This window comes from Homoserinimonas aerilata, from assembly GCF_006716125.1.
Classification (GTDB): domain Bacteria; phylum Actinomycetota; class Actinomycetes; order Actinomycetales; family Microbacteriaceae; genus Homoserinimonas; species Homoserinimonas aerilata.
The window spans coordinates 1,087,390-1,202,732 of record NZ_VFOM01000001.1 but is presented as its reverse complement, the minus strand read 5'-3'; the positions used below and the strand labels follow the sequence as shown (position 1 = coordinate 1,202,732).

The following is a 115,343-nucleotide window of genomic DNA, read 5'->3' as shown; positions in this document are numbered from 1 at the left end:
CGACTCTGGCTTCATCAAGGCGTCCGACGTCGGACTGTAGCGGCTCTGCGGCCGGATCCGTCTCTCGGGCCGGATCCGGCCGCAGTCTCTTCCCCTGCATCCGACAGCAAAGGAACCACCATGGAGTCATCCAGCATTCTGGCGATGACCGGAATCACCATGACGTTCGGCCCGGTGAAGGCACTCGAAGACGTGTCCATCACGGTGCGTCGCGGCGAGGTGCACGGCATCTGCGGAGAGAACGGTGCGGGCAAGTCGACGCTCATGAAGGTACTGAGTGGCGTCTACCCCGCCGGCAGCTACGAAGGCGACATCCGATTCGACGGCAAGGATGCCGCCTACCGCTCGATCAACGACAGCGAGCGTGACGGGATCGTCATCATCCATCAGGAGCTGGCCCTCAGCCCCTACCTCTCCATCGCCGAGAACCTCTTCCTCGGCAACGAGCAGCACAGGCGCGGCGTCATCGACTGGAACGCCACCAACAGCAGAGCGGCCGAACTGCTCGACCGTGTGGGCCTTCGTGAGAACCCGGCGACGCCCGTGCTCGAACTCGGGGTCGGCAAGCAGCAACTCGTCGAGATCGCCAAGGCGCTGTCGAAGAACGTCAAGCTGCTCATCCTCGACGAGCCGACCGCTGCGCTCAATGACGAGGACTCGACCCACCTGCTCGGACTGATCGAGCAGCTGCGCGCCCAGGGCATCACCTGCATCATCATCTCGCACAAGCTCAAGGAGATTAAGCGCATCGCAGACAGCGTGACGATCATCCGCGACGGCAGGATGATCGAAAGCTTCTCGATGTCGGAACCCGACGCCACTGAGGGTCGCATCATCCGTTCGATGGTCGGGCGCGACCTCAACAACCTGTTCCCGCCCCGCGACCCAGACATCGGTGAGGAGGTGCTGCGGGTCGAGGACTGGACGGTGCACCACCCGGTCGACACCGCCCGCAAGGTAGTCGACGGGGCATCGTTCACGGTGCATGCCGGCGAGATCGTCGGCTTCGCCGGACTCATGGGGGCGGGCCGCACGGAGCTGGCGATGAGCGTCTTCGGCCGCTCCTACGGCACGAAGATCTCCGGCCGCATCTACAAGCGCGGAACCGAGATCCAGATGCGCACCGTCGGCGAAGCCATCAAGCATGGTCTCGCCTATGCGACCGAAGACCGCAAACGCTACGGCCTCAACCTCATCAGCGACATCGCCGAGAACATCTCGTCAGCCGCACTGGGCAAGCTGTCGCGCTGGAGTGTCGTCAACCGCAACCGCGAGTACAAGGTCGCCGACTCGTATCGCCAGAAGATGAACATCAAGGCGCCGTCGGTCTCCGCCATCACCGGCAAGCTCTCGGGCGGCAACCAGCAGAAGGTCGTGCTGTCGAAGTGGATCTTCACGGGGCCGGATGTGCTCATCCTCGACGAGCCCACACGAGGCATCGACGTCGGTGCGAAGTACGAGATCTACGGCATCATCAACGAACTCGCCGCCCAGGGCAAGGCCGTCATCGTCATCTCATCGGAACTCCCTGAGCTGCTCGGGCTCTCGGACCGAATCTACGCAATATCCGAAGGACGGCTGACGGGCGAGGTAGCCCGGGCCGACGCTACGCAGGAAGTGCTCATGAAGTACATGACTGCGGGAAAGGACTGAGTCTTGAGCTCGACAACAACAACACCGACGACCCCGTCAACACCGGAGAGGAAGGGGCGCAGTCGACCGGCGCTCGGCGTCAACCTGCGGCAGTACGGGATCCTCGCGGCGCTCGCCGTCATCATCATCCTGTTCCAGATCCTCACCGATGGGCGGTTGCTCTACCCGGGCAACATCAACAACCTCATCCAGCAGAACGCCTACGTCCTGATCCTCGCCATCGGCATGGTCATCGTGATCATCGGCGGGCACATCGATCTGTCGGTCGGTTCGATCGTGGCCATGGTCGGCGCCATCACGGCCATCGCGATGAACAACTGGGGCCTGCCCTGGTGGGCTGCCGTCATCGTCGCCCTGTTCGTGGGTGCGCTTGTCGGTGCCTGGCAGGGATTCTGGGTGGCATTCGTCGGAATCCCGGCGTTCATCGTCACCCTCGCGGGCATGCTGTTGTTCCGCGGGCTCACCCTCGTTCTGCTCACCGGCGGAACGATCAGCGGGCTGCCGGACAGCTTCGTCGACATCGGCGCGGGGTGGTTCCCGGCGTGGCTCGGCGAGATCGGCGGCCGCGACGTGCTCACGCTCGTCTTCGGTGTGGTCGCGGTCGTCCTCCTCGTGCTGCAGCAGGCTCGTGCTCGCGCAGCGCAGCGTCGTCTCGACCTCGCACGCGAGCCGTTGCTCTCGTTCTGGATCAAGATGGGCATCGCCGCGGTCGCGATTCTCTCGCTCTCATGGCTGCTCAGCGACTATTCGGGAACCCCGTACATCCTGATCATCCTGGCGGGGCTGATCCTCGCCTACACCTTCGTGCTTCGTAACACGATCTTCGGTCGCCACGTGTACGCCATAGGAGGCAACCGCTTCGCGGCGATGATGAGCGGCGTGAACACCCGGTGGGTCGACTTCTTCATCCTCACCAACATGGGCCTCCTTGCAGGCCTTGCCGGTGTGGTCTCGACCGCCCGCGCCGGAGGAGCGGTCGCATCGGCAGGAACGAACTATGAGCTGGATGCGATCGCGGCGGTGTTCATCGGCGGCGCGGCGGTGCAGGGTGGTGTCGGCACCGTTGTCGGCGCCGTGATCGGGGCGCTCGTCATGGGCGTGCTGAACATGGGTCTGTCGATCCTCTCCGTGGATGCCGCGTGGCAGATGGCCATCAAGGGTCTGGTCCTGCTTCTGGCAGTCGCCTTCGACATCTTCAACAAGCGGCGCGGCTCGAGGTAGTCCCAGTACCCTCGACGAAGGAAACACGCTCAAAGGTGGGAGGGGTGCGATGAGTCGTCGTGCGGATGTGACGGACGCACGCACCGCTCCCCCTTCCGCGCCGCGGACGGGAACGCGAACGAGCAATGACCAGTTGCGTCGCTTCAACCTGTCGATGCTCATGGAGTTGCTGCATCACAACGGCGGATGCTCACGCGCTGAGCTGACAAGACAGACGGGGCTCAATCGCTCCACCATTGCGGTTCTCGTCTCCGAACTCGTCGAAGCCGGGCTTGCGTACGAGGGTGAGCCGGAGACCGTCGTCGGGCAGATCGGGAGGCCAAGCCTCCGGGTCCATCCTCAGCCACGGCTGGCCGCGATCACGGTGAACCCCGAGGGCAGGAGTATCGCCATAGGGCTCGTCGGTCTCGGCGGCGAGATCATTCGCAGCGTGCGCTTCGACACCGCCCACATACCGACCCCGGCCGAGACAGTCGCTGTCGCCCGGTCGATCGTTGGGGGGATGCAGCCCGAGATTCGGGCGAACTATGACATCGTCGGTATCGGCGTGGCTGTTCCCGGGCTGGTGAATGCGAGCAACTCGCGCATCGTCAACGCGCCGCAACTCTCATGGCACGATGTCGATCTCGCGACCCCGATGGCAGACGCGTTCGCGCTGCCCGTGTATGTCGCCAACGATGCGAGTGTCGGCGCGATCGCCGAGAACATGTTTGGTGCGGCGCGCGGCGTTCGCGACCTGGTGTTCGTCAACGGTGGCACGAATGGAATCGGCGGCGGCGTCATAATCGATGGTGCGCCGCTTCGAGGTACGACGGGTTTCGCGGGTGAGCTCGGCCACATCATGGTGAACAGCAACGGCCGTCGCTGCCATTGCGGACGCATCGGATGCCTCGAGACAGAGGTGAATCTCGCATCCATTCTGGAACCGCTCAGGCTGACGAGAGCCGACGAGCACGAGCTGGACATCGAGCTCGGGGTCACACGTGATCATGCTGTTCTCGAGGAGGTGCAGCGTCAGCTCGGCTTCCTCTCGATCGCCCTGACCAACCTCGTCAACATCTTCGACCCGGAGATGGTCGTGCTCGGCGGTTACCTCGGAGCCCTTCTCACCGTCTCGGAGGAGAGGCTCGGGGGGACGCTGAACCTTCGATCGCTCTCGGGGCACTCGCGTGCCGTCACGCTCAGTCGCGCACGACTGCGTTCGCGTCGGGTCATGATCGGCGCGGCCGAGCTGGCGTTCGCACCCCTGCTGACCGACCCGTTGTCGTTCCGGCGGTCGTGAGCTGCGAACGCCCTGGGGCTAACGCCCGAGCTGGGCGGCCGCTGGGCAGTCGAAGGGGTCTCCCCCGGCTGCGAGCCCCACACGATTCAGGTACTGGATCACGATGCCGTACGACTGGGTGAGGCTCGTCTCGGTGAACGGGATGTTGTGGCTCGCGCAGTACTCCTTGGCGATCTCGTTCGCCTTGCGCAGATGGGGGCGGGGCATGTTCGGGAACAGGTGGTGCTCGATCTGGTAGTTGAGTCCGCCCATGAACGTGTCCATGAGCCAGCCGCCCTTGATGTTGCGCGAGGTCAGCACCTGACGACGCAGGAAGTCAACCTTGCTGTCATGCGGCAGGATCGGCATGCCCTTGTGGTTCGGAGCGAAGGCTGCACCCATGTAGACGCCGAACACGGCGAGCTGCACGCCGAGGAATGCGAACGCCATGCCGAGCGGAAGCACGAGGAACAGCACGGCGAGATAGGCGCCGACGCGGCTCGTGAGCATCGTGATCTCGATCCATCGTTCCTGCACCTTGCCGCGGCCGAACGCCGTCTTGAAGCCGTGTACGTGCAGGTTGAGGCCCTCGAGCATGAGAGCCGGGAAGAAGAGGTAGCCCTGGCGCTTGAGCACCCAGGCGTACAGGCCCTTCTTCTGTGCCGCATCCGTCTCCTGGAAGATGATGAAGTCGGGCTCGATGTCGGGGTCTTTGCCCACGATGTTGGGGTTCGCGTGGTGGCGGGAGTGCTTGGTCATCCACCACTGGTAGCTGATACCGACGAAGGCGTTGGCGAGTGTGCGCCCGACGACGTCGTTGAGCTTGCCCGATGCGAAGATCTGTCGGTGGGCTGCCTCATGGGCCAGGAAGGCGTACTGCGTGAGCACGATGCCGAGGGCTGCCGCCATGAGCAGCTGGAACCAGCTGTCGCCGAGCAGGATGAAGCCGGTGATGACACCGCCGAGGGCGAGTGTGATTCCGCTGAACATGAGGTAGTAGAAGGTGGTGCTCCTGCGGAGCAGGCCGGCGTCGCGCACAGTGTTGAGCAGCGCCGAGTATTCGGTCGTCGGGCTCTTGCGGTCACCGCCCGGACGCGTGCGGGTGAATGTGACGACGGGTTGTGCTTCGGCGGCGCTCATGGCTCCCTCGATTCTGGTGACTTCCCAGCCGGGGTCATATGATGTAGCGCTTGCTGCAACGGATACCTCAAGAGCCTACTTGAAGACGTACCGTTTCCACTGAGGAATCGCGAATTACAGGCCGGATCGAGCATATTCCCAGCCTCTACCCATGCCGATTCTGGAATATACCCGGCTGTTCAGCCAGCGAGGCGACCGGGATTGGACAGCCTCCACAGCGGCCCGGGATCGCTGAGTTCGACGTCGAGCACGAGCGGAATCGAGAACGAGTCGGAGCCGGCCATGACCAGCAGTTCACCGACCTCGGTTCCCGCTGCGGCAAGCGCGACGGGGTGCAGCGACACGGATGCGGTCACCGGCGTCTCGCCCCAGACGACGACGTCGCGGCGCTGCTCGGCCACCGCATCCGCGTGCTGCCCCCATGCCGTGCTGTAGCTGCCGAACGACTCTCCCTCGGCTGTGATGGGCACGCTGTGGAAGTCGTCGCGCAGCGAGTCGATCAGGGCGACCACCTCCGGATACTGGGAGGCGTGTGTCGCCCCGCCGAGGGCGACGCCCACGACCGTGATCGACTCCGTGCCGACCTCGACGTCGGTGGAGAAGAGGAGGCAGGCCCCCGCCTCGTCGAGCGTGCCCGTCTTGATCCCGTCCACACCAACGGAGCCGAGGATCTTGTTCGAGTTCTCGATCAGACCCATGACCGGCAGGGTCGCGGAGCTCATCGAGACGATCTCGGCGACGACAGGGTTCGCGAGGGCGAGCTTGCCGAGCTCGAGGAGATCGGATGCGGTACTCCGATTGGCGGGGTCGAGCCCCGTCGGTTCCATCACTGTGGTGTCGTGCAGGCCGTTGCGATCGAGCCAGTCGGCGGTGGCTGTCACGAAGCCCGCATCCGATCCGAAGGCCCACACGCCGAGCGACCGCGCATAGTTGTTCGCCGAGGAGATCAGGGATGCCTGGAGGGCCTGGTACTCGCTGAGCACGAGCCCCGCGCTCACGGGCTCGACGGATCCGAGCACCGCCCTGTAGTCCCAGTAGTAGCCGACGTCGGTCTCAGTGAATGCGATATCCGGGCCTGACTCCCCGAGGGTGAGCGGATGCGCCTCCAATATGACCAGCGCGCCGATCACCTTCGTGATGCTCGCGATCGGGAGCGGATCAGCACTCCCGCTGGAGGCGAGTACCCCGGGAAAGCCGACGGCACCGATCGCCACGGCCGAGCTGCTCGGCCAGCTCAGCTCGACGGCGGCTGTCTCCGGCGTCGTGAAGTCGATCGTGCTCGGTGTGTAGGGGCCGATGGGCGCGAGAAGCGTCAGCGGAAGATAGGCGAGCGCCGTGATGAACGCCGTGAGCCCGCCGAGCACGGCCAGACGCCGTCGACGGTAGACCCTGTTCGGAGTGTTCGGCACCCGGCAATCCTAGGATGCCCGTGCCGGGTCGCGGAGAGCCCAGATGGCGACGGCGGCAGCGGCGGCGACGTTGAGGGAGTCGACTCCCCCGAACATGGGGATCGTGACGACGGTGTCGGCTGCGGCGAGGGCTGCCCGGCTCAGTCCGTCGCCCTCCGTGCCGAGCACGAGCGCGACCTTGTCCGGTGCGTTTGCCGCAAAGTCGTCGAGCGAGACGGCGTCGTCGGAGAGGGCGAGTGATGCGATGTGGAAGCCGTGCGCTGAGAGGACCGGGCCGGCCTCATCCCACTCCGGCATGCGGGTCCACGGCACCTGCAGCACGGTCCCCATGCTCACGCGCACGCTCCTGCGGTAGAAGGGGTCGGCACATCGGGGTGAGATGAGCACGGCATCCGCCCCCAGCCCCGCCGCAGCGCGGAAGACGGCCCCGACATTGGTGTGATCGGCGAGGTCCTCGAGCACGACAACCCGGGTCGCGCCCTCGAGCAGCTCATCGAAGGGACGCAGAGGAGGCCTGTGCATCGATGCGAGTGCGCCCCGGTGCAGGCTGAAGCCGGTCAGCCCGCTGAGCAGCTCGTCTTCGCCGATGAAGACGGGAACGTCGAATCTCTCGGCCAACGGCGCCAGATCATCGAGCCACTTCTCGAGCACGAGGAATGAGCGCGGCCTGTGCCCGGCCTCGAGGGCCCGAGCGATGACCTTGACGGACTCCGCTATGTAGAGACCGCCCGCGGGCTCGGAGAGGCGACGCAGCACCACATCGGTGAGCCTCGCGTAGTCGGCGAGCCCTTCTACCTCCAGATCGGTGACGCGTTCAACACGCATGGCTGCCCCTTCCGGCGGATGCGCGGCCCGCTCGCCGCACGGCTGTGCCTCCGGAAACATATCGGATAACCGCCGCGTTCACAGTGTGAGAAGCTGAGAACCGGCATGTGGTTCGAGCCGTGTGCAGGTTCTTTCGCGCATGCGAACTGGAGGATGGATGCCCGACTCAGAGTCGCCCGTCGAGCGGATCGCCGCGCTTGTGCAGGGTCGCAGACTTGCGGTGCTGACGGGTGCAGGGGTGAGTACCGACTCCGGAATCCCCGATTACCGGGGTGAGGGCGCCCCCGTACGCAATCCGATGACCTTCTCGGAGTTCCTCGACAGCGAGTCCTATCGCAAACGCTATTGGGCGGGCAGTCATCTCGGGTGGCGTCGCTTCTCGTCTGCCGCTCCCAACAACGGGCACAGGGCTCTGGCCGCGCTCGAGGCGGCCGGTGTGACCAACGGCGTCATCACGCAGAACGTCGACGGGCTCCACCTCCGGGCCGGGTCGGAGAAGGTCGTCGATCTCCACGGTTCCATGGAGCGGGTCCGCTGTCTCTCCTGCGGGCAGTTCTTCGCTCGCGCGGCCATCGCCGAGGCGCTCACCTCCGCCAACCCCTGGTTGGAGACTCCTGACGCGCCCGAGCTGGGTCCCGATGGGGATGTCACCCCGGCGGGGATCTCCGAGTTCGTGCTGCCCCAGTGCACGGTGTGCGGCGGAGTGCTCAAGCCGGATGTCGTCTTCTTCGGCGAGTTCGTGCCGACGGAGCGCTTCGCGGAGGCGCGTGCGCTCGTGCAGTCGGCTGACGCACTGCTCATCGCAGGCTCCTCGCTCGTCGTCAACTCCGGCATCCGGCTGCTTGAGGTTGCGCTCAGGAGGCACGTGCCTGTGATCATCGTGAATCGCGGCGTCACCAAGGGCGACTCGCGCGCGACGCTCAAGGTCGACGCCGGCACATCGCAGACGCTCGCGGCCCTGGCCGAGAGGCTCATCGGATGAGCCTGCTCTATCTGGTCCGCCACGGCGAGACCGACTGGAACCGACAGCGACGCATTCAGGGCCGATCGGATGTCCCGCTCAATGACACGGGGCGGGCGCAGGCGCGAAGCACGGCGCAGGTGCTCGCTGGGCGGGAGTGGGGTGGCATCTACTCCAGCCCGCTCTCTCGCGCGCTCGAGACCGCAGAGATCATCGCGACCGAACTCGGGATGGCCTCGCCGATCGCGCTCGACTCCCTCACGGAGCGCGACTACGGCGACGCGGAGGGCAGCACCGACGCCGAACTGTCCATCCGCTACCCCGGCCAGGTTCCCGTCGAGGGGCGGGAATCACGCAGCGACGTTGCGGATCGGGTGCTTCCCGTTCTCACGGAGCTGGCCCGACGCCACGAGGGAGAAAGCCTGCTGGTCGTGAGCCACGGAGGAGTCATCCGATCGCTGCTCCTGGCGGTCGCCCCCGGCGATGGCAAGCACCACGACGAACCGATCACCAATGGCTCGGTGCACAGTTTCCGTCATGCGGAGGGTTCCCTCGAACTTGTTCAGTTCGACGACCCGCTCGAAGAGCAGACCGTCGGGGATGGTTCGGGAGACATCGAGGAGCAGAACGCCGTCGAGCGTCGCGACACGCAGGGCTGAGCGCACACGCCGAAATCAGTTGGCGTGTTTTGCGGCCGTCTCGTTCAGCGCCTCATCCTGCGTCGCGGTCTCGCCGGATTGCAGATCTTCGGCCGTTGCTCCGACAAGCGAGAGGGCCAGCTCGTACAGGGTGCGGGCTGAATGCTCCCAGCTGAACTCGGCCGCAGCCGCGACCGAGAGCAGCGAGTGACGCTCCCACTCCCCCGGCATATCGAGCCGAAGCACCGCCTCGGCGAGTGCTCTCTCATCATCCGGCGCGAAATAGTGTGCGGCCTCGCCACCGATCTCGTGGAACACAGGGATGTCGCTGACGACGACAGGGGTGCCGGCGGCCATGGACTCGACCAGCGGGATACCGAAGCCCTCCTGCCGGGAGGCGGAGACGAGAGCCGTCGCCGACGCGAGGATGCGCAGGTACTCCTCGTCGCTGACCCCGTCGTGGAACAACAGCGATCCTGAAGGGGCGATCCGTTCAAGACGGGCGCGCTCCCGCGGGAGCACCCTGCTCAGCAGCCTCAGACGGTAGCCCGGAAGCAGCCAGAGCGCCCTCGCGATCGTTTCGACATTCTTGTACGGCATGAAGGAGCCCATGTACACGAGCTCCTTGCGAGTGGGCCGGGCCCGTTCAGACGCCTCAGGTTTTGGCGCGTCTACAGCGCTGCGCACGACCGTGATCGGGCGCGAGGTCAGCCGCGCGGCGACGATCTCGTCACGGCTGGAGAAGGAACCCGTGACAACCGCATCGGCCCGAGCCAGAAGCATCCGCACCGGTAGATAGCTCAGATGGTAGACGCGCCAGCCCATACGCACCGGCCAGGAGAACTCGCGGGGAGGCCGACGGTTGCTGTAGTAAATGAGATCGTGCAGCGTGAGGATGAACCGGTACCGTCTGCCGACGGAGCCCATCGTCTGCATAGGGGTAAAGACGACATCCGGCTCGCTTCGCGCCACGATGCGCGACACCCACGGTTCACGAAGACTCGTCGGATCCGTTCCCATGATCCAGGGCAGGTCCGGAAGCATCGTGAGCTGACGCTCGTCGCTGATGAGCATCGTGACAGGGGTCAACCGTGCGAGGGCCGTGACTAACTCGGCGGTGTATCGGCTGATGCCGTCGTGCCGCTCCAGACGGGTGTAGCGGCAGTCGAAGACGATCTTCACGACCAGGGCCGCATCATGGCAGATCGAGCGATCCGAGAAACTCGCTGATCGCCTCGGCCGCCGGAACAGGGCTCTCGTAGTGGATGAGATGCCCGACTCCTGGTAGCACCACGAGCTTCGAATTGGGAATCGACGCGGCCAGAGCCCGGTTCGCTGACAGCGGCGTGATGTCATCGAGCTCGGCGGCGACGAGAAGCGTCGGCAACTCAATAGACTCCACGAAATCTCCCACGCTGTGGGCGATCGACGCTTCGAAACCTTCGATGACAGAGCGCCTGGTGGCAAAGTTGCTGAAATAGGTGTGGTGCTCGTTGTGGATCCACTTGCGTAGCCCCTTGTCGCGGGTCTTCACGAGCGCCGAGCTCATGAACTGCACGATGAGAGGCGACCGCAGCAGGCTGTTCGCCAGTCGCTCCGGCAACATGCCTGCGGTGCGGTAGAACATGACCGTCAGGAAGGTCGAGACGGGGCGCGGCCCCTTGAGTCCGGAGATGGCGATCGGATTGACCAGGATGAGCGCCTGGGCCTGCAGGCCTCGCTTGAGGGCGGCCGAGGTGATGATGGAACCGAAGGAGTGTCCGAGCGCGACCGCTCGGCCGGTCAGGCCCAGGGCCTCGACGAAGGCGATCAGCCACTGGGCGTAGCCGTCGATGTCGTGCGCGGTCTCGGTGAGCGGGGTCGACTCTCCGAAGCCCGGAAGGTCGGGGCTGATGAAGCGCACGGAGGGCAGCTGGGCGATGACGGGTTCGAGCCCGTGGTGCTCCCCTCGGTAACCGTGTGCGAGGACCACCGTGACCGGGGCATCCGGGTCGCCGTACGTCCAATATCTGGTCGTGCTGCCCAGCACGACGACCTCGTCCTTCGTGACGGGGATCTTCTCGAGCAGGGAGGCGTAGGGCGAGTGAACGTTCATCGCTCACAGTCTAGGGAACGCTCCGACTGTCGAGCCGCGCGGATGCCCTCTCTTGCGGCATTTCGCAGCGTGCGGCGATCTAGACTCGGTGGATGTGTCGTGACTGTCCCCACGGCCTTCCGCTGAGAGGAGTCTCGTGAGTTTTACCGCCCCGATCCAGCTTCCAGGGCTGACCCTCGATCCGCAGTGGTATCGCCGTTCGGTCTTCTATCAGGTCATGGTCCGCTCCTTCGTCGACAGCAACGGCGACGGAACAGGCGATATGGCTGGCCTGATCTCTCGCCTCGACTATCTCCAGTGGCTCGGCGTCGACGCCCTCTGGATCCCCCCGTTCTTCACCTCCCCGCTGCGGGACGGCGGCTACGACGTGGGCGACTACAAGTCGATCCTTCCCGAGTTCGGCACGCTCGACGAGTTCAAGGAGCTCGTCACGAAGGCTCACGAGCGCAACATGAGGGTCGTGATCGACCTGCCGCTGAACCACACATCGGATGCCCATGAGTGGTTCCAGCAGTCCCGTCTCGACCCGGAGGGCCCCTATGGGGACTTCTATGTCTGGAGTGACACCGACGAGAAGTACGAGAACATCCGCATCATCTTCACCGACACGGAGGACTCGAACTGGGCCTTCGACTCTGAGCGGCGGCAGTTCTACTTCCACCGTTTCTTCTCGCACCAGCCCGACCTCAACTACGACAATCCTGCCGTGCACGAGGCGGTCTTCGACGTGGTTCGCTTCTGGTTGGAGCTCGGCGTCGACGGCTTCCGGCTCGACGCCATCCCCTATCTGTACGAGTCGGACGAGGGCAACGGTGAGGGTGAGCCGCCCACGCACGAGTTCCTCAAGAAGCTGCGGGCGATGGTCGACCACGACTATCCCGGGCGGGTCATGATCGCTGAGGCGAACCAGTGGCCGCGCGAGGTTGCCGCTTTCTTCGGCACCGAGGAGGAGCCGGAATGCCATATGGCCTTCGATTTCCCTGTCATGCCTCGCATCTTCTATTCGCTGCGCTCGCAGCAGGCCGGCGAGCTGGTGCAGGTTCTCAGTGAGACGACGGATGTTCCGGATGGCGCCGGCTGGGGAATCTTCCTGCGCAACCACGACGAGCTGACCCTTGAGATGGTCTCGGAGGAGTACCGGCAGGCCATGTACGGCTGGTACGCCTACGACCCCCGGATGCGCGTGAATGTGGGCATCCGACGTCGCCTGGCGCCGCTGCTCGACAACTCGCGTGACGAGCTCGAGCTGGCTCACGCACTGCTGTTCTCCCTCGCGGGCAGCCCGTTCCTCTACTACGGCGACGAGATCGGCATGGGAGACAACATCTGGCTTCCCGACAGGGACGCCTCGCGCACGCCCATGCAGTGGACTCCCGACCGCAATGCCGGCTTCTCGTCTGCCGATCCCGGCAAACTGTATCTGCCGGTCGTGCAGTCGCTCGTCTACAACTACTCGCTCACCAACGTCGAGTCGCAGCTCGCCCAGTCACGTTCCCTGCTGCACTGGGTGCGCAACGTCGTGCACGTGCGCAAGGCGCATCCGGTGTTCGGGCTCGGCAGCCTCACGGTGCTGGAGGCGAACCACGAGTCGGTACTCGCCTTCGTCCGTTCCTATGAGGGCTCGGGCACCCAGTTCGGTGATGCCGCCGAGGACGTGCTCTGCGTGTTCAGCTTCGCCCACAATCCGATCTCGGTGACGATCTCGGACGAGCAGCTCGCAGGCCGTGGTCTCGTCGACCTGTTCGGCGGGGGCGACTTCCCGCGCTTCGCCGACGACGGTTCCGTGACGCTCACGATGGGCACCCAGAGCTTCTTCTGGCTGCACATCGGAGACCAGCAGCAGTAGCGAACGGCGGGCTCGGGGCTCGGCCCTGTGTCGGTGCCGCCCACTGTCGGCGGCTCGTCCTAGGGTTGCAGTGTGAACGCATCCTGGTACGAGACGCTGGCGGTATTCGACCTCGAGACGACGGGCATCGACGTCGAGACGAGTCGCATCGTCTCAGCGCATGTCGGAGTCATCGATGCGGCGGGCAACAGCGTCGAGGAGACGAGTTGGCTCGCCGACCCCGGAGTGGAGATCCCGTCGCAGGCGAGTGCGGTGCACGGCATCACGACAGAACGGGCACGCGCGGAGGGCAGGTCGGCGGCTGAGGTCGTCGCCGAGATCGTCGCTGCCCTTGCCGATCTTGTCGGCCGCGGCATCCCGATCACGGTGTTCAACGCGCCCTACGATCTGACCCTGCTCGCCCGTGAGGCCGTGCGACACGGCGTGACCCCGCTGGTCTCCCCCGGGCCGGTCATCGACCCGCTCGTGATCGACAAGGCCGTTGACCGCTACCGGCGAGGCAAGCGCACGCTTGAGGCGGCAGCACTGCACTACGGGGTCTCACTCACCGACGCGCATGACGCGGGGGCGGATGCTGTGGCGGCGGGGCGGGTGGCTCAGGCGATCGGCCAGCGCTATCAGGCGCAGCTGCCAGCGGATGCCGCAGAGCTGCACACAGCGCAGGTCGCGTGGGCGGCGGAGCAGGCGGCGAGCTTCCAGGAGTACATGAGGCGCACCAAGGATCCGTCGTTCACGGCGTCGGGAGCCTGGCCCCAGCGCTGAAGCGGCCTGAGACACCAGGCTGCTGCCGATACAAGCGGACCCGCATACAAGAAGAGCTAAGACAAGAAGAAGGGCAGCCCCACAGGGGCTGCCCTTCTTCTGTTGCTTCTGGGTCGGAGCTTACTTGGAGCTGCCGAAGTTCTTGTAGCGCGAGTTGAACTTCTCGACGCGGCCGGCCGAGTCCATGATGCGCTGCTTGCCGGTGTAGAACGGGTGGGACTCGGACGAGATCTCGACGTCGATGACCGGGTAGCTGTTGCCGTCTTCCCACTCGATCGTCTTGTCGCTGCCGACGGTCGACCGCGTCAGGAACGTGGCGCCCGATGCAAGGTCACGAAAGACGACGGGTGCGTACTCGGGGTGGATGCCAGACTTCATGGTGTTTCCTTGGAATTGGTGAATCGTGGACTCACGAATCGTGAATATGACTGATGGAAAATCTCGGCCCGTGGGCCAGCTATCTACAATACCAGACGACCGCGTCGACCGCGGCGCATCCGGTCAGTTCTGTTGCTGCGCCCGCGCGGTGAAGCGCCCGTCCTGCTTGCTGATCTCGAGCGGCAGGCCGAAGGTGTCGCTGAGGAGTTCGGATGTCAGCACATCGTCGATCTCCCCCTCGGCCTGGATCTCGCCATCGGCGAGCAGCATGGCGTGGGTGAAGCCCTCGGGGATCTCCTCGACATGGTGTGTGACCATGACGATCGCGGGGGCCTCCGGTGACGACGCATAGCCGCTGAGCAGCTGAAGCAATTCCTCGCGGGAGCCGAGGTCGAGGCTCGCGGCGGGCTCGTCGAGGAGCAGCAGCTCCGGGTCGGTCATCACCGCGCGGGCGATCTGCACCCGCTTCTGCTCGCCGTCGCTGAGATCGCCGAAGCGACGTTCGGCGAGGTTGCCGAGCTTCCATTCGGCGAGCACGCGCTCGGCGCGCCTCGTGTCGAGGTCCTCGTAACTCTCCGTCCACCGGCCCGTCACCGAGTAGGCGGCGGTCATGACGACGTCGATGACGCGTTCATTGCGCGGAAGCTTGCGCGCGAGCGCCGTCGACGCGAAGCCGATGCGCGGGCGCAGCTCGAAGACGTCGACGCTGCCCAACTGCTGGTCAAGCAGCATCGCTGTTCCCGAACTCGGGTGGAGCTGTGCCGCGGCAAGCTGCAGCATCGTGGTCTTGCCGGCGCCGTTCGGCCCGAGCACCACCCAGCGCTCATCGCTGTTGACGGTCCAGTCGACCGAATCGAGGATTGTGGTGCCGTCACGGACGACGGAGACATCGGAGAGCTGGAGGACGCTGGCCATGGTTCAACTCTATCTCCCCCACCCCGTGCAGTCGGGCGGCGCGTGGGCGCGTCAGGCGAGTCGTGCGTAGATCTCCTGCGTGCGGCGCGAGATGCGATCCCAGCCGAACTCCCGCTCCGCCCGTGCGCGGCCTGCTGCGCCCATGGCGGCCGCCGTGACGGGGTCGCCGACGACCTCGGTGAGCGTTCGGGCCAGGTCGGTGACGAAGCGCTCGGGGTTGAGCGGCGTGCCCGTGCCGTCATCCGCCTGCTCGATGGCAACCAGCCGGCCGGTCACGCCATCGTCGACGACCTCGGGGATGCCTCCTGTCGCCGTGGCGACGACCGGCGCACCGCAGGCCATCGCCTCGAGGTTGACGATCCCGAGAGGCTCATAGACGGAGGGGCAGACGAAGGTCGTTGCGGCCGTCAGCACAGCGGAGAGCTCGGCCTGCGGGAGAAGCCGCTCGATCCAGACCACACCCGTGCGCGTTCGCTGCAGTTCGGCGACGGCCGTCTGCACCTCGGCGAGGAGCGCGGGCGTGTCTGCCGCCCCCGCACACAACACGAGTTGCACCTCCGGCGGCAGAAGGACGGCGGCCTTCAGCAGCCAGGGCAGGCCCTTCTGGCGGGTGATGCGGCCGACGAAGACGACCGAGGGGCGCTCGGGATCGATACCGAGAGAACGAACCGTGTCGTGATCATCCACCGGCTTCCAACGCTGGAGATCGATGCCGTTGTAGACGACGTCGACCTTCTCCGGGTCGAGGGAGGGGTAGCTGCGCAGGATGTCCCGGCGCATCCCCTCGCTGACGGCGATGACGGCATCCGCCGCCTCGAACGCGGTCTTCTCTATCCAGCTCGACACCCTGTAGCCGCCGCCGAGCTGCTCGGCCTTCCACGGGCGCAGCGGTTCGAGGCTGTGCGCGGTGACGACATGAGGGATGCCGTGGAGCAGCGATGCCACATGCCCGGCGCCGTTCGCGTACCAGGTGTGGGAGTGCACGATGTCGGCACCCGCGCAGGCCTGAGCCATCTCAAGATCGGTTCCGAGCGTGGCGAGGGCGGGATTCGCGCCGGCCAGGCCCTGCGGTGTGCCGTACGCGGTGACGCCCTCCTCGGAGCGCTCCGCGCCGAAGCAACGGACGCGCACATCGATGTCTCGGCGCAGCTCTCGCACAAGCTCCGCCACATGCACGCCGGCGCCACCGTAGACCTCCGGCGGATACTCTCTCGTCAACACATCGACTCTCACAGCGTGAACGCTAGTACAGTCGCGACGCCTCGCATACTGTGGAGCCATGGCATCACAGAAGATATTCGGGATCGTCCTGGCCGGCGGCGAAGGTAAGCGCCTGATGCCCCTCACAGCAGACAGGGCCAAGCCGGCGGTGCCGTTCGCCGGCAACTACCGGCTCATCGACTTCGCCCTCTCCAACCTCATCAACTCGGGGATGCGCCAGATCGTCGTGCTCACCCAGTACAAGTCGCACAGCCTCGACCGGCACGTGTCGCAGACCTGGCGGCTGTCGGGCCTGACCAACTCCTATGTGGCATCCGTTCCCGCGCAGCAGCGTCTCGGCAAACGTTGGTTCGCCGGATCCGCAGACGCCATACTGCAGAGCCTCAACCTGCTGCGAGACGAGAAGCCCGACATCGTTGTCGTGGTCGGCGCCGACCACGTCTACCGCATGGATTTCAGCCAGATGATCGAGGCGCATATCGAGTCCGGCGCCGGGGTCACGGTGGCGGCGATCCGTCAGCCGATCGCGCTGGCCGACCAGTTCGGCGTCATCGAGGTCGCAGCCGACGATCCCACGCGCATCCACGCCTTCCACGAGAAGCCGCAGAATCCTGTCGGCCTGGCCGATTCGCCCGGTGAGGTGCTCGCATCGATGGGCAACTACGTCTTCGACGCCGATGTTCTGATGGATGCCGTCCTGCGCGACGGCGAGATCCCATCGTCGAACCATGACATGGGCGGCGACATCGTGCCCGACTTCGTCTCCCGGGGTGACGCCGCCGTCTACGACCTCAACCGCAACGAGGTGCCGGGGGCGACCGATCGCGACCGCTACTACTGGCGTGACGTCGGAACCATCGACTCGTACTACGACGCTCATCGAGACCTGATCTCGGCACTGCCCGTGTTCAATCTCTACAACCAGCAGTGGCCGATCTTCAATCAGCAGTTCAACGCGCCGCCGGCCAAGTTCGTGCGCGATGCGGCGGGCAATCTCGGCACCACGATCGACTCGATCGTCTCGTTGGGCTCGCTGCTCTCCGGCGCCCATGTGGAGCGGAGCGTTCTGGGCCCGTGGGCGACGATCGACTCCGCCGCCCATGTCGTCGACTCGATCGTGTTCGATGCCGTGCGCATTGGGCAGGGGGCCACCGTGCACAGGGCTATTCTGGACAAGGAAGTCGTTGTCGACGACGGTGTCTCCGTCGGAGTCGATCCGGATGCGGACAGGGCCAGAGGCTTCACCGTCACCGAATCGGGCATCACCGTCGTCGGCAAGGGTATCCACGTCATCGACTGATGGCATCCGATGCACCGATGTGACCGGGGGCGCTGCCTTCCGGCCCGACCCTCAGCGTTTGGACGGCGGACACCCCGATGACCCGATTCCTGATAGTCCTCGACGTCGATTCGACCCTCATCGAGAACGAGGTCATCGAGCTCATCGCCGAAGAGGCCGGATCGCTCGAGGAGGTCGCCGACATCACCTTTCGGGCGATGAACGGCGAGCTCGACTTCGCCCAGAGCCTGCAGCGCCGCGTCGCGACCCTCGAGGGGCTTCCCGTCGAGGCGCTGGACCGCGTCAGGAGTCGCGTCGAGGTCACCCGCGGTGTCCCGGCCATGGTCGAGGCTGCGCATGCCGCAGGCGGTCGCGTGGGCGTCGTGTCCGGCGGCTTCCACGAGATCGTCGATCCCTTCGCCGCGGGTCTGGGCCTCGATTTCTGCCGCGCTAACCGGCTCGAGGTGCGTGACGGCAGGCTCACAGGGCGCGTCGAGGGTGCCATCATCGACGCCGAGGCGAAGGCGAGCACCCTGCGGGAATGGGCCGAGGCATCCGGGGTGCCGCTGAGTCGCACCGTCGCCGTTGGCGACGGAGCGAACGATCTGCGGATGATGGAGCTGGCCGGGCTGTCCGTTGCATTCGACGCGAAGGCTCCCGTGCGGGGTGCGGCAGACGTCGTACTCGACGAACGGGATCTCAGTCAGCTGCTCCCGCTGCTGGGCCTCTTCGGCTGAGCGGGGTCAGTGCCCCATCCCGAGGCCGCCGTCGACGGGGATGACGGCACCGCTGATGTAGGCGGCATCATCGCTCGCGATCCAGCTGATGACCTTCGCGACCTCGGCCGGCGTCGCGAAACGCGCCGCCGGGATCGCCTTGCGGTACTCGGCCTGCTGCTCCTCCGGCAGCACGGCCGTCATCTCGGTCTCGATGAAGCCGGGCGCGACGACGTTCGCGGTGATGCCGCGCGCGCCGAGCTCCCGAGTGATGGAGCGGGCGAGGCCCACGAGGCCCGCCTTTGACGCCGAGTAGTTCGCCTGGCCGGCCCCGCCGTACAGCCCGACCACGCTCGAGACGAGCACGATCCGGCCGAAACGGGCCTTGAGCATCCCCTTGGATGCGCGCTTGACCACACGGAAGGCGCCCGTCAGGTTCGTATCGACGACGGAGGTGAAGTCCTCCTCGCTCATGCGCATCAGGAGCGTGTCACGCGTGATGCCCGCATTGGCGACGACGACCTCGACGGGGCCGAGCTCCGCCTCGATGGCGGTGAAGGCCTGGTCGATCGACGCGGCATCCGTGACATCCGCCCGAACGGTGAGGCTGCCCTCCGGACCGCTCCCGGAGCGCGCCGTCACAGCGACCCTGTGGCCCTCCGCCAAGAACTGCTCCGCGATGGCGTAGCCGATTCCGCGATTGCCGCCTGTGATGAGAACGGTTCTGATCGTCGACATCGTGCTCCTTCTCCGTGCGCAATCTCTGTGCGCATGCCATGCATGTGGGCGCCGGGCCGAAGGCCCGTCGAACTCCCACAATCTTAGACTTAGGCTTGATACAGGAACCCCATGGCCAAGCCCCAATCGATCACCTCTCTCCCCCGGTCCCCCGATGATGACCGGCATGCCCGCATGCTCAAATACGCGGTGACGATGGGAATCAGGCTCGTCTGCATCATCGCCTGTTTCTTCACTCCCGGATGGTGGCTGCTGCTGCCCGCCATCGGCGCCGTCGTGCTCCCCTACGTGGCTGTCGTGGTCGCCAATGTGTCGAACACGCGCGGAGGAGATGTTGACCGCCCCGGCCTCGGCACGGTTGTGCGTTACGACCCGGGTCAGGGCTCCGAGGTGCCCCCGAAGGGCGAGGCACCGAGATGAGCCTTCTCGGCTGGGGCTCGGAGCCTGCCGCTCCGCAGTGCTCGCGCGCCGGATGCCGCGAGGATGCCCGCTGGAACGTCAACTGGCGCAACCCCCGCATCCACGGTCTCGAGCGCGTGAAGGTGTGGCTCGCCTGCGACGAGCACCGCGACTACCTCGAGGGCTACCTCGCTGCACGGGACTTTCCGGTGGTCGTCACGCCGCTCGGTGAGGCCGTCGACATCGTCCCCGACAGCACAGGAGGTGCCGGATGAGCGGCTGGCGTTTCGTCCTCTCGGCCCGGTGGGCCGGGTACCTCGCCCTGGTTCTGGTGTTCGCGACCGTGAGCTGCATGTTCGGCAACTGGCAGTTCGACCGTCGCGCCGAGGCCAGGGCGGCCATCGACCTCGTCGAGGCCAATTACGACCGCGAACCGCAGGCGGTCACCGAGGTGCTTCCGACGCTCGACTCCTACAGAGGCTCTCAGAAATGGACGCCCGTGCTGTTGAACGGCGTGTACCTCTCCGACGACGAGATGCTCGTGCGCAATCGCCCGTTCCGCGGCAGCCCGGGTTTCGAGATCCTAACCCCGCTGCTCCTCGACGACGGAACAGTCTTCATCGTCGACCGCGGTTGGGTCCCCGTCGGATCACGACAGGATGCTCCGGATGAGATTCCCCCGGCACCGCAGGGCGAGGTCGAGGTCGTCGCGCGGCTCAAGGCGGGCGAGCCCGTACTCGAAGGGCGTGGGGCGCCGGCGGGGACCAACCAGATCGCCACCATCAATCTTGGGCAGGTCAGCGAAAGGCTCGAGCGGGAGATGTACACGGGAGCGTACGGCATCGTGTCCTCCCAGGAGCCGGCTCCCGCATCGGTCCCACTCACCCCTGACAAGCCAGAGGCCGACGAGGGCCCCCATCTCTCCTACGCGCTGCAGTGGTACGTCTTCGCACTCCTCGCGTTCGTGGGGCTCGGCTGGGCGCTGCGCCAGGAGTACCGCGTCGTCAACGCCGACGACCCCGAGGTGCGCCGACAGGCCGAGGAGAGGGAGCGCAAGCGCGCCCAGCGCAAACCTGACGACGCCGAGACCGAGGATGCCCTGCTCGACAGCGTGTGAGCATCCGGAACAGGCCTCTGCCGGCCTGATCGTCTATTCCAGACCGACGAGGTCCGCGTAGTCCTTGTTCCAGTGATCTTCGACCCCGTCGGGGAGAATGAGCACGCGCTCGGGGTTGAGCGCCTCGACCGCCCCCTCGTCGTGACTGACGAGGACGACGGCGCCCGCGTAGTTCGCGAGGGCATCCAGGATCTCGATACGGCTGGCAGGGTCGAGGTTGTTCGTGGGCTCGTCGAGCAGGAGAACATTGGCACCCGAGACGACGATCATCGCCAACGCGAGCCTGGTCTTCTCTCCACCCGAGAGCACCCCGGCCGGCTTGTGGGCGTCGTCACCCGTGAACAGGAAGGAACCGAGCACACGACGGGCCTCCATCTCGGTGAGGTTCGGCGAGGAGGAGACCATGTTCTCGAGCACGCTGCGCTTGACGTCGATCGTTTCGTGCTCCTGCGCGTAGTAGCCGATGCGCAGGCCATGACCCGGCTCGACCTGCCCGGTGTCTGGCTCGTCTACGCCGGCGAGCATGCGCAGCAGCGTCGTCTTTCCGGCACCGTTGAAGCCGAGGATGACGACCTTCGAACCCCTGTCGATCGCGAGGTCGACGGCGGTGAAGATCTCGAGTGAGCCATAGCTCTTGCTCAGGTTCTTGGCCATCAGCGGGGTGCGGCCGCAGGGCGCGGGCTCAGGGAACCTCAGCTTGGCGACCCTGTCGACTGCCCGGACCTCTTCGAGCCCCGAGAGCATCTTCTCCGCCCGGCGCACCATCTGGTGGGCGGAGGCGGCCTTGCTGGCCTTCGCGCCGAAGCGAGCAGCCTGCATCTGCAGCACTGCAGCCTTCTTCTCGACGTTGGAGCGCTCCTTCTTGCGGCGCTCCTCATCGGCTTCGCGCTGGCGGAGGTAATGCTTCCAGCCCATGTTGTAGACGTCGATGGACTGACGGTTCGCATCGAGATAGAAGACCTTGTTGACGGTCTCCCCCACGAGCTCGATGTCGTGGCTGATCACAATGAAGCCACCACCGTAGTTCTTGAGGAACTCGCGCAGCCACACCACCGAGTCCGCGTCGAGGTGGTTCGTCGGTTCGTCCAGGATCATCGTCTGCGCGTCGGAGAAGAGGATGCGGGCGAGTTCGATGCGTCGGCGCTGCCCGCCCGAAAGGGTTTTGAGGGGCTGGTCGAGGATGCGGTCGGGCAGCTTCAGGTTGCTGGCGATCGAGGCTGCCTCAGCCTCGGCCGCATAGCCGCCGAGGGCGTCGAAGCGGTCGGTCAGCTTCGAATAGCTCTTCATCGCGGCATCGGCGACGGCGGGATCGTCTGAGCCCATCTCCATCGTTGCCTTCTGCATGCCCAGAACGAGCTGCCCGAGCCCTCTGGCATCGAGGATGCGGGTGCGCGCGAGATCCTCTGGGTCGCCTGACCGCGGATCCTGCGGAAGATAGCCGATCTCGCCCGTGCGATCAACGGTTCCCGCATTGGGCAGGCCCTCGCCCGCCAGCACCTTCGTGAGCGTCGTCTTACCCGCTCCATTGCGCCCGACGAGGCCGATCTTGTCACCGCGGTCGACGCGGAACGTCACCCCGTCCATGAGCGTGCGGGCGCCAACCCGGATTTCGAGGTCTTGCACGCTGAGCACAGGCAGGGTCCATTTCTTGCGCCATCGATCATGGCCGGATGTTGAGGGGAAACTCCTAGTATATTTGCGATTGCGGGAGCCAGTGCCCGCGGGCGCTCGCCTGCGGACGGGCGCGACGGGGAGCGAGGGGCCGATGGACAGCATACGCAGGGTGCTTCGACGGGCAACGCTCCGTTTCGGGCCGATCACCCTGGCCGATCGTGTGTTCCAGCCAGGCCTCGTGATGGACCTCGTTCTCGTGTTCTGTGGCGCAGGCCTGATCGCCATCATCGCCCAGGTGAGTGTGCCGCTCTGGCCGGTGCCCACGACAGGGCAGATCGCCGGAATCCTGATCGTCGGCTACAGCCTCGGCATGGTCCGAGGAACGCTCGCCGCCGGAATCTACGTCGGCATGGGGGCCATCGGTCTTCCCGTGTTCAGCAACGGAGCCGGAGGCCTGGACAGGCTCCTCGGATCGACGGGCGGCTTCATCTTCGGCTTCGTGCTCGGCGCTCTCGTCGCGGGAATCTTCGCCGCGAAGCAGTGGGATCGCACCTTCGGCCGGGTCGTGTTGGCATCGACGATCTGCACGCTCGTCATCTACGCAGTCGGGCTGCCCTGGCTGGCGGTCGCCAACGACTACAGTGTGCGCCAGACGATCGAGCTGGGCCTGTATCCCCTGATCCTTGGGGCTGTTCTGAAGATCGTGGTCGTTTCGGCGCTCATGACCGGCGCATGGTCGTACATCCACCGTTTCGACCGGCGGGCCGCCTCCGCGGAGGCATGGGCGATCGGCAACGATCCCAGGCGCAGCTTCTGACCCTGACGACCGCGGATGCCTCTGGCGTCAGATCGCGAAGCCGATGGCACGCATCATGTCGCGACCATCGTCGGTGATCTTCTCGGGACCCCACGGCGGCATCCACACCCAGTTGATGCGGAACTGTTCGACGACCCCGTCGAGGGCCTGAGCTGTCTCATCCTCGATCACATCGGTGAGGGGGCATCCTGCCGATGTCAGTGTCATGCTGATGATCAGAGCGTTGTGCTCCTCGTCCCAGGTGAGGTCATAGATGAGGCCCAGATCGACGATGTTCACGCCGAGCTCGGGGTCCATGACCTCTTTCAGCGCTTCTTCGACCTGATCGAAGAGTTGCGGTTCGAGTGCTACTGCCATGGTTCTAGCCTACGTTCGTGTCGGCCAGAAAGCGATCGTAGCCCTCGTTCTCAAGCCGGTCCGCAAGCTCAGGGCCACCCTCTTCTGCGACGCGCCCGTCGACGAAGACGTGCACGAAGTCCGGCTTGATGTAGCGCAGGATGCGCGTGTAGTGGGTGATGAGCAGAAGGCCCATTCCGGTCGTGTCCTTTGCCCGGTTGACACCCTCGGACACGATCTTGAGCGCGTCGACGTCGAGCCCGGAGTCGGTCTCGTCGAGAACAGCGAAATGAGGCTTCAGAAGCTCGAGCTGCAGGATCTCGTGACGCTTCTTCTCTCCGCCGGAGAAGCCCTCGTTGACATTGCGCTCCGCAAAGGACTTGTCCATGCGAAGGTTCGCCATCGAGCCGCGCAGGTCCTTCAGCCAGGCACGGATGGGCGGGGCCTCGCCGTCGACGGCCGTCTTCGCGGTGCGCAGGAAGTTGGTGACGGTGACCCCGGGGATCTCGACCGGATACTGCATGGCGAGGAAGAGGCCGGCGCGAGCCCTCTCGTCGACCGACATCGCGAGGATGTCCTGGCCGTCGAGCGTGATGGAGCCACTCTCGACGTGGTACTTCGGGTGGCCGGCGATCGTGTAGGCCAGGGTCGACTTGCCGGAGCCGTTCGGCCCCATGATGGCATGGGTCTCGCCGGAGGCCACCGTGAGGTCCACTCCGTTGAGGATCGGCTTCGTGCCCTGCTCGGTCTCGACGCTGACGTGCAGGTCCTTGATGATGAGTGTTGACATGAGGTGAATTCTTCTTTCTTCGCTACAGCTGGGGAGGGATCCTGCAGCGGTGTCTATTAGGGGAAGGTCGGGGTCGGGTCGATGTAGACGTCGCCGTCCACGATCGACACCGCGAAGACGGGGACCGGTTCATAGGCGGGAAGCGTGATCGGCTTGCCCGTCTTCAGCGAGAACTGCGAGCCGTGAGCCCAGCACTCGAGGGTGTCGTCCTCGACGAAACCCTCCGAGAGCGAGATGTCGCCGTGGGTGCAGGTGTCACCGATCGCGTGGATGTCGCCCGCCGAATCCCTGACCACTGCGATGGGGGTGTCGCCGATGACGACGCGCACTGCGGTTCCCACGGAGATGTCATCGACCGCGCATACCTTGACCGTCATCGTGTCGCCGCCAGTTCTGCCTCGATGGCCTCGTGGAGGTGCGCCTCGATCTCGGGCACGCCGATCTTCTGGACGACCTCGCCGAGGAAGCCCCTGACGACGAGCCTGCGTGCCTCGTCTTCCCGGATTCCCCTCGCCTGCAGGTAGAAGAGCTGCTCGTCGTCGAAGCGACCGCTGGCACTGGCGTGGCCGGCACCCTTGATGTCGCCTGTCTCGATCTCGAGGTTGGGCACGGAGTCGGCGCGGGCGCCCTCCGTGAGGAGCAGGTTGCGATTCTGCTCGTAGCTGTCGGTGCCCGTGCCGTTACGCCCGATGAGGACATCGCCGATCCAGGCCGTGTGCGCCCCCTCGCCCTGCAGCGCACCCTTGTAGGTGACATGCGACACGGTGTTCGGTGCGTCGTGGTTCACGAACACCTGGTGCTCGATGTGCTGACCGGCGTCGGCGAAGTAGAGGCCGTATACCTCCGCGTCGCCCCGCTCGCCTGCGAGACGCACGGAGGGGTTGATGCGGGCGACGAGTCCGCCGAGGGTTGCGCTCACATAGCGAAGCTTGGCCCGGCGACCGACGGTGGCGAAGTGACTGGCCAGGTGCACGGCATCGTCATCCCACTCCTGCAGGGAGACGACCGTGATGGCGGCTTCGTCCTCGACGACGATCTCGAGGTTCTCGGCCAGCATGGCCTTGCCCCGATTGTCGAGCACGACGACACCGCGGCTGCCCGCGGTCGCTGTGATGACGGTGTGCGCGGCCCTGGGCTCGGAGCCCATGGCGGACCGGATGACTGTTACACGGCCATCCTGCCCGTCCAACACGATGTGTGCGGCGCGCTCGAAGCTGCTCCAGGCGTTCGCCGAGGCACGATCCTCAGGGATTCCCGCGGTGCCGATGTGGGCATCCGTGCGCTCGATCCATTCGAATCGCGCGGACCCTGTCGTGGAGACCTCGGGTTCGACCGGGCTTCCGTTGAGGCTGTCGCCTGTCAGGGGCCTGACCGCTCCGAGGGGCGTGTACTTCCACTCGGAATCCGTGGCCTGCACGGGCTGGAAATCCGCGACGTCGTACGACGAGAAGCGTTCCGACCGCGTCTGGATGGGCGCGATGCCGAGTCCTCCGACGCTGTGCTGCTTCGAGCCGAGGCGAGAGTGGTTGATCGACGGGTTAGCTGTGGGGGTATGGGCAGATGCCACCGATGTCGCCATCTATCCGACAGATCCTTCCATGCCCATCTCGATGAGCTTGTTGAGTTCCATGGCATATTCCATGGGAAGTTCGCGGGCGATCGGTTCGATGAAGCCGCGAACGATCATGGCCATGGCCTCGTCCTCCGGCATGCCCCGAGACATGAGATAGAAGAGCTGCTCCTCGCTCACGCGGGACACTGTCGCTTCATGGCCCATCTGCACGTTGTCCTCGCGGATGTCCGTGACCGGGTAGGTGTCCGAGCGGGAGATCGTATCGACCAGAAGCGCATCGCACCGCACCGTGTTGGCCGAGTGGTGCGCGCCCGCGGCGATACGGATCTCACCGCGATAGCCTGTGCGGCCACCACCTCGGGCGATCGACTTGGAGACGATCGATGACTGCGTGTGCGGAGCCATGTGGATCATCTTGGCGCCAGCATCCTGATGCTGACCGGGGCCGGCGAAGGCCACCGAGAGGGTCTCGCCCTTGGCGCGCTCCCCCACCAGATAGATCGACGGGTACTTCATCGTCACCTTGGAGCCGATGTTGCCGTCCACCCACTCCATCGTCGCGCCCTCATGGGCGATGGCCCGCTTGGTGACGAGGTTGTAGACGTTGTTCGACCAGTTCTGGATGGTCGTGTAGCGCACACGTGCATTCTTCTTGACGATGATCTCGACGACGGCGGAGTGCAGCGAATCCGACTTGTAGATCGGCGCGGTACATCCCTCGATGTAGTGCACGTAGCTGCCCTCGTCGGCGATGATCAGCGTGCGCTCGAACTGGCCCATGTTCTCCGTGTTGATGCGGAAATAGGCCTGAAGCGGGATCTCGACGTGGACGCCGGGAGGCACATAGACGAAGGAGCCGCCGGACCACACCGCAGTGTTCAGCGCAGCGAACTTGTTGTCACCCGAAGGGATTACGGTGCCGAAGTACTCCTCGAAGAACTCGGGGTGCTCGCGCAGTGCAGTGTCGGTGTCGGTGAAGATGACGCCCTGAGCCTCGAGGTCCTCGCGGATCTGGTGGTAGACGACCTCGGACTCGTACTGAGCGGTGACCCCGGCCACCAGGCGTGAGCGCTCGGCCTCGGGGATGCCCAGCTTCTCGTACGTGTTCTTGATGTCGTCGGGCAGATCCTCCCAGGTCTGGGCCTGCTTCTCGGTGGAGCGGACGAAGTACTTGATGTTGTCGAAGTCGATACCGGAGAGGTCGGCACCCCATGCGGGCATCGGCTTCTTGTAGAAGAGCGCGAGTGCTTTCAGACGATTCTTGAGCATCCACTCGGGTTCATCCTTGAGCGCCGAGATATTGGCGACGACCTCCGGGGACAGGCCACGGCGGGCGGATGCGCCGGCGGCATCAGAATCGGACCAGCCGAATTCATAGATGCCGAGGCTCGAGAGTTCCGGACGATCGATCAGAACATCTGACATGACTAACCTCTTCTTCTTCACTGGCCACAACCGCGGGAGAATGACGTGCATTCCCCGGCCGGACCGTGCTGCTGCCTTCGCAGCCTGACAGAGCACACGCCGCAATCATCCGGGAGTGACGTTCGTCTGGGTGGTCGCTTCTGCACTGACCGTCATGGGCGAGTGCCCTGGAACCAAGTTCCTGAGCGACGTCGTTCCGTGCGACATATGCGCAGTTCTGCCTGCCTAGAATGAACAAGGAAACGGGGAGTGACCCCGGTATCTGCGTTGACACCCCGGCATTGGCTGTGTTCCTGAACGGCTCAATTCTATACGGTGTCGCTGCAAAAGTAACGAAGGACGGGAAAACCGTGAGCAGTGCGTCCGATCTGGCCGTGAAGACCCCCCAGAAAGCCGCGACGGCACTGCCGAAAGCCATTCTTGTGTTCGCCTGGCTGTCGTTGATCGCAGAGGTCGTGATCATCGGCACGGGCGGCGCCGTGCGCCTGACCGGATCCGGCCTCGGCTGCCCGACCTGGCCCACGTGCACCCCCGAGTCACTCGTCCCCACCGCGGAGATGGGCATCCACGGCGTCATCGAGTTCAGCAACCGCATGATGAGCATGGTGGTGGGCCTTCTCGCGCTCGTCGTGCTCGTGCTCGTGTGGCGACTGCGTGCGACACGCCGAGACCTCTTCGTCCTGGCAGCGATCGTGCTCGGCGGCGTTGTCGCCCAGGGAATCGTCGGCGGCATCTCGGTGCTCACGGGCCTGAACCCGTTCATCGTGGGCTTCCACTACGTCGCCTCGCTCGCGCTGGTCTGCGTCACCGCCGCATTCCTCGTGCAGGCATACTCCCCCGTCGGCCCGCGCGTTCGAGTCGTACCGTCATGGTTCGCCGGCATCGCCCACGCGACGAGCCTCGTCGTCGCCGTCACGATCGGGGTCGGAGTGTTGACGACGGGATCCGGTCCGCACTCGGGCGATGCCACCGCAGGCCGCACGGGGTTCAACGTCGAGATCCTCGAGCATCTCCACGCCTGGCCCGCTTACCTCGCGTTCGCTCTCACGATCGTGCTCGTTGTCGCGGCTGCGGTGCGCCGCCTACCCGTTCTGGGTTGGGCCGCCGCTCTCCTCGCGGTCGAGCTGGTTCAGATCGCCGTGGGTCTCTTCCAGGCGCGCAACGGCCTGCCGGAGCTGGTCGTCGGCGTGCACATGATCCTCGCCAGCCTTCTCGCAGCGGTCATGACCGTTGTGCTGCTCAGGATGAAGCGAGCGGCGCCCGCCGAATAGTTCCGAGCGTGCCGGGAGGCTAGACGGCGCGCGTCAGAACGGGAGCAGCGGGTCGACGCCGACGGCCACGAAGACGAGCGTCAGATACGTGATGGACGCGTGGAAGAGACGCATCGGGCTCGGCTCCTCGTGCCGGATGGCCCTGCCGTAGAGCTTGTGCGACTCGATGATGAACCACGCGCCCGAGGCGAGAGCCACGATCGTGTAGGTCCAGCCCATCGGATGCACCGGCACCAGCAGGAGTGAGCAGACGACGGTCGCCCACGCGTAGAGGATCGTCTGCAGCCCGACCTGGGCGCGGCCGCGCACCACAGCGAGCATCGGCACATTGGCCGCCGCGTAGTCCTTGCGGAACTTCATCGAGAACGGCCAGTAGTGCGGCGGCGTCCAGAGGAAGACCACGAGGAACAGGATGATGGCGGACCAGCTGACCGACTCGGTGACGGCCGCCCAGCCGATGAGAACAGGGAAGCATCCCGCGATTCCACCCCAGATGATGTTCTGCGACGTGCGGCGCTTGAGGATCAGCGTGTAGACGACGACGTAGAAGAAGATCGCCGCCGCCGAGAGCACTGCCGCGAGCCAGTTCGTGGTGACCCACAGCAGCGCGACGGAGACGACACCGAGAACCCAGGCGAAGACGAGGGCTTCACGATCTGACACGGCTCCTGTGACGAGCGGTCGATTGGCGGTGCGCTTCATGACGCGATCCATGTCGCGGTCGATGTAGCAGTTGAACGCCCCCGCGGATCCTGCGCTGAGGGCACCCCCGATGAGCGTCCAGAGCATGAGCCACAGGTTGGGGATGCCGCCATGAGCCAGGATCATGACGGGTGCCGTCGTGACGAGGAGAAGTTCGATGACCCGCGGCTTGGTCAATGCGAGGTAAGCGCGGACTTTGGCCATTCCTCGTGCCCTCTCCGAGTGCACCGGGGCGTCGATGGTTGTGTCCATTACTCCTCTAACAGCAGTGGTTATTCCAAGAATCCAGTGTAGGCCACCCCATGGGCGGGGCCCGCGCCTCGTGAGTGGGGGCGGAGCCGCAGAACACGACGCGGGGCGACCCGTAGTCCCTATACTTGGGAATGGCCTGCCCCCGCAGGAGGTCGCTGACCATCAGCTTCGCGCTGTCGGCGATCGCTGACGGATGTGCCGATGATGTCCGGGTGGGTGCTCTTTCTATTCGCATGCCGTACTTCATAGCGGCGCCGGTAACAGCAGCAGAAGAAGGGTCATCATTCACGTGGCAGCTCTCCAATGGGATCCCATTGACAACCAGGCGGTCGACACGGCCCGTATCCTCGCAGCAGACGCCGTCGAGAAGGTCGGCAACGGCCACCCCGGCACCGCGATGTCGCTCGCGCCTGCGGCCTATCTGCTCTTCCAGAAGGTCATGCGTCGTGACCCGTCCGACAACGAATGGATCGGTCGCGACCGCTTCATCCTCTCGGTCGGGCACTCCTCGCTGACGCAGTACGTTCAGCTCTATTTCGGCGGCTACGGCCTCGAACTCGACGACCTGAAGGCACTGCGCACCTGGGGCTCGAAGACACCGGGTCACCCCGAGTACGGTCACACCGATGGCGTCGAGATCACGACCGGTCCTCTCGGCCAGGGTCTCGCGTCCGCCGTCGGCTTCGCCTACGCGTCGCGCTTCGAGCGCGGCCTGTTCGATCCCGAGGCTGCAGCAGGCACGAGCCCCTTCGACCACTTCGTCTACGTCATCGCCGGCGACGGCGACCTGCAGGAGGGCATCACGAGCGAGGCATCCTCGCTCGCCGGCCACCAGCAGCTCGGCAATCTGATCGCCATCTACGACAGCAATCAGATCTCCATCGAGGACGACACCAACATCGCCTTCACCGAAGACGTGCAGGCCCGCTACGAGGCCTACGGCTGGCAGGTCCAGACCGTCGACTGGAAGAAGACGGGCGAGTACCACGAGGACATCCAGGAGCTGAACGCGGCCATCGAGGCCGCGAAGGCAGAGTCCTCCAAGCCCTCGCTGATCATCCTGCGCACCATCATCGGATGGCCGGCACCGAACAAGCAGAACACCGGCAAGATCCATGGCTCCGCACTGGGCGCCGACGAGCTGGCAGCCACCAAGCGTGCGCTCGGTTTCGACCCGGAGAAGACCTTCGAGGTCGCCCCCGAGGTCATCGACCACACCCGCAAGGCGCTTGAGCGTGGCGCTCAGGCGCACGCGGAGTGGAACGAGTCGTTCGAAGCCTGGGCCGCAGCCAACCCGGAGCGCAAGAAGCTCCTCGACCGGGTCCTCTCAGGCGAGCTCCCCGAGGGCGTCGATGAGGCCCTCCCCGAGTTCGAAGCGGGCAAGGACATCTCGACGCGCGCAGCATCCGGCAAGGTACTCACAGAGCTCGGCGGTGTCATCCCCGAGCTCTGGGGCGGATCGGCCGACCTGGCGGAGTCGAACAACACCACGATCGGCGGCGCCGCATCCTTCGTGCCGGCCGAGCACTCCACGGCCGAGTGGAAGGGCGACCGCTACGGTCGCGTTCTGCACTTCGGCATCCGCGAGCACGCGATGGCGGCCATCCTCAACGGCATCGTGCTGCACGGCAACACCCGCCCCTTCGGCGGTACGTTCCTGATCTTCAGCGACTACATGCGTCCGGCTGTGCGCCTGGCGGCACTCATGAAGGCACCCTCGGTGTTCGTCTGGACCCACGACTCCGTCGCCCTCGGCGAGGACGGCCCGACCCACCAGCCGATCGAGCAGCTTGCGACGCTCCGCGCCATCCCCGGTCTCGATGTCGTGCGTCCCGCCGACGCCAACGAGGTGGGCTGGGCTTGGAAGAACATCCTCGCCCGCCGCGAAGGCCCGGCCGGAATCGCACTCACGCGACAGAACATCCCCGTGTTCGAGCGTGGCGACGGCGATGCGGAGGGCGAGACGTTCGCCTCGGCCAAGAACGTCGTTCGCGGTGCCTATGTTCTCGCTGAGGCTCCTGGTGGGACCCCCGACGTCATCCTGATCGCCACGGGTTCCGAGGTGCAGCTCGCCGTCGAGGCGCGCGAGCAGCTGAGGGCCGAGGGTATCAACGCCCGCGTCGTGTCGGCTCCGAGCCTCGAGTGGTTCGAGGAGCAGGACTCCGCATACCGTGAGTCGGTGCTGCCGGAGTCCGTCAAGGCGCGAGTCTCCGTCGAGGCTGGCATCGCGCTCACCTGGCGCCCCTACGTCGGCGACGCCGGCCGTAGCGTCTCGATCGAGCACTTCGGCGCATCCGCCGACTACAAGACCCTGTTCCGAGAGTTCGGCATCACGACCGAGCATGTGGTCGCAGCGGCGAAGGAATCACTCGCCGCAGCACAGCGTTAACAACGACAGAGCGCGCGACAGCGCCACCAGCTTCACAAGCACAGAGGAAGAAGACGTTATGACCAGCCCCCTCGCAGAACTCTCCGCCGCAGGCGTCAGCATCTGGCTCGACGACCTGTCCCGGGACCGCATCGTCTCAGGCGGTCTGCAGAAGCTCATCGAAGACCGCAACGTCGTCGGTGTCACAACCAACCCCACGATCTTCGCCGGAGCGCTGGCGAAGGGAGCGAGCTACGACAAGCAGGTCTCGCAGCTCGCCGCCTCCGGCGCCAGCGTCACGGATGCCGTCTTCGACATCACGACGCATGACGTGGCATCCGGATGCGACATCCTGCGGCCCGTCTACGACGCCACGGCGGGCGAAGACGGACGCGTCTCGATCGAGGTGGAGCCGGGCCTCGCGCACGACGCCGCAGGCACCATTGCGCAGGGCAAGGAGCTGTGGGCCAAGGTCGACCGCCCCAACGTCATGATCAAGGTGCCCGCGACCGTCGAGGGCCTCGAGGCCATCACGGCGCTGACCGCCGTCGGCATCAGCGTCAACGTCACGCTGATCTTCAGCCTCAGCCGCTACCGCGAGGTCATCAACGCGTACCTCACGGGCCTCGAGCAGGCCAAGGACGCCGGAGTCGACCTCGCGGGCATCCGCTCGGTCGCCTCCTTCTTCGTCTCCCGTGTCGACACCGAGATCGACAAGCGACTCGACGCCATCGGAAGCGACGAGGCGAAGGCACTCAAGAGCAAGGCCGGCGTGGCCAACGCGCGACTCGCCTACCAGGTGTTCGAGCAGGCGTTCGATACCGAGCGTGCCAAGGGCCTGCTGGCGGCCGGCGCCAATGTGCAGCGGCCGCTCTGGGCCTCCACCGGAGTCAAGGACCCCGCCGTCCCGGACACCACCTACGTCGTTGAGCTCGTCGCCCCGAACATCGTCAACACGATGCCGGAGAAGACGATGGAGGCCACCTTCGACCACGGTGAGATCCGCGGCGACACGGTGACCGGAGCGTACGCCGACGCCAACGAGGTGCTCGACGCGATCGACGCGCTCGGCGTCTCCTACGACGACGTCACTGCGCTGCTCGAGAAGGAGGGCGTTGACAAGTTCATCGTCTCCTGGAACGAACTGCTCGACACCGTCAGCGCCGCTCTTGAGGCGGCACGGTGAGTTTCGACATCACGGTCAGCGGGGCAGCCGCTGAAGCCGTGGATCGGATCGTGCCGCAGCTGGTGAGCGATCTGGTCGCCTCCCGCATCACGGCGCAGGATCCCTCGCTCTGGGGTGCGGCCGCAGAGGATGAGGCTTCGAAGCGGCTCGGCTGGACCGAGGCCGTCGTCGTGTCCGAGGGGCTCGTCGGCGACATCATCGCCCTGCGTGATCACCTTCGTTCCGTCGGCGTCAACCACATCGTGCTCGGAGGTATGGGCGGATCCTCGCTCGCCCCCGAGGTGATCACCCGGACCGCCGGTGTCCCGCTCACGGTGCTCGACGCGACCGACCCGTCCCAGGTGCTCTCGGCACTGCGCGACAGGCTCGCCACGACCGCCGTCGTCATCTCCTCGAAGTCGGGCTCGACGGTTGAGACCGACAGCCAGAAGCGTGTCTACGAGAAGGCGTTCCGCGACGCGGGAATCGACCCCACCGATCGCATCGTCATCGTGACCGACCCGGGATCCCCTCTCGATCAGGCTGCGCGTGCCGACGGCTACCGCGTGTTCAATGCGGACCCTGCTGTCGGCGGGCGCTATTCCGCGCTCACCGCGTTCGGCCTCGTCCCGTCCGGTCTTGCCGGAGTCGACATCGCCGCACTCCTCGACGAGGCCTCCTCCGTCGCGGGCAGACTCGCCGTCGACCGCCCCGACAACCCGGGCCTGATCCTCGGCGCCGCCATGGCTGGTACGCGCCCGCTGCGCGACAAGCTCGCCATCGTGCCCGACGGCACCTACATCGTCGGGTTCGCCGATTGGGCCGAGCAGCTCATCGCCGAGTCCACCGGCAAGGAGGGCCGGGGTGTGCTGCCCGTCGTTCTGGGCAAGGACTCCCCCGAGGTCTCCCTCGGACTCCCCGATGTGCAGATCGTGCGCCTCGTCGAGAGCGCCCGTGAGACCGAAGAGGTCATCGAAGGCGAGATCGAGATCAGCGGCACGCTCGGCGCGCAGCTTCTCGTGTGGGAGTACGCCGTCGTCATCGCAGGACGCCTCCTCGGAATCAACCCCTTCGATCAGCCCGACGTCGAATCGGCGAAGATCGCCACCCGTGGGCTGCTCGACGACCGCCCGGAGCCGACCGCTCCGGTCTTCAGCGAGGGCACCATCGAGGTTCGCGGAACGGCCGACGTCGTGGCAGGAGAGCAGACGCTCGATGCCGTGATCGACCGGCTGCTCGCATCAGTTCCTGAGAACGGCTACATCTCGATCCAGGCCTATCTCGACCGTCATGCCCACCCTCGCCTCGAACGGCTCCGCGATCGCATCGCGGCCCGCACGAAGCGGCCCGTCACCTTCGGGTGGGGGCCCCGCTTCCTGCACTCCACCGGCCAGTTCCACAAGGGTGGGCCCGCCGTCGGAGTCTTTCTGCAACTCGTCGGAACGGCATCCGAGGATCTTGAGATCCCCGAGCGTCCATTCACCTTCGGGCAGCTCATCCAGGCCCAGGCGGCAGGCGACGCGAGCGTGCTCGCGGAGCACGGACGCCCGGTTCTCACCCTGACCCTGGGCGAACCCGTCGCCGACGTTCCCCGACTGCTGGAGACCATCAGCCAATGACCCCGGTGGAGATCACCCCCGACTTCAACCCGCTGCGACTCCCCTCCGATCGGCGCCTGAACCGCATCGCAGGTCCGAGCGCGCTCATCATCTTCGGTGTCACGGGCGACCTGTCGCGCAAGAAGCTCATGCCCGCGGTGTATGACCTTGCAAACCGCGGCCTCCTTCCGCCCGGTTTCGCGCTCGTGGGATTCGCACGACGCGAATGGGAGGATCAGGACTTCGAGAAGGTCGTGCACGACTCGGTCAAGCAGTACGCGCGCACGCCGTTCGACGAAGACGTCTGGGCCCAGCTGGCCCAGGGCATCCGCTTCGTCCAGGGAGAATTCGACGACGATGCGGCATTCGAGAAGCTCAAGCAGACGCTTGAACAGCTCGACCGCGATCGCGGCACGATGGGCAATCACGCCTTCTACCTGTCGATCCCGCCGAAGTCGTTCCCGCAGGTCACCGAGCAGCTTCGCCGCTCCGGCCTCGCCGAGCAGAAGGACGGACAGTGGCGCCGCGTCGTCATCGAGAAGCCCTTCGGAAGCGACCTCACCACCGCCCGTGAGTTGAACTCCGTCGTCGAGTCGGTCTTCCCGCCCGACTCTGTCTTCAGGATCGACCACTACCTGGGCAAGGAGACGGTGCAGAACATCCTTGCGCTGCGTTTCGCCAACCAGCTCTTCGAGCCGCTGTGGAACGCCAACCATGTCGATCACATCCAGATCACCATGGCGGAGGACATCGGAGTGGGCGGCCGCGCCGGCTACTACGACGGAATCGGGGCGGCGCGCGACGTCATCCAGAACCACCTGCTGCAGCTCCTCGCCCTCACGGCGATGGAGGAGCCCGTCAGCTTCGATGCCGCATCTCTCCGCGCAGAGAAGGAGAAGGTGCTCTCGGCGATCACCCTGCCCGAAGACCTGAGCACCGTCACAGCACGGGGCCAGTACTCCTCGGGCTGGCAGGGCGGCGAAGAGGTCGTCGGCTTCCTCGAAGAAGACGGGATGAATCCCGAATCGCTCACGGAGACCTACGCCGCCATCAGACTCGACATCGGCACAAGACGGTGGAGTGGTGTGCCGTTCTACCTCCGCGCAGGTAAACGACTCGGCCGTCGCGTCACCGAGATCGCCGTCATGTTCAAGCGTGCCCCGCAGAGCCTGTTCGCCGACAGTCAGACCTCGGCCCTCGGCCAGAACGCGCTCGTGATCCGCGTCCAGCCCGATGAGGGTGTGACCATTCGATTCGGATCGAAGGTTCCGGGCGCAGGCATGCAGGTGCGCGACGTGACGATGGACTTCGGATACGGGCACGCCTTCACAGAGGCCAGCCCCGAAGCCTACGAGCGGCTCATCCTCGATGTTCTCCTCGGAGACCCACCCCTCTTCCCCCGGCACGAAGAGGTCGAACTGAGCTGGAAGATCCTCGACCCCATCGAGCATTACTGGGCGACGCAGGGACAACCGGAACAGTACCGACCCGGCACCTGGGGGCCGAGCTCGGCCGACGAACTACTCGCCCGCGACGGCAGGACCTGGAGACGGCCATGATCATCGACCTTCCCGACACAACGGGCAGCAAGATCTCGAAGGCGCTCGTGACCATCCGAGAGGAAGGCGGCGCCGTCGCTCTGGGCCGCGTGCTCACGCTTGTGATCGCGACGGACCTGGGCAAGGAGGAGCAGGCGATCGAGGCCGCCAACGACGCCTCCCGCGAGCACCCGATGCGGGTGATCGTCGTCTCGACTCCTGTCGACGGCGGTACAGCCGGGGGCGCCAGACTCGACGCGCAGATCCGCGTCGGCGGCGACGCCGGAGCGAGTGAGGTCATCGTGCTCAAGGCGTTCGGCGAGAACGCCGCCAACGCGGAGGGTCTCGTCATGGGGCTGCTGCTCCCTGACGCCCCCGTTGTGGCGTGGTGGCCGGGCCGGGCACCAGAGGTGGTTTCGACCTCGCCCATCGGCCGCATCGCACAGCGCCGGATCACCGACTCGGCCGCGCAGGCCGATCCGGGCGCATTCCTCGACTCCCTCGCCGAAAGCTACGCCCCGGGCGACACCGACTTCGCCTGGACCAGGCTCACCCTGTGGCGGGCGCAACTCGCGGCAGTGCTCGACCAGCCTCCTTTCGAACCCATCGTCGCGGTCAGGGTGAGCGGATCATCCGACTCACCGTCGACGCTGTTGCTCGCCGCATGGCTGCAGAAGCAGCTGCAGGTCGAGGTCGAATGCGACCTCACCGAGCCCGACGACTTCTCAGGAATTCACGGCGTCGTGCTCACCCGGTCCTCCGGCGACATCAGCCTCGACCGGGTACACCTCCCCGTCGCCACCCTTTCGCAGCCGGGCCAGCCCATGCAGGACATTTCGCTTCCCCGGCGGAGCCTGCGAGACTGTCTTGCAGAAGAGTTGCGGCGACTCGACCCGGATGACCTCTTCGGCGAGGTCATCACGAAGGGCCTCGGCGAACTCGCACAGTCCTCCTCGCGAAAGTAGTCATGAGCATTCATCGTCAGGTCATCATCCACGAGAGCAAGGATGCGCTCGTCTCCGCAGTGGCGAGCCGATTCATCCGAACTGTCGCACGCATCCAGGCAGAGAAACCTCTCGTCAACGTCGTGCTCACCGGGGGAACCGTCGGAATCGGTATCCTCGCGGGTGTGAACGCCTCGCCCGACCGCGACTCAATCGACTGGGAGCGGATCGCGCTGTGGTGGGGAGACGAGCGCTGGGTGCCGCGCGGCCATGCCGATCGCAACGAACAGCAGGCGCTCGATGCGCTGCTGAGTCACGTCGCCATCCCCGAGCAGAACATCCACACCATGCCCTCCTCCGACGAGGGGATCGAATTGGATGCCGCCGCAGCGCAGTATGCCGCGACCCTTCGTGAGAACGCCGAGGCTGGCGCGGAACTCCCCCACTTCGACGTGACCTTCCTCGGCATGGGGCCGGATGGTCACATCGCGTCCCTGTTCCCGCACCGAGGCGAGCTCGCCGAGGCGAGCTCACCGGTCATCGCCATAAGAGACTCCCCCAAGCCGCCTCCGGAGCGGATCAGTCTCGCGCTCGACACCATCAACAGTTCCGAGCGTGTGTGGCTGGCCCTTGCGGGTACTGACAAGGCCTCACCGCTCGGCTTGGCGCTGGCCGGAGTGAGCCCGAACCTGGTTCCCGCTGCGGGAGTGGAAGGACGGCGACGCACCGTCTTCTTCGTTGATGACGACGCATCCGCTGATGTTCCTCGCGACCTCATCGCCGCCGAGTACTGAGCACATACAGCGCTAAAACAGTAAGGGCCCGGCGAGATCGCCGGGCCCTTACTGCTGCGTTCCTGGGTGCCGCCTATGCGACCGTGCCACGACGTGCGCGAAGCTGGACGAGAGCCTCCTCGAGAAGGGCAACCGCCTCTTCTTCAGTGCGCCGCTCCTTCACATACGCGAGGTGCGTCTTGTACGGCTCGAGCTTCGTGACCTGAGGCGGATTGGCCTGGTCGCGACCAGCGGGAGCGCCGCAGCTGGGGCAGTCGCGCAGCTCGGGGATCTCCTCCGGCTCGATCGTCGCGAGAAAGTACGGGCTCAACTGGTGGCCATTGCCACACCAGTAGTCGACCCGAATGCGTTCGGCCTGGAAGCCGCGGTCCTGTTCGCCCATGGGGCCCGCGCCGACGCGCGAGCCACGGATGGCGCTTCCCCCTGATGCCACGAGAGACTCCTTCTAGATAGCCGAGTCGAACTTGGTGATCAGGCCCAGCACGACGATGCAAGTCAGCCAGATCAGTCCGAGGATGACGGTGAAGCGGTTGAGGTTGCGCTCCGCCACACCCGAAGCGCCAAGGTTTGAGGTGACGCCACCGCCGAACATGTCCGAGAGGCCGCCGCCCCGACCACGGTGCAGCAGGATGAGCAGGGTCAGCAGGAGACTGGTGATACCCAGCACAACCTGGAAGATTACCTGGAGAATTTCCACAACAAGCCTTTCAATGGTGCCTCGTCGCTACGGGGCAGCGCCGATCACGGCACGGGAAGCCGGTGACCAGTATAACCCGGTCGCGGCTCGGACACCCGGAGGATCAGGTTCCGACGTGACTCTGGAACCGCGAGATGCTCGAGAACTCGGCCACATCGAGGCTCGCACCGCCGACGAGCGCGCCGTCGACGTTCGGCTGGCGCATGAAGCCGGCGATGTTGCCCGACTTGACGGAACCGCCGTACAGAATGCGGGTTGCAGCAGCTGCATCCGCCCCGATCGACTCCGCGACCACGGCGCGGAGGGCAGCGGCGACCTGTTCGGCCTGCTCTGGCGTCGCGGCCTGGCCTGAACCGATGGCCCAGACGGGCTCATAGGCGACGACGATATCCGCTCCCGCCCCCACGCCCTCTAGGGCAGCGGTGAGCTGGGCCACAGGAACCGCGCTCGGGCCGTGCTCGGCGAGATCCTCTGCGGTCTCACCGACGCAGATGACGGGAGTGACATCGTACTTGAGCGCAGCCTTCACCTTGGCGGCGACTAACGCGTCATCCTCCATATGGAGCGTGCGGCGCTCGGAGTGACCGATGATCACATATTCGCAGTCGAGTGCCTTCAGGAAGGCCCCGGAGATCTCACCGGTGAATGCCCCGGCGTCATGGGCGGAGACATCCTGAGCTCCGTATTTGACGGGGAGTTTGTCTGCCGCAACGAGGGTCTGCACCGAACGCAGATCTGTGAACGGCGGGAAGACCGCGACCTCGACGCCGTCAAAGTCGAGCCGGGCGTCCTTGAGGCTCCATGCGAGTTTCTGCACGAACGCGATCGACTGCAGGTGATCGAGGTTCATCTTCCAGTTGCCGGCGATGAACGGGACGCGCCCGTTCGCCTTCGTCACTTGTGCCATCCGAGGACCTCCAGTCCGGGCAGGCTCTTGCCTTCGAGGAACTCGAGGCTCGCACCGCCGCCAGTAGAAATATGACCGAACTGCTCATCGGCGAAGCCGAGCGCCCGGACAGCGGCTGCGGAATCTCCGCCGCCGACGACGGAAAGGCCGTCGACCTCAGTGAGTGCGGCGGCCACGGTACGGGTGCCCTCCGCGAACGGCTCCAACTCGAAGACGCCCATCGGGCCGTTCCAGAAGACAGTCGACGAGGAGCGGATGACCTCGGCGAATGCCGCAGCAGTCTCCGGCCCGATGTCGAGGCCGAGACCGGAAGCTCCCCACGGGGTGTCTTCCAACGCATCCGCAGCCTTGACCGCATATTCTGCATCCGCGCCGAACTTGGAGGCGACCACAGCATCCGTCGGCACCACAATCGTGACGCCCAGCCGCTTCGCCTCGTCGAGATAGCCGCGCACGGTCTCGATCTGATCGGTCTCCAGAAGGCTTGATCCCACCTTGTGGCCGAGGGCCGCGAGGAAGGTGAACATCATGCCACCGCCGATCAGCAGAGAATCGACCCTGGGCAGCAGATGCCCGATGACGCCCAGCTTGTCGGACACCTTGGACCCGCCGAGCACGACCGTGTACGGCTTGCTCGGACGCTCCGTGAGGCGGTCGAGGACATCGAGTTCTGCTGCAATGAGCAGGCCGGCTGCGCTCGGCAGCGCCTCTGCGAGCTCGTAGACACTCGCCTGCTTGCGGTGAACGACCCCGAAGCCGTCGGAGACGAACGCATCACCGAAGGCTGCAAGCTTCGCTGCGAACGCGGCGCGTTCGCCGGCGTCCTTGGAGGTCTCTCCCGGGTTGAAGCGCAGGTTCTCGAGGAGCGCCACCCCGCCGGCGTCGAGTGAGGAGACAACGGCTGTCGCCGACTCCCCCACAGTGTCCGTCGCGAAGGCGACAGTACGGCCGAGGAGCTCGCCGAGGCGGGCAGCGACAGGAGCGAGGCTGTACTTCGGCTCCGGAGCGCCGTCAGGGCGTCCGAGGTGCGAGACGACGACGACGCGTGCGCCGGCATCCGTCAGCGCAGTGAGGGTGGCGAGGGACGCGCGGATGCGGCCGTCGTCCGTGATCTGACCGTCCTTGAGAGGAACGTTCAGATCACAGCGGACGACGACCGCCTTGCCGGCAAGATCCCCCAAGGATTCGATCGTGCGAAGAGCCATCGGGTGGGTACCGTTATCGTCTCGTGGTTACAGGCGCTCGGCGACGTACTCGGTGAGGTCGACGAGACGGTTGGAGTAGCCCCACTCGTTGTCGTACCAGCTGCTCAGCTTCACCTGGTCGCCGATGACGCGCAGGAGACCCGCATCGAAGATCGACGAGTGCGCGTCGCCGACGATGTCGCTCGAGACGATCTCGTCCTCGGTGTACTTGAGGATGCCCTTGAGGTAGCCCTCAGCGGCCTCCTTGTACGCGGCCTTGATCTCATCGACCGATACCGGGCGGCTCGCCGTCACGGTGAGGTCGGTGATGGAACCGGTGGGAACCGGGACGCGGAGAGCGAAGCCATCGAGCTTGCCGACGAGCTCAGGCATGACAAGGCCGATCGCCTTCGCCGCACCCGTCGAGGTCGGGACGATGTTGATGGCAGCGGCGCGTGCGCGACGCAGATCGCTGTGCGGGCCATCCTGCAGGTTCTGGTCGGCCGTGTAGGCGTGAACCGTCGTCATGAGACCACGCTCGATACCGAACTTGTCGTTGAAGACCTTCGCAAGGGGGGCGAGGCAGTTGGTGGTGCACGACGCGTTCGAGATGATGTGGTGGTTGGCGGGGTCGTAGTCCTCGTGGTTGACGCCCATGACGAACGTCGCATCCTCGCCTGAAGCGGGAGCCGAGATGAGAACCTTCTTCGCGCCGGCCTCGATGTGCTTGCGCGCACCCTCAGCCTTGGTGAAGAAACCGGTCGACTCGATGACGATGTCAACGCCCAGCTCGCCCCAGGGGAGGTTGGCGGGGTCGCGGTCGGCCAGAACCTTGATGGTCTTGCCGTTGACGATGATGTTGTCACCATCGACCTGGACCGTGGCGTCGAGGCGGCCTGCGACGGAGTCGTACTTGAGCAGGTGGGCAAGGGTCTTCGTGTCGGTGAGGTCGTTGACGGCAACGATCTCAAGATCGCTGCCCTGGGCCAGCGCGGCACGGAAGTAGTTACGGCCAATGCGACCGAAGCCGTTGATGCCGATCTTGACGCTCATGAAACTCCGTTTCTAGTGCACGATTCGTGCGATTTTTCGGGATGGGGATCTTCTCGAATGAGGAGGTGGCGTGCCCGGGAGCCCAGGCCCCGGGCACGATTCACGCTATGACAGTACCAGCAGGCCGTTCGTCTTCTCGTTCGCGGCCTGGAAGCGCTGCTGGACGTTCGCCCAGTCGACGATGTTCCAGAAGGCCTTCACATAGTCGGCACGCACATTGCGGTAGTCAAGGTAGTAGGCGTGCTCCCAGACGTCGAGCATCAGCAACGGAATCGTGCCCGCGGCAAAGTTGCCCTGCTGGTCGAAGAACTGCTGCACGATCAGGTTCTGGCCGATCGAATCCCAGGCAAGAACGGCCCAGCCCGACCCCTGCACGCCGAGAGCGGCAGCCGTGAAGTGCGCCTGGAACTTGTCGAAGGAGCCGAAGTTGTCATCGATCGCGGCAGCCAGCTCGCCGGTCGGCTTGTCTCCGCCGTTCGGCGAGAGGTTCGTCCAGAAAATCGAGTGGTTGACGTGACCACCCAGGTTGAACGCGAGGTCCTTCTGCAGCTTGTTGACATTGGCCAGCTCGCCCTTGTCGCGTGCCTCCGCAAGCTGTGCGAGGGCCGTGTTGGCGCCCGTCACATAGGCCTGGTGGTGCTTGCCGTGGTGAAGCTCCATGATCGCCCCACTGATGCTGGGTTCCAACGCGGCGTAATCGTACTGGAACTCGGGAAGTGTGTATTCAGCCATTTGATTCTCCTTGTGTGAAACCATGGCGCACCGAACAGAGTGCGCTCAGCGGGGATGATCCGAGTCTACGCTTCCTCGTAGTCGGGTGGCAGATTCGCGTCCGTGCCCGGGATTCCCTGCTCGTCTGCAAGCTTGTCTGCCATCGCCAACAGGCGCCTGATCCGACCGGCCACCGCATCCTTCGTCATCGGCGGGTCGGCGTGGTGTCCCAGCTCGTCGAGGCTCGCATCCCGGAACCTCAGACGCAGCTCTCCCGCATACCGGAGGTGTCCGGGGATGTCGTCGCCGAGGATCTCGAGGGCACGCTCGACGCGGGCGCACGCGGCCACCGCGGCCTGGGCCGAACGACGCAGATTGGCGTCATCGAAGTTGACGAGCCGGTTCGCGGTGGCGCGCACCTCACGACGCTGTCGCAGCTCCTCCCAGCTGAGAACCGTGGACTGCGCGCCCATGAGCACGAGCATGGCGCTGATGGCCTCGCCGTCGCGAATGACGACACGGTGCACTCCCCTGACCTCGCGCGCCTTCGCCGCGACACCGAGCCGACCTGCCGCGCCGACGAGCGCCATCGCAGCCTCATTGCCCGGGCAGGTGATCTCGAGCGCCGCCGACCGGCCGGGATCGGTCAACGAGCCGTGGGCGAGGAAGGCTCCGCGCCAGATCGCGGCAAGCTCCTCGCGTGAGCCCGTCGTCAGCTTGTTCGGGAGGCCCCGGATCGGACGCCTCCGGGCATCGAGGAGGCCCGTCTGCCGCGCGAGGGTCTCCCCCGATTCGAGCACGCGCACCAGATACTGGCTCGACTTACGAATGCCGGATGCCGAGATGACCGAGATCTCGCTGCGCACGCCGTAGAGCTCCGCGAGATCCTTGCGGACGCGGCGCGCCAGCTGCGCGGTGTCGAGTTCCGACTCAACCGCGATGCGGCCGGAGATGATGTGCAGGCCCCCGGAGAACCTCAGGATCGTCGAGAGCTCGGCTGCGCGGACCGTGGTCTTGCTCACCTGGATCTTTGCGAGCTCGTCCTTGACATCGGCGGTGAGAGCCACGGTGGGGCTCCTTTCATGGGGTCTGGCGGGGATGATGATGCGAGCGCGGTCGCTCGAAGAAAAGCGAGGGGCTATTCGCGGCCCAGATCACGATGCTTCACGTTGACGGCTATCGACGGTGAAGCCCGGAGCCTGCGTGCGAGCTCCTCAGCGACGGCGACCGAACGGTGCTTGCCGCCGGTGCAGCCGACAGCGATGGTCGCATGCCGCTTGTTCTCGCGCTGGTAGCCGGCGAACACGGGCTGCAATGCGGCGACATAGCCGGTGATGAACTCCTCGGCGCCCTCCTGCGCAAGCACGAAGGAACTCACCTCGGCATCACGCCCGTTGTGCGCCCGCAGTTCAGGGATCCAGAACGGATTGGGAAGGAAACGCATGTCGACCACCAGATCGGCGTCCGCGGGGAGGCCGTACTTGAAGCCGAAACTGACGATCGTGACGCTCAGACCCGGAGTGTTCTCAGCCGAGAACGTGTCGGCGACCGACATCGCCAACTGGTGGATGTTCAGATCCGTCGTGTCGATGACGATGTCGCTGGACTCGCGGATCTCGGCCATTCTGGCGCGCTCCTCCGCTATCCCGTCGAGGAGCGTGCCATCACCCTGCAGAGGGTGCGGGCGACGCACCTGCTCGAAGCGGCGCACGAGCGCAGCATCCGTGGCCTCGAGGAAGATCACGCGCAGATGCGAGGTCATGCGCAGCGATTCGATCATCTCGCTCAGATCGGAGAACAACCGCCCGCCGCGAACGTCGACGATCGCAGCGATGCGGGGCAGATTGCCTCCGGCGCGGTCTGCGAGTTCGGCCAGCGGCCGCAGCATCTGGGGCGGCAGATTGTCGACGACGTACCAGCCCAGATCCTCGAGCGCGTTGCCAACCGTCGTGCGCCCCGCCCCGGACATGCCTGTGACGATCAGCACCTCCTGCTGCTCGCCCGCCTCTGCCATCTGTCGCCCCTGTTCACTAGCCCTGATCTGCTGCCCCAAGCCTACCGAGCCTGCGGACCGGCTGGGTCGCGCAGCCGGCTGTGGATGGTCTCGGCGAGGGCCGGACCGACGCCCTTCACCACCATGATCTCCTCAGCGGACGCCGTGCGGAGCTTCGTCACCGAACCGAAGTGCCGAAGCAGCTCGCGAACACGCGACGGACCGACCCCCGGAATCTCGGAGAGAACAGAGGAGATGTCGCGGCGTCGACGCTGTCGTTGGTAGGTGATCGCGAAGCGATGGGCCTCATCGCGAATCCTCTGGATGAGGAAGAGAGCGTCGCTGTTGCGGGGCAGGATGACCGGATAATCCGAGTCGGGGAGCCAGATCTCTTCAAGGCGCTTGGCGATGCCACACAACTGGATGTCGGTGACGCCCTGTTCTCTCAGCGCACGTGCCGCCGCATTCACCTGTGGCTGACCGCCGTCGACGATCAGCAGATTGGGGCGGTAGGCGAAGCGACGTCGAGGCGGAGCCTGGTCGACCACGGTCTCCTGCGCATCCTGAGCAGTTTCAGAACTCTGCGCGCTGCCAGCCGTACCGGTGCCGAGCGATGGTTCCGTCTCCGCGGCCTCGGCATCATCATCGAGGTGGGAGAGCCTCCGGCTCAGCGTCTGGAAGATCGACTCGGTGTCATCGGTGGACTCGGGGATGCTGAAACGTCGGTACTGGTCTTTTCGCGGCAGGCCGTCTTCGAACACGACCATCGACGCGACGATGTTCGTACCCGACAGATGGGAGACGTCGTAACACTCGATCCGCAGCGGCGCATCGGCCATTCCGAGTGCATCCTGAATGTCGGCGAGGGCCTGGGAACGCGCCACGAAATCGCCGCTGCGACGAGTCTTGTAGAGCACGAGCGCGTTACGGGCATTCGTGTCGACCGTCTGGGCGAGTGCGGCAAGCTCGCCACGCCTCGCCACGGAGAGGGTGACCCGGCCCGTGTGGCCGGCTGACTCCCAGCGGCGAGCGGCAAGCCAGTATTCGAGCTCGGGTGCATCCTCGGGGAGAGCCGGAACGATAACCCGTCTCGGCGGCTCGACGTCATCACCGTAGGCGTTCTGCAGCACCGACTCGACCAGCTCGGGGAGCTCCACATCGAGCTCCTTGTCAACCACCCAACTGTGCACCCCACGGATGCGGCCACCACGCACCACGAACTGCTGCACCGCAGCCGCAAGCTCATCATGAGCGATGCCGATGACATCCGCATCGATGCTGTCGGAGAGAACGACCGCGTTCTTCGTGAGCACGGTCTCGAGCGCGGACCGCTGGTCGCGATACCGCGCAGCGGACTCATAGTCCTGTTCCTCGGCTGCTGTGGTCATCTTCGTAGTCAGCTCGTTGACGTAACGAGTGTCCTGACCGGCCATGAAAGACGCGAAGTCGAGGGCGATCGACTTGTGGTCCTCCTTGCTGACGCGCCCGACACACGGGGCGGCACATTTACCGATGTCACCGAGCAGACACGGGCGCCCAGATCGCTCCGCTCGCTTGTAGGTCGAATCGGTGCAGCTGCGCATCGGGAACGCCTTGAGCATGAGATCGACGGTCTCGCGCAGGGCCCACACCTTCGTGTAGGGGCCGAAATAGCGGGCACCCGTGATGTTCTTGTTACGGGTGACGATGACCCGAGGAACGCTCTCGGCGAGCGTGATCGCGAGATACGGATAAGACTTGTCGTCACGGAACTGCACATTGAACGGAGGATCGAACTCTTTGATCCAGGTGAACTCCAGCTGCAGAGCCTCGAACTCGCTCGCAACAACGGTCCACTCCACGGAGACAGCCGTCGTCACCATCCGCCTGGTGCGCTCATGCAGGCTCTGAAGCGGTGCGAAATAGTTGCTGAGCCTGGCCCGCAGGTTCTTCGCCTTGCCGACGTAGAGAATGCGCTCCGAGGCATCCCGGAATCGGTAAACACCCGGCTGGGTGGGGATCTCCCCCGCCTTCGGACGGTAGCTGACAGTGTCTGCCATGGCGGTGGGTCGCTATCCGGCGGCCCGGGCGCGCTGTGGCCGCTTGCCGCCCGCGGGCTTGGCGGCCAGAACCTCCTTGAGGAACTTGCCGGTGTGGCTCTTGCGCGAGCGCGCGACGTCTTCGGGCGTTCCGGTTGCGATGATCTGGCCACCGCCCGAGCCGCCCTCAGACCCGAGGTCGATGACCCAGTCGGCCGACTTGATGACGTCGAGATTGTGTTCGATGACGACGACGGTGTTGCCCTTGTCTACGAGCCCATTGAGCACGAGCAACAGCTTGCGAACGTCTTCGAAGTGCAGCCCGGTCGTGGGCTCATCGAGCACGTAGATGCTGCGACCGTTCGAGCGTCGTTGAAGCTCCGTGGCGAGTTTGACGCGTTGCGCCTCGCCGCCCGAGAGCGTCGTCGCGCTCTGGCCGAGGCGAACATAGCCCAGCCCGACCTCGACGAGGGTGAGCAGATATCGGTGGATGGCACCGATCGCCTCGAAGAACTCGGCAGCCTCGCTGATGGGCATGTCGAGCACTTCAGCGATGTTCTTGCCCTTGTAGTGCACCGAAAGGGTGTCGCGGTTGTACCGCGCTCCCCCGCACACCTCGCAGGTGACGTAGACGTCGGGCAGGAAGTTCATCTCGATCTTGATGGTGCCATCACCCGAGCAGTTCTCGCAGCGTCCGCCCTTGACGTTGAAGCTGAAGCGCCCGGGGAGGTAGCCCCGCGCCTTCGCCTCGGCCGTCTCGGAGAAGAGGGTGCGGATGCGATCGAAGACGCCGGTATAGGTGGCCGGATTCGAGCGCGGCGTGCGGCCGATCGGTGCCTGATCGACGTGGACCACCTTGTCGAGGCTCTCGAGCCCCCTGACGCGGGTGTGCTTGCCGGGGATCTGGCGAGCCCCGTTCAACTCGTTGGCGAGCACCTTGTAGAGGATGTCGTTGATGAGCGACGACTTGCCGGAACCGCTGACGCCGGTGACCGCGGTGAAGGTACCCAGGGGAATGCTCGCATCGACACTGCGCAGATTGTTGGCGCGCGCACCCTCGATCGTGAGCATCCGCTCGGGATCACTGGGTCGGCGCGTGCTCGGCGTGGCGATCGACTGGCGGCCGGAGAGATAGTCGCCCGTGATCGATTGCGGGTTCGTCAGCAGCGCCTCGTAGGACCCGGAGTGCACGACCTTGCCCCCGTGCTCGCCCGCGCCGGGGCCGATGTCGACGACCCAGTCGGCAGTGCGGATGGTGTCTTCGTCGTGCTCGACGACGATGAGGGTGTTGCCGAGGTTCTTGAGCTTGACCAGGGTGTCGATGAGGCGACGGTTGTCGCGCTGGTGCAGGCCGATGCTGGGCTCGTCGAGCACGTACAGAACGCCGGTGAGACCCGAGCCGATCTGGGTGGCCAGACGGATGCGCTGGGCCTCACCGCCGGAGAGGGAACCCGCCGAGCGCGCCAGGTTGAGATAGCTCAGCCCGACCTCGAGGAGGAACTCGAGACGGGCGCGGATCTCGCGGAGCACCGCGGCAGCAATACGAGCCTCACGCTCCGTGAGCTCAAGCTCGTTCATGAAGGCGAAGGTGTCGACGAGGCTCAGCTCGCAGACATCCGCAATGCTCTGCTCGTGCACCGTGACGGCAAGGACCTCGGGCTTCAGCCGTTTGCCATTACACACCGCGCACGGGATCTCGCGGAGGTAGCTCGCATAGCGTTGGCGGGCAGAATCGGTCTCGGCCTCGAGGTACTTGCGCTCGATATAGGGAATGACGCCCTCGAAGCCGGTCGTGTACTTCATCTCGCGACCGAAGCGGTTCTTCCAACGCACACTCACCTGGAAGTCATGACCGCGCAGGATCGACTCGCGAACCTCATCCGGAAGCTCGCCCCACGGGGTGTCGAGGGAGAAGTCGAGATCGCGTGCGAGGCCCTCGAGGAGCCTCTGGAAGTAGTTGTAGAGGCCCTTGCCGCCCTGAGTCCACGGCAGTACGACGCCCTCGGAGAGGCTCAGCTCGGGATCGCCGAGAAGAAGCTCAGAGTCGACCGCCATGCGGGTGCCGAGCCCGGAGCATTCGGGGCAGGCACCGAAGGGTGCGTTGAAGGAGAAGGTGCGGGGCTCGACCTCGGTGAGTTGCACGGGGTGCCCGTTCGGGCAGGACAGCTTCTCGGAGAAGTTGCGCCAGGCGCTGTCGCCGGTCTCATCGATGAAGTTGATGGAGACGAGGCCGTCGGTGAGTCGGAGAGCCGTCTCGAGGGAGTCGGTGAGGCGGGTGAGGATGTCGTCAGCAGCGACGAGGCGGTCGACGATGACCGCGATATCGTGCTTGACCTGCTTCTTGAGCGTGGGAGGGGAGCTCAGTTGGATCTGCTCACCATCGACGATCGCCCGGGAATACCCCGAGGCTGCCAACTCCTTGAAGAGGTCGACGAACTCGCCCTTCTTCTGCGAGATGACCGGGCTGACCACCTGGTAACGGGTACCGGTCTCCAGCGTCATCAACTGGTCGGCGATCTGCTGGACGGTCTGACGCTCGATCTTCTCGCCGCAGACCGGGCAGTGCGGGATGCCGATGCGCGCCCAGAGGAGGCGCATGTAGTCGTAGATCTCGGTGATCGTGCCGACCGTGGACCGGGGGTTGCGGTTGGTCGACTTCTGGTCGATCGAGACCGCCGGGCTCAAGCCCTCGATGAAGTCGACGTCGGGGCGATCCACCTGGCCGAGGAACTGGCGGGCGTAGGCCGAGAGCGACTCGACGTACCGTCGCTGGCCTTCGGCAAAGATCGTGTCGAAGGCGAGAGAGGACTTGCCTGAGCCGGAAAGACCCGTGAAGACGACGAGCGAGTCACGAGGGACTTCGAGGTCGACATTGCGGAGATTGTGCACACGAGCGCCACGAACGCTCAGCTTGGCGGGGGAATCAACCGGGGAAATGGTCACTGGGGTGAGTCTACGTTCTCTTGGTGTTCGAATGTCTGTTCTAGTCTATTACGCAGAATCTCGGATGTGGCTGAACATCAGATGTGCCCTGCGGCCTCCATCTGCCGCAGCTCCTTCTTCAGATCTGCCACCTCATCGCGCAGGCGGCCGGCGAGTTCGAACTTGAGCTCGGACGCAGCCTGCAGCATCTGCTCGTTGAGATCGCGGATGAGCGCCTCGAGGTCGTTCGCCCCGCTCGCGGCAAGCCCCTCGAAGCGGGTGCCCTCTCGGCGGAGGTTCGGCGTCGGGGTGCGCTTCTTCGCATCCTTGCCGCCGCGGGCCGCAAGGAACTCGGCCGTGTCGGCCTCCTCGCGGGCGAGCACATCGGTGATGTCGGCGATCTTCTTGCGCAGCGGGGTCGGATCGATGCCGTTCGCCAGGTTGTAGGCGACCTGCTTCTCGCGCCTGCGGTCGGTCTCCTCGATGGCGATCCGCATGGAGTCGGTGACGACATCCGCGTACATGTGTACGGCTCCTGAGACGTTTCGGGCCGCACGGCCGATCGTCTGGATGAGCGATGTCGACGAGCGGAGGAAGCCCTCCTTGTCGGCGTCGAGAATGGCGACGAGCGACACCTCGGGCAGGTCGAGGCCCTCTCGCAGCAGGTTGATGCCGACGAGCACGTCGTACACCCCCTGTCGCAGCTCCGTCAGGAGCTCCACACGTCGAAGCGTGTCGACATCGGAGTGCAGATAGCGAACCCTGACTCCGGCCTCCGTGAGGAAGTCGGTGAGCTCCTCCGCCATCTTCTTGGTGAGGGTTGTGACGAGGACCCGTTCGTTGCTGGCCGTGCGGAGGCGGATCTGCTCGAGCAGATCGTCGATCTGCCCCTTGCTCGGCTTGACGACGATCTCCGGATCGATCAGGCCGGTCGGGCGGATGATCTGCTCGACGACACTGTCGGTTATGCCCATCTCATACTTGCCCGGCGTGGCCGAGAGGTACACCTTCTGGCCGACGCGGTCGAGGAACTCGCTGAACTTGAGGGGCCGGTTGTCGAGTGCGCTCGGCAGCCGGAAGCCGTGCTCGACGAGCGTGCGCTTGCGCGAGGCGTCACCCTCGAACATCGCACCGATCTGCGGCACGGTGACATGCGATTCATCGATCACGACAAGGAAGTCGTCAGGGAAATAGTCGATGAGACAGTTCGGGGCCTCCCCCGGCGCCCGCCCGTCGATGTGGCGCGAATAGTTCTCGATGCCACTGCAGAAACCGATCTGCTCCATCATCTCCAGATCGAAGGTTGTGCGCATCCGGAGTCGCTGGGCCTCCAAGAGTTTGCCCTGGCGTTCGAGCTCGCCGAGCCGCTCCTCCAGTTCGGCACGGATGCCGACGATGGCGCGTTTCATGGTCTCGGGGCTCGCCGCGTAGTGGGTCGCAGGGAAGACCGACACGGCGTCGAGCTTCTTGATGACATCGCCCGTCAAAGGATGCAGGGAGTAGAGCGCCTCGATCTCATCCCCGAACATCTCGATGCGGATCGCGTTCTCCTCATACATCGGGATGATCTCGATCGTGTCGCCCCGAACACGGAACTTGCCACGGGAGAAGTCGATGTCGTTGCGTTGGTACTGCATCGCCACGAACTGCCGGATGATCGAATCGCGGGAGATGCGCTCGCCCACCTGCAGGGCGATCATCGCCTCCAGATACTCCTCTGCGGCGCCGAGGCCGTAGATACAGGAGACGGTGGAGACGACGATCACGTCGCGCCGACTGAGCAGCGAGTTCGTCGTGGAGTGGCGCAGGCGCTCGACCTCGGCGTTGACCGAGCTGTCCTTCTCGATGAAGGTGTCGGTCTGCGGAACGTAGGCCTCTGGCTGGTAGTAGTCGTAGTACGAGACGAAGTACTCGACCGCGTTGTTCGGCATGAGCTCACGGAACTCGTTGGCGAGCTGCGCCGCGAGCGTCTTGTTGTGCGCCATGACGAGAGTCGGGCGCTGCACCTGCTCGATCAGCCAGGCCGTCGTCGCCGACTTGCCTGTTCCTGTCGCACCGAGCAGTACGACATCCGTCTCACCCGCGTTGATGCGCGCCGCGAGCTCGGCGATCGCCGTCGGCTGATCACCGCTCGGCACATATTCACTGATTACTTCGAACGGGCGGACGGACCTGGTCGTTTCCACTGTTCAAGTCTAGGCAGGGCCACCGACATCGACTCCGGTATCGCTGACGGCGTACTCGACGACGCGTTCCCCGGCGCCCACGCCGCGGGGCGAGAGGCGGATGCGCCGATCCTCCGAGAGGACGCCGACAGCGCTGTGGGTGACGAGCACGGCAATGCGATCAGCGAGGGCCACACGCAGGTCGGCCATCAGGGCGATCGAGGCCTCCTCGTCGAGATGCGCGGTCGGCTCGTCGACGAGCACGACCTCGGAGCGGGTGAGCAGCGTGCGGGCGACGGCCAGCCTCTGGCGTTCCCCACCCGAGAGCTGGCGTCCGCCGAGCCCGACGGGTGTGTCGAGGCCGCGCGGGAGGCGGCCGAGGAGGGGCCCGAGACCGACCTTGTCGAGCACACCGACGAGCTCGGCCTCATCCGGGGCATCCGCTCGGGGGCGGGCGATCAGAAGGTTCGCCCGAAGCGTCGAATCGAAGAGGTGGCCCTCCTGCGGGCACCACGCGACATGCCTGCGCAGTTCCTCTCCAGAGATCTCCGCCGCATCGATCCCGTCCACGAGATAACGGCCGGAATCGGGCCTGAGATGTCCGAGCAGGAGGGCGAGCAGCGTCGACTTACCGGAACCAGAGGGTCCGGTGACGACGAGCCACTCCCCCGTGTCGACTCGCGCGTCGACGCCGGCGAACACCGGAGTCTCCGTTCCCGGCCAGCGGGCGGCGACGCCGTCGAGCTCAAGGCGGGTCATTCGCCCGACAGCGGCATGCTCAGGTGCCTCGGGGCGCGGCGTCGTGGGCTCCCCCGCGCTCGTGACCGTCGAGACACGATGCAGGACGGTGCGAAGCGTCGGCCACTGCTGCACGCCGGCCAGCATGTCGAGCAGAGGATCGATGAGACCCAGCGGCACGAGCGCGAGCACGGCCAGCATCGCGCCATCGATGACACCGGATGCGACGGCCGGCGCAGCGAACGGAAGCACCAGAATGGCGGTGCCGCAGCAGGCGGCGACGACCACCGCCCCGCCGAGGCCGAGAGCCCACACGCCGCGCCGCGCATGACGGCCAGCCTCGGTGTCGAGCTCTCCGAGCATCCGTCTCACCCTGGCGTCGACGCCGTTGGCGCGCAGATCCTCCGCAGCCGCGAGCATGGACGCGAAGCGGCGCAGCACGACGGAGCGCAGGCCCTGCTCGGCCCGGGTCGAGGCCCGATCGGCGGCGAGGGCTGCGGCGGGAGCGACGAGCAGCAGGCACGCCCCGAGCGCCAGGAACAGCGGGGCGATCGACGGCAGCACGGCACTGAGCGCGATGACCGCCGTCATGGTCGTGACGATACCGACGAGAACCGGTGAGACGACGCGCAACGACAGATCGCGCAACCTGTCGACATCGTTGACAAGACGGTCGAGAGCGTTCTCCCCGCTGAGCAGCGAACGACGGGTCGCACCGCGCGCGGCGAGGCCATACCAGAGGCGCACCCGAAGCCGTGTGAGTGCGGCGAAGATCGCATCGTGGCCGACGAGGCGCTCCGAATAGCGCAGCACCGCCCGACCGATGCCGAAGAAGCGCACACCGACGATGGCGACGAGCAGGTACATGATGGGTGGCTGCTCGCTCGCACGCACGATGAGCCATGCGGAGACCGCGGTCAGGCCGATCGCGAACACGGCCGCCAGAGTGCCGAGTGCGACCGCGACAACGATGCGAGCGGCCACGGGGCGAAGGAACAGCGCCAGCTCGCGCAGGGCCGGGCGGCCTGCTTCAGCGCTGCCGTCGTCGACGATCCTTGCGACGGGTGCGATCGCATCCGTCGTGTCTCCCGTGGCGTGCGCGGGCGCGAATGCCTCGCCTTCCCGAGGCTGTCCCACCGCGACGACCTGCTCGGCAAGCGAGCGCACGGCGTCATCATGGGATGCCACGATCACCGTCGCCCTGCCCCGAAGCTCCGCAATCTCCCGCACGACGACGCCGGCACTCAGCGCATCCAGATGTGCGGTCGGCTCATCGAGGAGCACGACCGTGGCGCCGTCGGCGACCCTGAGGAGCACGCGTCCGAAAGCCAGCCTGCGCAGCTCGCCGGGGCTGATGCCGGCCGGGTCCGCATCCGCCAGATGTGACAGGCCGAGGAGTTCCAAGACCGCGCCGACCTCATGGTGGGAGTCTCCCTCGGCGTAGAGCAGAAGCTCGCCCTCGACCGTCGGGGCGACGGTTCGGGGGTGCTGCGGCAGCCAGGCCCGGGACGCGGGACCGATGCCGGTGACCGAACCGGAGACCGTGGCCATCGCATCCGGGTCATCAGATGACTCGAGGATGCCAGCAAGGGCGGCGAGCACGGTCGACTTGCCCGTGCCGCTTGCGCCGTCGAGCAGGGTCACGGCACCCTGCCGGGCCTGGAATGTCAGCCCTGCAACGGTCGCATCGTCACGATCGGCGTAGTGGACGGTGAGTTCCTCGACCCGTACGGGCCCCTCGGGCTCCGTGAGCCTGCGGCTGCGCGGCGACGACAGGATCGCGCGAACCCGCGCGAGCGCATCCGTGCCGTCCTGCGACGAGTGGAATGCCGTGCCGACCTCGCGTAGTGGGGTGAAGCACTCCGGTGCGAGCAGAAGCGCCAGCAGGCCCAGCTCGAGTGGCATGTCGCCGTGCACCAGACGCACGCCGATGAACACCGCCACCACGGCGACCGAGATCGTCGCGATGAGTTCGAGCGCGAGCGATGAGAGGAACGCCGTGCGCAGCGTCTCCGTCGTTCGTTTGCGGTAGTCCTCAGAGATTCCTTCCAGCGCCCGCACCTGCTCATCGGCACGCCCCAGGCCCATGAGAACGGGAAGGCCACGTGCGAGCTCGACAAGGTGGTCGGAGAGGCGCTCGAGTGTTGCCGTCGCCTCGGCCACCCGCTCCTGGGTGTGCATGCCGATGAGCGCCATGAACACGGGGATGAGCGGCACGGTCACGACGATGACGAGGGCGCTCACCCAGTCGGCGAACAGGATGCGAACGCCGACCAGTAGGGGAAGGCTGGCCGCGGTCACCAGAGCGGGCAGGAACACCGTGAAGTACTTGTCGAGCTCGTCAAGGCCGCGCGTCGCCAGCATCGACTGGGCGCCGGGCCGGATTCCTCCCCCGCTGACCAGCCGCTCCGCCAGCTCCGCCCGCAGCCGCTCCTTGGTGCCGAGCATCGCGCGGGCGGCAACGACACGCTGGGCCCATGAGACGAGCGCGCGGAGCAGGCCGGATGCCAGACCCAGTGCGACGGCACCCCGCCAGCGGTCGGTCCCGTCGATGACCGAGACGATGCCTGTGGCGAGGGCATCCGCGATTCCGATCAGAGCGAGCGCCTTCAGCGTGCTGACGAGCCCCAGCAGATAGAGCGAGCCCCGGCCGAGTTCGCGCACTCCGGCGGCGGGCGAGGTCGCCATCACTGCCTCACCGCGGGCACCACGGGGTGGGCCTCGGGGATGTGCAGAGGAGAGACCCGCTTGCGGAAGACCCAGTATGTCCAGCCCTGGTAGGCGAGCACGAGCGGAACCCCGAAGAGGGCGACGATACTCATCACGCCGAGCGTGTAATCGGAGGAGGACGCATTCGTCACCGTCAGGTCGAAGGCGCTGTCGATCGTCGACGGCAGCACGACGGGGAACACTGCCGTGAAGATGGCGGCCGCGCCGAGAAGGATGAACCCGCCCAGCATCATGAACGCCCAGCCCTCACGGCCGCGCGCATTCGCGAACCATGCCACGACTGCGGCCAGAACCGCGACCGCCGTCATCGCCCAGGTGACAGCACTGCCGGTGTCGAACTGGATCGCGAGTACCCATCCGGCGATGGGGAGCAACCCGATGGGCAGAGCCACCTTGACGAAGCGTCGCGCGCGGTGCCGCACCTCGCCCTCCGTCTTGAGAGCCAGGAACACCGCGCCGTGAACAAGACTGAACCCCACGACCGCGAGACCGCCCAGAACTGCATAGCCGGTGAACCAAGCCCAGGCGCCGCCGACACGGTCTCCGTTGGCGTCGAGCGGAAGGCCTGTCGTCGTCAGCGCGAGCGCCGCGCCGATGCCGAAGGCAGACACCAGCGAGCCGAGCCCGAGGGCCAGATCCCAGCCTCTGCGCCAGCGGGCGGTGTGCCCCTTGCCGCGATACTCGATCGCGACGGCCCGGAAGATCAGCCCGAGCAGCACCACGACCAGCGGGATGTAGAGGGCCGAGAACAGAGACGCATACCAGAACGGGAATGCGGCGAACATGGCGCCACCCGCGGTGATCAGCCACACCTCGTTGCCGTCCCAGACCGGGCCGATGGCGTTCAGCATGACGCGCTTCTGCTTCTCATCCTTCGCGGAGAACAGCATGTGCATGCCGACCCCGAGATCGAAGCCCTCCAGGAACAGGTAACCGATCCAGAGGACGGCGACGATCACGAACCACAGTGTGGGAAGGAATTCCATCAGATTCTCCTATCGGATCGTTCTAGTAGGCGAAGGCGAGAACATCGTCATCGGATGCCCGCCCATCGGGTCGGTCGTCGTCATCATCTCTGCGCGCCATTTCAGGCAGCGCGCTGGCGATGCCGCCGCGGACATATCGGATGAGCAGCTTCAGCTCGAACACCATCAGCACTCCGTAGACGAGCGTGAGCGCGACGAGGGAGAACAGCATCTCGCTGAAGCTCACGCCCGGTGAAACCGCCGCGGCGGTGAACATGAAGACCCCATCGACCCCGCTCGGGTTGGGCGCCACCACGAAGGGCTGTCGGCCCATCTCGGTGAAGATCCATCCGGCCGAGTTCGCGGCGAACGGTGCTGCGATGCCGAGCACGGCCAGCTGCATGAGCGGCTTGCTGCGAGGCACCGTGCCCTTGCGGGTCAGCCACAGGGCGACCGCTGCGGCGAAGGCCGCGATCGCGCCGAAGCCGATCATGAGCCGGAAGCCCCAGTAGGTGACCTCCATGATGGGCAGGTAGTTGATCTCCTGGCCCGCACGCTCGCCGTAGAGAGGGTTGTCGGGCAGGTGCGTTCCGTAGAGACGCTGGTACTCGGGGATCAGCTCGTTGATGCCCCGGATCTCGGTCGTGAAGTCGCCGTGCGCGAGGAAGGACAGCGCGCCGTGGATCTCGACGATCGCAGTCACATCGTCGCAGTCGGTCGAACCGAGGTTGCCCACCGAGAGCACCGAGAAGCTCGTGCCGCTGTGGCAGGCACCCTCGGCAGCGGCCATCTTGAGCGGCTGCTGCTCGAACATCAGCTTGGCCTGCAGGTCACCCGTCACGGCGACTCCGGCGAACGCGACCATGGCGACGACGGCGCCGATGCGCAGGCTGGAGAGCCAGACGCGATGGTCGGCACGGTCCCTGCCGAGGATCTCGGGCGCCTCGCCGACGATGACGCGACCCTCGACATCCACCGTGTCGATTCCGTCGCGTCGACGCTGCCACAGCTGGTACCAGGCGATGCCGAGCATGAAACCGCCGCCGACGGCGAGGGCGCCGAAGATGGTGTGGGTGAAGGCGGCTATGGCGGTGTTGTTGCCGAGCAGAGCCCAGATGTCGACCATGACGGGGCGGCCATCGATGAGTTCGACGCCGACCGGATGCTGCATCCACGAGTTGGCGACGATGATGAAGTAGGCGGACACGATCGAGCCTGCGACGGCGATCCAGAGGCAGGCCACGTGGATGCGTTTGGGTAGTCGACCCCAGCCGAAGATCCACAACCCGAGGAATGTCGATTCGATGAAGAATGCGAGCAGCGCCTCCATGGCGAGCGGGGCGCCGAAGACATCACCGACGAAGCGGCTGTACTCGCTCCAGGCGAGGCCGAACTGGAACTCCTGGACGAGGCCTGTGGCGACGCCCATGATGAAGTTGATCAGGTAGAGCTTGCCCCAGAACTTGGTCATGCGGTACCAGCGGTCGTCGCCCGTGCGATGCCAGCGCATCTGCATGAAGGCGACGACGGGGCCCAACCCGAGAGTGAGTGGAACCATCCAGAAGTGGTAGACGGTGGTGATGCCGAACTGCCAGCGTGCGATGAGGAGCGGATCAATCGCGTCCACAGGTGATCCTTTCGGATGGGCGGGCCTTCGCCTCGCATGTCGGGAGGGTCGCATTGCTTCTACGTGCCGTAGAACAATTCAGTTCTACACCATGTAGAGAATGATTTCTACTCCATGTAGAATTGCTGCATGTCGACACGCAGCACACCACCCCTCGGAGACCTCGAGCGCGCGATCATGGACCTGCTCTGGGACTCCCCCGCCGCGCTCAGCGCGACGGAACTGCGCGACAGACTCGCCGCAGGCGAGACGAGCCCGCGTGAGCTCGCCGTCACCACGGTTCTCACCGTGCTCTCTCGCCTCGAGAAGAAGGACTTCGTCTCCCGCGACCGAGACGCCAGGCCACACCTGTACTGCGCCGTGACCTCACGCGCCGACCACATGGCAGAACTCATGCACGAGGTCCTCGGAGCGGCACCCGACCGCGAAGAGGTCCTCGCCCGCTTCCTCGGCCAGGTCCGACCCGACGAGGTCGACGCGCTCAGACGGATGCTCGACAAGGCCGCAGGCCCGCAGGTCTGACACGTTCGCGAGCTGGCACGATACGGCCCACTGGTAGCGTCGAACGATGCTGCTGACCTCCCTCGCCCTCGCAGGGCTCGCTGTCGCGCTCGCGTGGCCGGTGCCGATAGCCCTCGCAGCATCCGCATGGCCCTCGCGGGCGCCGGTGACCGCACTCATCGTCTGGCAGGCGGTGGCCCTCGCGGGAGGGCTCTCCATGATCGGCGCCCTGCTCTGCTACGGGCTGCAGCCCTTCGGTGACGATCTCGTGGGTGCGCTCGTCGAGTTCGCCCGACGTCTCGGAGCGGGAACCCTCCCGTCATCCGCCGACTTCGTGCACATGTTCGCGCTGAGCAGCGCCGTGCTCCTCGGCATCCACCTCCTGCTCAACCTCGTGCTCGCCTTCGTGCGCGACGAGCGCTCGCGCCGCCGACACAGGAGGCTCGTGCAACTGCTCAGCTCACCGCTGCCCGACCAGCCGGGAACCCGACTGCTCGACCACGAGGCCCCCGTCGCCTACTGCCTGCCGGGGAGCACCCGGTCCATCACGGTGCTCTCGGCCGGGCTCATCAGCATCCTCGATGAGGAGCAGCTGAGGGCCGTCATCGCGCATGAGCAGGCGCATGCGATGCAACGACACCACCTCGTGCTGCTTGCCTTCCGCGCCTGGCGACGCTCGCTTCCGTGGTTCCCCATCGCCACGAAGGCGCAGGATGCCGTGGCCGTGCTCGTCGAGATGCTGGCCGACGACCGGGCCAGACGAGCCGTCGGCGACTCCGTTCTCGCCACCGCGATCGCGGTCGTCGCCATCGGCGCACCCGCGAAGTCCGCGCACCTTGTCGCACCCGACGGTGACGGCGCGGGAGTTGTGGACCATGGCGAGGCTCTCGCAGCATCCGGCCCTGCAGCGATGGGGCGGATCTCCCGGCTCATCACGCCGGCCAACCCGCTGTCGTCGGCAGCGAAGGTGTTCGCCGTGCTCTGCGCGCTGTCCCTGCTCGCCGTTCCCACGGCGCTGCTGCTGTTGCCGCTGCTGTCGTGTCAGCGCTAGTCGCTCAGGTGCTCCTGTGCATCCTGTGCCTCCTTCGCCCTGAGCAGCGCCCAGAGGTGATCCACCTGCTCGATCAACGAGTCAACGTCGCCGTTGTTGTCGAGCACGACGTCTGCGACGGCCAAGCGCTCGGCATCCGTCGCCTGTGAGTTGATGCGGTGGATGGCCTCCTGCTCCGACATGCCGCGGTTCTCCACCATGCGTCGGATGCGGGCCTGCGTGTCAGCCTGCACGACGACGATGGAGTCGAAACCTAAGCCGCGATGGCCGGAGCCCTCGACCAGAAGGGGCACGTCGTAGACGACGATTGCGGACGCGTCTGCGGCCGCGGCATCCGCGATCCTCCGCTTCGTGAGTTCGCGGACCCGTGGATGCGTTATGCGGTTCAGCTTCTCGCGCCGCTCTGCATCGCCGAACACGATCGTGCCGAGCGCCGCGCGGTCGAGGGAGCCGTCGGGCTGCAGCACGTTCGGGCCGAACTCCTCTGCGATCTGGGCGAGGCCATCCGTACCCGGTTCGACGACCTCGCGGGCCAGCGCATCCGCGTCGATGTGCACCGCGCCCAGTTCCTTGAGTCGCGCGGCGGCCAGAGATTTACCCGACGCGATGCCGCCGGTCAGAGCGATGAGAAGCACGCGCCCCATGCTACTGTCACGCTGGACGAGAGGACGGCTGATGCTCGAATTCCTGACAGGTACCGGACTGGCGCTCTCTGCCGGCCTCAACGCCTACATCCCGCTGCTGCTGATCGGCCTCGCCAGCAGGTTCCTCGACTTCGTCGAACTTCCCGCCGGATGGCTGTGGCTCGAGAACGAATGGGTTCTGGGGATTCTCGCAGTACTGCTCGTCATCGAGCTCGTTGCCGACAAGATCCCCGCAGTCGACAGCGTCAACGACTGGATCCAGACGCTTGTGCGGCCGACCGCCGGTGGGCTCGCCTTCGGATCCGGCTCCTCGAGCGAGACCCTGGCAGTGACCGACCCCGCCCAGTTCTTCGAATCGAACCAATGGGTGCCCATCGCGACAGGAGCAGCCCTGGCTCTGCTCGTGCACCTGGCCAAGATGATCGCCCGACCGGTCGCCAACGCGGTCACGCTGGGGGCCGCAGCTCCCGTTCTCAGCACCATGGAGGATGCCGGAAGCGTCGTGCTCTCCGTGCTGGCGCTCGTCGTTCCCATCCTCGTGATCGTCGCCGTGCCGCTGCTCGGCTGGTGGATCGTGTCGGCTGTGCGGCGTGCACGAAGAAAGCGACGCGAATCGGCAGCAACGGGCTGACAGCGTTCACCCGCGCGTCGCCCGCAGACGGCCGTTAACGCAGCGATGGCCGCACCTTTCGGTGCGGCCATCGTTGTCGGTCGGAATGACTAGTTGTTGCTCGAGAGCTTCTCGCGGAGTGCTGCGAGGGCCTCGTCGTCGGCGAGGGTGCCGCTCGAAGCGGACTCGCTCGAGAACGACGAGCCACTGGACGACGCGGGAACGTCTTCGATGACCTGCGTGGCGGCAGTGGCGACCTGCTTCTTGTGAGCCTCCCAGCGAGCCTGGGCTGCAGCGTAGTCCTGCTCCCACTTCTCGCGCTGGGTGTCGAAGCCTTCCTTCCACTCGTTCGTCTCGGGGTCGAAGCCCTCCGGGTACTTGTAGTTGCCCTGCTCGTCGTACTCGGTGAGCATGCCGTACAGCGCCGGGTCGAACTCGGTGCCCTCGGGGTCGACACCCTCGTTGGCCTGCTTGAGGCTCAGCGAGATGCGGCGACGCTCCAGGTCGATGTCGATGACCTTGACGAAGACCTCTTCGCCGACCGACACGACCTGCTCTGCGAGCTCGACGTGCTTGCCGGACAGCTCCGAGATGTGCACGAGGCCCTCGATGCCCTCTGCAACGCGAACGAACGCGCCGAAGGGGACGAGCTTCGTGACCTTGCCCGGTGCAACCTGGCCGATGGCGTGGGTGCGGGCGAAGACCTGCCACGGGTCCTCCTGCGTCGCCTTGAGCGACAGGGAGACGCGCTCGCGCTCGAGGTCGACCTCGAGGATCTCGACGGTGACCTCCTGGCCGACCTCGACAACCTCGCTGGCGTGCTCGATGTGCTTCCAGCTGAGTTCGGAGACGTGCACGAGGCCGTCCACGCCGCCCAGGTCGACGAACGCACCGAAGTTGACGATCGAGGAGACGACACCCTTGCGAACCTGGCCCTTGGCGAGGTTGTTGAGGAACGTCGTGCGGCTCTCGGACTGCGTCTGCTCGAGCAGAGCGCGGCGCGACAGAACAACGTTGTTGCGGTTCTTGTCGAGCTCGAGGATCTTCGCCTCGATCTCCTGGCCGAGGTACGGCGTGAGGTCGCGAACGCGGCGAAGCTCGATGAGCGAGGCCGGGAGGAAGCCACGGAGGCCGATGTCGACGATGAGGCCGCCCTTGACGACCTCGATGACCGTACCGGTGACGACTCCGTCGTCTTCCTTGATCTTCTCGACGTCGCCCCACGCGCGCTCGTACTGTGCGCGCTTCTTGGACAGGATCAGACGACCCTCCTTGTCCTCCTTCTGGAGGACGAGAGCCTCGACGGTGTCGCCGACAGCGACCACCTCGTCGGGGTTGACGTCATGCTTGATGGAGAGCTCGCGGGAGGGGATGACACCCTCGGTCTTGTAACCGACGTCGAGGAGCACCTCGTCCCGGTCGATCTTGACGACGGTACCCTCGATGAGGTCTCCGTCGTTGAAGAACTTCAGCGTCTTTTCGACCGCGGCGAGAAAGTCTTCAGCAGATCCGATGTCATTGATTGCGACCTGCTTGGGCGCCTTGTCGGTCGTTGCGATTGTCATGTAGTTGTTGCTCCAGGATGGGCATGCCGAGAATCGGCACATAATCAGGCCACGGACGAAGAAAAAGCGTTGATTTCGCCGTGACAAGCGGATAGGACGTCACACGAGTGACAGTCAAGCTTAGCGTGTTCGAGAGCCCTTCGCCAACGACAGGATCTGCGCGATCGCCGGCTCCAGATCGGGCTGCTCGAAGCGGTATCCCTCCGCCGTCAGGCGCTCCGGTACGACCCAGCGGCTCTTCAACACCAGCTCTGTCTCGGTGCGGATCGCGATTGAGCCGAGCTCGAGCATCCAGCGGAAAGCAGGGAAGCCGAAGGGCACGCCGAGGAGCCGGCGGATCGTCGCCATGAGAGACGCGCTGTCGGAGGGATTCGGCGACGACGCGTTGACGACGCCCTCGATGTGCTCATTGGCCTCAACGAAGCGGATGACACCCACGACGTCATCGATGTGGATCCAGCTGAATCGCTGTCGGCCATGCGTTGCCCTGTACTCATGGAAGGTGCCCGCACGCCTCCGTGCACGGGTGGCGAACCAGCGACCGTCGAGCTGTGGCCCGCCGAGCCCGAAACGGGCGAGTCTGATCAGCGGCGGCATGACGCTGCCGTTGCCGAGCACGATCGCGATGCGCAGGGCGACCCGACGCGTGCTGGGCAGCTCGCCGTCGAAGAACTCGCGCTCCCAGGCGGTCGCCACGTCGACGGAGAAGCCGGAGCCGATCTCGCCCGTGGACTCCGTCATCGGCCCGTCGTCGGCGTGCCGGTAGATGGTCGCAGTCGAGGAGTTCACCCACAGACGCGGCGGCGCCTCTGCCGACCTCACGGCATCCGCAAGTTCACGGGTGGTGTCGATGCGGGAGCGTAGGATGACCGCGCGATTGCGGGCGTTGTATCGGCAGTTCACGCTCCTGCCCGCGAGGTTGACGAGCAGGTCTGCGCCGTCGAGCAGGCGCACGATCGCCTCGTGGTCGCCCCAGACGGCGTCCGCGCCGCTGCGCCCGATCGTGCTCACCGTCGCACCCTCCGCGCGATAGGCATCCACGAGCCGGCGACCGATGAACCCCGATGCTCCGGCAACAACAACACGCTTCGTCATGCGGATGCCTCCCCCTGCCGTATCCCGTAATGGAACGATCCGGCGTACTCATAGAGCCTACCGAGCAGAGGATGACTCAGGACCACACTCACGCGCTGCAGCCCGGCATCATCGTCGAAGCGTTCCTCCAGCGAGACTCGCGGCGCACACCATCGAGGTGACCACAGGATGTTCCGCCCCGTTCGAACCCCGACCCCGGTTGAGACGAGCAGCAACGCCTCATCGACGATCGCGGCGTCGAAGGCGGCGACGAGCCTGTTGCCGAGTCCGAGATGGTCGACGAGCGCGGAGCCGTTCCACCCGATCTCGTCGACCATCGAGCGGTCGCCCGACGCGAAGTGGAAGGTTCGCGTCGCCGCGACGGCGGGCCCTGCGTGAGGTACTGGCGAATTGGTGACGGTGAAGGGCACCTCGCTCGCCCAGACGGGGAACAGGATGCCGCGGCGCGCAAGCAACGCGAGGATGGGCCAGAGCCAGCGCCGCGGGGTTCCCACCGTATGAAACACACCCTCGCCGTGACCGTGAGAGCCATCCGGGATGCGCGAGAAATAGGCGAGGAGCCGCGGATGCAGTAGTGCCATTCGCTCGCCGAGCGCCGCCTCATAGGGGGAAGGCGGCATCTACTCCCCCAGCACGGCGCTGCGCAGCGTGTCCAGCCCGACCCCGCCGAGCGCGAGCGAGCGGCTGTGGAAGTCACGCACCGAGAAGCTGGGGCCCTCGCGGCGGGCGAGCTCGTCGCGGAGTTCCTCCCACAGTCGCTGCCCGACCTTGTATGACGGGGCCTGCCCCGGCCATCCGAAGTACCGGTTCACCTCGAAGAGCGTGCTCGGATCGCTCTCGTGGCAGTTCGCGCGGAAGAACTCCAGTGCGTAGCCGAAGTCCCACTCGCCGCTGCCGTCGAGGCGCGGCTTGCCGAGGTGCACACCCAGGTCGAGCACGACCCGCGCGGCGCGCATGCGCTGGGCGTCGAGCATCCCCAGTCGGTCCGCGGGGTCGTCGAGGTAGCCGAGCTGCTGCATGAGCCGCTCGGCATACAGAGCCCAACCCTCCGCGTGGCCGGAGGTGCCCGCGAGCTGGCGGCGCCACGTGTTCAACTCCGCCCTGTTGACGACGGCCTGCCCGATCTGAAGGTGATGCCCGGGCACACCCTCGTGGAACACGGTCGTCTTCTCGCGCCACGTCGAGAACTCGGTCACGCCCACCGGAACAGACCACCACATGCGTCCCGGCCGGGAGAAGTCGTCGGCGGGCCCCGTGTAGTAGATGCCGCCGTCTTGGGTGGGCGCGATCATGCATTCGAGCCGCCGGATCTCGTCGGGGATGTCGAACTGTTCGCGCGACAGCTCGTCGACGACGCGGTCGCTGAGCTCCTGCATCCAGCGCTGCAGGGCATCGGTGCCGTGCAGCCTGCGGGCCGGGTCGGCGTCGAGTACGGCGATGGCCTCGTCGACGGATGCCCCGGGGCTGATCTCGCGGGCGGTCGCCTCCTGCTCTGCGCGCATCCGTGCGAGCTCGTCGATCCCCCACTCGTACGTCTCGTCGAGATCGATCGCCGAGCCGAGGAAACGCCGTGAGTGCAGCGAGTAGGCGTCACGGCCGACGGCGTCGATCTCGCTTGCTGCGGGCGCGAGCTCCCCCTCCAGGAATGCGGTGAACCGTGCGTAGGCCTCCGAAGCGGATGCCGCCCCGTTGGCGAGATCCTGCTTCAGGGATTCGGGGACATCCGTCGCCTGGCTCGCGAGCTCGGCGAAGAAGCCATCGGGCCGGGCGGTACGGGCCGTCTGCGCGGCGACCGCAAGCACCTGCCGCCGGGCCGGGGTCATCCCCTCCGCCATGCCCTGGCGCAGGGTGCGGATGTAGCCGTCGAGCGCGCCCGCCACACCACCGAGCCGACCGGACACATTCGACCAGTCCTCCTCCGACTTCGTCGGCATGAGGTCGAAGATCTCGCGGATCTCGGTGGCGGGTGAGGCGAGCACGTTCAGGTCACGAAGGTGCAGGCCTGCGGCGTGCGCTTCGAGGGAGAGCGACAGTTCGGAGCGCAGGTCGGCGAGGGTGACGGTGTCGACTGCGTCGATCGGCTCCGCAGAGCCGAGTTCGACGAGAACCTCACTCTGTGCGGAGGCCATCGCCTCGTGGCCGTCGGGCGAGTAGTCACCGAACTCCGCCAGCCTGCCGGGAAGCCCCATGTATGTCGCGAGCTCCGGCTGCAGCTCCACGATCGTCTCGACCCAGCCCTCGGCGATGTCGTCGATGCGGGTCGCGGGGCGGGCAGGATGAGGGTTCTGATCAGTCATGCGACCGAGCCTAGGCGAGGCGCACGGCTCAGCACGAGGAGCTTGACCGAGCGGTGGGTCAGTGCGCGGCGTCGTCCCAGTTGTCTCCTGTGCCGATCTGCACATCGAGCGGCACGGAAAGCTGCGCTGCTCCGCCCATGCGCGTGGTCACGACGCTGGTGAGGGCTTCAAGCTCACCCTCGGCGACCTCGAAGATGAGTTCGTCGTGGACCTGGAGGAGAAGGCGCGAGCGCATCCCCTGGCTGCTCAGGTCACCGGCGACGCCGATCATGGCGATCTTCATGATGTCTGCCGCGGAACCCTGGATGGGGGCGTTGAGCGCCGCGCGCTCCGCATTCTCGCGCAGCACCCTGTTCTTGGAGTTGAGGTCGCCGAACGGCCGGCGGCGGCCGAAGATGGTCTCGGTGTAGCCGTCTTCGCGGGCCTGCGTCACCACGCCGCGGAGGTAGTCGCGAACTGCGCCGAAGCGCTCGAAGTAGTCGGTCATGAGCTGCTTCGCCTCGGCGACGTCGATGCGCAGCTGCTTGGAGAGACCGAATGCGCTCAGGCCGTAGGCGAGCCCGTACGACATCGCCTTCACCTTGGTGCGCATGAGCGGGGTGACCTCGGCGGGGTCGACGTGGAAGATGCGTGATCCGACGAAACGGTGCAGGTCTTCGCCGGCGTTGAAGGCCTCGATGAGGCCCTCATCTCCGGAGAGGTGCGCCATGATGCGCATCTCGATCTGCGAATAGTCGGCGGTGAGGAGGGTCGAGAATTCTGCGCCGTGCTCGAAGGAGGAGCGGATCTCGCGCCCGACCTCCGTCTTGACGGGGATGTTCTGCAGGTTCGGGTCGTTCGACGAGATGCGCCCCGTGCTCGTGCCCGTCTGGTCGTAGGTCGTGTGGATGCGGCCGTCGGCGCCGACCGCCTTCTCCAGCGTCTCGACGATCTGCCCGAGCTTGGTGACGTCGCGGTGCTGCAGCAGCAGGCCCAGGAACGGATGCGGTGACTTCTCCTGGAGATCGGCCAGTGATGCCGCATCCGTTGAGTATCCGGTCTTGTTGGCGCGGGTCTTGGGCATGCCCAGCTCTTCGAACAGCACCTGCTGCAGCTGTTTCGGCGAACCGAGGTTCACCTCGTGGCCGATCTCGGCGAAGGCCTGGGAGGCGAAGTCGGCGGCGGATGCGGAGAGCCGGGATTTGAGGTCGGCCAGTATCGAGGCGCTCACCGTGATGCCGCTGAGTTCCATCGTGGCGAGCACGGGGACTATGGGCAGTTCGATGTCGTCGAGCACGCGGCGGGTTCCGGGCTCCATCTGGGCGGCGAGGGCCTCGGCGATGCGGAGCACATGCCAGGCCTCCGTCGCCGGGCTGAGAGCCTCGACCTCCGGCACCAGCTGGTTGGGGTCGGCCACGTCGAGAGTCTCGCCGAGGACGGTGTAGGCCTGGCCTGCGAGATCCTGGGACTTGCCGCCCGGTCGGATGAGCCAGGCGGCGATCGTCGTGTCGAACGCGATTCCGCCGAGTTCGAGCCCAGCGGTGCGGAGTGCTTTCAGTTGGCGTTTGGAGTCGAAGAGGTACTTCGGCGACTCTCCCGCGAGCCAGTCCTCGAGCGCCGCATAATCCGGCCGACCCGTCGCCCACGGTACATAGACCGTGTCGTCAGCGGCGGCGATGCCGAAGCCTGTCACGCCATCCGGCCCCATCTCCACCTGGAGCCCGAGCGGAGAGGACCCGGCTGAGTGCCGGGACAGCCACTGCGCGAGCTCCTCGTCGATGAGCGTGCGGACGACGGGGGCGAGCTGTTCTGCGGGAGTCTCGATGACCTCAGCGGTGTCTGCCACGGCATCCGTGCCACCCTCGGCGGCGGCGATCTTGAGAACGCGCTCCAACAGCGTCTTGAACTGGAGCTTGTCGAAGACCTCCCGCACGGCGGCCGGGTTGATCTTCTGGCGTTCGAGATCTGCGGGGCCGACGGGCAGGTCGACATCGTTGACGAGCCGGTTGAGGCGGCGATTGCGAATCGCGTTCTCCTTCTGCTCGCGCAGCTTCTCGCCCACGACACCCTTGATCTCGTCGGCGTGCTCGAGGATCTGGTCGAGGCCGCCGTAGAGGTTGATCCACTTCACGGCGGTCTTCTCGCCGACCTTGTCGATGCCGATCAGGTTGTCGCTGGTCTCGCCGACGAGCGCCGCGACATCCGGATACTGCTCGGGCCGGATGCCGTAACGCTCGACGACAGCGTCATGGTCGTAACGCTTGAGCTCGGAGACGCCGCGGGCGTTCGGGTAGAGCAGCGTGACGTCGTCGTTCACGAGCTGGATCGCGTCGCGGTCGCCGCTGACGACGAGCACCCGGAAGCCCTGCTGCGCGCCCTGCGCCGCGAGAGTGGCGAGGATGTCGTCGGCCTCGTAGTCCTCTTTGGTGATCGTCGTGATGTTCATCGCCGCCAACGCCTCTTCGAGGAGCGGGATCTGGCCGATGAACTCGGGAGGAGTCTCGCCGCGCGTGCCCTTGTATTCGGGGTACTCGCGGGTGCGGAAGGAGTAACGCGAGATGTCGAAAGCGACGGCGAGATGCGTCGGCTTCTCCTGCTGCAGCAGCAGAAGGAGCATCGAGATGAAACCGTGGATGGCGTTGGTGTGCTGCCCCTCCCGGTTCACGAAACTGTCGACAGGGAGCGCGTAGAACGCTCGGAAGGCCAGCGAGTGACCGTCGATTACGAGGAGGGTAGGCTTCTTGTTGTCCGACACACAGTCAGCCTAACGGGGGCCGCTGACAGGCCGACCGCAGGATGCACGAAAGGCCCTCGATGACGAAGCTCCCGCCCGACCTCTCCCCCGAGCTCATCGCCCGGCTGGCCGATTCGGGCGGCGGCGAACTGCCCCGCCGGATGGGCATCGAGTTCATCGAGCTCTCGGCCGAGTACTCGGTCGCGCGGATGCCCGTCGAAGGCAATCGTCAGGTGGTCGGCCTGCTGCACGGCGGCGCGCATGTCGTGCTCGGCGAGTCGCTCGGCTCGATCTCCTCGGCCATCCATGCGGGGCCGGGTCGCTACGCCGTCGGCATCGAGATCAACGCGACGCACAGCCGCTCGGTGACGGAGGGCTGGGTCACGGGAACGTGCCGCTCGATCAGCCTCGGCCGCACACTAGCCACACACGAGATCGTCATCACGGATGACGACGGCAACCGCCTGTCGACCGTGCGCATGACGAACATGCTCCGCGACCAGCGGTAGTAGACGCTACTTCTTGGGCGCGAACTGGTCGATGATCGTCTTGGCGACGTCGTGCATGGTGAGGCGACGATCCATCGACGCCTTCTGAATCCAGCGGAACGCCTCCGGCTCGGTGAGGCCCATCTTCTCGTTCAGGATGCCCTTGGCCCGGTCGACGAGCTTGCGGGTCTCAAACCGCTCGACGAGGTCGGTGACCTCCGACTCGAGGGCGATGATCTGCGCGTAGCGGGCGAGGGCGATCTCGATCGCCGGCAGCAGGTCGTTGGGGGTGAAGGGCTTGACCACGTAGGCCAGCGCGCCGGCCTCGGTTGCGCGCTCGACGAGCTCCTTCTGGCTGAAGGCCGTGAGGAGGACGACGGGGGCGATGTGGTTCTTGGTGAGCCTCTCGGCGGCGGAGATGCCGTCGAGGAGCGGCATCTTCACATCCATGATGACCAGGTCGGGGCGCAACTCTGTTGCGAGCGCGACTGCCGCTTCGCCGTCGCCAGCCTCGCCGACGACGTCGAATCCGTTGTCGCGGAGAGTCTCGACGATGTCGAGCCGGATGAGCGACTCATCCTCCGCTACGACGACGCGACGGGGGGCCTGTGTTGTTTCCTGGTCTGCCACGTCGTAAAGCCTACGGTATTCTGAACGTCGTTACTGTGCGCCGGTGTGGCGGAATGGCAGACGCGGAGCACTCAAAATGCTTTGTTCGAAAGAACGTGTGGGTTCGACCCCCACCACCGGCACAGACGCTTTACTCCCGCGATGGAGATGGATCATCCTTTAACCACATTCTCAGCATCGATAACAAGGAGCCTGGCGAGCACTACCGCCACGCGCAACACCCACGTCAGGCGAGCGGCAAGGTCGACCAGAATCGCCAGCACAGGGTTCGAACGGCCTCGTAAAAGCAGCCCGTGTGGTTCACAGCGCGAGCGGGCGGCAGATTCTGCTGGCGTCGCCACAGAATCGGAATACCGTTGAGGTGACGGACGGAGTTCGCATGGACGGAGAGACGCTCGAGACCACCTGCTGCATCGTCGGAGGCGGCCCCGCCGGCATGATGCTCGGGCTTCTTCTTGCCCGAGCGGGCATCGACACCGTCGTGCTGGAGAAACACGTCGACTTCTTTCGCGACTTCCGCGGTGACACCATTCACCCGTCGACGCTCGACCTCATCGACCAGCTCGGCCTCACCGAACGTTTCAACGCCATCCGGCAGAGCTCCATCCGCACCCTCGACATCGTCGTCAACGGCAACAGGCTCACCCCCGTCGACTTCGGCCACCTCGGCGGGCGAAACCGCCGCATCGCGCTCATGCCCCAGTGGGACTTCCTGTCACTGCTCGCGGAGGAGGGCAAACGGCATCCGAAGCTGCGCCTCCTCATGGGTGCAGAGGCCACCGGCCTCAGATTCGACGGCGACACGGTCATCGGATGCGACGCCACCATCACCGGCTCGGAGGGCAACCCCGTGCGAACCAGCATCAGTGCGGCCCTCACCGTGGCGGCTGACGGCCGCGATTCGGTGCTGCGGCGCGCATCCGAGCTGCCCTATACAGACCACGGCGTCGCGGTCGATGTGTTGTGGTTCCGCACCGGCCGGCCGGCCGAGGTGCTGCGCGACACCCTCGCCTACCTCGATGATGAAGCCGCGCTCATCACCATCCCCCGCGAAGGCTATCTGCAGTGCGGCATGCTCATCCCCAAAGGCCACTACCCCGCCATCCAAGCGGCTGGGCTCGATGCCCTCCGGCAGAGCATCGTGACGGTTGCCCCGGTGCTGCACGGCGAGGTTGCGGCAATCGCCAGCTGGGACGAGGTCAAACTGCTCACCGTGCAGATCGGCCGCCTCGGCACCTGGGCGCGCGACGGACTACTCTGCATCGGTGACGCCGCTCATGCGATGTCTCCCGCATTCGGTGTCGGTGTGAACTACGCCATTCAGGATGCTGTGGCCACGGCGAACCTCCTCGCCGGCCCCCTCGCCGAAGGCCGTGTCACCCTGCAACAGCTCACCGCGATACAGGTCAGACGGATGCGCGCGGTCGTGCGCATGCAGAGACTGCAGATGCGATTGCACGAGGTGATCGCGAAGCCCGGCGGTGGCGCGTTCCTGCCGAACCCGATGACATGGTGGCAGCGGGCGATCGCAGCGGTCGTGCTGCCCCTCCTCCGACGGATCGCCGCCCGTGTCGTCGGCCGCGGGTTCACGCCCGAACGCATCGACGACACCCTGCTGCGCGCATAAAAGACGACGGCGTGAACAGCGGAAGCTGTTCACGCCGTCGCCTGAAGACGCGACTACTTCGCGGGCTTCTCCCACACGGGAGCAGCGGCGTTCTTCGCGTCACCCACGCTGTGCACGCGCAGATCGTTCGTCGAGCCCGCGATTCCGGGAGGGGAACCGGAGATCACGATGACCTTGTCGCCCTCCTCAGCAAGCCCGTTCGCCAGCAGAATCTCATCGACCTGCTTGGACATCGAGTCCCTGTGAAGCCCAGGATCGGGATGCCGTTGCGCACCCGGGTCACCCAACTCGATGAACATGCACAAGAACTTCGCCGCCGCGAACTCGGCGACCTCGGCTGCAGCGAGGGTGATGGCGCCGCCCTGGGTGCGCGGCTATGAATTCTTGTCCGGATGCGACGTTTGGCCACCGGCCTCTAACCAAACAACACCAGTTCCACTCGTTGGCAGTTCAAAAAGAGGGGGGTGGACGGCGCGGTCTATTGGTTGGTACATCCGCTGAGGGGTCAATATTGACTAATTCTTCTCACGGAAAGAGAGATCGTGATGAAACGAAGTGCCCGGATAAACACTATCGTAGGCGGGCTTGCGCTGGTGAGCGTTGTTGCCATCGGCGGTCCGGCGAGTGCGGGGGTTTCCTACTCGTCGGGCACCGCGGATTCCGTACCAAGTTCGAAAATAATAGGCATTCCAAACGGCGATGGCAGCACTCTCTTCACGACCGACGGCCTTGAACTCACGGTCTTGCCGGCCGCCGGGCCAGAGTTGTCAGAAGCAGAGTTAAGTGTGCTGGCACCGTCGATGGGATGCACTATGAATGTTCAGTATGTACATGGATCCCACCACGTTTCGGGAACGATAAACGGCGTGGCTGTTTTTACTTGTACCGTCGCCCCTGGGAGCTTGACGGCCTCGTACTCTCTTATAAGGGTGTCGCCGAACTATCAGCAGTGGGGCGCAGCTCCGAAGAACATCATTCCCGGCAACAAGACCCTCCAGATCAATAGAGCCGTCCCGTGCGATGAGGGGCCCGGAGTATTTCAAGGCTGGGCACAGGGTATACTCGCGCCCCCGCCAGGTTATGTGCTCAGCGGGCCCGCAACGAACAAGGGATTCGGTCTCACTCAGCCAGTCGCGTGCGGGCTTGCCCGCGTCGCAGTAGATCGCGAAACACTGAGTAGTGAAGACATCGCTGTCATCTTTGTTCGCTCTGATCTGGCCGTGTAACGGCACACACCTGCTGGGATCGTTCTATTCCGGCCAGTAGCCTCATGTCCGCTCGAGGAGAGATGGGAAGGAGGAACGTCCCCTTCAGCCTTTCCGAAGTCGGCTTGTGGGAAACTTGGATCCGGCGCGGCTCGCGCGCTGGGAACTGGGACTTAGCCAAGGCCTCCTAAGTCTTATCAAGTTTCTCGCTGTCATTGGGATTACTACCCAGTAATCGGAGTAGCCCAGACCTTCGTGGGCTGTCGAATGATCGATGAGATTCATCATCCGTCTCAGCGAAAACTTCGAACCGGCGGCCATCTACGTGCTCGTCAACCCACTTCAGAACCTCGGCGACGCTCGATACTTTGGTCAGTGCGAACGCCTCCAAATTCCAGGCCTGCCCTGGGCGGGGCCGCTCCCAGAAGTTCACGCGATAGTTGGGGTGATCCGCGAGATAACGAGGCTCGGCATGAACCGTTTCGAGTGCATCCACACTCGGGAGTGTATAAGCAATGGGGACAAAATGTGTTGCCGACGCCACCTCGTTATGCATTCTGAACGTAACAGCGCTGAGCCGCCGATGGCGTGACCGGGCACGAGCCCGGCCACGCCATCGACCGCAGAAACGCTACTTCGAGTCCTTCGCCGCCCACACGGGTGCCGCCGCGTTCTTCGCGTCGCCCACGCTGTGCACGCGCAGGTCGTTCGTCGAGCCCGCGATTCCGGGAGGGGAACCGGAGATCACGATGACCTTGTCGCCCTCCTCAGCAAGCCCGTTCGCCAGCAGAATCTCATCGACCTGCTTGAACATCGAGTCGGTGTGCTTCACCCGGTCGACGAGGAAGCTCTGCACACCCCAGCTGAGCGACATGCGACGCAGGATGTTGGCCGATGGTGTGAAGCCCAGGATCGGGATGCCGTTGCGCAGGCGGGTCATGCGCCGCACCGAGTCACCAGACTCGGTGAACACGCACAAGAACTTCGCCCCCACGAACTCGGCGACCTCGGCCGCAGCGAGGGTGATCGCGCCGCCCTGGGTGCGCGGCTTCGTGCCGAGCGGCGGAACCCGGTCGAGGCCGTGCTCCTCAGTCGAGCTGATGATGCGGGCCATCGTCTGAACCGTCACGACGGGATACTCGCCGACGCTGGTCTCACCGCTCAGCATGACCGCATCCGCACCGTCGAGAACCGCGTTCGCGACATCCGATGTCTCGGCGCGGGTCGGGATCGGGCTCGAGATCATCGACTCAAGCATCTGCGTGGCCACAATGACCGGCTTCGCCATGCGGCGACACAGCTCGACAGCGTGCTTCTGCACGATCGGCACCTGCTCGAGCGGAAGCTCGACACCCAGATCACCGCGAGCGACCATGATGCCGTCGAAGGCGTCGATGATGCCCTCGAGGTTGTCGACCGCCTGCGGCTTCTCGATCTTGGCGATCACGGGAAGGCGGATGCCCTCCTCGTCCATGATCTCGTGCACGCGCACGACATCCTCCGCATTGCGCACGAAGGAGAGGGCGATGTAGTCGGCGCCCAGCTTGAGGCCCCAGCGCAGGTCATCCTCATCCTTCTCGGACAGCGCCGGAACGTTCACAGCGACACCGGGTAGGTTGATGCCCTTGTTGTTGGAGACATTGCCAGCGACGACGGTCTCAGTCGTCACCGTGGTGCCATCGGAGGAGATCGCGCGAAGCTTCACGCGGCCGTCGTCGATCAGCAGGGTATCGCCCGGCTTCACATCGCCCGGGAGGCCCTTGTAGGTGGTGCCGCAGATCTCCTTGGTGCCCTCGACCTCGTCGGTCGTGATCTTGAAGATGTCGCCGACCTCAAGGAAGTGGGGGCCGTTGGAGAACTTGGCGAGTCGGATCTTGGGGCCCTGCAGGTCGACCAGAACGGCGACCGGCTTGCCGACGGCATCCGCCGCCTTGCGTACCTTTTCGTAGATCTCCTCGTGCACGGCGTAGCTGCCGTGGCTCAGATTCATACGAGCGACATCAACACCTGCTTCGATGATGGCCCGAATGTCTTCGTAGCTGGACGTCGCCGGTCCAAGTGTGGCGACAATCTTTGCGCGTCTCATTCACATCTTTCTGTCGGATCCGACGAAATTAGTCGGCTAGGGAACAGCCTAGGGGTCAGGATGCCGTGGTCGGCAAACCGGCCCACGGCATCCATTCTGGCGGTCACAGCGATATCGGTCGATCCGTCGGACGGACCGGGGCGGGAAGCAGCGTCTCCCCCTCAAGGAAGCGGTCGACCTCGGAGGCCACAGCGCGGCCCTCCGCGATCGCCCAGACGATCAGGGACTGACCGCGGCCGGCATCGCCAGCCACGAAGACACCCGACTGCTCGGTCTCGTAGGTCGAGCCGCGAACCGGGGTACCGCGGTCGAACTGCAGCTCGAGCTGCCCCTCCAGATCCTGGCTCTCGGCACCCGTGAAGCCGAGTGCGAGGAGCACGAGATCCGCAGGGATCTCCCGCTCCGTTCCCGACTTCGGCACGCGACGGCCATCGACGTACTCGGTCTCCGCGACACGGATGGCCCGCACCTCTCCGACCTCGTTCGACAGGAACTCGACGGTCGAAGCGAGGAAGGCCCGCTCGCCACCCTCCTCGTGGGCGCTCTGCACCTCGAAGAGAGTCGGCGCGGTCGGCCAGGGCTGGTGCTCCGGCCGCTCGCTGGGCGGCTGCGTGCCGATCGCGAGGTTCGTGACCGAGAGCGCGTTCTGACGGTGCGCTGTGCCGATGCAGTCTGCACCTGTGTCGCCACCGCCCAGCACGACGACATGCTTGCCCTCGGCCGTGATCTGGTCGACGACTCGATCGCCGGCGCCGACCCTGTTCTGCTCGACCAGATACTCCATCGCGAAATGCACGCCTGCGAAGTCGCGGCCCGGGATGGGGAGATCGCGCGGAACGGTCGCCCCTGTGGCAATGACCACCGCGTCGTAGCGTTCCCGCAGCTCGCCCCAGCCGATGTCGACGCCGATGTTCACACCGGCACGGAAGCGGGTGCCCTCAGCCTGCATCTGCTTGAGCCGCTGGTCGAGCACCTTCTTCTCCATCTTGAAGTCCGGGATGCCATAGCGGAGCAGGCCCCCGATACGGTCGTCGCGCTCGAAGACGGCGACAGTGTGCCCGGCGCGGGTGAGCTGCTGGGCAGCGGCGAGGCCGGCAGGGCCCGAGCCGACGACGGCGACGGTCTTGCCCGTGAGTCGCTCGGGCGGGTGCGGCACGACCCAGTCGTTGGCCCAGGCCTGGTCGATGATCGACACCTCGACCTGCTTGATCGTGACGGGCGGCTGGCTGATGCCGAGCACACAGGAACTCTCACACGGGGCGGGGCACAGCCGACCCGTGAACTCGGGAAAGTTGTTCGTCGCATGCAAGCGCTCGACCGCCTGCTGGCCCTCGCCACGACGCATGAGATCGTTCCACTCGGGGATCAGGTTTCCGAGGGGGCAGCCCTGATGACAGAACGGAACGCCGCAGTCCATGCAACGACCCGCCTGGCGTCGGAGGGTCGCGGCATCACCCTGCTCATAGACCTCTTTCCAGTCCATGAGTCTGAGCTCCACGGGGCGACGCGCAGGAAGCTCCCTCGAACGGGTCTTCAAGAATCCCTTCGGATCAGCCACCAGTCACCTCCATGATTCGTTCCCAGACGACGTCGCCGTCAGGATCCAGCCCTTCATCGATTGCCGCCTCGCGGGTCGCGAGCACCGCGGCGTAGTCCCTCGGCATGACCTTGACGAAGCGTCTGGCGGTCTCGTCGATGTCTGCGAGCATCCGGGCTGCAACGGTCGAGCCGGTCTCGTCGAGATGCTGCTGCAGCATGTCGACGAGGATCGCGATGTCACCGCTTCCGAGCGGCTGCAGCTCGAGCTCTCCGCTCGTGAGCGACTCCCGGTTGACGCGCTCCTCGCGGAGCTCGTACACGTAGGCGGTGCCGCCCGACATGCCGGCGCCCAGATTGCGCCCCGTCGTGCCCAGGATGACAGCCAGGCCGCCCGTCATGTACTCGAGTGCATGGTCGCCCACACCCTCGACCACGCCGGTCGCGCCGGAGTTGCGCACCAGGAAGCGTTCGCCGACCCGGCCCCGGATGAACATGGTTCCCTGGGTCGCGCCGTAGCCGATGACATTTCCGGCGATGACGTTGAGCTCCGCGGGGAACACGCTCTCCCGGTCGGGGCGCACGATGACACGCCCGCCCGAGAGACCCTTGCCCACATAGTCGTTGCTGTCGCCCTCGAGTCGGATGGTGATTCCCGGTGGCAGGAAGGCGCCCAAGGACTGCCCGGCCGAACCGCGCAGGCGCACCTCGATCGTGTCGGAGGGCAGACCCATCTCGCCGTGACGTTTGGTCACCTCGTGACCGAGCATCGTGCCGACGGCCCGCTCGGTGTTGCGGATCGGGAGCTCGATCGAGACGTGCTCTCCCCGTTCGAGAGCGGAGGTCGAGCGGGCGATCAGCTCGACATCGAAGTGCCGATCGAGTTCGTGGTCCTGACCGACCCTGTTGCTGAGCGGCTCGTCGTCGGCGAACTTCGGCCCGACGAGGATGGGTGTCAGGTCGAGACCGTCTGCCTTCCAATGACGGATGGCGCCGTCGAGGCCGAGCACCTCGCGGTGGCCGATGGCCTCCTCGAGAGAACGGAAGCCCAGCTCGGCCAGATACTCGCGCACCTCCTGTGCCAGGAACTCGAAGAAGTTGACCACGTACTCAGCCTTGCCCGTGAAGCGCTCTCGCAGTTCCGGGTTCTGGGTGGCGACACCGACAGGGCAGGTGTCGAGGTGGCAGACGCGCATCATGATGCAGCCGGAGACCACGAGCGGGGCTGTGGCGAAGCCGTACTCCTCCGCGCCCAGAAGGGCGGCGACGATGACGTCACGACCCGTCTTGAGCTGACCGTCGACCTGCACGACGACGCGGTCACGCATCCCGTTCAGCATGAGCGTCTGCTGGGTCTCGGCGAGACCGAGCTCCCACGGCGTGCCCGCATGCTTGAGCGAGTTGAGCGGGCTCGCACCCGTTCCGCCATCGTGGCCTGAGACGAGCACCACGTCGGCGAGGGCCTTCGAGACGCCGGCCGCGACCGCGCCGATACCGCTCTGGCTCACGAGCTTGACGTGCACCCGGGCAGAGGGGTTCGCGCGCTTCACATCGAAGATGAGCTGCTTGAGATCCTCGATCGAATAGATGTCGTGGTGCGGCGGAGGCGAGATCAGACCGACTCCGGCCGTGCCGTGCCGGGTTCGCGCGATCCACGGGTACACCTTGCCCGCAGGCAGCTGGCCGCCCTCACCGGGCTTGGCTCCCTGCGCCATCTTGAGCTGGATGTCCGTGGCATGCGTGAGGTACATGCTCGTCACCCCGAAACGGCCGGATGCGACCTGCTTTATCGCGCTCCGACGCTCCGGGTCGAGCAGCCGGTCGTTGTCCTCGCCACCCTCCCCCGTGTTGCTGCGGCCACCGAGCCGATTCATGGCGATCGCAAGGGTCTCGTGGGCCTCCTTGCTGATCGATCCGTAGCTCATCGCACCGGTGTTGAACCGCTTGACGATCGAGGACACCGGCTCGACCTCGTCGATGGGAACGGCGGGGCGGGCACCAGAGTTGAGAGTGAAGAGGCCGCGCAACGTCATGAGATCGTGGGCCTGATCGTCCACGAGCTTCGTGTACTCGCGGAAGATGTCGTAACGGCGAGTGCGCGTCGAATGCTGCAGGCGGAAGATGGTGTCGGGGTTGAACAGGTGCGGAGGCCCCTCCCGGCGCCACTGGTACTCACCACCCGTCGCGAGGCGCTCGTGGGCCGTCGAGACGCCCTCCTCGGGGTAGGCCGAGTAGTGGCGTGCCAGGGTCTCCGCCGCGATCGCCTCGATTCCGATACCGCCGAGCTTGCTGGTCGTACCTGTGAAGTACTGGTCGACGAATTCCTGCGAGAGCCCGACCGCCTCGAAGGCCTGCGCGCCGACATAGGAGCCGACGACCGAGATGCCCATCTTGGACATGATCTTCAGGACACCCTTGCCGAGGGCCTTGATCAGATTGTGGACGGCGACCTCGGGATCGATGCCCGTGATGGTGCCGTTGCGGATGAGCTCTTCCGCAGTCTCCATGGCGAGATAGGGATTGACCGCGGAGGCGCCGTAACCGATGAGCAGGGCCACGTGGTGGACTTCCCGCACATCGCCCGCCTCGACGATGATGCCGACCTTGAGCCGGTTCTCGCGGCGGATGAGATGGTGGTGGACCGTTGAGAGGAGCAGGAGGGAGGGGATGGGAGCCAGGTCCTTGTTCGAATCCCGGTCCGAGAGCACGATGAACTTGGCGCCGCGTTCGATGGCGTCGTCGACCTCGTCGCAGATGGCGGCGAGGCGGTGTGTTAATGCGGCCTTGCCCTCGTCGAAGCGGTACAGCCCGCGAATGGTCGTCGTGGTCCTGCTGCCCGGCGAAGAATCGATGTGCTGGATCTTGGCCAGCTCATCGTTGTCGATCACGGGGAAGTCGAGCACGATCTGGTACGCATGCTCGGGGGTCGCGTCGAGCAGGTTTCTCTCCGGCCCGAGGCCGCCCCGCATCGAGGTCACAACCTCTTCACGGATGCTGTCGAGCGGCGGATTCGTCACCTGCGCGAACTGCTGGGTGAAGTAGTCGAATAGCAGCCGCGGGCGCTCCGAGAGCACCGCGATGGGCGTGTCGGATCCCATGGCGCCGATCGGCTCGGCCCCGTTCTCGGCCATCGGGTGGATGAGGATGCGCACCTCCTCCTCCGTGTAGCCGAAGGTGCGCTGACGCCGGGTGACCGAAGCCGGTGTGTGCACGATGTGCTCGCGCTCGGGCAGATCGTTGAGGTTGATGCGGCCCTCGTCGAGCCACTTCTGCCACGGCTGGGAGGCCGCGAGCTGTCCCTTGATCTCGTCGTCCTCGATGAGCCTGCCGGCCTCGGTGTCGACGAGGAACATCTTGCCCGGGCGCAGGCGGCCCTTGCGGACGATCCTGCTCGGCTCGATCTCGAGGACACCGATCTCGCTCGCGAGCACGACTAGGCCGTCATCGGTGATGAGGAAACGCCCCGGGCGCAGCCCGTTGCGGTCGAGTGTCGCACCGACGAGGATGCCGTCGGTGAAGACGAGCGCGGCCGGTCCGTCCCACGGCTCGATGAGCATCGAGTGGTACTCGTAGAACGCGCGGAGGTCGGGGTCGATGTCGGTCTGCTTCTCGTAGGCCTCCGGAACCATCATCATCATCGCGTGCGGCAGGCTTCGGCCCGCGAGGGTGAGAAGCTCCACAACCTCATCGAAGGAGGCGGAGTCGCTGGCGCCGCCGCTGACGATCGGGAGCAGCGGGGTCAGATCGCCGAGGGCGGCGGACTCGAGCTGCGACTGACGGGCGCGCATCCAGTTGCGGTTGCCCTGAACGGTGTTGATCTCACCGTTGTGGGCGATCATGCGGAAAGGCTGCGCGAGTGGCCACGACGGGAAGGTGTTCGTCGAGTACCGCGAGTGCACGAGCGCAAGACGGGAAGTGAAGCGCTCATCGGAGAGATCCGGGTAGAACGGCTCGAGCTGCAGCGTCGTCACCATGCCCTTGTAGACGAGGGTGCGACAGCTGAGCGACGGGAAATAGGCCCCAAGCGTGCGCTCGGCGCGCTTGCGCAGACGGAACGACAGCCGATCGAGAGCGATCCCCGACAGGAGTTGGCCATTGTCACCGAGGCGTGCCGACTTCAGGAACAGCTGCTCGAACGACGGCATCGCCTGACGAGCAAGATTGCCGAGCTCGCCCGGCTGCACCGGCACCTCGCGCCAGCCGAGAACCTCGAGGCCCTCCTCTGTGGCGAGCGTCTCAATGCCGGACTTCTGCGCGTTGCGTGCCTCGGCATCCGTCGGCAGGAAGGCCATTCCGACGACATAGCTGCCCACCTTGGGCAGCTCGAAGTCGACGACCGCCCGCAGGAAGGCATCCGGAATCTGCGTGATGATGCCTGCGCCGTCACCGGTGCCGGCATCCGAGCCGATCGCGCCGCGGTGCTCAAGATTGCGCAGCGCATCCAGCGCCGTCGTGACGATGTCATGGCCCGGCGTGCCGCGCAACGTGGCGACCATGGCCAGCCCGCAGGCATCGCGCTCCTGGCTGGGGTCGTACAGACCGGTTGCCGCAGGAATCGTGCTGAAAGGAGAAGACACGAACGGCGAAACAGGGGTCGGAGAAGTCATGGGGACCGTCCTCGAGAGTGAAACAGCGGGACGTCGATGGCCCTGATGGACTCCCTCGATTCTCCGGCGGAGTCGCCGTCATGAATCAGGGTTTTGTACCGGTCTCGCTTGTGGCGGCCCGAAAGGGTTGTTAGACCACGGACTTCTCGTGATGGTCTGCTACGGCCTTGTAGTCGTCATCGTCATCCGTGTAGGTGTCGTCAGAGTGTACAACACCTGAAGGGCTCCACTCCTTGCCCGACACGTACGGGCTCGGCTCGAGCCCCGGATGACGACGCGCCTGGATCACGAGGATGAGCAGACCGACGACGACCGCAGCGATCGCAGCCCACACATTGGTGCGGATGCCGAAGTAGATCTCGCTCGGATCGATGCGGATCGACTCCCAGACGGTGCGGCCAAGCCCGTACCAGATCAGGTACAGCCCGAGGAGGCGGCCCCACTGGAAGCGATACTCCTGCTGGCGGATCCGCTTCACCGATGCACCGGCGACCGTTTCGGAGACGACGCGGATGCGACGCTCGACGATCAGCAGAACGGCGACGCCCAGCAGGTTCCAGATCACCTCATAGAGGAACGTGGGGTGGAAGAGTGTGCCCTCGGGCAGGCCCGCAGGGAACGCAGGATTGTCGGAGGAGATCTCGAGGCCCCAGGGCAGATCGGTCGGCAGGCCGAAGAGCTCATTGTTGAACCAGTTGCCGAAGCGGCCAAAGGCCTGCGCAAGAAGCAGCCCGGGTGCGAGGGCATCGGCGAACGTCCAGAACCGAACACCCGTGATCCGGCAGCCGATCCAGGCGCCGACAGCACCACCGATGAGGGCGCCGAAGATGGCGATACCGCCCTCCCACACGTACAGCACGGCCAAGGGGTCGGTGCCGGGTCCGAAATAGTCGGCCGGATGTGTGAGCACATGGAAGATGCGTGCGCCGATGATGCCGAGGGGCACCGCGAAGAGGCTGATGTCGACAACGACCCATGGCTCCGCCCCGCGGGCGGTCAGCCGGCGATTCGTCAGCCAGGCCGCAGCGAAGATGCCGATGAGGATGCACAGGGCATACGCATGGATGTTGATGTCGAAGTTGAACCAGCTCAGGCCGATGTCGCGAAGCCACTGGCCGAGATTGAATACCCGCCACTCATCGCTGGGGCTGGGGATGCTCAGGGGCGCGAACACTCTGGTGGTCACCTTTCGTGGTACTGCGGGGAACTAGACAAGACTAGTGCCGGATGTCAGGGAGGATGTCGTGCGCGCAAGCTCGCGCACTCCCCCGTCTCCGAGCGCCTTGACAAGGGCGGTGCCGACGATGGCGCCATCCGCATATTCGAGTACCCGGCTGACCTGGTCGGCGTTTGAGATGCCGATGCCCACACAGGTGGTCGAGGAGCCGGCCTCGCGGAGCCGATCGACGAGGGTGCGGGCCGCAGCATCAAGATCGGTGCGCAACCCGGTTATGCCCATGGTGGAGACCGCATAGACGAAACCGCGGGTCGCCGCGACCGTCTCGCGGAGGCGCGCATCCGTCGAGCTGGGGGCGGCGAGGAAGACGCGGTCGAGCCCCGTGCGCTCACTCGTGGCGATCCAGTCGAGAGCCGAGTCGGGCGTGATGTCCGGCGTGATCAAGCCGGAGCCGCCCGCGGAGACGAGGGCGTCGGCGAAACGGTCGACGCCGAACTGAAGCACAGGATTCCAGTACGTCATGACGAGCACGGGAATGTCGACACGCGAACGGATGGCCTCGACAGCGGTGAAGACATCGCGAAGCCTGAAACCGTTCGAGAGCGCCTGCTGGGTCGCACGCTGGATGACGAGCCCATCCATGACCGGATCGGAGTACGGGACGCCCAACTCGAGCACATCGGCGCCGTTCTCAGCGAGGGCCACCGCCGCGTCGATGCTGGTCGCAAGGTCGGGGAAGCCGACCGGGAGATAACCGATGAATGCGCCGCTGCCTGCAGCCTTGCGCCGGGCGATCACGTCGGAGACGGACAGGGGTGTCGAGGCGCTCATTCCTGGCGGGCTCCTTCATCGAAGAGGTCGAACCAGCGGCCGGCCGTCGCGACGTCCTTGTCTCCCCTGCCGCTCAGGTTCACGAGGATGATCGCATCCGGGCCGAGCTCCTTGCCCAGCTTGAGGGCGCCCGCGAGGGCGTGCGCCGACTCGATCGCCGGGATGATGCCCTCGGTACGGCTGAGCAGCATGAGCGCATCCATCGCCTCCGTGTCGGTCGCCGGCAGATATGTCGCCCTGCCGATGTCTGACAACCAGGCGTGCTCTGGGCCCACACCGGGGTAGTCGAGCCCTGCTGAAATCGAGTGCGACTCGATCGTCTGCCCGTCCTCGTCCTGAAGCAGATAGCTGCGGGCGCCGTGCAGGATGCCGGGGCGGCCACGCTCGATCGACGCAGCATGCCGCTCTGTGTCGATGCCGTCACCGGCCGCCTCGAAGCCGTACAGCGCGACATCCGGATCGTCGAGGAAGGCATGGAAGATGCCGATCGCATTGGAACCGCCGCCGACACAGGCCGCAACCGCGTCAGGAAGCCTGCCGGTCAGCTCGAGGACCTGAGCGCGAGCCTCCTCGCCGATGATCTTCTGGAAGTCGCGCACCATGGCGGGGAACGGATGCGGGCCCGCAGCCGTGCCGAAGACGTAGTTCGTGGTCTCGACAGAGGCGACCCATTCGCGGTACGCCTCGTTGATCGCATCCTTCAGGGTGCGCGAGCCGGTCGTCACCGACACGACCTCGGCACCGAGCAGACGCATTCTGGCCACGTTGAGGGCCTGTCGCTGCGTGTCGACCTCGCCCATGAAGATGGTGCAGTCCAAGCCGAACAGGGCCGCGGCCGTCGCCGTCGCGACACCGTGCTGCCCCGCGCCCGTTTCGGCGATCACCCGGGTCTTGCCCACGCGCTTCGTCAGGAGTGCCTGACCGAGCACATTGTTGATCTTGTGCGAGCCCGTGTGATTGAGGTCCTCACGCTTGAGGATGATGCGGGCGCCGCCGGCATGGGCGGCGAAACGCGGCACCTCGGTGATGATCGACGGGCGACCCGTGTAGCTGCGGTGCAGTTCCGCGAGCTCCGCCTGGAACTCGGGGTCTGTCTTCGAATGCTCGTAGGCAGCCGTGATGTCGTCGATCGCCGCGATGAGGGACTCTGGCATGAAGCGCCCGCCGTACTCGCCGAAGAAGGGGCCGTTCTCATCGCGGAGGCCTGTTGTGGGCTCCCCCATCAGACTGCCAAGAACTCTCTGAGCGTGCTCACGGGATCTCCCTGTGTCGCCAAGGCCTCGCCGACGAGGACGACGTCGGCTCCGGCATTTCTGTAGTGCGTGATGTCGGCCGCCGACTTGACCGCAGACTCTGCGACACGGATGACCCCGGACGGGATGCTGTCGGCGAGCGTGCCGAACAGATCCTGGTCAAGCTCGAAGGTGCTGAGGTTGCGGGCGTTGACGCCGAGAAGCGCGGCGCCGGCGTCGAGCGCGCGCTCGACCTCGTCTGCGCTGTGGGTCTCGATGAGGGCGGTCATGCCGAGCTCGCGGATGAGCGAATGCAGCGACACGAGATCGGGCTGGTCGAGCGCCGCAACGATGAGGAGCACGATGTCGGCTCCCGCTGCCCGGGCCTCGAAGACCTGGTAGGGGTCGGCCACGAAGTCCTTGCGAAGCACAGGAAGCGACACCGATTCGCGAACAGCCTCGAGATCGGCCAGCGAGCCGCCGAAGCGACGCTCCTCGGTGAGGACGCTGATCGCACTCGCGCCGCCGATCTCATAGGAGACGGCGAGAGCAGCGGGATCGGGGATCTCAGCCATGACGCCGCGCGAAGGACTCGCGCGCTTCACCTCGGCGATGATCTTCACACGGTCGGCAGGAGCGAGTGCCTCCAGAGCGTCAAGAGCCGCAGGCCGGGCAAGAGCCGCAGCCTCGACCTCGACGAGAGGACGTGCCTCACGACGACGTTCGGCATCCTGCAGGGAACCGGAGACCAGATCTGCCAGCACCGCTGTCAGTGATCCTTGGGCGCGAAGCGCGACCCGCCGACGCCATAACCGGCCTTGGCGAGCACCCAGCCGGCGATGAGCCCAACGAGCAGCAGGCCGCCGGATGCGATGACGAGCGCCGGCATCTCCAGCCAGAAGAAGGTGGTCCCGAGGACGAAGGCGACAAGCATGATGACGACAGCGGTCCACGCCGCCGGTGAATTGCCGTGCCCGGGATCTGAAATGTCGTCGCTCACTGAAACTCCTTCTGGGGACCCGCGCATGCTGAAGTCACGGGTGCTGTACCGATGGCCCAAGCCTATCGTGCGTCGGGCTCGCCCGTCGGATCCTCGCCGTCGCTGAGGCTGTCCCAGTCGGAGACCGCGCCGCGCGGAGCATCCGCAGATTCGAAACGGGTCGCCTGGTACTTGCGACCGGAAACGGGCCACCGAGTCGCCGTCGCGAGGACGACGACGCCGAGGGCCACCATCAGGCCACCGGCGATGACCGCCACGGCAGGCCACGGAGTCGTCTCAATCGCGGTGGTCACAGCTGCGAGCGACTCCGCCCCATCGATCCCGGTCGCGTCCGTGATGAGAGGGGCCACGGCTGCAGCGGGAGCGGCGAGAGCGAGAACACCCGAGAGGATCAGGCACGCCCCGATCAGGGCCTCAAGCACGGCCAGCACGATACGGAAGAACGGGCCAGCGATGGCAAGAGCCGCGACGAGCGCGAGCGCGGAGAGGCTGAGAGCGGCGACGGCGGGAGCCGCGGTCTCCCCCGTGACCTCGATCACGTCGCGGTGCGACTCCGAACCCCCGAGGGTGACGAGGAACCACGGCATCGTCCAGGCCATAAGGCCAAGCCCCGCGAACAGCACGCCCGCGATGAGACTGCTCGATTTGATCCGACGCATCTAGCGCACCCTCTTCATGGCGTTCGCCACGGCCACCGCCCGCAGAGGTGCCGCCGCCTTGTTTCGTGCTTCGAGATGCTCGGTCGCCGGATCGGAGTCGGCAACGAGCCCGGCACCGGCCTGGACGCGGGCGACACCGCCCGAGATCGTGGTCGTGCGGATGGCGATGGCCAGATCGAGATCGCCGGAGAGGGAGAAATAGCCGACCACTCCCCCGTAGAGCCCCCGCTGGGCAACCTCGAGTTCGTCGATGATCTCGAGTGCCCGCGGCTTCGGCGCGCCCGAGAGGGTGCCCGCCGGGAACGTCGCCCGGAACACCTGCAGGGGCGTCACCCCGTCACGGAGATCGCCCTCGACGCTCGAGACCAGGTGCATGATGTGGCTGTAACGCTCGACCTGCATGAACTCGGTGACCTCCACCGAGCCCGCATCGCACACCTTCTGAAGGTCGTTGCGGGCGAGATCGACGAGCATGAGGTGCTCGGCTCGCTCCTTGGGGTCACCTAGGAGCTCGTCGCCGAGGGTGACATCCTCTTCAGGGGTCACCCCCCGCGGACGCGAGCCCGCGATCGGATGGCTGAACACCCGGCCGTCCTCCACCTTGACGAGCGCCTCCGGTGAAGAACCGACGACCCACACCGGCTCGCCCTCCGGCGACACCAGCGACAAGAGGTACATGTACGGGCTCGGATTGAGGGTACGCAGAACACGGTAGACATCGATGGGCTCCGCGGTCACCTCATGGTCGAAGCGCTGCGAGATCACCACCTGGAACACATCGCCGTCACGGATGTACTGCTTCGAGCGCTCCACAGCCGCGTGGAAGTCCGCCTCCTGGATCCGCGGCGTCGGCGTCGCGGCAAGTGTGAGGTCGACATCGGCCAGCCACGCCTCGGACGGGCGACCCAGCCTCTGTTGCAGCGCGTCGAGTCTGGCGTTGGCCGACTCCCAGAGCTCGTCTGCGGCATCCGCCCCGTCATTGATCGCCGCGGCGATCAGCAGGACCGAACCCGTGCGGTGATCGAGAACGGCGAGCTCGGAGACGAAGGAGAGCGCCTGGCCCGGAATGGCGTAGTCGGACGGCGGAGCATCCGGAAGTCGCTCGATCTGGCGCACGGCATCCCAGCCGATGAATCCGACGAGCCCGCCCGTGAGCGGTGGATGCCCGGGAATCTTGGGCGTGGCCCAGCGCCTGTGCAGATGGTCGATAGCCTCGAGCGGAGCCGAGGGGGCATCCGGACCGAGGGCGCGCTCGGCCGAGAGACCGTAGTCGAGCCAGACGGCCGCATCATCCTGCTGTGTGAGAACCCCGAAGGAGGAGACCCCCACAAAGGAGAAACGCGACCAGATTCCGCCCTGCTCGGCGGACTCCAGAAGAAAGGTGCCCGGGCGGCCCTCGGCGAGCTTGCGATAGATGCCGACGGGTGTCTCGCCATCAGCGAAGACCTCCCTGATGACCGGGATGACGCGATGGTCGCCGAGGAGAGTGTCGAACTGCTCCCTGCTCGTCGTGTCACGCATCCGGCTGCTCCTGCACACCGACGACGGGATCCAGCGGGGTGACATCGAAGCAGCGGCGCGCACCCGTGTGGCATGCCGGGCCGACCTGCTCCACCGTGACGAGAAGCGCATCCTGGTCACAGTCCAGGGCCGCGCCGCGAACGTACTGCACATGACCCGAGGTGTCGCCCTTGCGCCAGTACTCCTGCCGGGACCGAGACCAGAACGTCACCCGACCCTCGGTGAGCGTGCGGCGCAGAGCCTCGGCATCCATCCAGCCGAGCATCAGCACCTCGAGGGTGTCGTGCTGCTGGATGATCGCAGGCATGAGCCCGTTGGGGTCGAAGGAGGCGCCGGCAATCACGGCGTCGACATCGGTGATGGTCATCCTCATCAGTCCTTAGGTGTTGCCCTCTCGGGTGGCGACGGTCTCAGCGTACGGGGAAGCCCGCAGCTCCGAGGCTCTGCTTGACATCGCCGACCGTGAGTTCGCCGTTGTGGAACACGGATGCCGCGAGCACGGCATCGGCGCCGGCCGCGACAGCAGGCGCGAAATGCTCGAGGGAGCCCGCCCCTCCGCTCGCGATCACCGGCACGCGGCTGATCTCCCGCACCGCGGTGATCAGTTCCAGATCGAAGCCGGCCTTCGTGCCATCGGCATCGATCGAGTTCACGAGGAGTTCCCCCGCGCCACGCTCGATCGCCTCGGCAGCCCAGGCAAGGCCGTCGAGTTCGGTCTCCGTGCGTCCTCCGTGCGTGGTCACAACAAAGCCGGACGGTGTGCGCTCGGAACGTTTGAGGTCAAGGGAGAGCACGAGTGCCTGCGATCCGAAGCGGTCGGCGATCTCCGAGAGGAGGTCTGGCCGCGCGATCGCAGCGCTGTTCACCCCGACCTTGTCGGCGCCATGACCCTGCAGGCGGGCGACATCCTCCGTCGAGCGCACGCCTCCGCCGACGGTGAGCGGGATGAAGACCTGCTCGGCGGTCGCACGGACGACGTCGTAGGTGGTCGAACGGTTGTCGACCGTCGCCGTCACATCGAGGAATGTCACCTCGTCAGCGCCCTGTTCGTAGTAGCGGCGGGCGAGTTCGACGGGATCGCCGGCATCGCGCAGATTGAGAAAGTTGACCCCTTTGACGACCCGTCCGTCGGCGACGTCGAGGCACGGGATCACGCGAATCGCAATGGACATCGCCTGCGACCCCTTAGAGCCGCGCCGCGTGGATCGGGCTGACCAGGATGGCCCTGGCTCCGAGCGCATACAGGCTGTCCATGACCTGATTCATCCCCACGCGCTTCACCATGACCCGCACCGCGACCCAGTTCTCATCCCGAAGAGGAGACACCGTCGGCGACTCGAGACCCGGCGTCACCGCCGTGGCCTGCTCGAGCAGCTCCGCGGGAAGGTCGTAATCCATGATCACGTACTGCCGCGCCACGAGGACGCCCTGAAGCCTCCTGTGAAGCGTGGAGATGCCCTCGATCGTCGGATTGGCGCTGATCAGCACCGCACTCGACTCGAGGATGACCGGGCCGAAGATCTGCAGGCCCTGGGCTCGCAGGGTCGAGCCCGTCGACACGACGTCGGCGACAGCATCCGCAACTCCAAGCTTGACGGCCGATTCGACCGCACCATCGAGCGTCACGAGGGTGGCCGAGACGCCATGGCGGGAGAGGAAGTCGCCCACAAGACCCGGATAGCTGGTCGCGACGCGGACGCCCTCCAGATCGGAGAGCTCGGCGAACTGCCCTGCCGGCCCGGCGAAGCGGAACGTCGAATCGGCGAAGTCCAGGTTCGCGATCTCCTGCGCACTGGAGCCGGAGTCGAGAAGCAGATCGCGCCCGGTAACACCGACATCCAACGCGCCGGAACCCACATAGGTCGCGATGTCGCGCGGACGGAGGTAGAAGAACTCCACATCGTTCAGCGGATCAGCGACGGTGAGGGCACGGGGATCACGCCGACCGGCATAGCCGGCCTCCCGAAGCATCTCGGATGCGGTCTCGGCCAGTGAGCCCTTGTTGGGCACTGCTATGCGAAGCATTGTCTTCTCTCTGGAGATGGATGATCGAGCAGGGGCGGATGCTCAGAGATGTCGGTAGACATCCTCGGTGCTCAGACCCTTCGCGATCATCAGCACCTGCACGTGGTAGAGCAGCTGCGAGATCTCCTCTGCAGCCTCGTCATCCGTCTGGAACTCGGCGGCCATCCAGACCTCCGCAGCCTCCTCGACGATCTTCTTGCCGATGGCGTGTACGCCGGCGTCGAGCTCCGCGACCGTGCCCGAGCCCTCAGGGCGGGACAGAGCCTTCTCGGAGAGCTCCGCAAACAGATCGTCGAACGTCTTCACAGGCTCAAGGTTACTAGTCGCAGGGACTAGCTCACGCCGAGCAGGTCGATGACGAAGATGAGGGTGCGACCAGAGAGCCTGTGCCCGGAACCGGCGGGGCCATAGGCGAGGTGCGGCGGGCAGACGAGCTGGCGACGACCGCCGACCTTCATGCCCGGGATGCCCTGCTGCCAGCCAGCGATGAGACTGCCCAGCGGGAAGTTGATGGACTGGCCGCGGCTCCAGGAGGAGTCGAACTCCTCGCCGCTCTCGAGGTCGACACCCAGGTAGTGCACGTCAACGGTCGAGCCGGGGAGCGCCTCGGCACCCGTGCCCACCTCGACATCGGTCACGACGAGGTCGTCGGGTGCATCGCCGTCGAAGAACTCGATCTCGGGCTTGGTCCTGTTGAATTCGCTCATTCCCCTATCCAAGCAGAATCCGGGATGCTCAGTGCGCGTGCGTCGTCGCGGCGGCACGGAGCGCGGCGATCTGCGCGGCGGGATCGCCTGCGCCGAACACGCTGGAGCCCGCGACGAAGGTGTCGGCCCCCGCCTCCGCAGCCACCGTGATCGTCTGCTCGGTCACACCGCCGTCAACCTGCAGCCACACGTCGAGGCCCGACTTCGAGACGGCGCCCCGCAGCAGCTCCAGCTTCGGCATCGTCTCGTGTATGAATGACTGGCCCCCGAAACCCGGCTCGACCGTCATCACCAGGACCTGATCGAACTCGTGCAATAGCTCCAGGTAGGGTTCGACGCGGGTTCCCGGCTTGAGGGCGATCCCCGCACGGGCACCGATCTCTCGGAGCCGGCGCGCAAGGGCGACCGAATCGCTCGCCGCCTCGGCATGGAAGGTCACCGAATAGGCGCCCAGCTCGGCGTAACCCGGCGCCCAGCGATCCGGATCGTCGATCATCAGATGCACATCGAGAGGGATCGTCGACACCTGCTGGATGCGCTCGACCATCTGCGGCCCGAACGTGAGATTCGGAACGAAATGGTTGTCCATGACGTCGACATGCACGAGATCGGCGTCGGAGATGGCGCCGAGGTCACGCTCCATGTTCACGAAATCGGCCGACAGGATGCTCGGATTGATGCGCACGGTCATGGAACGAGCCTAGCGATCGACGGAGACGCCAGCTTTGCGCAGCAGGCAGATGAACATCGCATCCGTGCCGTGCCGATGCGGCCACAGCTGCACGCTGCCGTCAGACTCCCCCAGCTCGAGCGGCGACGCCGTGACCCCGGCAAGCACAGCAGGGGTGTCGAGGCGGGACATCTCCGGATGCTGCTTCAGCGCGGAGTCGACGACGAGACGCGTCTCCGCCAGATGGGGCGAGCAGGTGACGTACGCGAGCGTGCCGCCGGGCTTCAGCGCGCGGATACCCGACTCGAGCAGCTCGGCCTGCAATCCGGAAAGTTCCGGAACATCACGTGGCTGCTTGCGCCAGCGAGCCTCCGGGCGACGACGTAGTGCGCCGAGGCCGGTGCACGGCGCATCGATCAGGATGCGATCGAAGTGCTCCGGATGCGAGGAACCGAAGGTGCGGCCATCCCGCACCGTGACCTGCGGAGGATCGGCGAGCACCTCAAGGGCCTTGCGCACGAGGCCTGCGCGGGTGGGAACAACCTCGTTGGCGACCAGCCGGGCACCCATACGTGCTGCCTCAGCTGCCAGAAGCGCGGCCTTGCCGCCGGGGCCGGCGCACATGTCCAACCACTGCTCGCCCTCAACCACGGCAGAGGACCTGCTGAGCGCAAGGGCAGCGAGCTGCGACCCCTCATCCTGAACGCGTGCACGCCCCAGTCGCACCTGCTCGATTCGATTCGGGTCGCCGCCCTCGACAACGGCAGCGAGAGGAGAGAAAGCCGACGGCGTCGCCCCATCAAGCTGGGAAACGGTGGAAAGCCCAGGAAGGGCCACGAGAGACACCCGAGGCGCCACATTGTCGGAAGCGAGCAGCTCATCGAGTTCGTCCGCCCTGTCCTCCGCGGCAAGCGCCTGACGGAACGCCCGGACCACCCACACCGGATGCGAGAACTCGACCGCTCTGCGATCATCTGCGGAACGAGGAACGGCGAGGACCCGCTCCTCCCACTCCGCAGGGCTCGTGCGGGTGACGGTGCGGAGCACGCCGTTGACGAAACCCGTGGCCGACTGCGACGCCACCTCCCGCGCCTGCGAGACGGCCTCATCGACCGCGGCGTGCGGCGCCGTTCTCATCGACAGCAGCTGGTGCACGGCCAGACGGAGCACGTCGAGCACAGGAGCGTCGATTCGATCGACGCCGCGGCCGGCGGCGAGCTCGATGACCGCGTCATAGTAGCCCTGCCTGCGCAGGGTGCCGTAGCTCAGCTCTGTGGCGAGTGCCGCATCCGCAGTGTCGAGCTTGGCCCGTTCGATCTTGACCGGCAGGAGAAGGTTCGCGTAAGCATCCGACTCCCTGACCGCGGAGATGACCTCGAAGGCGATGCGACGCGCCGGCTGCACAGGGACGGCCTTGCCGCGACGCGAGTTCACGAGCCCACCGCCGCACCATCGACGTCGAACGCCGCAGGGGCACTCGCCGGGCGACCGCGCCACCACTCGGCCGCAAGCATCGCACGCTTGCCCGCAGCCTGGACCTCGAGCAGCTCGATCGGTTCGTCACCCGTGCCCACGATGACCCGGCCGTCGCGATTCTCGAGCACGCCCGGAGCCAGCGGCGCGTGCTCACGGGCCGGTGCAGCCTGGTGGATCTTGAAACGCTCGCCCTGCAACAGGGCGAAGGCGCCCGGCTCCGGCGTTACGCCGCGGATGCGCGAGAGCACCGTCGAGGAATGCTGCGCGAAGTCCACAAGGCCGTCCGCGAGCCGCAGTTTCGGGGCAAGGGTCACATCGCCACGCTGCGGCTCCGCCCGAGCCGTGCCCTCCGCCAGCGCCGAGACGACACCCGCGAGCAACTCGGCGCCGCCATCGGCGAGAGAGTCGAGCAGATGACCCGCCGTCTCATGGGAGCCGATGCGCTGCGAGAAATGGCCGTAGACATCCCCCGCATCGAGTTCTTCGACCAGACGGAACACCGTCGCCCCCGTGATCTCGTCGCCCGCCATGATCGCACGCTGAACAGGAGCCGCCCCACGCCAGCGCGGCAGGAGCGAGAAATGAAGATTGATCCAACCGAGGGGCGGCGTCGACAGGAGTGGTTCGCGAAGAAGGCCGCCATAGGCGACGATCACGCCGAGCTCCGGCTCGAGGGCCGCAATCTGCTGTGCGACCGCATCATCGAGCCGATTGGCGCGAATGACCCGGATGTCCGACTCCTCTGCCGCCACGGCCACAGGCGTCGGGGTGAGCACCCGGCGGCGCCCCTGAGGAGAATCCTCCCTCGTGAGAACGGCGGCCACCTCATGGTCGGCAGCGATGAGCGCCCGAAGGCTGGGGACGGCGACAGCGGGAGAGCCGGCGAAGATCAAACGCATAGTGGAAACAGCACCTCTAGTCCGCGAACGGTTCCGTGTCATCGAATCGGGCTTTAAGTCTAGGCAGTGCGCCGGCGGAGCCCTTACCGGGAGGGACGCGCTTGCGGCGGCTCGTCGCTGTGCGGATGATCTCGGCCTTCATGGCGGAGGCCACCTCTGCGCCCACGCCGTAATCGAAGCGCACGATCGACCGGAGGCCATCGGGGTTCTCCACCGGGCCCAGCACATCGACGCCCCGAAGGGATTCGACGGCCAGGACAGAGCGCTCGACCGCTTCCGGAGAGCCGGTGATCGTCGCCACCCGGACAGCGGGAGGAAACCGCAGGCGCCGCCTGTCGGCGAGCTCATCGCGGGCGAAATCGGCCAAACGCCAGGTGGCCAGGGCCGCGGCGATCCGGCCGCCGACACCGACGAGCACCGTCGGCGCGCCAGGCGCGGCGAGGGCGATCGCGTTGGCCCACCACCGAAGGCAGTCCTCGGCGACCCGCAGGCTCTCGCGGGCCAGCATCCTGTCGCCGTCGAGCAGGAGGACGCCACGGTAGCCACCGTCGGCGATCGGCTCCGCCCCGCGCGTGGCGACGACGAGAGCGGTAGCAGCCCCGACCGTGGTGACCACACGGTCGCCGTCCGCGATGATCACCTTGATACCGGGGAAGGCACGACCGAGGTTCTCGGCCGTTCGAACCGAACCCTGCCCCACGAGCCGCAGGCGTGTTCCCTCGCACAGCCGGCATGACCACGACGTGGCAAGTGCCCCGCACCATTGGCACGCGGGCGTCGCCGAAGCACTCCGCTGCGCCAGCGGACCCTCACACGCGGAACAGCGCGCAGAGGCACGGCACGACTCACAGGCGAGCTGGGGCGCATAGCCAGGACGGGCCACCTGCACGAGAACAGGCCCGTGATCGAGGGCCTGACGCATCTGCTTCCACGCGGTCGACGGAATGCGCGCGGCAGCCGTGTGCGGGCCGACCTCGTCCTGCGACAGCGTCGGGATCACCTTGGGCAGATAGACGCGCTCGGTGGCCAGCACACCGAGCCAACCGAGCTCGACCAGACGCTGAACCTCGCTGCTGCGAGCATGAGAGACGAACATGAGTGCGCAGTCCTGCTGCTCCTGCCGGAGCAGCGCGGCATCCCTCGTATGGATGTGTGGCGACAGCGGCTCGGAATGGAGGCCGTCGCCGTCATCCCAGACAGCGATCAGCCCGAGCCTAGCGGCCGGTGCATACAGCGCGGAGCGATTGCCCACGATGACCAGCGGGGTGCCCCCCCGGCAGCTCAGGATGCTCCTGTAGCGATCTGGATTCGACTGCTGGGCATCCATCCGCACAATGCGTTCAGCCGGGAGCACAGCTTCGAGAGCGATCAGCAACTGCTCGCGATCGCGATAATCGGGAACCGCCAGAATCGCGCTGCGCTCCCCCGCCAAGGTCTGGCTGGCTGCGGCAGCCATCGTGACAGCCCAGTGCCCGACCCAATGGGTTGTGCCATCTGTGCGGGAGTCGACGGGGACGAGCCGCGGCACAGCATCAACGGCGACCCGCTCGCCTCCGCTCACGACCTCGGCGAGGCGACCCGACACGAAGTCCGGCGCATCCACCGGCGTGATGGGAGACGGCGTAGGCGCAGGTCGCCCCGCCGCGAGCCAGGCCTTCTCGACACGCACCTGACGCTTCGGGATGGCGAGCCTCAGGACATCGCTGGCGACCCCGGCCGCACGATCCGCCAGACGACGTGCAAGGTTCCAGACCTCCGGGGCGAGGACCGGAACGACCGAGATCACGTCCTCGATCTCGCTCAGCGCACCCTCGTACTCGCCGCTGGCCGCTACCTCCACGACGTAGGCATCCGCAATTCGACCCGCGGACCGCAATGGAACCCGCACCCTGACGCCGGGCACGCAGTCCTCTGCGAACGCCGCAGGGATGCGGTAGTCGAACAGGCGATCGAGCTGCGGAAGCGGCGAGTCGATGACGACCCGGGCGATGGCGGCCGAGCCCGATGCGGTCCCGACCCCCACTGTCAGGCTCCGGCGGCGGCGCGCAGCTCGTCGACGCGGTCCAACCGCTCCCAGGTGAAATCGGGCAGCTCGCGACCGAAGTGGCCATAGGTCGCCGTCTTGGCGTAGATCGGGCGGAGAAGGTCGAGATCACGGATGATCGCGCGCGGACGCAGATCAAACACCTGTCGGATCGCCTCGATGATGCGCCGCTCGTCGACCGTGTTGGTGCCGAAACTCTCGACGTAGAGGCCTACAGGCGACGCCTTGCCGATCGCGTAGGCCACCTGCACCTCAAGCCTGTCGGCGAGGCCAGCGGCGACCACGTTCTTAGCGACCCAGCGCAGCGCATAGGCGGCAGAGCGATCGACCTTCGACGGATCCTTGCCGCTGAAGGCGCCTCCGCCATGGCGAGCGGCACCCCCGTAGGTGTCGACGATGACCTTGCGGCCGGTCAGGCCGGCGTCGCCCTTCGGACCGCCGATCTCGAAACGCCCCGTCGGGTTGACCAGAAGTGTGACCTGCGAGGCGTCGAGCCCGGTCGTGGCGAGGACGGGATCGATCACGAGTTCGCGAACCTCGGCCTCAAGCGTCGACGAGATGACGCCCGGGGCGTGCTGGGTCGAGAGCACCACGGTGTCGATGGTGCGGGGCACGAGGCCGTCGTATCCGACCGTGACCTGGGTCTTGCCATCGGGCCGGAGGTAGTCGAGCAGACCCTCCTTGCGGACCTCTGCGAGGCGCTCTGCGAGCCGGTGGGCTGTCCAGGCCGGAAGCGGCATGAACGACGGCGTCTCATTCGTTGCGAAGCCGAACATGATGCCCTGGTCACCCGCACCCTGAGAGTCGATGTCGTCGTGGCCGACGCCCTGCCGCTGCTCGATCGCATGATCGACGCCCTGGGCGATGTCGGGCGACTGCGCACCGATCGAAACGGTCACGCCACAGTTGGCACCATCGAATCCGACCTCGGAAGAGTCGTAGCCGATGCTCCGGATGACCTCACGCACGATGCCGGGAATCTCGACATAGCCCTTGGTCGTCACCTCACCTGCGACATGTACGAGCCCGGTTGTCACAAGCGTCTCGACGGCGACGCGGCTGTGCGGATCTTCAGTGAGCATCGCATCCAGGATGCTGTCGGAGATCTGGTCGGCCATCTTGTCTGGATGGCCTTCTGTGACCGATTCCGAGGTGAAGAGACGCAGCGGAGTTGTCATGGAGAATTGGGCCTTAACTGGGTAGATGTGGGGCGAGGACAGGGCGGCTCATACGAGCAGGTCAAGGATATGACCGGCCACCGACGCCTTACTGCCCGAGGCTTCGCTCACTATATCGCCGGCCCGATCCAGGACGACGATCGAGTTACCGTCTGTGGCGAAGCCCTCACTCCAGCCGACCCTGTTGAGGACGAGATAGTCGCATCCCTTGCGGGCGATCTTCTCTCGCCCAAGACGCAGGAACTCCTCGCGGTCGGTTTCTGTCTCAGCGGCGAAACCGATGACGACGCGGTCGGCTCGGTTCGTTGCGGCAAGCCCGGCGAGGATATCCGGATTCTTGACAAGACGGAGCGAGAGCTCATCGCCCTGCTGGTCCTTCTTGATCTTCGACGGCGCGACGTCCTCCGGACGGTAGTCGGCGACAGCAGCGGCCATGATGACCACATCCGCACCACGGGCTGCCTCGTCGACGACGGACTTCAACTCGGCCGCAGAACTCACCTGTCGAACCGTGACCGATGCGGGCGCAGCAACCTCGAGATTCGCGGCGATCAGCGTGACGGATGCGCCGCGCGCAACGGCCACCTCAGCCAGCGCCACACCCTGCCTACCACTCGATCGGTTGCCGATGAAGCGAACCGGGTCGAGCGCCTCGCGCGTGCCACCGGCCGATATGACGATCGACCTGCCCGTGAGGTCACGTGGCTGCACGGTGAGCATTGCGGCCTCGACGATGTCATCGGGCTCAGACATCCGCCCGGGACCGGAGTCAGCCCCCGTGAGTCGACCCTCGGCCGGGCCCACGACGACGACGCCCCTGGCCTGGAGGGTGGCGATGTTCGCGACCGTCGCAGGATGCTGCCACATCTCCGTGTGCATGGCGGGAGCGATCACGAGCGGCGCTCTGCTCGCCAGGATGCTGTTGCCGAGCAGGTCATCGGCGATGCCCGCAGCGAGCTTCGCGATCGAGTTGGCAGTGGCAGGGGCCACGATGATCAGGTCTGCGGCCTGGCCGATGGCCACGTGCCGCACCTCACTGACCCCCTCGTAGAGATCCGTGTGCACCGGATTGCGACTGATCGCCTCAAATGTGGGGAGCCCAATGAAACGCAGCGCCGACTCCGTCGGGATCACGTGGACGTCATGCCCTGCAAGAACGAGGGCCCTGACGAGCCCGACCGCCTTGTACGCGGCGATGCCGCCCGTGATTCCGACGACGATGTTGAGTGAACCGGGCACGGCTCCCCCTCCCGATCCGAAACGCGCGACTGGATCCCTGCCGGGACGGCCCTACTCTGTCGTCTCTGCGAGGGGTTTGACGACCAGCTTGTCCTCGTTGATCTCGTGCATGGCGACAGAGAGAGGCTTGTCGTCGATGGTCGAGTCGACGAGAGGACCGACGTTGTCGAACAGGCTTCCCTCGTGGAGGTCGGCGTAGTAGTCGTTGATCTGGCGGGCACGCTTGGACGCGAAGATGACAAGAGCGTACTTGGAATCGACCTTCGAGAGCAGCTCGTCGATGGGCGGATCGATGATGCCCTGTGTGCGGTTGACCATGGTGATGTGCTCCTTGTGGCCGCTATACGGCCGTCGTGCGCGTTCGTGAGGTAGACATCAAGTCTACGACCTCTTGCGCGGCCTCGCTGACGTCGTGGTTGACGACCTTCACATCGAACTCGTTCTGGGCCGCGAGTTCGGTCTTCGCGGTCTCCAACCGGCGGGCCTGCTCCGCAGCATCCTCGGTGCCCCGCCCGATGAGTCGACGCACCAGCTCCTCCCAACTCGGAGGCAGGAGGAACACCAGAACGGCCTCCGGCATGACACGCTTCACGGAGCGCGCCCCTTGGATGTCGATCTCGAGCAGAACGCTGCGCCCGGAGGCGAGGGCCTCGTCGATGGGAGCACGCGGAGTCCCGTAGCGGTACGCATTGTGCACCGTCGCAGTCTCGAGCATCTGGCCCGAGGCCTCGAGCCTGTCGAACTCCTCATCGCTGACGAAGAAGTAGTTCACCCCTTCGACCTCGCCCGGTCGCGGCTTGCGCGTCGTGGCCGAGACGGAGAGATGGACATCCGGGTAGTTCTCCCTGATGTGGGTGGAGACGGTGCCCTTGCCGACGGCGGTGGGGCCTGCGAGCACGACAAGCCTGCTCATGGCTGTTCCGCGCGCGGCCATGCGGTCGTTCAGCCAGGAGAGGAGGCGGACTCGCTGGCGTCGTCCGAGACCCCCGACCCGCTTCGAATCGGCCATGCCGAGTTCGTTCATGATGCGCGCGACCCGAACCGGCCCGAGCCCAGGGATGCTGCCGAGAAGCTCTCGCACGCGCAGTGACGACTCCGCCCGTGCGCCATCGTTCCACGCGGAATCCAGCACATCTATGACAGGGCGTCGTCTTGCGGCGACGTCAGCCTTGATCGCGGCCCGCGCGCGTCGGGCGGCGACTGCCGCATGGGCCGCCGCGACTCGATCGACCTCGGGAGGCGTCATCCGCTGCATGGGGTAATCCTAGGATGCATCCGCAGGTGCGGCCGCGGCCTCTTCCTGCTGCCGAGCCACCGCCGCGGCGACGCCGTCAGGGCCGGCTGAGAGGATGCTTCGCGATGCCGCGATCACGACAGAGGAGGATGCAGCGCCGAAGATCCTGCGGAAGTCCGCGATCTGGGCACCCTGGTGGCCAAAGCCGGGGGCGAGGATGGGCGTTCGTACAAGCGAGTCCGAGGTGATGCCATATGCGCCGAGTTGGACGGTCGCGCCGAGCACAAGGCCCAAGGAGCCGAGTCGGGCAGCCGACGGGCTGTTGAGCGCGTTCCATTCGGCGGCATCGGATGCGATGGACTCAGCGACGCTGCTCCCCGCGGCGGTGACGGCCTGCTGGATACCCGCCGCCTCCGGATTTGATGTCGCCGCGAGGATGAACAGCCCTTTGCCGTTCTCAACGGCCAGCTCGACGACCTGATCGAGCGATCCGAAGCCTTGGAAGGCGCTGACGGTCAGAGCATCCGCCTCGAGGGGGCTGCCGGGGCGCAGCCAGGACTGACCGTACGCCTCGACGCTCGTGCCCACATCGCCGCGCTTCGCATCCGCGATGACGAGGATGCCCGCCGAGCGTGCTGCGGCGATCACCTCCTCGAGCGCTGAATAGCCGGCGGAGCCATGCCGTTCGAAGAACGCGACCTGCGGCTTGACGATGCCCGCATGTCCGACGCTCGCCTCTACGACGCGCAGGCCGAACTGCCGCAGTCCGGACGCTGAGTCGGGAAGCCTCCACTGCTCGAGCAGGTACGGATGCGGGTCGATCCCGACGCAGAGCCGACCGCGCGACGAGAAGACGGCGTCGAGCCGCTCACCGAAGGACAGGACGGGTTCAGCCAATGCGGGCCAGCCTGTCGGCGCGCTCGATCGCATAGGACTGGAGCGAATTGACAGAGAAGCCCTCGCGCATCGACTCGATCGAGGACACCGCCGCGCCCACCTGGGCGATCGTCGTGTACAAAGGCAGGTCGGCGGCGACGGCCGCTGCCCTGATCTCGTAGCCATCCGCACGCGCACTCCGACCGCTGGGAGTGTTGATGACGATGTCAACCTTCGACCCGTTGATGAGGTCGACGATGGTGGCCTCACCCTCCCCCTGCTCGTACTTGGCGACGATCTCCGCATCGATGCCGTTGCGGCTCAGGATCTCGGCGGTGCCGAGGGTTGCGAGGATGGTGAAGCCGAGCTGCTGCAGACGCAGCACAGGCAGCACGATGGCTCTCTTGTCACGGTCTGCGACCGAGACGAAGACCGTTCCCGAGCTCGGAAGACGCACGGATGCCGCAACCTGGCTCTTCGCGAAGGCCTTCGGATAGTTGACGTCAAAGCCCATGACCTCCCCCGTCGAGCGCATCTCCGGACCCAGCACGGAGTCGACGATGCGACCCTCTCTGGTCCGGAAGCGCTTGAACGGGAGGACCGCCTCCTTCACCGCGACCGGAGAATGCATGGGGACGATCGAGCCATCATGCTTCGGGAGGGAGCCGTCGGCGATGAGCTCGTCGATCGTGGTGCCGACCATGATGCGGGCCGCCGCCTTCGCGATCTGCGTCCCTGTGGCCTTCGCGACGAAGGGAACGGTGCGCGAGGCACGCGGATTCGCCTCCAGCACGTAGAGGACACCGGCGCCGATCGCGAACTGCACATTGAGCAGGCCGCGCACTCCGATCCCCTTCGCGATCGCGAGCGTCGCCTCGCGCACCTGCGCGATCTGGCCTCGGCCCAGCGTGACGGGCGGCAGGGTGCAGCTCGAGTCGCCCGAGTGGATGCCGGCCTCCTCGATGTGCTCCATGACGCCGCCCACGTAGAGCTGCTCCCCGTCATAGAGCGCGTCGATGTCGATCTCCACGGCGTCGTCGAGGAAGCGATCGACGAGGAGCGGATGACCGGGCGCGATCACGACCTGCCCCTTCATGCGCTCGAAGTAACCCGAGAGTGAGGCGCTGTCGTAGATGATCTCCATGCCGCGGCCTCCGAGCACGAAGGACGGCCGCACGAGCACGGGGTAGCCGATCTCCTCCGCCACAGCGATCGCCTCGGCAGCGTCCGTCGCCGTCCCGTTGCGGGGCGCCACGAGCCCGGCCTGATCGAGGATCCCCTGGAACAGGCCGCGCTCCTCGGCGAGGTCGATGGCATCGGGCGAGGTGCCGAGGATGGGGACACCGGCCTCCTGCAGCCCCTTGGCCAGCCCGAGGGCAGTCTGCCCACCGAGCTGCACGATGACCCCGACGAGCTCGCCGCTCTTCTGCTCAGCATGGATGACCTCGAGCACGTCCTCGAGCGTGAGCGGCTCGAAGTACAGACGATCGGAGGTGTCGTAGTCGGTCGACACCGTCTCGGGGTTGCAGTTGATCATGATCGTCTCGTAGCCGGCATCCGACAGCGCGAACGAGGCGTGGACGCAGGAGTAGTCGAACTCGATCCCCTGGCCGATCCGGTTCGGGCCGGATCCGAGGATCACGACCTTGCGCCGATCGCTCGGCACGACCTCTGTCTCCTGCTCGTAGCTGGAGTAGTGGTACGGGGTGAGCGCCGGGAACTCGCCGGCACACGTGTCGACGGTCTTGAACACGGGGCGCACGCCGAGCGCGTAGCGTGCGGCGCGCACTCCGGCTTCGTCCAGCCCACGGAGGGAGGCGATCTGGGCGTCGCTGAAGCCGTGCTCCTTGGCATGACGCAGAACATCGGCGTCGAGCGCGGCTGCCTCGCGGACATCCGCAGCGACCTCGTTGATGAGCACGATCTGATCGAGGAACCAGGGGTCGATGCCCGTCGCATCGAAGAGCTCCTCGACGGTGGCCCCCGCGACGAGAGCCTGCTGCACGACGACGATACGACCATCGGTGGGCACCGCAGCGACCGCCAGCAGCTCGTCCTTCGTGCGCGCGTCGCCGTCCCAGTGGAACGATGAACCGCGCTTCTCGAGTGACCGCAGCGCCTTCTGGAGAGCCATCGCATAGTTACGGCCGATCGCCATGGCCTCCCCCACGGACTTCATCGTGGTCGTCAGCGTGGTGTCGGCGGCCGGGAACTTCTCGAAGGCGAAGCGAGGAACCTTGACGACGACATAGTCGAGTGTCGGCTCGAAGCTCGCGGGGGTCACCTTGGTGATGTCGTTGGGGATCTCATCGAGCCGGTAGCCGATCGCCAGCTTGGCGGCGATCTTCGCAATCGGGAAGCCCGTCGCCTTCGAGGCGAGGGCGCTCGAGCGGGAGACCCGCGGGTTCATCTCGATGACGATGACGCGCCCCGTCGCGGGGTCGATGGCGAACTGGATGTTGCAACCGCCGGTGTCGACGCCGACGGCCCGGATGATGTCGATCCCGATGTTGCGCAGGTTCTGGAATTCAACATCGGTGAGGGTGAGGGCGGGCGCGACCGTGATCGAGTCACCGGTGTGCACGCCGACGGGATCGACGTTCTCGATCGAGCAGACGACGACCGTGTTGTCGGAGGTGTCGCGCATGAGCTCGAGCTCATACTCCTTCCAGCCGAGGATGGACTCCTCGAGCAGGACCTCCGTCGTGGGGCTCTGGTGCAGCCCGTCGGTGACCATGCGAACGAGATCTTCTCGCGTGTAGGCGAAGCCCGAGCCGAGGCCACCCATAGTGAACGACGGTCGGATGACGAGCGGGTAACCGAGGTCCTCCGCGAAGTCGATCGCCTCATCCACCGTGTGGGCGATGTGGGAGCGGGCGACATCCGCGCCGCACTCCAGCACGAGCTCCTTGAAGATCTGGCGGTCCTCGCCCTTCTGGATGGCCTCGAAGTTCGCGCCGATCAGCTCGACGCCGTACTTCTCGAGGATGCCGTGTTCGTGAAGCTCGATGGCCGCGTTCAGCGCTGTCTGGCCGCCCAGCGTCGGCAGGATCGCATCCGGCTTCTCCTTCTGGATGATCGATTCGATGACCTGCCACGTGATCGGCTCGACATAGGTGGCGTCGGCGAAGTCGGGGTCGGTCATGATCGTCGCCGGGTTCGAGTTGATGAGGATGACGCGCACGCCCTCCTCACGAAGCACGCGGCACGCCTGGGTTCCGGAGTAGTCGAACTCGCAGGCCTGGCCGATGACGATGGGGCCGGAACCGATGACGAGGACTGATTTGATGTCGTCGCGCTTGGGCATTACTTTTCCTCGCTGGTTGAGCCGGTCGAAGCCTGGTTCTCGAGAACCATGTCGCGGAAGCGGTCGAAGAGATAGTTGGCATCGTGCGGACCCGCCGCTGCCTCGGGGTGGTATTGCACCGAGAATGCGGGGATGTCGAGGGCGCGGAGGCCCTCGACCACGTTGTCGTTGAGGTTCACATGGCTGACCTCGACCCTGCCGAAGCCGGCGGGCGACTCGCTGGGACCATCGGTCGGCGCGTCCACGGCGAATCCGTGGTTGTGTGCGGTGATCTCAACCCGGCCGGTCGCCTTGTCGACGACGGGCTGGTTGATTCCGCGGTGCCCGAAGGCGAGCTTGTAGGTGCCGTAGCCGAGCGCACGGCCGAGCAGCTGGTTGCCGAAGCAGATGCCGAAGAACGGCAGACCCTCCCTCAGCACCGCCTGCAGAAGCTCGACATGGCGGTCGGATGCCTCAGGGTCGCCGGGACCGTTCGAATAGAACACTGCGCTCGGCTGGAGGGCGATGAGCTCCTCGAACGAGACCGTCTGCGGGAGCACGTGTACATCGAAGCCGCGTGCGGAGAGGTAGCGCAGCGTGGAGGCCTTCACCCCGAGATCGAGCACGGCGACGGAGCCGATGCGCTCCCCCTCCGCCTCAACCAGGTACGGCTCGCTCGTGGACACACTGCCGGAGAGGTTCTGGCCCGACATCTCGGCGGATGACCGCACAGCTGCGAGCTGCTCTTCTTCACCCAGTGCCGCGTCGGCGCCGGAGAAGATCCCCGCACGCATGACTCCGGCGTCGCGCAGTCGCCGCGTCACCGCGCGGGTGTCGATCCCGCTGATTCCGACGATCTTCTCGGCCAGCAGATTGTCATCGAGGCTGCCCGTGGCCCGGTGGTTCGAGACGACACGGGAGGGGTCGCGCACGACGAAGCCGTTGACCCAGATACGGGGCGACTCGACGTCTTCGCGGTTGACCCCGGTGTTGCCGATGTGGGGCGCCGTCATGACGACGATCTGCCCCGCGTAGGACGGGTCGGTCAGGGTCTCCTGATAGCCGGTCATCCCGGTCGCGAAGACGGCCTCACCGAAGGTGCGGCCTGTGGCGCCGTAGGCACGCCCCGTGAATCTGCTGCCGTCCTCGAGAACGAGAACGGCGGGTTCTGCAATTGCCATCAGGCGGTTCCTCCCAGGCTTGGAGTTGAAGGGTTCGATTCGCGGAGGCCCATGACGGCCGCGATCAGGTCTCGTGAGTCTGCTGGCGCATCCGGTCGCAGATAGCTGTCGACGGCGACGCGGGTGCCGGATGCGTCATCGACGAGCTCCCAGGCGATGAGCACCAGGCCGTCGGCCTCGACGACCCTGTCGATCGTCCACGTGGCGCGGTCGGCTCCGCGGAGCTCGGTGACGGGGATGAAGATCGTCTGCTGACCGGGTATGTCGAGGGTGATGCCGTCGTCGAGTACCGAGACGGATGCCCGAGCACGGAAACCGAGGCCGTGAACGGCCACGCGGTTGAGCGGCTCGCCGGCGACCGTCGTCGCGACGTAGAAGAGCTCAGCGGAGAACCGCGACTCCCCGGGCTGGGAGGAGAGCCGGCGCGGCTCCGGCACCGCGTGCTGGCGCCTGCGTCGGGCGTGCCACCCGAGGTACATGAGGGCGAGCAGCAGCGCCAGAAACCCGATGACGAGCAGCATCAGCGCTGACCTATCCATGGCGTGCCTCCGATCCGGTCGAGGCACGCGCCGCGACCGCGACCTGCGTGGCGTCGAGCAGCACGCCGTCGAGGACCGTCGGATAGCCGTCGTGAACGGTCGCGATGACGCGTCCGGGAAGCTCCACCGCGAGATACGGAGAGTTCGTGCTCCGGCCGTGGAGGTGCTCTGTGCCGAAGCTGCGCCGCACGCTCGGGTCGTAGAGCGTGAAGTCGGCGCGCGCGCCCTCCACGATCCCCTGCTCGTAGCCGCTGAGGCGCCCGATGCGGGCAGGAGCGGCGGAGAACACCCGGGCGATATCGGTCCACCCGAGATGCCCCGTGTCGACCACGGATGCCTGTACGACCGAGAGAGCCGACTCCAGACCGACCATCCCGAATGCGGCGGCGCTCCACTCGCATTCCTTCGCCTCCGGCGGATGCGGGGCATGGTCTGTCGCGATGATGTCGATCGTGCCATCAGCGAGGCCTTCGCGCAGCGCCTGGACATCCTCGGCGCGGCGAAGAGGAGGATTCACCTTGTAGCGGGCGTCGTAGCTGCGCACGAGTTCCTCATCGAGCAGCAGGTGGTGCGGAGTCACCTCCGCCGTCACGGCGATGCCCCGGGACTTGGCCCAGCGAACAACGTCGACCGAGCCTGCCGTCGAAAGGTGGCAGATGTGTACCCGGGAGCCGACGTGCTCGGCGAGGAGTACATCGCGGGCGATTATGGCCTCCTCGGCGACGGCGGGCCATCCGGCAAGCCCCAACTCGCCCGACACGACGCCCTCGTTCATCTGTGCGCCCTCGGTCAGCCGTGGCTCTTGGGCATGCTGTGCGATGACGCCGTCGAAGGCCTTTACATATTCGAGTGCGCGACGCATGAGCAGCGCATCGGAGACGCAGCGTCCGTCGTCGCTGAACACGCGCACCGCAGCGCGGCTACCGGCCATGGCGCCGATCTCGGCAAGGGCGGAGCCCTCCAGACCGACGGTGACGGCGCCGACGGGGCGCACGGTGACGTATCCGGCGGCACGCCCGAGGGACTCGACCTGCTCGACCACCCCTGCCGTGTCGGCGACGGGCGACGTGTTTGCCATGGCGTGGACGGCCGTGAACCCGCCGATCGCGGCGGCGCGCGAGCCGCTCAGAACAGTCTCGCTCTGCTCGGCGCCCGGCTCGCGAAGATGCGTGTGCAGATCGACGAGGCCCGGCAGCGCAACGAGGCCGTCGCCATCGACGACGCGCGCCCCCGCGGAGCTGAGCCCACTGCCGAGTTCGGCCACGAGACCGCCACTGACGCGGATATCTGTCGTCGTGCCGTCGGCAAGGCGTGCGCCCTTGACGATGATCGTGTCGTTCACAGCACGTCCTCCCGTTCACCAGAAAGCAAGAGGTACAGCACTGCCATCCTCACCGAAACCCCGTTGGCGACCTGCTCGAGCACTGTGGACGCCGGCGAATCGGCGGCGGCCGAGGAGATCTCCAGGCCGCGATTCATCGGGCCGGGGTGCATGACAATGCTACTCGGGCCGAGCTGGGCGAGCCGCGCATCGTCGAGGCCCCACAGCCGCGAGTACTCGCGCGCATTCGGGAAGAAGGCTGCATGCATCCGTTCCGCCTGAATACGCAACATCATGACAACATCGCCGGGCTCCCGAAGTGCCTCGTCGAGGTCGTAGCCGACGGAGACGGGCCACGAGGAGACACCGACGGGCAGCAGGGTCGGCGGGGCTACCAGACGAACGGATGCGCCGAGCGTCGTCAGTAACCACGCATTAGACCGCGCGACCCTGGAGTGCAGGATGTCACCCACCAGGGTGACCGTGACACCGTCGAGGTCGCGCGTTCGGGCGCAATCCCCGTGCAGCCGGCGCCTGATCGTGAACGCGTCGAGGAGTGCCTGCGTGGGGTGTTCATGGGTGCCGTCACCGGCGTTCACAATGCCCGCGTCGATCCATCCGCTCGCCGCCAGCGTCTGGGGCGCACCGGAGGCGCCGTGACGCATCACGACGGCATCCGCACCGATCGCCGCGAGCGTCTGGGCGGTGTCCTTGAGGCTCTCGCCCTTCGACACGCTCGAGCCCTTGGCCGAAAAGTTGATCACATCGGCGCTCAGCCGCTTGGCGGCCGCCTCGAAGGAGATGCGGGTACGGGTGGAGTCCTCGAAAAAGAGGTTGACGACCGTCTTTCCTCGCAGCGCTGGAAGCTTCTTGACCTCGCGGGTGGCCACATCCGCCATGTCCTCTGCGATGTCGAGGATGCGCACGGCATCCTGTCGGGAGAGATCCCTCGTGCTGAGCAGGTGCCTCATGAGCGGGCCTCCTGCGCCTCGTCGTCGATGCTCACATGCTCTTCGCCATCGACCTCGGCAAGGCGTACATAAATGCGCTCGCGCTGGGACGACGGCAGGTTCTTGCCCACGAAGTCGGGGCGGATGGGCAGCTCCCGATGTCCGCGATCCACAAGGGCCGCGAGACGGACGATGCGGGGTCGACCGATGTCGCCGATCGCGTCGAGAGCAGCCCGGATGGTGCGCCCGGAGAAGAGCACATCGTCGACGAGCACCACGACCCTGCCGTCGAGGCCGGAATGCGGGATCTGCGTCGGTGATGGGGTGCGAACCCTGCCGCGGGAGAGGTCGTCGCGGTACATGGTCACGTCGAGCGAGCCAGCTTCGACGGTCGTGCCGGAGATCTCGCTGATGAGGGACGCGATGCGCCGAGCCAGGAAAGCGCCCCGAGTGGGGATTCCGAGAATCACGAGACCGTCTGCGCCGCGATTCGACTCGAGGATCTCATGGGCGATGCGCGTCAACGCGCGCGAGATATCAGCTTGCTGCAGAACGATACGCTCCGGCAATCTGACCTCCTTTCCCGCCTCTCTGGACGGATGTTAAAGGATGTCTGAACACCACCAGTCTAGGGGGTGCTCTCCGCCTACGGCGTCAGCCCCACCTCTTGAGCAGGTATTTCTCCAGGAGCCCGATGAGGGCATCCGTCGTCTTGCCAAGGATGCCCAGCAGGATGATCGTGAGGAAGAGGCGGTCGATGCGACCGTTGTTCTGGGAATCGTTCAGGAGGAAGCCGAGGCCCCTCGACGACGCCAGGAGCTCAGCGGCGACCAGGAACAGCCAGGCCTGAGCGAGTGCGAGCCGCAGGCCGGAGACGATGCTGGGGATGACCGCCGGCAACTGCACCTGCGCCAGAAGTTCGAGGCGGGTCAGGCCGTAGGCGCGGCCCAGTTCGACGAGCTGGCGGTCGACATGCCTGAGCGAGCCTGCGACGGTGGTGAAGACCGGGAACAGGGCGCCGATCGCGATCAGCGTGACCTTCGAGTCCTCGCCGATACCCAGGTAGAGCAGGAGCAGGGGCACCCACGCGAGCGAGGGCACGGCGCGAAGTGCACCGATCGACGGCGAGAGGAACGCCGATCCCCAGCGGGAGAGGCCGACGATCGAGCCGAGCACAAGCCCGGCGACGGCACCGAAGACGAAGCCGAGGAGAACGCGCTGGGTCGAGATGGCGATGTGGGTCGCGAGGGTGCCATTCTCGATCATCGAGATCGCTGCGGTGACGACGCGCTCAGGTGACGGCATCCGGTGCGTCGGGACAAGCTCGTACTCGGTGGCGAGATACCACGCGGCGAGGGCCGCGATCGGGATGACGAACCCGGCGAGCACAATCCACCACGAACGAGAGCGCCTACGTCCCGGCTGCTTGGGCTGGGAGTTCGCCTCCGTGCCCGCAGCCGAATATCCGTAGCCCGAGACGTACTGGTGCAGCGTCGCCGAGGGCTCGGCAGCGGGTTCGCGCTTCTCGTTCGTGGTGACCGTCATGATCAGTCCTTGATGGAGTCGACGTCGATCGTGTCGTAGAACGAGTCGTTGATGAGGGAATCGAGTGCCGCGTCGATGTCGTCCTGGCTCTCCACGTCATCGGACTCGACGAAGATCGGGCCGACGATCTCGAGTACATCGCGCTGCTTCTGGCCGGGCTTGCCCACGTCGAGGTTGGTGCGCTCGAGTAGGACCTTCTTGGCGACGTCGAGGCTGGTTCCCGAGTAGTCGGCGAGGATCTGGGCAGACTCCTCGGGGTTCTCCGCGGCCCAGATGCGGGCCTTCTCATACGCGTTCACGACGACCTGCGCGACATCCGCGTGGTTCGTCACGAAGTCCTCCGTGGCGTTGAGGAAGCCGTAGGTGTTGAAGTCGATGTTGCGGTAGATCAGCTTCGCCCCGCTGTCGAGCTCCGTCGTGGCCATGATCGGGTCGAGGCCCGACCATGCGTCGACGGCGCCCGTGACGAGCGCGTTTCCTCCGTCAGCGTGCTGCAGGTTCTCCACCGTGACCTCGTCGAGACCGATGCCGGCCTCGTCGAGGGTCTGAAGCAGGAAGAAGTATGGATCGGTTCCCTTCGTGGCGGCGATCGTCTTGCCACGCAGGTCCTCGACAGAGGAGATGTCGGAGTCGGCGCCAACAACGATGGCCGCCCACTCGGGCTGCGAGTAGAGCGAGATCACCTGGATGGGTGAGCCGTTCGACCGGGCGAGGAGCGCCGCAGAACCCGCTGTGGAACCAACGTCGACGGCGCCAGCACGCAGCGCCTCATTCGCCTTGTTCGAGCCCGCGGACTGCAGCCAGGTCACGGTCACTCCATCAAGCTTTCCCTCGAGCCAGCCCTTCTCCTTGATGATGAGGCTCAGCGGGTTGTAGGTCGCGAAGTCGATGTCGAGGGTGTCGGTGCTCCACTCGCCCGCCGCTGCGGTGTCGGCGTCGAGGGCCGAGCCCTCACCTGCGACACAACCAGCGAGCACGAGCGCGCTGGCAGCGGCAAGGGCGACTGTCGAAAGGGTCGTGCTGAGTTTCATTCGGTGTTCCTCGGGTCTGCTGTGAATGGGTGGCTGATGGGGTGGAAGGGGTGGCGGGTCAGGCTGCGTGATGGCTGTGCACGCCGAGGCCGTCGAGCAGCTCGGCACGCAGCTGGGCGAGGGTCGCGTCGCCGCGGTCGCGGGGCCTCTCCCCCGGAACCTGCATGATGCTTCGGATGCCTGCCCCGCTGTTGCGCGGAGCATCCGGATCGCTGCCGATCAGTACGACCCGGTCTGAGAGGTAGAGTGCCTCGTCGACGTCATGGGTCACGAGCAGGATGCTGGTGGGCTCGGCCGCGTGCACATCGAGCAGCAGATCCTGCATCTGGAGACGGGTGAGGGCGTCGAGCGCGCCGAAGGGTTCGTCGAGCACCAGAACGCCGGGCCGGCGGGCGAGCGCACGGGCGAGAGAGGCGCGCTGCGCCATTCCCCCGGATACCTCACGCGGGCGCAGGCTGCTGGCCTCGGAGAGTCCTACGAGCCGGAGCAGCTCGGCGACCCGTTCGCGGCCGGCCGTCCTGTCGATTCCCTTGGGGAGGCCGAGGGCCACATTGTGCTCGATCGTGCGCCAGGGAAGCAGCCGAGGCTCCTGAAAGCCCACAGAGCAGCGAAGGTCGATGCCGGTGACCTCGTCACCGTCGATCGCGACCGTGCCGGTGCTCGGGCGGTCGAGCCCGGACACCTGACGGAGAAGGGTCGACTTGCCGCAGCCGGATGCGCCGAGGAGCGCAACGATCTCGCCGGGCGCGATCTCGAGGGAGACACCGCTCAGGACCACGCGGTCGCCGAAGGAACGCCCAACACCCTGGAGGCGCACGGAGAGACCTCCGGAGGATACGGAGGGCGAGCTGATGGCGCTGACTGTTGACACACCCCGACAGTAGGGCTCAGCCGAGGCCGTCAGAAATCACGACGTAACGCGGCGAAACTTTTGCTTCTCCGCCGAGGTGTCCGGCTAGCCGCGAAGCTGCGCGATCCTCGCCAGCAGCCCGTTCACGAAGCTCGCAGAGTCGTCTGTGCTGAGTTCCTCGGCAAGCCGCACCGCTTCTGAGATGGCAACCGCATCCGGCACTTGCTCGTTGAACATGATCTCCCAGATGCCCATCCGGAGGAGGGCGCGGTCGAGCACGGGCATCCGGTCGATCGTCCAGCCCTGCGAATAGGTCTCGATGAGCTCATCGATCTCATCGCCATGCTCGGTGATACCGGTGACGATTTCGAGCGCGTACTGCCAGGATGCGGCCCGGTCGGGCTGTTCGCTGGCGCGCGCCGATTCTGCGGCGATCGCGGAGTTCAGAGAGATCTCGCGGACATCCGCCCCGTACAGGAGGTCAACGGCGCGCTTGCGTGCCTTGGTGCGTGCGCTCACTAGTCGTTGACGCGGCCCAGGTAGTCGCCCGTGCGGGTGTCGACCTTGACCTTCGTGCCGGTCTCGAGGAACAGCGGCACCTGAATCTGGTAGCCGGTCTCAACGGTGGCCGCCTTGGTGCCGCCTGTCGAGCGGTCGCCCTGCAGGCCCGGCTCGGTGTATGTGATCTCCAGGACCACGGATGCCGGCAGGTCGATGTACAGCGGGTTGTCGTTGTTGAGGGCGATCGTCACCGGCTGGTTCTCGAGCATGAAGTTCTCGGCGTCGCCCACGACCGATGCGGCGACGTTGATCTGGTCGTAGTCGGTCGAGTCCATGAACACGAAGGAGTCGCCGTCTTTGTACAGGTACGTGAAGTCGCGGCGGTCGACGTTCTCGATCTCGATCTTGGTGCCCGCGTTGTAGGTCTTGTCGACCGTCTTGCCCGTGACGACGTTCTTCATCTTGGTGCGAACGAAGGCGCCCCCCTTGCCCGGCTTGACATGCTGGAAGTCGATGACCGTCCAGAGCTGGCCATCGATCTTGATGACGACGCCGTTCTTGATGTCAGCGGTTGAAGCCATGAGGATATCCGTTCGATTGTGGTGGAAACGACGAGTCGCCGCCGTGAGAAGCATGGGCGATAGCGCCGGAGGGAGAGTTTACCGGCTCGAGCGCCCGATGCCCAAAGGAGCGGCGCGGAGCTAGGATGCGATCTCCTGATAGGCGGCGAACAACAGGCTCTGATCGGGCCCCGCGAGCACGGTCGGCTTGCCGATGTCATCGAGGATGATGAAGCGCAGCAGATCTCCCCTGGCCTTCTTGTCGCGCTTCATGACGCTGAGAAGCGTGTTCCACCGTCCACCGGGGTAGGTCGTCGGCAGTTGGAGAGACTCAAGCACGGAGCGGTGGCGGTCGACCGCCTCATCGGAAAGACGCCCGGTGAGTCGCCCGAGCTCTGCAGCGAACATCATCCCCACCGAGACGGCGGCGCCGTGTCGCCACTGGAAGCGCTCCGCGTACTCGACGGCGTGCCCGAGCGTGTGCCCGTAATTCAGGATCTCGCGCTCCCCGGTTTCTGTGAAGTCATTTCCGACGACCCGAGCCTTGATGCCGATCGACAGCTCCACGATCCTGCGAAACTCGTCGGTTCGTGGATCGCTCGCACGGGCGACATCACCCTCAATGATGTCGAGGATCTCGGGCTCGGCGATGAAGCCGTATTTGACGACCTCTCCGAAGCCAGCGAGGATCTCCATCTCGCTGAGCCCCGTGAGCGTGTCGAGGTCGACCACGACACCAGCCGGTGCGTAGAAGGCTCCGACGAGATTCTTCCCCTCGTTGGTGTTGATGCCGGTCTTGCCACCGATGGCTGCATCGACCATGCCCAGCAGGGTCGTGGGAACCTGCACGAGGCGCACGCCACGCAGCCAGGTTGCGGCGACGAAGCCCGCGAGATCGGTGACGGCCCCGCCACCGAAACCGATGACGGCGTCGGAACGGGTGAAGTCAGACTGGCCCAGAACCTGCCAGCAGAAGGCGGCAACCTCAACGCGCTTGCCGGCTTCGGCATCCGGAATCTCCGCGAGCAGAACCTCGTAATGATCGGAGAGATCCTCCCGGAGCTTCTCGGCGCGCGCGCCCAGTGTCGCCGGGTGCACGATAAGCACCTTGCGAGCATCCGGCCCGATAAGTTCGGGCAGCGATCCGAGGATGTCGCGACCGACGAGCACCGGATAGTCCGGGGTGCCATTGACGGTTATGGTCGTGATGCTCACTTCGAAGCCCCTTTCAGGACTGTGTTGATCTGGGTTCAGTGCTGGGCGTCGGTGGAGGCCTGGACGGCGGTCGCGGACGGGGTATCATGCGCCTGTTGCTCCACGACCCATTCCACGATCTCATGGGCAATCGTGTCGAGCGGGCGGGAGGAGGTGTCCCAGCTTGCGTCGGCGAGTTCTTCATAGACGTGGACGCGCTGCTCGACGAGGCTCTTCCACGCGTCGACCCCGCCTCCGAGGAGCGGACGCTTGCCTCCGGTGATACGCGACGCCACGGCCTCTGCGCTCACCGTGAGGCGAACCACTCGCTGCCTTGCGAAGTCCGCGCGGGTCGCGGGATGCATGACCGCGCCGCCCCCGACCGAGAGCACGCAGGATTCGCCGAGGGCGCGCTCGACAGCGGCACGTTCGAGCTCCCGGAAGTAGGGCTCCCCGTGCTCAGAGAAGATATCTGCGACAGGGCCATGCTCGGCGACGATGCGCTTGTCGGTGTCGATGAACGCAATGCCGAGCTCACCCGCCACGCGCTTGCCGAGCCGAGTCTTGCCCGAGCCGGGTGCCCCGATGAGGATGAGAACGGGGGATGCATCTGCCATCGTGATCAGGCCAGCTCGGGATCTGCTGCGGTCGTCGTCGTGAGCAGTTCGGGAATGGAATCGAGATATGCGCGAAGGTTGCGTCGGGTCTCTCCGACAGAGTCTCCCCCGAATTTCTCGAGCATGGCGTCGGCCAGCACGAGCGCGACCATCGCCTCGGCGACGACACCTGCGGCAGGAACGGCACAGACATCCGAGCGCTGATGATGCGCCTCAGCGGCCTCGCCGCGTGCGACATCGACGGTACGCAGCGCATGGGGAATCGTCGCGATCGGCTTCATCCCGGCCCGCACCCGAAGCACCGTGCCCGTGCTCATGCCACCTTCGGTGCCGCCGGCCCTGTCGCTCGAGCGCGTGATCCCCTCAGCGGTCTGGAAGAGCTCGTCGTGAGCCTCGGAACCGCGGCGGGTGGTCGTCAGGAAACCGTCTCCGACCTCCACGCCCTTGATCGCCTGGATGCCCATGAGCGCGCCGGCGAGGCGCGAGTCGAGCCTGCGATCCCAGTGCGTGTAGGAGCCGAGGCCCGGAGGCAGCCCGTAGGCGAGCACCTCGACAACGCCGCCCAGCGTGTCGCCGTCGTCATGCGCTTTGTCGACCTCGGCAACCATGAGGGCGGATGTCGCGGCATCGAAACAGCGCAGCGGATCGGCGTCGAGCCCCGCGACGTCATCAGGAGAGGGCAGCGCTGAGCCGTCGGGAACGCGAACGGTGCCGATCGACAGGGTGTGGCTGACGAGCCGGATGCCGAGCTCACCGAGGAAGCAGCGGGCGACCGATCCCAGGGCGACCCTGGCCGCAGTCTCACGGGCGCTGGCGCGCTCGAGCACGTTGCGGGCCTCAGGGAAGTCGTATTTCTGCATGCCAACCAGGTCGGCATGGCCGGGCCTCGGGCGGGTGAGCGCCGCACCCCTGCCCTTCGGAAGGGTCTCGGGGTCCACCGGAGATGCGCTCATGACATCGACCCAGCGCGGCCACTCGGTGTTTCCGATGCGCAGAGCGACAGGGCTCCCCATCGTCTTGCCGAAGCGGATGCCGCCCGAGACGTCGAGCTGATCCTCTTCGAACTTCATGCGCGCACCCCGCCCGTAGCCGAGCTTGCGGCGGGCGAGATCGGCCCTGATGTCATCGAGCGATACGGGCACACCGGCGGGCAATCCCTCAAGGATCGCCACGAGTTCCGGGCCGTGGGATTCTCCAGCGGTCAACCAACGAAGCATGTAGACGATCTTCCCACAGCGGGCGGCCCGTGAATTCCGCGCGCGTCAGGGCACAGGGAGGGCGACGCTCGATCGCATGGCTGACAGGACATCCGCCTCGCCGTCCAGAGCATCGTCGGCCTGACCGGAGACGAAGATGCGCACCTGCAGCAGCGCCTGGAACACAAGCATCTCGAGGCCGGAGATCACGCGGCCGCCGGCCTCCTCCCAGTGGGCGGCGAGAGCCGTCGGCCAGGGCTCATAGCCGACATCGAAGAGCACCGAATCTGCTCGCACCGCGTCGTCGAAATGCAGCGCGGCCTCAGCACCATTCGGCAGGGTGCTGATGACGGCGTCCGGGCGCTCCGAGGGATGTTCCCCCAATGGTTCGATGTGGATCCGTAGGCCAAGGCGTTCGCCGAGGTCGACGAGCCCGAGGCTGCGCTGCGGGCTGCGAACCGACAAGGTCACTCGGCGGGCACCGAGATGCGCCGCCGCGACGATCGCGGAGGCCGCGGTCGCGCCGCCGCCGAGGACCTGAGCGTGGTCGATCTCGACGACACCGGCACGCTCGAATGCGGCAGTGATGCCGTAGACATCCGTGTTGAAACCTCGGCGGCGACCCCCGTCGAAGAGCAGCGTGTTGGCAGCCCCCGTCAGCAGAACCCGCTCGTCGGGCTCGTCGAGCAGCGGCAACACGTCACGCTTGACCGGCATGGTGAGGGACAGTCCTCGCCATTCCGAGCCCAGCCCGTCGAGAAATTCCGGCAGCCGATCCCCGGTCATCTCGAAGCGCTCGTAGCTCCAGGGCAACCCCAGAACCGCGTATGCAGCCGAATGCATCGTCGGCGACTTCGAATGGGCGATGGGGCTGCCGAGCACTGCGAGCCGTGCCTCGCCAACACCTGGCCCCGCCGTTGAGGAGTCGGTCGTCATCAGTCGCAGTTCGGGCTCTTGCTCGTGCGACACCACTCCTGGAGCTGTTTCACGGCCGAATTGTGCTCGGCAAAGGTGGCAGAGAACACCGTCTCACCTGTCTCGAGATTAATGGGCACGAAGTAGAACCACGGGCCATCGACCGGATGCAGTGCGGCATCGATCGCGAGATCCCCAGCAGCGCCGATGGGGCCGGCAGGCAGCCCGGGATTCGCGTAGGTGTTGTAGATGTTGCTTGCGTCTGCACGCTCATCCGGGGTCGTCCAGACCGTATCGGTGCGGCCGGTTCCATAGGAGACCGTCGCATCAGACTCAAGATTCATGGGCTTCTCGAGCCGGTTCGTGAACACGCGGGAGACCTTGTAGAAGTCCTCCTTGATGGGGCCGGCCTCTCGCTGGATGAGCGCGGCCATGGTGAGTACACGATGACGGTCCGCGGGGGCGACACCCGCGTCATCCAGCGCTTGGAAGGTGCGGTTCACCAGAGTCTGCAGGACGGACTGCGCGGTCACCCCCGGATCGAAGGTGTACGTCGCCGGGAAGAGGTAGCCCTCGAGACTCGGCGCCTCCGGGGCGACTCCGTACACCGTCGGATCTGCCGCAGCCGCCTCGAACTCCTCGACGGGGATCTCCGTTGCCGCGCTAAGGATGTCGAAGGCCTGGTGGATGCTTCGGCCCTCGTGGATGAGGGCTGAGTTCTCGACCCTGTTCGCAGGATCGAGCAGAGCATCCAGCGCCGCCC

General features: G+C 65.9%; 104 protein-coding genes, 1 tRNA gene and 1 pseudogene (2 of these 106 only partly in view). 28 read left to right on the top strand and 78 right to left on the bottom strand.

The window, feature by feature from the left end:
* From chvE to FB562_RS05635, 4 genes are all read left to right on the top strand, one after another.
* Positions 1-40, top strand: partial view of a multiple monosaccharide ABC transporter substrate-binding protein gene (chvE, locus tag FB562_RS05650; protein WP_141880256.1) — the final stretch only. The gene continues 1,079 nt to the left of window position 1, outside the view; 40 of the gene's 1,119 nt are visible here — the last part of the coding sequence; the start codon falls outside the window, past its left edge; its stop codon occupies positions 38-40.
* A gap of 80 nt (positions 41-120) precedes the next feature.
* A complete protein-coding gene (mmsA, locus tag FB562_RS05645; protein WP_141880255.1) occupies positions 121-1,653 on the top strand; it encodes a multiple monosaccharide ABC transporter ATP-binding protein in 1,533 nt (510 codons plus the stop codon).
* Positions 1,654-1,656: 3 nt separating this feature from the next.
* Positions 1,657-2,874, top strand: a complete 1,218-nt coding sequence (gene mmsB, locus FB562_RS05640; protein ID WP_141880254.1) for a multiple monosaccharide ABC transporter permease — start codon at positions 1,657-1,659, stop codon at positions 2,872-2,874.
* A gap of 49 nt (positions 2,875-2,923) precedes the next feature.
* Positions 2,924-4,156, top strand: coding sequence for an ROK family transcriptional regulator (locus FB562_RS05635; protein ID WP_185740464.1), 1,233 nt, complete (start codon positions 2,924-2,926; stop codon positions 4,154-4,156).
* Between the two features lie 18 nt (positions 4,157-4,174).
* On the opposite strand, the gene FB562_RS05630 is transcribed toward FB562_RS05635, so the two are convergent.
* The 3 genes from FB562_RS05630 to FB562_RS05620 form a co-directional block, all read right to left on the bottom strand.
* A complete protein-coding gene (locus FB562_RS05630) occupies positions 4,175-5,275 on the bottom strand; it encodes a fatty acid desaturase family protein (protein ID WP_141880252.1) in 1,101 nt (366 codons plus the stop codon).
* 179 nt (positions 5,276-5,454) lie between these two features.
* Positions 5,455-6,684, bottom strand: coding sequence for a D-alanyl-D-alanine carboxypeptidase family protein (locus FB562_RS05625; protein WP_141880251.1), 1,230 nt, complete (start codon positions 6,682-6,684; stop codon positions 5,455-5,457).
* 9 nt (positions 6,685-6,693) lie between these two features.
* Entirely contained in the window at positions 6,694-7,509 is an 816-nt protein-coding gene (locus FB562_RS05620; RefSeq protein ID WP_141880250.1) for a TrmH family RNA methyltransferase, read from the bottom strand.
* A gap of 157 nt (positions 7,510-7,666) precedes the next feature.
* Here FB562_RS05620 and FB562_RS05615 point away from each other — a divergent pair, with 157 nt between their 5' ends.
* Together FB562_RS05615 and FB562_RS05610 are read left to right on the top strand one after the other, a co-directional pair.
* Positions 7,667-8,491: an NAD-dependent protein deacetylase gene (locus tag FB562_RS05615; RefSeq protein WP_246081347.1), complete on the top strand. Its 825-nt coding sequence runs from the start codon at positions 7,667-7,669 to the stop codon at positions 8,489-8,491.
* Entirely contained in the window at positions 8,488-9,129 is a 642-nt protein-coding gene (locus FB562_RS05610; RefSeq protein ID WP_141880248.1) for a histidine phosphatase family protein, read from the top strand. The genes FB562_RS05615 and FB562_RS05610 overlap by 4 nt, the downstream gene beginning before the upstream one ends.
* A gap of 15 nt (positions 9,130-9,144) precedes the next feature.
* On the opposite strand, the gene FB562_RS05605 is transcribed toward FB562_RS05610, so the two are convergent.
* Positions 9,145-10,290, bottom strand: coding sequence for a glycosyltransferase family 4 protein (locus tag FB562_RS05605; RefSeq protein ID WP_141880247.1), 1,146 nt, complete (start codon positions 10,288-10,290; stop codon positions 9,145-9,147).
* A gap of 13 nt (positions 10,291-10,303) precedes the next feature.
* Positions 10,304-11,203, bottom strand: a complete 900-nt coding sequence (locus tag FB562_RS05600) for an alpha/beta fold hydrolase (protein WP_141880246.1) — start codon at positions 11,201-11,203, stop codon at positions 10,304-10,306.
* 136 nt (positions 11,204-11,339) lie between these two features.
* On the opposite strand from FB562_RS05600, the gene treS reads away from it, so the two are divergent.
* Together treS and FB562_RS05590 are read left to right on the top strand one after the other, a co-directional pair.
* The gene (gene treS, locus FB562_RS05595; protein ID WP_141880245.1) at positions 11,340-13,049 is read left to right on the top strand and encodes a maltose alpha-D-glucosyltransferase; all 1,710 of its coding nucleotides are present in this window, start codon (positions 11,340-11,342) and stop codon (positions 13,047-13,049) included.
* 72 nt (positions 13,050-13,121) lie between these two features.
* Positions 13,122-13,811, top strand: coding sequence for a 3'-5' exonuclease (locus tag FB562_RS05590; RefSeq protein WP_141880244.1), 690 nt, complete (start codon positions 13,122-13,124; stop codon positions 13,809-13,811).
* A 120-nt stretch (positions 13,812-13,931) separates the two neighbouring features.
* Here FB562_RS05590 and FB562_RS05585 read toward each other — a convergent pair whose 3' ends face one another.
* The 3 genes from FB562_RS05585 to glgA form a co-directional block, all read right to left on the bottom strand.
* Positions 13,932-14,189, bottom strand: coding sequence for a type B 50S ribosomal protein L31 (locus tag FB562_RS05585; RefSeq protein WP_141880243.1), 258 nt, complete (start codon positions 14,187-14,189; stop codon positions 13,932-13,934).
* A gap of 123 nt (positions 14,190-14,312) precedes the next feature.
* Positions 14,313-15,104, bottom strand: coding sequence for an ABC transporter ATP-binding protein (locus FB562_RS05580; protein WP_141880242.1), 792 nt, complete (start codon positions 15,102-15,104; stop codon positions 14,313-14,315).
* A gap of 51 nt (positions 15,105-15,155) precedes the next feature.
* Positions 15,156-16,337, bottom strand: coding sequence for a glycogen synthase (gene glgA, locus FB562_RS05575; protein ID WP_141880241.1), 1,182 nt, complete (start codon positions 16,335-16,337; stop codon positions 15,156-15,158).
* 46 nt (positions 16,338-16,383) lie between these two features.
* Here glgA and glgC point away from each other — a divergent pair, with 46 nt between their 5' ends.
* Together glgC and serB are read left to right on the top strand one after the other, a co-directional pair.
* Complete coding sequence (gene glgC / locus FB562_RS05570; protein ID WP_141880240.1) at positions 16,384-17,625, top strand: glucose-1-phosphate adenylyltransferase; 1,242 nt, start codon at positions 16,384-16,386, stop codon at positions 17,623-17,625.
* 77 nt (positions 17,626-17,702) lie between these two features.
* Positions 17,703-18,341, top strand: a complete 639-nt coding sequence (gene serB / locus FB562_RS05565) for a phosphoserine phosphatase SerB (RefSeq protein WP_141880239.1) — start codon at positions 17,703-17,705, stop codon at positions 18,339-18,341.
* 6 nt (positions 18,342-18,347) lie between these two features.
* Here the strand turns inward: serB and fabG are convergent, their stop codons facing one another.
* Positions 18,348-19,058, bottom strand: coding sequence for a 3-oxoacyl-ACP reductase FabG (gene fabG / locus FB562_RS05560; protein ID WP_141880238.1), 711 nt, complete (start codon positions 19,056-19,058; stop codon positions 18,348-18,350).
* 111 nt (positions 19,059-19,169) lie between these two features.
* On the opposite strand from fabG, the gene FB562_RS05555 reads away from it, so the two are divergent.
* Genes FB562_RS05555 through FB562_RS05545 form a run of 3 tightly spaced genes read left to right on the top strand, consistent with a single transcriptional unit; the run spans position 19,170 to position 20,574 of the window.
* Entirely contained in the window at positions 19,170-19,478 is a 309-nt protein-coding gene (locus FB562_RS05555) for a DUF3099 domain-containing protein (protein WP_141880237.1), read from the top strand.
* Positions 19,475-19,732, top strand: a complete 258-nt coding sequence (locus tag FB562_RS05550; RefSeq protein WP_141880236.1) for a hypothetical protein — start codon at positions 19,475-19,477, stop codon at positions 19,730-19,732. The genes FB562_RS05555 and FB562_RS05550 overlap by 4 nt, the downstream gene beginning before the upstream one ends.
* Positions 19,729-20,574 carry an SURF1 family cytochrome oxidase biogenesis protein gene (locus FB562_RS05545; RefSeq protein ID WP_141880235.1) on the top strand — a complete coding sequence of 282 codons (846 nt, stop codon included), beginning with the start codon at positions 19,729-19,731 and terminating at the stop codon, positions 20,572-20,574. Before FB562_RS05550 ends, FB562_RS05545 begins: the two co-directional genes overlap by 4 nt.
* Before the next feature lie 33 nt (positions 20,575-20,607).
* Here FB562_RS05545 and FB562_RS05540 read toward each other — a convergent pair whose 3' ends face one another.
* Positions 20,608-22,206, bottom strand: coding sequence for an ABC-F family ATP-binding cassette domain-containing protein (locus FB562_RS05540; RefSeq protein WP_141880234.1), 1,599 nt, complete (start codon positions 22,204-22,206; stop codon positions 20,608-20,610).
* Between the two features lie 151 nt (positions 22,207-22,357).
* Here FB562_RS05540 and FB562_RS05535 point away from each other — a divergent pair, with 151 nt between their 5' ends.
* Positions 22,358-23,005, top strand: coding sequence for a biotin transporter BioY (locus FB562_RS05535; RefSeq protein WP_185740463.1), 648 nt, complete (start codon positions 22,358-22,360; stop codon positions 23,003-23,005).
* 27 nt (positions 23,006-23,032) lie between these two features.
* Here the strand turns inward: FB562_RS05535 and FB562_RS05530 are convergent, their stop codons facing one another.
* From FB562_RS05530 to sufB, 5 genes are read right to left on the bottom strand one after another with little or no spacing between them, the layout of a single operon-like run.
* The gene (locus tag FB562_RS05530; protein ID WP_141880232.1) at positions 23,033-23,362 is read right to left on the bottom strand and encodes a metal-sulfur cluster assembly factor; all 330 of its coding nucleotides are present in this window, start codon (positions 23,360-23,362) and stop codon (positions 23,033-23,035) included.
* A gap of 4 nt (positions 23,363-23,366) precedes the next feature.
* Entirely contained in the window at positions 23,367-24,131 is a 765-nt protein-coding gene (sufC, locus tag FB562_RS05525) for a Fe-S cluster assembly ATPase SufC (RefSeq protein ID WP_141880231.1), read from the bottom strand.
* A gap of 56 nt (positions 24,132-24,187) precedes the next feature.
* A complete protein-coding gene (locus FB562_RS05520) occupies positions 24,188-24,508 on the bottom strand; it encodes a non-heme iron oxygenase ferredoxin subunit (RefSeq protein ID WP_141880230.1) in 321 nt (106 codons plus the stop codon).
* The gene (sufD, locus tag FB562_RS05515) at positions 24,505-25,710 is read right to left on the bottom strand and encodes a Fe-S cluster assembly protein SufD (RefSeq protein WP_141880229.1); all 1,206 of its coding nucleotides are present in this window, start codon (positions 25,708-25,710) and stop codon (positions 24,505-24,507) included. Before sufD ends, FB562_RS05520 begins: the two co-directional genes overlap by 4 nt.
* Positions 25,711-27,129, bottom strand: coding sequence for a Fe-S cluster assembly protein SufB (gene sufB / locus FB562_RS05510; RefSeq protein WP_141880228.1), 1,419 nt, complete (start codon positions 27,127-27,129; stop codon positions 25,711-25,713).
* A gap of 374 nt (positions 27,130-27,503) precedes the next feature.
* Here sufB and FB562_RS05505 point away from each other — a divergent pair, with 374 nt between their 5' ends.
* The gene (locus FB562_RS05505) at positions 27,504-28,400 is read left to right on the top strand and encodes a COX15/CtaA family protein (protein ID WP_246081346.1); all 897 of its coding nucleotides are present in this window, start codon (positions 27,504-27,506) and stop codon (positions 28,398-28,400) included.
* 33 nt (positions 28,401-28,433) lie between these two features.
* Here the strand turns inward: FB562_RS05505 and FB562_RS05500 are convergent, their stop codons facing one another.
* Positions 28,434-29,354 carry a heme o synthase gene (locus FB562_RS05500; protein ID WP_141880226.1) on the bottom strand — a complete coding sequence of 307 codons (921 nt, stop codon included), beginning with the start codon at positions 29,352-29,354 and terminating at the stop codon, positions 28,434-28,436.
* Positions 29,355-29,643: 289 nt separating this feature from the next.
* On the opposite strand from FB562_RS05500, the gene tkt reads away from it, so the two are divergent.
* From tkt to pgl, 6 genes are read left to right on the top strand one after another with little or no spacing between them, the layout of a single operon-like run.
* Entirely contained in the window at positions 29,644-31,743 is a 2,100-nt protein-coding gene (gene tkt / locus FB562_RS05495; protein WP_141880225.1) for a transketolase, read from the top strand.
* Positions 31,744-31,801: 58 nt separating this feature from the next.
* Positions 31,802-32,908: a transaldolase gene (gene tal / locus FB562_RS05490; protein ID WP_141880224.1), complete on the top strand. Its 1,107-nt coding sequence runs from the start codon at positions 31,802-31,804 to the stop codon at positions 32,906-32,908.
* Positions 32,905-34,506 (top strand): glucose-6-phosphate isomerase, encoded by a 1,602-nt coding sequence (locus FB562_RS05485; RefSeq protein WP_141880223.1) that lies wholly within the window; start codon positions 32,905-32,907, stop codon positions 34,504-34,506. Before tal ends, FB562_RS05485 begins: the two co-directional genes overlap by 4 nt.
* Positions 34,503-36,044: a glucose-6-phosphate dehydrogenase gene (gene zwf, locus FB562_RS05480; protein ID WP_141880222.1), complete on the top strand. Its 1,542-nt coding sequence runs from the start codon at positions 34,503-34,505 to the stop codon at positions 36,042-36,044. Before FB562_RS05485 ends, zwf begins: the two co-directional genes overlap by 4 nt.
* Positions 36,041-36,988 (top strand): glucose-6-phosphate dehydrogenase assembly protein OpcA, encoded by a 948-nt coding sequence (locus FB562_RS05475; protein WP_141880221.1) that lies wholly within the window; start codon positions 36,041-36,043, stop codon positions 36,986-36,988. The genes zwf and FB562_RS05475 overlap by 4 nt, the downstream gene beginning before the upstream one ends.
* Before the next feature lie 2 nt (positions 36,989-36,990).
* Complete coding sequence (pgl, locus tag FB562_RS05470; protein WP_141880220.1) at positions 36,991-37,761, top strand: 6-phosphogluconolactonase; 771 nt, start codon at positions 36,991-36,993, stop codon at positions 37,759-37,761.
* A 73-nt stretch (positions 37,762-37,834) separates the two neighbouring features.
* Here the strand turns inward: pgl and FB562_RS05465 are convergent, their stop codons facing one another.
* From FB562_RS05465 to FB562_RS05400, 14 genes are all read right to left on the bottom strand, one after another.
* Positions 37,835-38,194, bottom strand: coding sequence for an RNA polymerase-binding protein RbpA (locus FB562_RS05465; RefSeq protein WP_141880219.1), 360 nt, complete (start codon positions 38,192-38,194; stop codon positions 37,835-37,837).
* Positions 38,195-38,206: 12 nt separating this feature from the next.
* Positions 38,207-38,458 (bottom strand): preprotein translocase subunit SecG, encoded by a 252-nt coding sequence (gene secG / locus FB562_RS05460; protein WP_141880218.1) that lies wholly within the window; start codon positions 38,456-38,458, stop codon positions 38,207-38,209.
* A gap of 103 nt (positions 38,459-38,561) precedes the next feature.
* A complete protein-coding gene (gene tpiA, locus FB562_RS05455) occupies positions 38,562-39,356 on the bottom strand; it encodes a triose-phosphate isomerase (RefSeq protein ID WP_281284310.1) in 795 nt (264 codons plus the stop codon).
* A complete protein-coding gene (locus tag FB562_RS05450) occupies positions 39,353-40,570 on the bottom strand; it encodes a phosphoglycerate kinase (RefSeq protein WP_141880216.1) in 1,218 nt (405 codons plus the stop codon). Before FB562_RS05450 ends, tpiA begins: the two co-directional genes overlap by 4 nt.
* Before the next feature lie 27 nt (positions 40,571-40,597).
* Complete coding sequence (gap, locus tag FB562_RS05445) at positions 40,598-41,602, bottom strand: type I glyceraldehyde-3-phosphate dehydrogenase (protein WP_141880215.1); 1,005 nt, start codon at positions 41,600-41,602, stop codon at positions 40,598-40,600.
* Positions 41,603-41,707: 105 nt separating this feature from the next.
* Positions 41,708-42,334, bottom strand: coding sequence for a superoxide dismutase (locus FB562_RS05440; protein WP_141880214.1), 627 nt, complete (start codon positions 42,332-42,334; stop codon positions 41,708-41,710).
* Positions 42,335-42,399: 65 nt separating this feature from the next.
* On the bottom strand, positions 42,400-43,380 hold the full coding sequence (gene whiA / locus FB562_RS05435; RefSeq protein WP_141880213.1) for a DNA-binding protein WhiA: 981 nt from the start codon (positions 43,378-43,380) through the stop codon (positions 42,400-42,402).
* A gap of 71 nt (positions 43,381-43,451) precedes the next feature.
* On the bottom strand, positions 43,452-44,327 hold the full coding sequence (rapZ, locus tag FB562_RS05430) for an RNase adapter RapZ (RefSeq protein ID WP_141880212.1): 876 nt from the start codon (positions 44,325-44,327) through the stop codon (positions 43,452-43,454).
* 41 nt (positions 44,328-44,368) lie between these two features.
* Complete coding sequence (uvrC, locus tag FB562_RS05425) at positions 44,369-46,345, bottom strand: excinuclease ABC subunit UvrC (protein WP_141880211.1); 1,977 nt, start codon at positions 46,343-46,345, stop codon at positions 44,369-44,371.
* Positions 46,346-46,357: 12 nt separating this feature from the next.
* Positions 46,358-49,267 (bottom strand): excinuclease ABC subunit UvrA, encoded by a 2,910-nt coding sequence (uvrA, locus tag FB562_RS05420; RefSeq protein WP_141880210.1) that lies wholly within the window; start codon positions 49,265-49,267, stop codon positions 46,358-46,360.
* Between the two features lie 77 nt (positions 49,268-49,344).
* A complete protein-coding gene (gene uvrB / locus FB562_RS05415) occupies positions 49,345-51,432 on the bottom strand; it encodes an excinuclease ABC subunit UvrB (RefSeq protein WP_141880209.1) in 2,088 nt (695 codons plus the stop codon).
* Between the two features lie 9 nt (positions 51,433-51,441).
* Positions 51,442-54,837 (bottom strand): thiol reductant ABC exporter subunit CydC, encoded by a 3,396-nt coding sequence (gene cydC / locus FB562_RS05410; RefSeq protein ID WP_141880208.1) that lies wholly within the window; start codon positions 54,835-54,837, stop codon positions 51,442-51,444.
* Positions 54,837-55,865, bottom strand: coding sequence for a cytochrome d ubiquinol oxidase subunit II (gene cydB / locus FB562_RS05405; protein WP_141880207.1), 1,029 nt, complete (start codon positions 55,863-55,865; stop codon positions 54,837-54,839). Before cydB ends, cydC begins: the two co-directional genes overlap by 1 nt.
* 22 nt (positions 55,866-55,887) lie before the next feature.
* Complete coding sequence (locus FB562_RS05400; RefSeq protein ID WP_141881096.1) at positions 55,888-57,462, bottom strand: cytochrome ubiquinol oxidase subunit I; 1,575 nt, start codon at positions 57,460-57,462, stop codon at positions 55,888-55,890.
* Positions 57,463-57,600: 138 nt separating this feature from the next.
* Between FB562_RS05400 and FB562_RS05395 the strand changes: the two genes are divergently transcribed.
* Both FB562_RS05395 and FB562_RS05390 read left to right on the top strand, forming a co-directional pair.
* Positions 57,601-57,993, top strand: coding sequence for a BlaI/MecI/CopY family transcriptional regulator (locus tag FB562_RS05395; protein ID WP_141880206.1), 393 nt, complete (start codon positions 57,601-57,603; stop codon positions 57,991-57,993).
* Positions 57,994-58,039: 46 nt separating this feature from the next.
* The gene (locus FB562_RS05390) at positions 58,040-59,023 is read left to right on the top strand and encodes a M56 family metallopeptidase (protein WP_141880205.1); all 984 of its coding nucleotides are present in this window, start codon (positions 58,040-58,042) and stop codon (positions 59,021-59,023) included.
* Here FB562_RS05390 and coaE read toward each other — a convergent pair.
* Positions 59,020-59,658 (bottom strand): dephospho-CoA kinase, encoded by a 639-nt coding sequence (gene coaE / locus FB562_RS05385; RefSeq protein ID WP_141880204.1) that lies wholly within the window; start codon positions 59,656-59,658, stop codon positions 59,020-59,022. The genes FB562_RS05390 and coaE overlap by 4 nt on opposite strands.
* A gap of 40 nt (positions 59,659-59,698) precedes the next feature.
* Between coaE and FB562_RS05380 the strand changes: the two genes are divergently transcribed.
* A complete protein-coding gene (locus tag FB562_RS05380) occupies positions 59,699-60,298 on the top strand; it encodes a DUF4126 domain-containing protein (RefSeq protein WP_141880203.1) in 600 nt (199 codons plus the stop codon).
* A gap of 89 nt (positions 60,299-60,387) precedes the next feature.
* Here the strand turns inward: FB562_RS05380 and rpsA are convergent, their stop codons facing one another.
* The 5 genes from rpsA to polA form a co-directional block, all read right to left on the bottom strand.
* A complete protein-coding gene (rpsA, locus tag FB562_RS05375) occupies positions 60,388-61,842 on the bottom strand; it encodes a 30S ribosomal protein S1 (protein ID WP_141880202.1) in 1,455 nt (484 codons plus the stop codon).
* A gap of 120 nt (positions 61,843-61,962) precedes the next feature.
* A complete protein-coding gene (locus FB562_RS05370) occupies positions 61,963-62,937 on the bottom strand; it encodes an epimerase (RefSeq protein WP_141880201.1) in 975 nt (324 codons plus the stop codon).
* Positions 62,934-63,557, bottom strand: a complete 624-nt coding sequence (locus tag FB562_RS05365) for a DUF4166 domain-containing protein (RefSeq protein WP_141880200.1) — start codon at positions 63,555-63,557, stop codon at positions 62,934-62,936. Before FB562_RS05365 ends, FB562_RS05370 begins: the two co-directional genes overlap by 4 nt.
* Positions 63,558-65,234 carry a DUF885 domain-containing protein gene (locus tag FB562_RS05360; RefSeq protein ID WP_141880199.1) on the bottom strand — a complete coding sequence of 559 codons (1,677 nt, stop codon included), beginning with the start codon at positions 65,232-65,234 and terminating at the stop codon, positions 63,558-63,560. It abuts the gene before it with no gap.
* A gap of 58 nt (positions 65,235-65,292) precedes the next feature.
* On the bottom strand, positions 65,293-67,968 hold the full coding sequence (gene polA / locus FB562_RS05355) for a DNA polymerase I (RefSeq protein WP_141880198.1): 2,676 nt from the start codon (positions 67,966-67,968) through the stop codon (positions 65,293-65,295).
* Positions 67,969-68,027: 59 nt separating this feature from the next.
* On the opposite strand from polA, the gene FB562_RS05350 reads away from it, so the two are divergent.
* Positions 68,028-68,456 carry a PaaI family thioesterase gene (locus FB562_RS05350; RefSeq protein WP_246081345.1) on the top strand — a complete coding sequence of 143 codons (429 nt, stop codon included), beginning with the start codon at positions 68,028-68,030 and terminating at the stop codon, positions 68,454-68,456.
* 6 nt (positions 68,457-68,462) lie between these two features.
* Here FB562_RS05350 and FB562_RS05345 read toward each other — a convergent pair whose 3' ends face one another.
* Complete coding sequence (locus tag FB562_RS05345) at positions 68,463-69,065, bottom strand: ANTAR domain-containing response regulator (protein WP_141880196.1); 603 nt, start codon at positions 69,063-69,065, stop codon at positions 68,463-68,465.
* A gap of 39 nt (positions 69,066-69,104) precedes the next feature.
* Here FB562_RS05345 and FB562_RS05340 point away from each other — a divergent pair.
* Both FB562_RS05340 and FB562_RS05335 read left to right on the top strand, forming a co-directional pair.
* A tRNA-Leu gene (locus tag FB562_RS05340) sits at positions 69,105-69,187 on the top strand.
* 257 nt (positions 69,188-69,444) lie between these two features.
* Entirely contained in the window at positions 69,445-70,692 is a 1,248-nt protein-coding gene (locus tag FB562_RS05335) for an FAD-dependent oxidoreductase (RefSeq protein WP_141880195.1), read from the top strand.
* A gap of 53 nt (positions 70,693-70,745) precedes the next feature.
* Here the strand turns inward: FB562_RS05335 and FB562_RS13960 are convergent.
* A pseudogene (locus FB562_RS13960) lies at positions 70,746-71,066 on the bottom strand (pyruvate kinase alpha/beta domain-containing protein); the annotation flags it as partial.
* A gap of 219 nt (positions 71,067-71,285) precedes the next feature.
* Between FB562_RS13960 and FB562_RS05325 the strand changes: the two are divergent.
* A complete protein-coding gene (locus tag FB562_RS05325; protein WP_141880193.1) occupies positions 71,286-71,918 on the top strand; it encodes a hypothetical protein in 633 nt (210 codons plus the stop codon).
* 610 nt (positions 71,919-72,528) lie between these two features.
* On the opposite strand, the gene pyk is transcribed toward FB562_RS05325, so the two are convergent.
* The 40 genes from pyk to mltG all read right to left on the bottom strand — a co-directional run.
* Positions 72,529-73,983 (bottom strand): pyruvate kinase, encoded by a 1,455-nt coding sequence (gene pyk / locus FB562_RS05315; protein ID WP_141880192.1) that lies wholly within the window; start codon positions 73,981-73,983, stop codon positions 72,529-72,531.
* A gap of 103 nt (positions 73,984-74,086) precedes the next feature.
* Positions 74,087-75,541, bottom strand: a complete 1,455-nt coding sequence (locus tag FB562_RS05310) for a glutamate synthase subunit beta (RefSeq protein ID WP_141880191.1) — start codon at positions 75,539-75,541, stop codon at positions 74,087-74,089.
* Complete coding sequence (gltB, locus tag FB562_RS05305) at positions 75,534-80,126, bottom strand: glutamate synthase large subunit (RefSeq protein WP_141880190.1); 4,593 nt, start codon at positions 80,124-80,126, stop codon at positions 75,534-75,536. Before gltB ends, FB562_RS05310 begins: the two co-directional genes overlap by 8 nt.
* A 130-nt stretch (positions 80,127-80,256) precedes the next feature.
* On the bottom strand, positions 80,257-81,312 hold the full coding sequence (lgt, locus tag FB562_RS05300; protein ID WP_425459816.1) for a prolipoprotein diacylglyceryl transferase: 1,056 nt from the start codon (positions 81,310-81,312) through the stop codon (positions 80,257-80,259).
* 21 nt (positions 81,313-81,333) lie between these two features.
* Positions 81,334-82,134: a tryptophan synthase subunit alpha gene (trpA, locus tag FB562_RS05295; RefSeq protein WP_141880189.1), complete on the bottom strand. Its 801-nt coding sequence runs from the start codon at positions 82,132-82,134 to the stop codon at positions 81,334-81,336.
* Positions 82,131-83,357 carry a tryptophan synthase subunit beta gene (gene trpB / locus FB562_RS05290; protein WP_141880188.1) on the bottom strand — a complete coding sequence of 409 codons (1,227 nt, stop codon included), beginning with the start codon at positions 83,355-83,357 and terminating at the stop codon, positions 82,131-82,133. The genes trpA and trpB overlap by 4 nt, the downstream gene beginning before the upstream one ends.
* A complete protein-coding gene (trpC, locus tag FB562_RS05285; RefSeq protein WP_141880187.1) occupies positions 83,357-84,130 on the bottom strand; it encodes an indole-3-glycerol phosphate synthase TrpC in 774 nt (257 codons plus the stop codon). Before trpC ends, trpB begins: the two co-directional genes overlap by 1 nt.
* Before the next feature lie 5 nt (positions 84,131-84,135).
* Positions 84,136-84,366: a DUF6704 family protein gene (locus FB562_RS05280; protein ID WP_141880186.1), complete on the bottom strand. Its 231-nt coding sequence runs from the start codon at positions 84,364-84,366 to the stop codon at positions 84,136-84,138.
* Between the two features lie 62 nt (positions 84,367-84,428).
* The gene (locus tag FB562_RS05275) at positions 84,429-85,025 is read right to left on the bottom strand and encodes a Trp biosynthesis-associated membrane protein (RefSeq protein ID WP_141880185.1); all 597 of its coding nucleotides are present in this window, start codon (positions 85,023-85,025) and stop codon (positions 84,429-84,431) included.
* Positions 85,026-86,546, bottom strand: coding sequence for an anthranilate synthase component I (locus FB562_RS05270; RefSeq protein WP_141880184.1), 1,521 nt, complete (start codon positions 86,544-86,546; stop codon positions 85,026-85,028).
* Positions 86,539-86,913, bottom strand: a complete 375-nt coding sequence (hisI, locus tag FB562_RS05265) for a phosphoribosyl-AMP cyclohydrolase (RefSeq protein WP_141880183.1) — start codon at positions 86,911-86,913, stop codon at positions 86,539-86,541. Before hisI ends, FB562_RS05270 begins: the two co-directional genes overlap by 8 nt.
* Before the next feature lie 43 nt (positions 86,914-86,956).
* Positions 86,957-87,718 (bottom strand): imidazole glycerol phosphate synthase subunit HisF, encoded by a 762-nt coding sequence (hisF, locus tag FB562_RS05260; protein WP_141880182.1) that lies wholly within the window; start codon positions 87,716-87,718, stop codon positions 86,957-86,959.
* A gap of 13 nt (positions 87,719-87,731) precedes the next feature.
* A complete protein-coding gene (hisG, locus tag FB562_RS05255; protein WP_141880181.1) occupies positions 87,732-88,571 on the bottom strand; it encodes an ATP phosphoribosyltransferase in 840 nt (279 codons plus the stop codon).
* Positions 88,572-88,613: 42 nt separating this feature from the next.
* Positions 88,614-88,877, bottom strand: a complete 264-nt coding sequence (locus tag FB562_RS05250; protein ID WP_141880180.1) for a phosphoribosyl-ATP diphosphatase — start codon at positions 88,875-88,877, stop codon at positions 88,614-88,616.
* A gap of 26 nt (positions 88,878-88,903) precedes the next feature.
* Entirely contained in the window at positions 88,904-89,278 is a 375-nt protein-coding gene (locus FB562_RS05245; protein WP_141880179.1) for an FKBP-type peptidyl-prolyl cis-trans isomerase, read from the bottom strand.
* A gap of 28 nt (positions 89,279-89,306) precedes the next feature.
* Positions 89,307-89,969: a ribulose-phosphate 3-epimerase gene (gene rpe, locus FB562_RS05240; RefSeq protein ID WP_141880178.1), complete on the bottom strand. Its 663-nt coding sequence runs from the start codon at positions 89,967-89,969 to the stop codon at positions 89,307-89,309.
* A gap of 9 nt (positions 89,970-89,978) precedes the next feature.
* Positions 89,979-91,382: an RsmB/NOP family class I SAM-dependent RNA methyltransferase gene (locus FB562_RS05235; RefSeq protein ID WP_246081344.1), complete on the bottom strand. Its 1,404-nt coding sequence runs from the start codon at positions 91,380-91,382 to the stop codon at positions 89,979-89,981.
* The gene (fmt, locus tag FB562_RS05230) at positions 91,379-92,323 is read right to left on the bottom strand and encodes a methionyl-tRNA formyltransferase (protein WP_141880177.1); all 945 of its coding nucleotides are present in this window, start codon (positions 92,321-92,323) and stop codon (positions 91,379-91,381) included. The genes FB562_RS05235 and fmt overlap by 4 nt, the downstream gene beginning before the upstream one ends.
* Positions 92,324-92,339: 16 nt before the next feature.
* Positions 92,340-94,346: a primosomal protein N' family DNA-binding protein gene (locus FB562_RS05225; RefSeq protein ID WP_185740462.1), complete on the bottom strand. Its 2,007-nt coding sequence runs from the start codon at positions 94,344-94,346 to the stop codon at positions 92,340-92,342.
* Between the two features lie 2 nt (positions 94,347-94,348).
* The gene (metK, locus tag FB562_RS05220) at positions 94,349-95,545 is read right to left on the bottom strand and encodes a methionine adenosyltransferase (RefSeq protein WP_141880176.1); all 1,197 of its coding nucleotides are present in this window, start codon (positions 95,543-95,545) and stop codon (positions 94,349-94,351) included.
* 48 nt (positions 95,546-95,593) lie between these two features.
* Positions 95,594-96,784: a bifunctional phosphopantothenoylcysteine decarboxylase/phosphopantothenate--cysteine ligase CoaBC gene (coaBC, locus tag FB562_RS05215; RefSeq protein WP_141880175.1), complete on the bottom strand. Its 1,191-nt coding sequence runs from the start codon at positions 96,782-96,784 to the stop codon at positions 95,594-95,596.
* A 51-nt stretch (positions 96,785-96,835) separates the two neighbouring features.
* Positions 96,836-97,102 carry a DNA-directed RNA polymerase subunit omega gene (rpoZ, locus tag FB562_RS05210; RefSeq protein WP_141880174.1) on the bottom strand — a complete coding sequence of 89 codons (267 nt, stop codon included), beginning with the start codon at positions 97,100-97,102 and terminating at the stop codon, positions 96,836-96,838.
* A 22-nt stretch (positions 97,103-97,124) separates the two neighbouring features.
* Positions 97,125-98,039 (bottom strand): guanylate kinase, encoded by a 915-nt coding sequence (gmk, locus tag FB562_RS05205; RefSeq protein WP_141880173.1) that lies wholly within the window; start codon positions 98,037-98,039, stop codon positions 97,125-97,127.
* Between the two features lie 9 nt (positions 98,040-98,048).
* On the bottom strand, positions 98,049-98,948 hold the full coding sequence (gene pyrF / locus FB562_RS05200) for an orotidine-5'-phosphate decarboxylase (protein WP_141880172.1): 900 nt from the start codon (positions 98,946-98,948) through the stop codon (positions 98,049-98,051).
* The gene (gene carB / locus FB562_RS05195) at positions 98,908-102,201 is read right to left on the bottom strand and encodes a carbamoyl-phosphate synthase large subunit (RefSeq protein WP_141880171.1); all 3,294 of its coding nucleotides are present in this window, start codon (positions 102,199-102,201) and stop codon (positions 98,908-98,910) included. The genes pyrF and carB overlap by 41 nt, the downstream gene beginning before the upstream one ends.
* Positions 102,201-103,361 carry a glutamine-hydrolyzing carbamoyl-phosphate synthase small subunit gene (gene carA, locus FB562_RS05190; protein ID WP_141880170.1) on the bottom strand — a complete coding sequence of 387 codons (1,161 nt, stop codon included), beginning with the start codon at positions 103,359-103,361 and terminating at the stop codon, positions 102,201-102,203. The genes carB and carA overlap by 1 nt, the downstream gene beginning before the upstream one ends.
* Positions 103,361-103,900, bottom strand: a complete 540-nt coding sequence (locus tag FB562_RS05185; RefSeq protein WP_185740461.1) for a PH-like domain-containing protein — start codon at positions 103,898-103,900, stop codon at positions 103,361-103,363. The genes carA and FB562_RS05185 overlap by 1 nt, the downstream gene beginning before the upstream one ends.
* The gene (locus FB562_RS05180; RefSeq protein WP_141880169.1) at positions 103,893-105,242 is read right to left on the bottom strand and encodes a dihydroorotase; all 1,350 of its coding nucleotides are present in this window, start codon (positions 105,240-105,242) and stop codon (positions 103,893-103,895) included. Before FB562_RS05180 ends, FB562_RS05185 begins: the two co-directional genes overlap by 8 nt.
* Positions 105,239-106,192: an aspartate carbamoyltransferase catalytic subunit gene (locus tag FB562_RS05175; RefSeq protein ID WP_141880168.1), complete on the bottom strand. Its 954-nt coding sequence runs from the start codon at positions 106,190-106,192 to the stop codon at positions 105,239-105,241. Before FB562_RS05175 ends, FB562_RS05180 begins: the two co-directional genes overlap by 4 nt.
* Complete coding sequence (gene pyrR, locus FB562_RS05170; RefSeq protein ID WP_141880167.1) at positions 106,189-106,740, bottom strand: bifunctional pyr operon transcriptional regulator/uracil phosphoribosyltransferase PyrR; 552 nt, start codon at positions 106,738-106,740, stop codon at positions 106,189-106,191. The genes FB562_RS05175 and pyrR overlap by 4 nt, the downstream gene beginning before the upstream one ends.
* Positions 106,741-106,825: 85 nt before the next feature.
* Positions 106,826-107,716 (bottom strand): ABC transporter permease, encoded by an 891-nt coding sequence (locus FB562_RS05165; protein WP_141880166.1) that lies wholly within the window; start codon positions 107,714-107,716, stop codon positions 106,826-106,828.
* A gap of 2 nt (positions 107,717-107,718) precedes the next feature.
* Positions 107,719-108,747, bottom strand: coding sequence for an aliphatic sulfonate ABC transporter substrate-binding protein (locus FB562_RS05160; RefSeq protein ID WP_141880165.1), 1,029 nt, complete (start codon positions 108,745-108,747; stop codon positions 107,719-107,721).
* 58 nt (positions 108,748-108,805) lie between these two features.
* A complete protein-coding gene (locus tag FB562_RS05155; RefSeq protein WP_246081342.1) occupies positions 108,806-109,618 on the bottom strand; it encodes an ABC transporter ATP-binding protein in 813 nt (270 codons plus the stop codon).
* 84 nt (positions 109,619-109,702) lie between these two features.
* Positions 109,703-110,116 (bottom strand): transcription antitermination factor NusB, encoded by a 414-nt coding sequence (gene nusB, locus FB562_RS05150; RefSeq protein ID WP_141880163.1) that lies wholly within the window; start codon positions 110,114-110,116, stop codon positions 109,703-109,705.
* Positions 110,116-110,679 (bottom strand): elongation factor P, encoded by a 564-nt coding sequence (gene efp / locus FB562_RS05145; RefSeq protein WP_141880162.1) that lies wholly within the window; start codon positions 110,677-110,679, stop codon positions 110,116-110,118. Before efp ends, nusB begins: the two co-directional genes overlap by 1 nt.
* A 120-nt stretch (positions 110,680-110,799) precedes the next feature.
* Complete coding sequence (aroB, locus tag FB562_RS05140; protein WP_141880161.1) at positions 110,800-111,873, bottom strand: 3-dehydroquinate synthase; 1,074 nt, start codon at positions 111,871-111,873, stop codon at positions 110,800-110,802.
* A 35-nt stretch (positions 111,874-111,908) separates the two neighbouring features.
* Positions 111,909-112,469, bottom strand: coding sequence for a shikimate kinase (locus FB562_RS05135; RefSeq protein WP_141880160.1), 561 nt, complete (start codon positions 112,467-112,469; stop codon positions 111,909-111,911).
* Positions 112,470-112,474: 5 nt separating this feature from the next.
* On the bottom strand, positions 112,475-113,686 hold the full coding sequence (gene aroC / locus FB562_RS05130; protein ID WP_141880159.1) for a chorismate synthase: 1,212 nt from the start codon (positions 113,684-113,686) through the stop codon (positions 112,475-112,477).
* A 45-nt stretch (positions 113,687-113,731) separates the two neighbouring features.
* A complete protein-coding gene (locus FB562_RS05125) occupies positions 113,732-114,601 on the bottom strand; it encodes a shikimate dehydrogenase (RefSeq protein WP_141880158.1) in 870 nt (289 codons plus the stop codon).
* On the bottom strand, positions 114,601-115,343 hold the 3' portion of the coding sequence (mltG, locus tag FB562_RS05120) for an endolytic transglycosylase MltG (RefSeq protein ID WP_141880157.1). It continues 517 nt past the right edge of the window; the window shows 743 of its 1,260 coding nt (coding positions 518-1,260); the start codon falls outside the window, past its right edge — the gene reads right to left on this strand; its stop codon occupies positions 114,601-114,603. Before mltG ends, FB562_RS05125 begins: the two co-directional genes overlap by 1 nt.

Bases quoted from the DNA above. Each gene is read 5' to 3' on its own strand.
- FB562_RS05395 (WP_141880206.1), top strand. From the start codon at position 57,601: ATGTCGACACGCAGCACACCACCCCTCGGAGACCTCGAGCGCGCGATC.
- FB562_RS05350 (WP_246081345.1), top strand. From the start codon at position 68,028: ATGACGAAGCTCCCGCCCGACCTCTCCCCCGAGCTCATCGCCCGGCTG.
- zwf (WP_141880222.1), top strand. From the start codon at position 34,503: ATGACCCCGGTGGAGATCACCCCCGACTTCAACCCGCTGCGACTCCCC.
- sufD (WP_141880229.1), bottom strand. From the start codon at position 25,710: ATGGCGACATCGGTGGCATCTGCCCATACCCCCACAGCTAACCCGTCG.
- pyrF (WP_141880172.1), bottom strand. From the start codon at position 98,948: ATGCGATCGAGCGCGCCGACAGGCTGGCCCGCATTGGCTGAACCCGTC.
- gap (WP_141880215.1), bottom strand. From the start codon at position 41,602: ATGAGCGTCAAGATCGGCATCAACGGCTTCGGTCGCATTGGCCGTAAC.
- pyk (WP_141880192.1), bottom strand. From the start codon at position 73,983: ATGAGACGCGCAAAGATTGTCGCCACACTTGGACCGGCGACGTCCAGC.
- FB562_RS05185 (WP_185740461.1), bottom strand. From the start codon at position 103,900: ATGGATAGGTCAGCGCTGATGCTGCTCGTCATCGGGTTTCTGGCGCTG.
- trpA (WP_141880189.1), bottom strand. From the start codon at position 82,134: ATGAGCGCCTCGACACCCCTGTCCGTCTCCGACGTGATCGCCCGGCGC.
- gltB (WP_141880190.1), bottom strand. From the start codon at position 80,126: ATGACTTCTCCGACCCCTGTTTCGCCGTTCGTGTCTTCTCCTTTCAGC.
- FB562_RS05390 (WP_141880205.1), top strand. From the start codon at position 58,040: ATGCTGCTGACCTCCCTCGCCCTCGCAGGGCTCGCTGTCGCGCTCGCG.
- FB562_RS05550 (WP_141880236.1), top strand. From the start codon at position 19,475: ATGAGCCTTCTCGGCTGGGGCTCGGAGCCTGCCGCTCCGCAGTGCTCG.
- hisF (WP_141880182.1), bottom strand. From the start codon at position 87,718: ATGTCCATTGCGATTCGCGTGATCCCGTGCCTCGACGTCGCCGACGGA.
- cydB (WP_141880207.1), bottom strand. From the start codon at position 55,865: ATGGAATTCCTTCCCACACTGTGGTTCGTGATCGTCGCCGTCCTCTGG.
- FB562_RS05165 (WP_141880166.1), bottom strand. From the start codon at position 107,716: ATGACGGTCACCACGAACGAGAAGCGCGAACCCGCTGCCGAGCCCTCG.
- metK (WP_141880176.1), bottom strand. From the start codon at position 95,545: ATGACAACTCCGCTGCGTCTCTTCACCTCGGAATCGGTCACAGAAGGC.
- FB562_RS05175 (WP_141880168.1), bottom strand. From the start codon at position 106,192: ATGAGGCACCTGCTCAGCACGAGGGATCTCTCCCGACAGGATGCCGTG.
- cydC (WP_141880208.1), bottom strand. From the start codon at position 54,837: ATGGCGACCTCGCCCGCCGCCGGAGTGCGCGAACTCGGCCGGGGCTCG.
- FB562_RS05450 (WP_141880216.1), bottom strand. From the start codon at position 40,570: ATGGCTCTTCGCACGATCGAATCCTTGGGGGATCTTGCCGGCAAGGCG.
- FB562_RS05610 (WP_141880248.1), top strand. From the start codon at position 8,488: ATGAGCCTGCTCTATCTGGTCCGCCACGGCGAGACCGACTGGAACCGA.
- pgl (WP_141880220.1), top strand. From the start codon at position 36,991: ATGAGCATTCATCGTCAGGTCATCATCCACGAGAGCAAGGATGCGCTC.
- FB562_RS05440 (WP_141880214.1), bottom strand. From the start codon at position 42,334: ATGGCTGAATACACACTTCCCGAGTTCCAGTACGATTACGCCGCGTTG.
- rpsA (WP_141880202.1), bottom strand. From the start codon at position 61,842: ATGACAATCGCAACGACCGACAAGGCGCCCAAGCAGGTCGCAATCAAT.
- mmsA (WP_141880255.1), top strand. From the start codon at position 121: ATGGAGTCATCCAGCATTCTGGCGATGACCGGAATCACCATGACGTTC.
- FB562_RS05245 (WP_141880179.1), bottom strand. From the start codon at position 89,278: ATGAGCGAATTCAACAGGACCAAGCCCGAGATCGAGTTCTTCGACGGC.
- FB562_RS05270 (WP_141880184.1), bottom strand. From the start codon at position 86,546: ATGCGTGACACGACGAGCAGGGAGCAGTTCGACACTCTCCTCGGCGAC.
- FB562_RS05335 (WP_141880195.1), top strand. From the start codon at position 69,445: ATGGACGGAGAGACGCTCGAGACCACCTGCTGCATCGTCGGAGGCGGC.
- FB562_RS05600 (WP_141880246.1), bottom strand. From the start codon at position 11,203: ATGAACGTTCACTCGCCCTACGCCTCCCTGCTCGAGAAGATCCCCGTC.
- tal (WP_141880224.1), top strand. From the start codon at position 31,802: ATGACCAGCCCCCTCGCAGAACTCTCCGCCGCAGGCGTCAGCATCTGG.
- hisG (WP_141880181.1), bottom strand. From the start codon at position 88,571: ATGCTTCGCATAGCAGTGCCCAACAAGGGCTCACTGGCCGAGACCGCA.
- trpB (WP_141880188.1), bottom strand. From the start codon at position 83,357: ATGGGGGAGCCCACAACAGGCCTCCGCGATGAGAACGGCCCCTTCTTC.
- uvrC (WP_141880211.1), bottom strand. From the start codon at position 46,345: ATGGCAGACACTGTCAGCTACCGTCCGAAGGCGGGGGAGATCCCCACC.
- FB562_RS05585 (WP_141880243.1), bottom strand. From the start codon at position 14,189: ATGAAGTCTGGCATCCACCCCGAGTACGCACCCGTCGTCTTTCGTGAC.
- FB562_RS05635 (WP_185740464.1), top strand. From the start codon at position 2,924: ATGAGTCGTCGTGCGGATGTGACGGACGCACGCACCGCTCCCCCTTCC.
- rpe (WP_141880178.1), bottom strand. From the start codon at position 89,969: ATGACCGTGCGCATCAATCCGAGCATCCTGTCGGCCGATTTCGTGAAC.
- FB562_RS05580 (WP_141880242.1), bottom strand. From the start codon at position 15,104: ATGGCCAGCGTCCTCCAGCTCTCCGATGTCTCCGTCGTCCGTGACGGC.
- FB562_RS05530 (WP_141880232.1), bottom strand. From the start codon at position 23,362: ATGGCAGTAGCACTCGAACCGCAACTCTTCGATCAGGTCGAAGAAGCG.
- FB562_RS05620 (WP_141880250.1), bottom strand. From the start codon at position 7,509: ATGCGTGTTGAACGCGTCACCGATCTGGAGGTAGAAGGGCTCGCCGAC.
- sufB (WP_141880228.1), bottom strand. From the start codon at position 27,129: ATGTCAGATGTTCTGATCGATCGTCCGGAACTCTCGAGCCTCGGCATC.
- fabG (WP_141880238.1), bottom strand. From the start codon at position 19,058: ATGTCGACGATCAGAACCGTTCTCATCACAGGCGGCAATCGCGGAATC.
- FB562_RS05520 (WP_141880230.1), bottom strand. From the start codon at position 24,508: ATGACGGTCAAGGTATGCGCGGTCGATGACATCTCCGTGGGAACCGCA.
- rpoZ (WP_141880174.1), bottom strand. From the start codon at position 97,102: ATGGTCAACCGCACACAGGGCATCATCGATCCGCCCATCGACGAGCTG.
- FB562_RS05555 (WP_141880237.1), top strand. From the start codon at position 19,170: ATGGCCAAGCCCCAATCGATCACCTCTCTCCCCCGGTCCCCCGATGAT.
- FB562_RS05380 (WP_141880203.1), top strand. From the start codon at position 59,699: ATGCTCGAATTCCTGACAGGTACCGGACTGGCGCTCTCTGCCGGCCTC.
- glgC (WP_141880240.1), top strand. From the start codon at position 16,384: ATGGCATCACAGAAGATATTCGGGATCGTCCTGGCCGGCGGCGAAGGT.
- fmt (WP_141880177.1), bottom strand. From the start codon at position 92,323: ATGCGTTTGATCTTCGCCGGCTCTCCCGCTGTCGCCGTCCCCAGCCTT.
- gmk (WP_141880173.1), bottom strand. From the start codon at position 98,039: ATGCAGCGGATGACGCCTCCCGAGGTCGATCGAGTCGCGGCGGCCCAT.
- serB (WP_141880239.1), top strand. From the start codon at position 17,703: ATGACCCGATTCCTGATAGTCCTCGACGTCGATTCGACCCTCATCGAG.
- FB562_RS05125 (WP_141880158.1), bottom strand. From the start codon at position 114,601: ATGACGACCGACTCCTCAACGGCGGGGCCAGGTGTTGGCGAGGCACGG.
- FB562_RS05275 (WP_141880185.1), bottom strand. From the start codon at position 85,025: ATGCGTCGGATCAAATCGAGCAGTCTCATCGCGGGCGTGCTGTTCGCG.
- carA (WP_141880170.1), bottom strand. From the start codon at position 103,361: ATGGCAATTGCAGAACCCGCCGTTCTCGTTCTCGAGGACGGCAGCAGA.
- rapZ (WP_141880212.1), bottom strand. From the start codon at position 44,327: ATGGCAGAGGCGGGCGAGCAGCAGGAGGTGCTGATCGTCACAGGCATG.
- FB562_RS05615 (WP_246081347.1), top strand. From the start codon at position 7,667: ATGCCCGACTCAGAGTCGCCCGTCGAGCGGATCGCCGCGCTTGTGCAG.
- FB562_RS05475 (WP_141880221.1), top strand. From the start codon at position 36,041: ATGATCATCGACCTTCCCGACACAACGGGCAGCAAGATCTCGAAGGCG.
- aroC (WP_141880159.1), bottom strand. From the start codon at position 113,686: ATGCTTCGTTGGTTGACCGCTGGAGAATCCCACGGCCCGGAACTCGTG.
- hisI (WP_141880183.1), bottom strand. From the start codon at position 86,913: ATGACCATCACCGATGTCGACGCCGTGATTGCCGGCGCCTCCTTCGAC.
- FB562_RS05630 (WP_141880252.1), bottom strand. From the start codon at position 5,275: ATGAGCGCCGCCGAAGCACAACCCGTCGTCACATTCACCCGCACGCGT.
- FB562_RS05365 (WP_141880200.1), bottom strand. From the start codon at position 63,557: ATGCCGCCTTCCCCCTATGAGGCGGCGCTCGGCGAGCGAATGGCACTA.
- efp (WP_141880162.1), bottom strand. From the start codon at position 110,679: ATGGCTTCAACCGCTGACATCAAGAACGGCGTCGTCATCAAGATCGAT.
- FB562_RS05135 (WP_141880160.1), bottom strand. From the start codon at position 112,469: ATGGCAGATGCATCCCCCGTTCTCATCCTCATCGGGGCACCCGGCTCG.
- FB562_RS05500 (WP_141880226.1), bottom strand. From the start codon at position 29,354: ATGGACACAACCATCGACGCCCCGGTGCACTCGGAGAGGGCACGAGGA.
- FB562_RS05160 (WP_141880165.1), bottom strand. From the start codon at position 108,747: ATGAAACTCAGCACGACCCTTTCGACAGTCGCCCTTGCCGCTGCCAGC.
- carB (WP_141880171.1), bottom strand. From the start codon at position 102,201: ATGCCCAAGCGCGACGACATCAAATCAGTCCTCGTCATCGGTTCCGGC.
- FB562_RS05360 (WP_141880199.1), bottom strand. From the start codon at position 65,234: ATGACTGATCAGAACCCTCATCCTGCCCGCCCCGCGACCCGCATCGAC.
- sufC (WP_141880231.1), bottom strand. From the start codon at position 24,131: ATGTCAACACTCATCATCAAGGACCTGCACGTCAGCGTCGAGACCGAG.
- FB562_RS05370 (WP_141880201.1), bottom strand. From the start codon at position 62,937: ATGACGAAGCGTGTTGTTGTTGCCGGAGCATCGGGGTTCATCGGTCGC.
- FB562_RS05545 (WP_141880235.1), top strand. From the start codon at position 19,729: ATGAGCGGCTGGCGTTTCGTCCTCTCGGCCCGGTGGGCCGGGTACCTC.